The organism is Pantoea rodasii (genome assembly GCF_002095465.1).
GTDB lineage: Bacteria > Pseudomonadota > Gammaproteobacteria > Enterobacterales > Enterobacteriaceae > Pantoea > Pantoea rodasii.
The window spans coordinates 115343-204280 of sequence record NZ_MLFP01000008.1; the positions used below are offsets into that span (position 1 = coordinate 115343).

Consider the following 88938-nt stretch of genomic DNA (forward strand, 5'->3'; position numbering starts at 1 on the left):
TGCTTTTCTTGCGCCCATTGCACACAGGCTGCAGCTGGACCGGGATGAAAGCTTTCAGATTAACACCGATTTCACGCTCAACTGGGACGGGCCGCAGAACAACCGCCTTTTCGCCGTCAATGCCGGGATGCAAAGCCTGGGCATTGCGGAACCTCAACTCAGCCTGATGGCATGGCGTGCCGCACGCATTCTCAATCGCGCGCATCCAGATGAACCCTTCGAGCTGGCGACCACACCTGGCGTTATCCAGTGGCGTACACAGCAGCCAGATGTCCCTGGCCAGGAACATCAACGACCCGTTCATTCAGTTCAGTATTGAACACTTCATCGGAAAAAAATAACAAATGAAACAGCCGTATCTCTGGGTTTTAAAACCGTGTTTGCTCGCCATGCTCTCTTCCGGCGCCTGGGCTGAAGAGCCAAAGGAAGACCAGATGGTGGTCTCCGCCAGCCGCACCCATCGCAGCGTCGCAGAAATGGCGCAGACCACATGGATTATTGAGCAGGCTGAAATCGAGCAGCAGGTTCAGGGCGGTAAGGAGTTGAAGGAAGTCCTGGCGCAACTCATTCCCGGCATGGATGTCAGCAGCCAGGGGCGAACCAACTACGGTATGAATATGCGCGGCCGTTCCATGATGGTAATGGTGGACGGCGTGCGTCTGAACTCATCACGCAGCGACAGCCGTCAGCTTGATTCCATCGATCCGTTCAATATCGAGCGCATCGAAGTGATTTCCGGCGCGACCTCACTCTACGGCGGCGGCAGCACCGGCGGCCTGATTAACATCGTCACCAAAAAAGGTCAGGCAGGCACCGAAGTTGAGTTGCAAACCGGCGCTAAGAGCGGCTTCAACAGCCATAACGATCATGACGAAAACATCGCGGCTGGCGTGAGCGGAGGCAATGAAAAAGCTTCCGGACGCCTCTCCGTGGCATATCAGCGTTATGGCGGCTGGTATGATGGCAAAGGCGATGAGGTGATCATTGATAATACCCAGACCGGGCTGCAGTATTCCGATCGCCTGGATGTGATGGGCACCGGAACGCTGAACATTGATGAAAACCAGCAGTTGCAGCTCACCACGCAGTATTTTAAGAGTGAATCAGACGGTAAGCATGGGTTGTATCTGGGCGAGAACTTCTCGGCCGTGACCGGTTCGGGCAATGCCTACAACTCAGGTAATCTCAACTCCGATCGCCTGCCCGGCACAGAACGCCACCTGATTAACCTGCAGTATTCCAACACTGATTTCCTCGGTCAGGATTTGGTGGCGCAGATTTATTATCGTGATGAAAACCTGACCTTCTACCCCTTCCCCACGCTCAGCGGTGGTCGGGTCACCAGTATTGGCGCTTCACAGCAGAAAACGGATTTATACGGCGGAAAACTGACCCTCAACAGCAAACCCGTCGATGCCCTGACGCTCACCTATGGTGTGGACGCTGAGCATGAAACCTTCGATGCCAACCAGCAGTTCTTTGATCTGAACACCGCGGCGCACAGCGGCGGCATGACGCTGGAAAACGCCTATAATGTTGGCCGTTATCCGGGCTACAGCATCACCAACCTCGCCCCTTTCCTGCAGTCCAGCTATGACATTGATGCCATCACCCTGAGCGGTGGTGTGCGCTACCAGTACACGAAAAACAAAGTGGATGACTTTGTTGGTTATGCCCAGCAGCAAGCCATTGCCACCGGCCGGGCAACCTCGGCGGATGCCGTGCCGGGCGGCTCAACCAGCTATAATAACCTGCTGTTCAATGCCGGAATACTGGGCCGCATTACCGAGCGCCAGCAGGTATGGTTCAACTTCTCACAGGGCTTTGAGATCCCGGATCTGGCGAAATATTACGGCTCAGGCACTTATCAGCTGGCTAACGGGCATTACAACCTGCTCAACAGCGTCAACGTGAATGACTCCAAACTGGATGGCATTAAGGTTGATGCCTACGAGTTGGGTTGGCGTTATACCGGTGATAATCTGCGCACCCAGCTGGCGGCGTATTATTCACTGTCGGATAAAACCATCAGCATTAATAAAACCGACATGACCATTAACCTTGACGACGATAAGCGACGAATTTATGGCGTTGAGGGTCAGGTCGATTATTTCTTCAATGACAGTGAATGGAGCACCGGCTCGAATTTCAACATCATCAAATCAGAAACGCGCGTTGATGGAAAATGGGAGAAGCTGACCATTGACAGCGCCAGCCCGTCGAAAGTCAGCGCCTGGCTGAACTGGGCACCGGGAGACTGGAATCTGCGGGTACAAAGCACGCAAACCTTCGACGTATCCGATGCCGATGGCAAGAAAATTAACGGTTATAACACCGTTGATTTCCTCGGAAGCTACGCGTTGCCGGTGGGCAAACTCAGCTTCAGCGTGGAGAACCTGCTGGACAAGGATTACACCACGGCATGGGGACAGCGCGCGCCAGGGTTGTACAGCCCAACCTATGGTGATGCCGGGCTTTACACCTATAAGGGTCGTGGCAGGACATTTGGTCTGAACTATTCGGTCGTATTTTGACTTAAAAGCGGTCATCAGAACGCTGTTGACCGCTTCCCTGAACCTTATTGATTTGTCATCATGTTTCCAGGTTCAGCTTGCTTCATTTGAAGTAAAGCTGCTCTCCGGGGAATCGTGACTTTTTCATCGACAAAACCTCCGCTCAGATGAGAGTGTATCATGCCTGAATTTTGTTTCTGAGTGGGGCAGGATTATGGGTAAGGGTCAATATTATCTGTGCCCTGAAGACCCTGAGACCAGGGGGGTAACAGCACCAGGGCTGCCGCTGCAAGCACCCATGTCGTTGCACCTCAGCAGTCACGCTTCATTCACTTTACGACTCCGTTATTTCCCCCCTGTAAATGGCATTCAGCCGTTGTTGAAAGAGAACGGGATCGTGCTCAGTGCGTATGCGACTGATCGCCCCTGCAGATTTTTCTGAAGCAACTCCCTGTTATTCATAATATTCACAACAAACGCTTTAAGCTGTTCAATAATGATATTACGCAGGTGCTCTTTCTCTCCCGAAGACTTTACGCTTATCTCCAGCGATTTGTTCAGCGGGCAATGTATCATCCAACCGGCTTCGTCCGGATTAATTTCCGGGAGCGCCCGGACGTTCGTACTGATGACAGGGCAGGCGCAGGCCTGCATTTCCAGGACGGAAAAACCGTAGGTGTCCTGCCATGTGGGCAGCAGTCCAACGTCAGTGGATCGGATAAGTTCCAGCACCGCGCTATTAGCCAGAGAGGTGAAAGGATGAAAGATCGGAATTTTGCTGAGCGTTGATTCAATACTCTTCCGAAATACGGTGTCGTCCTGAAAATCCCCGTGCGCTAAGTTATGCGTCCGGCCGGTGTCCCCCACGATATTGACGCGTACGTTGCTCACGCTTAATACCCCTTCCCTGAACAACTGACTGAAGGCAAGCACAACTTCAGCTCCCCCCTTCCGGTAAAACTCATTTCCCACGAAAGTAAAGGTGAGAAGGCCTTCCTCACGCGCCGCAGTTCTTTCCTGCAGAACCGGCTGAGGCGGGTGCATAACGTATAGTTTAGGCAGAATGGCAGCCCGCTCAGTGGGGAAGTGCTCCAGTAACTGCAGCTGGATCTGCCGTGTAGCTTCGGATATGGCGATAATACCTCTGCAATGCGGGGAGCTGACATACCTGAGCTCACGGGTCAGTTCGGGATTTTTAAATTTCTCAATCCCCCTGACTGGCAGGACTCGGGGCAGCTCCGTTTCAAAGGTGGCTACCCAGTTGCCCGACCCGGTTGCGACTTCGTTAAACAGATGGGTGATATCTGCATCAACGGGGGAAAGGAATGGGACCGGGCGAAAGAGAAACAGCTTATTCCAGCGCAGTAATCTCTGTCTTATAGCATTCATCCAGGTCCAGACATTTCTCATGCGATGATCGAGATAGTGATACGAATTGTCAGTGAGGATGTTTCTTTTTCAGGGTAGCCTGTACCCCCTACAATGATTTTCATATTTCCCCCCGGCGTGAAACGTACGTGGAAAAAGCTGGACGATAAGTAAATTAACCTTCTTATATGTAAAGATATCTACATGCGACTGTTGATCAGATTAAGAAAATTTGCCAGCCGCGGCTTCACATTCAGGAAAGATTCAGAGAACTACTTGTGCCAGGTGAATAGTCTGACATACCTCTATACATCCGGGTGCCGGGCTTGTGTGAGATAAAGGGGTTAATAATGAAGGCAGTTTTTTCAGAAAATTCTGGTACTGATTCTTTTCTGCATTATAGCTGTGCAGGGATGCAACATTACCGTAACTCAATCCTTATCCCTCGTCTGCTTTAACAGCCCGTGGAGACAGCGGTATCCGCTATTGCATACGAGGTGAAAAGCGCGTGGCATACACGCCGTTTAAGATAGATCTGATTGGATGCTTTTCCGGCAGGAAGCCATCTGAAAATGGCGCATACGACGATATTTCACACCTGCACGAATTGAAGGTGAAACATGTCTGGGCTAATGATGATTTCCTGCTCAGATCGCCCTGGCGATACTCCGGGAGTGTTTATGCCTCACGAGCTGAAATTACCCCTGGGCTGGGGCTCTACATAACTGATAACGTCATCGGGATTTAACAATACATTGGAGTTCGTAGAATGGAAGAATTGTCATTTTAGCGCAGTGAAAATATGCGGCAACGTTGTCTCAGGTAGTGAGATTAACATGCCGACTTTAACATTATCCGGAAATTTAAGCAGCGTTGCGCCACTATCTTCAGTCACAAACCGCGCACTTTAACTGGGTTCGCAATGACGTAAACACAATGTCGCAGAGAGAAAACGCCGGGTTAAGTCAGGCTCTTCGCCAGCAATGAGCGACGTTACCAGAGAAAAGCATTCCTGCGCCAGACGAGGAATATCCTGCTTAACGGTATCAATATCGATAGAAAGCGAGTCATAGAGATAGTGGTCGTCAAAGCTGGCCACGCGGATATCACTGTCAAGTAAGTGGTGCTGACTCATGTAGCGCAGCACCCCTTCCATCAGGCCGCAGGCCGCAGTGAATATAGCTTTCGGAGGACGCCCCAGTTGGGCACAGAGCGCGGCGAACATCTCATAGCCGCTGCTGGGATGGTAGTTGCCGTGAATGATCCACTCCGGGCGCGGTGTGACCCCTGCTCTCTCCAGCCCCTGCATAAAGCCAGCAAGACGGTCTTTGGTAGGTGAAAGACGGGGCTGTCCGCCGATGAAATAGATTTCATCGGGGTTGGTACGGGCCAGTCGCTCAACCAGATCTGCGGTTGGCGTCACAGCTTCCGTCACTACCAGCGGCAGCTGTGTATCATCCACATAGCGATCAAACAATACGATCGGGAGTTGCTCGCTCAGTTTCACGTAATCGCTGTCGCTAAGCATGCTGGACGCCACAATCAGTCCGTCGACCTGTCGCGCCACTAAATTATCCACCACGACCCGCTCCTGACCAGCATTTTCATCCGTACAGGAAATCAGTAGCTGTAAGCCCGCCTCGCGGCACAGGTTTTCCAGCGCATGAGAAAAAACCGCAAAGCCATAGTTGGTTATTTCTGGGACCACCAGCCCCAAAGTATGGCTGCGATTATCACGCAACAGCCGCGCATGGATGCTGGCCTGATAATGATGTTCGCGCGCCAGCATAAGCACACGTTCCCGCGTCTCTTTTGCCACACGTAGCTCTTTGCCCCGCCCGTTAAGCACCAGGCTGGCAGTCGCTTTAGAAACGCCCGCCAGCGAGGCTATATCAGCAATGGTAACGCGTTTTGTTTTTCTCACGTCAGTGCATCAGTCAATGAAACAATGACTTATTCTATCACGGTGTGACGCAACGGCCAGTAGCGTGCTTCTACTTCTGCGTCTCCGATCAGGGTTAATTGCGCCGCCTGAGCAGGAAAGTATCGGCTGCTCATTACGCCCTCTCCATCGTTGATAAAGATCTCTACGCTGGAATGATCGCACAAAATCTGCAGATGGCTGACGGCGCCCCGCCAGTATCGGTATTGCCACTCACCGCTCTCAAGGCTGCGCCGGGCAAGGCGTAATCCTTCCTCGTGCCACTCCAGCTGCAAGGTGTCGGAAAAATCCAGCGTGATTTTACCCTGTGCCGCAATCAGTATCTCAAGGCGCTGCGCGCTTATCAGCGGCGCCTCCGCTGCCCGCCCCTGAAAGTGATATTCTTCTCCACGCAGCGCCTTCAGCTCTGCTACCGGCCGCTGCAGGATTCGCCCCTCCCGCGTCTCCAGCTGCCGGACACAGGTCATCTGATGGATCCAGCCATTCGCGATGGTGGGCTGGCGCATCTCTTCACCGTCCGGCACGCCCATCCAGCCAATCAGCAGGCGCCGCCCGTCAGCGCTCAGCGTGGTCTGTGGCGCATAGAACTCAAAACCTGCATCCAGTTCATTCAGTGATCCGTGCGCATAACTGGCAGCTGCATAATCGAGATCGCCGCCGGTCCACGTACAAGGATGCGCGTTAAGAAAACGGTGTTCCTCACGCGTAATACCCTGCGGGCAGCAGATAAGGAAAGTCGTGTCATCAAGGGTAAACATATCAGGGCACTCCCACATGTACCCGGCATCCTTCAGTCCATTCAGCCCGCTGCCTGCGATCTCACCCAGATTGCGCCAGTGAAGTAAATCCGCAGAGCGTAGCAGCAGCACTGTTCCCTGCTTCCGGTTATTTTGTGCGCCCAGCACCATATACCACTGACCAGCATGCTGCCAGACTTTTGGATCGCGGACGTGGCCGGTATACCCAACCGGTAGCGGGATAACCGGCCCCAGCTTATCAAAACCGCCCGCTTCATTTTGAACGGCCAGACACTGCCAGGCAGTGCGTGAACCATCGTCAAACTTGACGTTGCCGGTGTAGAGAAGCGTCAGCACGCCACTATTATCGACGGCGCTGCCGGAGTAGCAGCCGCTGCGGTCATACTCTTCATCGGGCATCAGCGCAATTGGCTCATGCTTCCAGTGCACCAGATCGCCCGAGCTCCAATGGCCCCAGCACTTATGTTGATGCTGACAGCCCAGCGCATTCCACTGATAGAACAGGTGATAGCGTCCGGCGAAGTGGATGAACCCATTAGGGTCGTTGAGTAATCCGGTCACCGGGGCAAGATGAAAGCCGGGATAGTAAGAGTCGCTAATCGCTTTTGGCTGGCCGCGCATCACGGCATGCAGAATGGCGGAGAGCAATGCTGAGGAGTTCATTAGTCTGCGTCCGTTTTGTATTTGAGCAGGAAAGAGAGGATAAACGCGGCGCTGAACGCGATAACCATACCTATGGCGTAATTGAGCAGTGAGCTTGCCTGCACGATGGCCAGACCCGGAATACCGGTCAGCCCCACGGCGGTCATTGAAACATGAACGGAAACTACCCAGGCTCCGCCCAGTGCACCGCCTACCAGTCCAGCGATAAACGGTTTCATAAAGCGCAGATTAATACCGAAAATGGCTGCTTCCGTAATGCCAAGTAGCGCGGAGAAACCGGACGGCAATGAAATAGCTTTAATCTTCACGTCTTTGGTCTTGAACCATACCGCCAGGCAGGCCCCCCCCTGAGCCACGTTGGCCATTGCCCAGATCGGCAGCAAAAAGTTAACGCCAATTGAGGGGTTACCGAGTAATCCAGCCTCAATCGCGTGGAAGCTGTGATGCACACCCGTAATGACAATCACCGAGTAAAGGCCGCCAAACAGTAAACCTGCCATCCAGCCAGCATGAGCAATCAGCGTGCTGAGCACAAAAGAGATTCCATCCCCCAATAAACGTCCAGCCGGGCCGATGACCAGCAGCGCAACGAAGCCGGAGATAATCACCGTCAGGAATGGCGTCAGAATCAGATCCAACGCATCCGGGATGACCCGGCGCAGCTGTTTCTCCAGTACGCTCATAAACCACACTGCCAGCAGTACGGGGAATACGGTGCCCTGATACCCAATCATCGCCACTTCTATACCGAAGAAGTTCATGGTGTGGAATCCGGCCGCCACGCCCCAGGCGTTCGTCAGCGCCGGGTGAGTCAGGATGCCACCGAGCGTAGCGCCGAGGAACGGGTTGCCACCAAACTCGCGCGCGGCGGTGAAGCCAATCAGGACAGGCAGAATGATAAAGGCCGCCGAGCTGCACATATCCAGCATGATATAAAGCGCATTATCAGGATTCACCCAACCGTAGGTTTTTACCATTCCCAGCAGGCCCATTAGCAGGCCAGATGCCACAATAGCCGGAATGATGGGTACAAAAATATTCGACAGCAGACGCGCAATACGCTGGAAAGGATTAAGTTTACGCGCGGCGATGTCAGCGGCTTCTGACTTGCTGGCTTCGCTGATACCGGCTTCGCGAATAAAGGCAGCATAGACTTTGTTCACCACGCCAGTGCCAAAGATCACCTGCAGCTGTCCTGCGTTGCGAAAACATCCCTTCACACCGTCTATTTTGCCGATCGCGACGGTATCCGCTTTTGCATCGTCTGACAGTACCAGTCGCAGTCGTGTTGCACAGTGTGCTGCACTGGCAATATTCTCCCGCCCCCGAGCAGCGGCAGTAGCGCGCGGGAGATGTGTTCAAAATCCATAATGACCTCAGTTTTTCGTTTTTATGCCATCAGTGAGAAACATGGCCCCCGGCGGAGGCCGCATAATCAGAACCAGGTTTCCATCTGCACGCCGAAGTTCCACTCGCCACCGGCGCTGAAGCCGCTGCTGCCAAAGGCGTCATCGCTGGCGTAGTTGTCCAGGCGGTGATCCCAGTCCATCCAGCTGGCGAACAGGCGGATTTCCGGGCGTTTCAGGAATTCGCCCACGTCACCAGCTTTCAGCGTTGGCGCCACGGTAAGTTTATAGAAGTTACCGCTGACAGCGCTGCGGTTGTTGTAGCCTTCAGGGCGCAGGTCCATGTACTGGTAAGAGCCTCATACTGCATTTCGAAATTCTGCGTGATCTCCTGTATCAGCCTCAGGTTGGCGGTAGCCACTCATAGCTGTCGCCTCTGACGTATCGATCTTGACTGCTCTGCGCCAGCAGCGCCGGGGCGATATGCCAGCCGCCACCGAGCGGCGTCATTCCGTAGCTTGCAAGGCGCCAGGTATCCGCTTCTGGCAGGAGTGCCCCATCGGCACCTATAGTTTTTACTTCAGCACCCAGTCCATGACCGTAGAGCAGCGCAGTTTTCGCGGAGCCTTCACGCAGGCCATAGAAGCTATCGCTGTGCAGGCCGATCAATCCATGCAAACCACTGTTTGCCGCATCGCCTTTGACGCGGTTGCCCTCAATGTCACTACGTGCATTGTTATCTTTGCGCGCATCCCACTCACCATCATCTGCAGCGGGCCAACAAAGTTATTCAACGTCAGGATATAGTTTTGCGCGGTATTCTCATTGTTTTCGATATCACCAAAAGTGCGCCCGTAAACTGACAGATTGCTACGCACTTCATCGCCCCACTTCACGTCGTAGATGCCCGCGCCGGTGCCGGCGAGAAACACCACATCGGAGTCGATCCAGTGAATGTCGAAATTGTCACGGTCAAAGCGTTTACCAGCCCAGACGGTGCTGTCTTTGAACGCACCGGTAAACGTGGGTAATTGACCGAGCTCCACAAACGCCTGCCGCACATTGAGATCGCTGCTGGCGGCACTCCAGTCGTTATAGGTTCGCTGACCATCGGCCAGCATCGCCTTGAAACGGGTAGTGGCACCGTTGGCCAGGACCTGCTTGTGTTCGAGATTGAGTTCAACGTAGGTATCCGGCTCATTGCCAAGACGACCAGTGTGACCGCCGGTCTCACCAGCAGGGGTAACGGTGGGACCACCCTGCGTTTTTGCAGCAGAGCTGTTCATCAGTAACCCGGAGCGGGCGTATCCATGAAATTCAAATTCACCTTCTCCGCTGTCACCACCGATGGCCTTGTTCTGCTCCGGTCTGACAGGGTGCTGCACGACGCTGGCGTTAATACCAGGGTTCTGCTGCTGTGCAGTGGCCAGCTTTTGCGCCTGGTTTTCCGCTGCCTGCGCACGGTATTCCGCTGCACTGGCACGCTGTTCAGCCGCGGCCAGTCTTTTTTCCATTGCCGCTAAGCGTGCTTCGATACTCTGAGTATCGGGCGCCGCCCATGCTGAGTCAGCAGCTAATAACGTACTAAGGGTTAAGGCAATTAGGGTTTTATTCACTGTTTTGCATTCCAGAGGTAAGGCTGTCATCAACTATTTGTAGTTTTGCTAAACCGGTTTAGTCCCTGCATCATAGTTGCCCCAATTTTGAAAGCGCAACGGATTTTGCTAAACCGATTTAGTTGATGTGAAGTAAGTCGCAAAACATGAAGGGTTCGTTCTATCGGGAGAGGTGATCCTGGAGTTGCTGATAGTCAGGCAGAGCCGTCATAGCTCCTTTGGCCATGGTCGCCAGTGCGCCACAGATCTGAGCACACTGCAGACGATCCGTAAGCTGATCACCATCAGCTGGCATGCCATACTGCGCCAGTCCCCATAACAGGCCGGCAACAAAAGCGTCGCCTGCTCCTGTGGTGTCCACGCTGTTGACCGCTTTAGCGGGATGGTGAGTCAGCGTACCGTTGTGCCAGCCGCGCACGCCGGCGCTGCCTTGGGTTACCAGCAGTAAGGTAACCGGTAAGCGCTTCGCAAGAAGCGCAATACCAGCATCCACCTCCGGGCAACCCGTTATAAATATCAGCTCCTCTTCAGAGAGTTTCACTACAGTCGCCAGCTGTAGCGCCTGATCAATGCAATGTCGGAGCGCAGCTTTCTCAGGCCACAGATCCAGACGTATATTGGGGTCGAAACTGACAAAGCCCCCTGAATTCCGTATACGCTGCATGGCGGTGAGCGTAGCTGTTCTTGAAGGCTCTTTCAGCAGCGCGATTGAGCAGCAGTGCAGCCACTCTGCCGGTTGAAAATCGGGAAGGTCGTCAATTTCAAGGAACAGGTCTGCACCGGGTCGAACCATAAAGGTGAATGTGCGTTCTCCCGCGCTGTCCAGCGATACCAAGACCGTTGAGGTACGCTGCGCAGGGTCTGTTCGCATGTAAGAGACATCAACATTCTCCTGCTGCAATGTCTTTTTCATAAACTGTCCGAAGGGATCGCTTCCTACTCTCCCAATAAAGCCACTGTTACCGCGAAGGCGTGCAACACCTGCCGCTACATTTGCAGGAGCGCCGCCCGGACATTGCAGCAAGCGCCCATCCGTATCAGGTAATAAATCAACTACCGCATCGCCCAGACACCAAACACGCTTCATCGTCATTCTCCTCGACCTCTGCTAAACCGTTTTAGCTACCAATCACGATTATGCATTAAAGTCGTATTATGCCGCCAGTGCCCGCAGCCACTTTTGAAATATTCACCACGAGGTTCTGACTGATAGCGCTATCAGCGCCACATACATAACATGGTCACCCATGTTCGCCTGACCGTCGCTGTTGACTCTGAACCCTATAAAATAACTGTACGTCATGAGAGCAGCTTAAGCGTCGTGAGATGAGATGAGATGAGATGCAGACGGTACAGCATCAGATGACTCAGGAAGGCGCAACCGAAAAGTCACGGCTGAACACAGTGCTGGCCAGCATCAGGCCTTAAACGCTTGCCCCTCTTACCTTGCCAGTTTTAACGGACACGACCTTCCCGGGAGTAAAAAATATCACAGGAGAAAGCGAAGAGACTACCGGAAGATATGAGGGCTGACCTCACCGCCTGCAGAAGAAATCCCCGCTGTCGATCGAGGCTTCATCCCGACTGTGCCGGCGTCCGGTCAACCGCCACTGTGTGTCCAGTCGCACTGGCGCGGCGAAACTGCGCCGGAAATTCAGGAATCACTTAATTTAGCTTTGACAAAGGTTGCGACAGAAAGGCCCGGAAGAAAACCGGGCCATCTGATACCAGGTGGCGTCATCCTGACACCTCGCTTGCACTTTAATGTTAGCTGGTTCGGCGTTTTTCATCAGTAAGTATATCGAAAATTTGGAACCCTTCGTCAGGATTAGTGATGCCGCTGATGATAAATTCCAACCTTCATAGTTGTGCGCATTATGAAAAACGGGCGTATTTTGAAAAGATTCGGGCTTAGAGTTCAACTTTAAAGGATGTAAACCGATGCCACCTTCAGGGGCGGTTGAATGAAAAGGCCCAATACATGAGTGAGAAGGATTTGAATATTTTCAAAATACATCATGTGTTTATCCATTTTTCGGGTGGATTTCAGTCGTGTGAAGCGCCAGTTAAATTTTGACAGCGAAGGTTCGTTCACCCTCTCTTTAGCGCCATCCTTCCCCGCCGGGTATTGCCTATGCCATAAACAATGCCCCCCCGCAGCAACAATCGGAGGCTGTTACTCGCTGGTATCGGTGGAGAGCCAGAACGGGTATGCCAGCGCTTACTGTGTACACGAAAAAAGCCGCAGCGCGGCTTAAGATGTTAATCTGTTTTTTTATCAGCGGGTTCAATAAGCGATTCGATGAATTTCTTTTGCTTATCGTTGAGCTTAAGTTGCTTTATTTTTTGTATATCAATGAGCTTAGTGGGCCCGTTTACCTGGGCTACTGGTTTGTTCTTACCGTTCTCATTGGCAAAAGTGATAGCGGTAAATACCAACCCCCAAAATAAAACACAAAATAAAAAAACCATTATCCATGTCTTTCTTCTTATGTTTTTCAAGACCCCTTACTCCAAAAATGTCACAGGAGTTACTAAGACAAATCCTAAACTGGGAAAGTTCTTAATTGGTGTAAAATAAGACATATTGTGCATAAAGACATGTAAATTGCACTCATTAAAAGCATAATGTTCTGAGTTTGGCGTTCTGAACAGCACATTTGAACATGCAGCATCAGTGATATCTGATAACTTTGACATTGATTGATAGCAACTACAAAGTGCCCTCGCCTGACTACTATGGGACTTTCAAACTGGCAGTGCTCTGTTCGCTTTACTCACGACCTTACAAGGAATATGTCAGAGGTCATGCTGTCTATTTTAGTGAGTCGCCCGAATTATTTTCTTTAAGTGAATTTTTTATGGATTTTATTCCCCCACCTTTCGTCCAGAACTGATGCGAAAGTATACCACCGACCTGTATACGGATGGATTCGTTGAGCTTTAAATAAGAGGTGATTAACGGGCTGTAAGGTTAATTCACTGATCCTGCTGTGAGCTTTTACGATCCGTTTCATTCTTTTTGAGTTTTACTATTTTTGTAATCTCTTCTGCCTGGTTCTGCTGCAAGTCATTCTATCAGTGCATTCTGTCGATCGTTGCATCACCACTACTGATAAGGCGTGGGGGTCTTATAGCTTGGTTGCATTTTCAACAGTTTGTCGCTTTCAGTATTTCCCGCGTATCAGGTATTACACAGCTCCTTATGACAGTCATAAAAATGAACAAAAGGGTCGCCGTTCATTGGCATGAGGTATTGAGGTGGGAAAACGCACCATCCATAACGTCTGAAATCCCGCATCGAGACGGACATTTTTCCACCACACACAATTTCACCAGCGCATAGCCACCCACCTGTGTTTTCAGGCATTCTTCCGCAGGTACCGTCAGGTGCATTAAACAGCTCTCCAGCCTCGCACCAACTGAGTAATTTAACAGATTTACCGATATTTTCAGGATTTACTGAGTCAATAACCAGGGCAACGCAACCTGCTTCAAGTACTGCTTTCATCGGTCTCTCTCCATATGATTGCATTTAGGCCGGAGTGACTTTCATAGCTAACCGCAAGTCTGACATCACCTGCTAGTAAGTTTGGTTTGAGCTTCAGATGTGTCCTGATTCGGCTTTAAATATCATAGGGTCAGTACAGATTTTCCAGGATGACGTCAGTCATGTCATGAGTGTATGCCTTAAGCGCATAATCGAACCAGTTTTTACAGAGCACGACTGACGAATTATTAAGCTTCAGTCCGGCAAAGCGTGCTTTACCTGTCGCTGATGACTCTGAGTGGTTGATTACGGCAGTCATAACCGGAACCGGTTCATTGGGGGTCGACACCCTCAGAGTAAGCCAGTGCCTTATCGGAAAATTTTTTCTCAGGCATTTTATTTATCTTCCAGTTTTTTATTACTCGCGTTCAGGTTTTCGTTTAACCCACTCACTCAGGTGTCAGAAAAGCGCTGCAATATCTGATGATGCATAAACTGAATTCGGCAAAACATATGTATGCCCGCCTGTTATGGGGAAGGCTACGTTTATCCTGGCTGAACCTCATGACATTCAACAGGTTATAGCCGCCGAATACATCTTTTCCTGATGAATCCAATTTCCTATTGGAGCAACATGACCTCACCCTTCGTAATACATGAAACAGGGTCTTATATCTTTTTATCGCGCTCTTAATTTCCCTGGTGCAAAAGTCAGTTATCTGTGCGGGTATGCCCAGGAATGATCAATGCCTAAAGATGACAGAGTCCCGGTAACAGCCAGGCAGGCTAATAACAGAGCGAAAATCACAACTCCCAAAATCTCAATTACTTTAAGAAAATGATGCTTAGTCATAAATATTCCTCTTCAGTTGATATGTTTGAAACGTACCTAATGAAAGTAAGATGTTACCGGTAAAGAACAAGCCAAATTTACACGATGAAACATAAAGGAGAACTTATTGATTTTTTGCATTGCGAAAAAATCCCTCCATCCGCAATCCTCGAACAGCCATGATCACGCTGTTCGCTGTAGCTTAAATGTTGACTACAGGGAACATTGTTTTCAAAGCATGGGTTTATCGGTCATGACTATGAAAGTGGGAATTTAACATGCGCAGAAGCGGAGGTCGTACTTCAGACAGAGTTTACGTATGTATATCGCAGCATGGTACCGCTCCGGTTTATCTGCTGGAGGATGGAAGCCAAGATCTGACCCTCAGTGTCAGATAACACAACAGAATAGTAACCTGCTTAGCGGAATTTTAATAAACATCAAGCCTCTCTCAGGAAATGTATAAAAAATAATTTATTAAAGCCTGTTGAAATGACGTCGATAATACATTGTTGAATTTTTAACTTTTATATCAGGGCTCATATGACCATTACACAGCGATTATTGATGGCGTTTTTTCTGTTGGCTTTATCTCTCATCTCGATTGTTGCCGTTTCACTTGCAGTGATTTCGGGCTTTCAGTCGCGATTCGAATATGTACAGGCCAATGCGATACCGAGTATCAAGGACCTGAACAAATCCATAAGTAGCACGAATCAGCTGGGCATTGCGCTGTACCGTCATCAGACGGCTTCAACGAAAGCTGACCAGGACGCCGCTGAAGAAAGGATCAACGGCCTGCTTCACACACTGAAGTCACTTACTGATTATTACATGGCGAACGACATCTCCAGTGACGAAGATAAGGCTATGACTGAGCAGGCATTCCGTAACATTGATGCCGTTCGTGCTGCCCTACCCGCTTTCTTAGCCGCCTCAGACAGTAATAATGATGATGCCGTTTCTTTGGCCCTACTCAAGGGAGATAAAGGCGTGGGTGCCGCCACGAGAGAAATGGAGTCACTATTCACTAAACAAATAGATTTAAATATTCAAATTGGTGATGGGCTACGAGCTGTCAATAAGAAAATTTATTCTCAGACGTTCTGGATAATGACCTCTGTATCGGCTGGAGTTATCCTGGTTCTTGGCATATTTTGTGTCAGTATCGTTCTGGGTATTAAGCGCAGCCTGAACAATCTGCAAAACACGATAACTGACGTCAGCAGTCACCTTGATCTGACGCAGGTGGCTTCCGTGATCAGAAATGATGAAGTAGGAAAGACGGCAACGGCGTTTAACAATCTGCTCAAAAGGGTCTCCGCAACGCTTGTATCGGTGAACCAGGCGGCACACTCAGTCAGTACGGGGTCAACACAGATAGCCGCAGGAAACGAGGATCTTTCATCTCGTACCGAGCAACAGGCAGCGTCGCTGGAACAGACTTCTGCAAGCATGGCTACCCTGAGCGATTCTGTCCGGCAGAATGCTGAAGGAGCTTTTGAAGCAAGCACACTGGCAAACAATGCTAATGATTTATCCCGTCAGAACAGGAGCGCAGTCAGTGGGATGCTGGATACCATGTCCGATATCCGCGGGAGTTCAGCAAAAATTTCTGAAATTACGGGACTGATTGAAGGAATTGCTTTCCAGACCAATATTCTGGCGCTTAATGCTGCGGTTGAGGCCGCGCGCGCCGGTGAACATGGAAGAGGGTTTGCGGTTGTTGCCTCTGAGGTGCGTAATCTGGCACAGCGTTCTTCTACTGCTGCACGTGAGATAAAGGACCTGATTTCACTTTCCGTTTCTCAGGTCGAACAAGGGCTTCAGCAGGCAACGCATGTTGGTGGTAACACAGAGAACGTCACCAGTGCGATTCAGCAAGTTGCAGACCTGGTTAATGAGATTGCGGCCGCGACATCTGAACAGAGCAAGGGCATCGAGCAGGTCCATCTGGCCATCGGGCAGATGGATGAGGTCACCCAGCAGAACGCCTCTTTGGTTGAAGAGGCTTCTTCAGCATCAAAATCACTCCAGGAACAGGCTGAAACACTGTCAGGACTGGTGTCCACTTTTATCCTTGAGAAAAATCAGGTCCATGCCGGGGCAAGTGTCAGGCCGGTAATCAGCGAAAAATTACAATTGCAAAAAATGCCTGATGTGATTGCTGCAAATGTGAGTAAAGTAAACTGGGAAAGTTTTTAAATTCTCCGGCTATTCTTTAAAAAAGGTTTATCATAAGCGCTGGTACGCCAGCGCTTTCCCGGATTCTTATAGTTAATATTTATGAATCTGAATCTTCTGCACATAAAATGCTCAGAACAGATATGACAAGCTAATACTGTTAAAATTAGCTGACTCGTTACGGATAATAGCCCTGCTTTAACCGGAAAAATCAATCCTTCAAATGGTTTTTTCATCAAATGGCCAGAGTCAGAACGTTGAAAATTTTTACAGAAAACAGCACAGTCATTTATCTTTTTTGGATTGATAAGACTGTACACAGCGTTAATTTCTATATGTCCGACACTGATACTCCATTCAACCAGCGTCCTCGGGAGCCCACCATCGCCGATGTTAATTCTTAGTAATCAAAAAATAAGACCTCGAAAAAAATTTCGTATTTAAAATTAGCCCAAAGAAACCTTAAATTATAAATAAAAAGTGACTTTTTCAGCACTGGGATTTCAGGGTCACGACTGCCTTATCCATGAACAGTAGGTAGCGTTGCAGGAGAACTAACGCCTGTTCACCCGAGCTGTTTTCTTTAGCTGCAGGGCATTATTATCAACAGTAAAATTATGAAATCCTGCGCTGACGACAAGCCCATGATAAGGCCATTTTAATACAGTTATTGTTACAACTTAATTTAATTCACTGAACTTCTGACTGTACGCGCCGATATGACATATCAGTCGTATTTTGTGCCGATGTAAATTAACCAGGAGAAATAATGTTCAAAAAATTACTACAAAAAAAGCCTGCCATAGTACAGGTTAAATCAGCTATATCTGAAGTACCAGATATTCAAGAGCACTACGCATATCACAGTGACACTGAACTACTGAAGTGTGTGATGGAGATAGGGCATGAATGCGTCTGGTACATTGAGTCACCCGACAGGTACAGTGATTCGCCCGTATTTTTATCGCACTCAGCCCGTCGTCTTTTAGGTCTGACCCCTGATGAAGAAGTCGGAACGCATTCTCTTATGCAGAGAGTTCATACAGAGCATCAGGATGCTTTCACAGATTTCGTTTTCTCTTCACTCAGCCATGGTCCGGCTAAGAAACCGCTTCAGTGCATGGTCAAAACTGACAAAACCAATTTTCAGTGGTTTCTTTTTCAGGCAAAGTACTGTGTGGAATTTTCGCCTCCGCGCTTAGTAGGCATTATCAAAAATATTGAACAGCAAACCACTCAGGCACGTCTTTTTGATATTGTTTCCACGCGCTTTGACCTGTCGCGGGAAATGCTCAACGACGGACTTTGGGATCTTGATATCATTGGTGGCAATCCGCTTAATCCTGATAACGTCTTCTGGTGGTCACCGCAGTTCAGAAAACTGCTGGGTTTTGAAACTGTCGAAGAATTTCCGGACGTGATGGACAGCTGGGCTTCACGCCTTCATCCGGATGACAGGCAGGCTGCACTTGACGCTTTCGTTAAGCACCTGATGGACTACAGCGGTAAGACAGGTTTCGATATAGAATATCGCCTTAAGCTTCGCAGTGGTGAATACCGGTGCTTTCAGGCTCGCGGTCAGACAAAGCGCGCGCCCGACGGTACTCCGCTCCGTGCCGTCGGGGCGCTGATTGATATTCAGGCCCGAAAAGACCGACGGCTGCATGAAGATAGCGAGGTCAGGAGGAACATTCAGACAGCTGAAGCAGCGAAAGAAATCGCCGAACTGGTCTCAGAGAACGGAAATATTGCTGCACAGATCAAACTTATCTCTCTCAATGCCAGTATCGAAGCGGCAAGGGCGGGTATACATGGGCGTGGCTTCTCCGTAATTGCCAGTGCTATCAGAGGACTTGCGGAAAGGACGGCAGATATAACAGGACAAATTTCCCGTCTACAGAAACGCATACAAAGTTTTTCTGATAGTACTGAATAGCTTCATGAGCATTCATTCTCTGACGTTAATTAACCTTCGTTACAGACTGACCTTTTGACCTGTTCATCTGATGAAGGATTAGGGCGGTATATAACCTGAAGTGTTCAAACCTCTTTTGGCAGAAGTGCGCCTCTGCTGATTGATGAACAATTTACATCAGCCTGCCAGAGCGTTTTGAATGTGAGGCTCTGGCTGGATCACCTTCCTTACGGTTGACCGATAAGCTGCGTCTTACCGCCTGATGATTCGCTTCGGGCCTTCTGGCTGAGATTTGATGCAAGAATGCAGACTTCGTATTTAAGACGAGATGCCTGGTCAAGTGACTGCTTCTGGTCTTGAGATTGATATGCAGCGAAAAAATGACACGACTGACTCTGACAGATATTGATATCCAGATGAAACACCAGTTTGTTACCTGTGCGAAGCATCAGTCATCTTTCCTTCTCAGACAACATAAAGTGGAGCAGGTATGTACCTGCTCCAGGTAAGACGCCTTGCTGAACACCGACATGAATATTTTCATCTTTTACGGGAGCTTGTGCAATTCATTGAGATGGGAGACGCAGATAAGGGAAGAAAAACCTGCAGCGTTGGAATGGCAACTCACCCACAGCCCTTGCTCATAAACAACAAGGGGGTTATTGGCGGTTAACATCATGATGCGTTAAGCGTTCACCGGTTTAATAATAGCTGACTTCATGGGGAAACGGCTTGATTCCACAGGCCAGTATTTACTTTCAGTGTTGTCCGTTGTGTCCGTATTACCAGTGCGTTAACCACTCACAATAATTAAAGCATTCCCTGAAGGTGGGATAATGGCCGAAGCTTTAAGGCTGAATCTGCATGGCTAACTGCTTACTCACACAGGTGTGTGAGTAAGCACAATTCAGGAATTAGTTGAATACCATCCCGCCATCGATGAGTAGCGATTGACCGGTCATGTAGTTGGAATCAGGTCCCGCCAGGAATGCCACACACGCGGCCACATCTTCCGGCTCGGAGAGTCGGCCCAGCGTAATTCGTTTTGCAAACTCTTGCGTGCCAAAGCCTGCTGGTTCCCCCGCAGCTTGTGAGATTTGTCTGTCAATAGATTCCCACATGGGGGTTTTTACAATACCCGGACAGAAGGAGTTAACAGTAATACCTAGATTTGCAAGGTCTTTTGCCGCCGTCTGCGTGAGCCCGCGAACGGCAAACTTACTGGAGCTGTATACGGCCAGGTCCGGATTCCCCACATGCCCTGCCTGAGAGCAGGCGTTGATGATTTTACCGCCGTGTTTCTCTGCGACAAACGCGCTGATTGCTGCCTGCATACCCCAAATCACACCCTTGACGTTGACATCATAAACTTTATCGATGATCTCCTCGGTGATATCGGCTATAGGAGTTGTTGGCGCAATACCAGCATTGTTCACAATTACATTAAAATCCCCCAAAACAAGGCGTGCTTCATCAACGGCGTGAAAGACCTGCTCGCGCTGGGTGACATCAACCCTTAGCGCTATAGCTTTTCCTCCCGACCGGACTATCTCATCAGCGACATGCTGCGCTGTTTCGACATTGAAATCCGCGATGGCAACCGCAAAGCCGTCTTTAGCCAGGCGTATGGCAATAGCTGCGCCGATACCCTGGCCGGCTCCGGTCACAAATGCGACTCTGTTTTTCATAATATTGTCCTTTTAAATCAGAGAATTTGACTCAGGTGCAACTGACTCATCAGCAGCGGGTTGTCGCTATAGTCGACCGGGATTGCGACCACTGCAGGGCCGCTGACATCCATCGCGCTGCGTAACGTTGCCTCGAGTTCTTCGGCACAGTTAACTGCGAAACCGGTGGCGCCGAATGCTTCGGCATAGGCTTTAAAGTTAACCGGGCCGAAGTTGACGCCAGATATGCGCTGATATTTTTTATCTTCCTGCATGGCGACCATGTTGTAAGCGTTATCGACCCAGATGATGTGCAGGATATTGGCTTTGAGCCTGACGGCAGTTTCCAGCTCCATGCTAGACTGCAGAAATCCCCCATCCCCGGAGACCGATACGACTTTGCGTGAAGGATCAACTAACCAGGCTCCGATAGCCCATGGCAGAGCGACACCCATGGTCTGCTGCCCGTTGGAAATCATAATCTGACGCGCCCGGAAACTGTACAGATAGCGCGCTATCCAGATATGAAAGCTGCCCATATCAACGGTGAGGCTGATATCAGAGTTGATGATGTCCTGCATCGCACGTACGATGCGCAGTGGATGCAGTGCAAACTGATTCAGGCTGGCGCCTTGCATGGCCAGCAACTGCCGTTGATGCTGTCGGTCTTCCAGTACAGAAGAAGCAGCGTTGCTGAGTTGCAGTGGTAAGTGAATGTGCGCGGCAATCTTGCGTACGGTCTGTGCTATATCGCCCACCAGTTCAGCGTCGGGAAGATAGTGGTTATCTGTATCAGCTGGTAACACATCAATATGCACCAGAATCGCCTTACCACTGTTCCACATGGCCGGTTCATACTCTACCGGGCTGTAACCAATAGTGATGATCAGGTCAGCCTGCTGTAACAATCTGTCTCCGGCCTGGTTATTAAATAATCCTACACGACCTGCGAACCGTGAGAAGTTCTCCTGTCTGACCGCGCCTGCAGCTTGATAGGTACTGGTCACAGGGATCTGGCTTTTTGACAGTAATTCATGGATTGCGGCGCTGTTTTCTGGCTGGCTGGCCATCAGTCCCAGCAAAATGACAGGATTTTTTGCCCGGCTGATTTCCTGGCCGACAGCGGCAATCAGGCCATCGGGAGCGGCACCCAGCTTGACGTGCCCATGGTTTTTCAAAGGGCTGCCCGAAACAGGTTGATCGATAACATCTTGTGGCAGGCTGATAAATGCGCCTCCACCGCGTCCATTTTCAGCATGACGAAAGGCATTCGACACACATTCGGGCAACGCGGCAGGGTCTGTCACCTCAACAGCATACTTAGTGACCGGACGAAACATCGAAACGGTGTCCATGCTCTGGTGAACCTGTTTGGCGCTATCCGACCGTTTAACCGCTCCTCCTATTGCCACCACCGGATCCCCTTCACTGGTAGCGGTTGCCATACCGGTAATCAAATTCGAACAACCCGGTCCGGAGGTAACGAGTGCGACACCTGCATGTCCCGTCAGTCTGCCTACCGCGGCGGCCATAAAGGCGGCATTTGCTTCATGCCTGACAGGGATGAGCTGAATGGGTGAATCCAGCAGTGAATCAAAAACTTTATCGATTTTGGCTCCAGGGATGCCAAACACGTGTTTTATACCTTGTGCCTCAAGCTGCGCAACAACCAAATCGGCGCCGCTGTTCCAAAGAGTGTGGTTGATTAACGTTTTCATATTGCCTCCTGCTGTTAGCTTTCGACGGATCGAATGGCTTCATCAAGATTGTGAGGATTAAGCTCTGCCCGAAGAAATTCGGTATCCCGGGGCAGTTCAATGACAAGCTTGCTAATGGCGCCGAAGGTCAGATTTCCCTCTCTGAGCACATAATCGAGGATGTGCCCACCGCCCTGTCGGTCATCAGTAATAAAATGTTCGTGATAACCCGCCACGTTGATTCCTTGCATGTATTGCGGTGTGCGGAAACCAATTAATTCACCCAGGGTGTCCTTAAATGTGAAAGTGGGCTGATCGCTTAGTACTTCAGGCATCGAGCGATAGGGGCGGCACTGACAGGGTACAGTTCGTGTCTGAACAGTATGAAAGTGTCCGCTGATGCGCATGGCGCAGAATTGATTGTCTGAGGTGATTTGAGTGTCGATAACCTGATGAACATCTTCTCGCGTCGCGGTTACGGTGAAGCGGTGATGATACTCAGGTTTGAAAAAGGTCATCACAGCGAAAGGCGTTTTTTGCCCGAGTTTAGCAGGGTTAGCCGTGCCGTCGGAGCGTAGCTGATAAACATGACTGTCGAAGGCAATAAGTTCTCCATCAAGCCGATTAAAGGTCCCCAGACCAAAATCACCTTTTTCCAGCAGCTCGGAAACTGTGGTTGAACCGTCATAAACCCCACTGAGTAGTGCGCTCATGAGTGAAGTCTGATAGATGATTTTTTCTGGTGAATCATCATTGAGTGTTTGGACAGTTTCTCTCAACTGTTCATCGCATGAAGACTCAGATACAAAGTTATACATTTGCCACCTCGCAAACCGATAGTTAAGCCGTGTTAATATCATCTTGGGCTTTTTAGCTGACCGAATCCAATAGCGAGACATGTTAACTTTGAGACGTTTTTGATATGGAACTTCGCCATCTGCGTTATTTTATTGCTGTCGCCGAGACGCTGCATTTCACTCGTGCCGCTGAGGTACTGGGTATCTCTCAACCCCCGCTAAGCCAGCAAATTCAGCGGCTGGAGCATGAAATTGGGACACCTTTACTGAAACGTCAGACACGGGGTATTGAACTCACCGAAGCAGGCAGGGCATTCCTCAATGATGCCTCAGAAATTGTGAAACTTGCCGACCACGCGCTTGAGAGAGCCCGCGGCATGGCTCGGGGTATAAGCGGACAGATCTCCCTGGGTTTTGCCAGTTCGGTGGCCTTCGGGGCGCCAGTATTTGACCTTATTTATCGTTTTAAAACGCGGTATCCGGCGATGGAACTCATCGCCCGGGAAGAGAATATGGCTTTACTGATGCAGGATCTGCATGATGGATTACTAGACGCAGCATTTATTCGTTTACCCTGTGAAAGCAGTAAAGCATTCAATCTGAAGGTCATTGCTACTGAGAGAATGATGATTGCTTTACCTGCAGGTCATCCATGTAGCCATCTACCCACCGTTTCGTTGACGCAGCTGGTGGACGAAACACTGATTATGTTTCCGCGTGAAGTCGCTCCCAGTCTTTATGAACTCATCGTCAGCACATGCATACGCGCAGGATTTACCACCACGCGATTTCTTCAGGCGCCACAAATAATGTCTTCTCTTGGTATGGTGGGGTCAGGATGTGGTATCGCATTAGTACCTGAGTCCATGTGCTGTGTGAACAATCCGCACATCATGTTTTGTGAGATTGATAACAATACCCTCTTTACTGATATTGCTTTTGCCTGGCGCCGCAGCAATCCCTCCCGGGCGGTAATGCACTTGCTTAGTTTAATAAACCAGTAGTTCAGCCAGGAATGGAGATCCATTTAGTACCTGACCATTGATATTAAATACCCGATCTTCAGTAACTAACTGGATGATACCCAATCCGGCAGAAGACAGCGACTGCATACCTTTATTACCCTGCGCAGGTTAACTGAAATAAACACCTTAGAATGACCATAGTTCGTGTTGAAATCTATGGCGTCAGCGACGCTCAGAGTCAGTTCACTCTGCGCTGATTCCCGTTATGTTCGCTGAGTAAAACACCACATTTATTCGATGTACATTACCCTTATCATTATCGTGACAGAGTCATGACAGACATTGACGTCAAGTATAATCCGCATTCCTTCCACAGAATTGTATGAAGCTTCATGCCTGCGCGAACATCCGGTAGCAGAACCGGCATGGTGTCAGCATCCGGCAATGCCATCACCTTGTAGCCTGAGAAATGGCTCCTGTGGCGGGATTCAGCAGCACAGACAGAAAGCTGCATCCGTTCATGGAGCCCCGGTGAGACACATTATAGATATCAGGTTATGCCTCAGGCGAATACGCGCAGCCGGGATACTTTTCTCCCTCTGTTATTGGCACCACACAGTTAAGCAAAAGTGTTTTAAAACGCGTGCAAGCCCCTTTCAGGCATGAGCATCAGTGATATACACAGGGAGCTGTCAGTAAGGATAATCTTCCCATGTTTCAGCAGACCACGTCAGTTTTACCCAATGATTTCTCTTTCCATACTGACCCTGCCCCGAAATCCTGCGCCCATTCTTTGGAGACGGGAGCAGGCATGCGGTTTCTTCGGGTCAGTTGTATTGAACAGGTGACGTCAACACACATACTCAACGAGTGATAAGTACAGAAGCGCTCTCCTTAACCCTATGGAGCATTGGGATTGTAAGCTTCAGAACAGCTCCGGGATTAAATATGAAGCTATCTTTGTACATTTTGTGGGGTATTCGCTTCTCTCAGATGCAGAGGGCAATAAACTGTCTATTCTTAGTGAGTTAGATACACGACTTTCCAACCATAAGGGATACGCAATGCATAAAAAAGGCCTTTTATTTTCTCTTGATTGCTTCAGCTTTCGCCTTCTCTGTCACCGGTTGTTCCTCAAATCAGGCGATTAAAACTTCAGACGGACGCACCATCGTCACAAACGGAAAGCCTCAGATTGACAGTGACACCGGTTTGGTGTCTTACAAAGATGCTCAGACTGGCAGAACCGAGCAGATCAACCGCGACAAAATTACCAACATGAGTGAACTGGATAACTGATAAGGAACATACTGTGAAAAAAATGTTTTTTTCAGCCATAGCGACGATTATTGCACTTTCAGTTCTGACCGGGTGCACACGGACAAGCTATGCAATTCACACAGTTGATGGTCGTACAATTGTCACCGATGGTAAACCGAAAGAGTCGGATACGGGAATGCTGGGTTATACCGATGCTAACGGTGTGAAACAGCAACTCAACAAGCAGGAAGTCAAAGAAGTTTCTGAAATCCCTCATTAATTATTAAAAAAACCGCCCTTTGGCGGTTTTTAATATTTTACCTGAAACCGACGACTAACGAGCAAAGACGTACAGCTGCCCGGTGCGATTCTGCAGACAACTTCATCCTCCCGGTGTTTAATCCCTCTTTAAAACCTGTCAACTTCTATGCCTGTGCATAAGGGTAAATGGCGGGCGGATGAAAGAGCTTTTAACGTCAACAGACCAATTGAAGCTTGATTTCGGACGAATCAGCACTCAGGCTTATACTCTGCGCGATACCAGATCTGCTCAGCGCAAAAACAGGACAAATTTTTTGCGCCGAAGCTTTGGTCAAAGCAAAGAGAAAACTCAAAATCACCTCAACAGTTTATACAGTGACTGCTGTAGTGGTTAACACTCAGTGGGGCGCATCCGGGTCCGGCTACTGTGCTGAATACTCTTGTTTCATGGGGCCGTTACACCCGAATTAATTATCAGCATTACACAAAGAAATTTTTATTGAAGGCAGTGTACCCGTGCACTCTGATCAGTAATTTATTTTCAAGGTGGTTTTTTATCCGCTGACTGCCAGCCTTAAGAATTAACCTGACACCAGGATGAAATGAGTGGATTAAAAGGGCAAGCCGCCCCTTTAAAAATTGGTGGGCTTAACCCTGCGAACGTTGAGCATACATGATGCAATCTCTTCCCGCTCTTTTTGCTCGATAAAGTGCATTATCAGCAGCAGTAATAATTGCAGAAGAGGAGTCCCTTTTCTGTTTGATTGCTACACCAATACTTAAAGTAACACTAATACTGCCGTTACATCCATCTGAAACAGATGTCTTTATCTTTCTGATAACATCTTCAGCATTAGCGTCGTCAAAAATTATAATTGCAAATTCCTCACCGCCTGATCTGGAAATAAAAACATTGTCTTTTACAAAGCCACTCAGCCTCAACCCCAGATTTCTCAATACCTTATCCCCTGCCTCATGACCATAGGTATCGTTGATTTTTTTAAAGTGGTCAATATCTGCTATGCAAATTATTCCAGCCCTGCTTTCTATTTCTCTGAGCTTAACATTGAGGTGCCGCCTGTTAGGTAGTCCTGTCAATTCGTCTGTTAAGGACAGACTAACCGCAGATTTATAATTATGGTTAACGTATGATATGAACTTATTGAATGAATAAATAATCATAAGCATGGCTGGAACGTAAAGAAGAGCTGCTATTACAGATGCAGCATCCCTGTCAATCAGGTTAAGACCTCCAGCCATAGACGCCAGAGATGAATTCAGGAGCAAAAATAAGCTAACCCTGAAAACCAGTAAATGCATATCTTTAGAGTGAATGTTAAAAGATTTTCTAATGAACCATACCATTACTGTTACTGTGCAAGAGTTAATAAAGAAGTAAAAATTCAGTTTTGATGTATCACCAATTGCCAAAAAAGAATAACAATCAGCGTTGCCATAATGCAAGTGTAAATAATCACCATTCTATAAAGAAGGCCTTCCGGGGATTCCACTTCATGAATGAGCTTGTCATGTATCTTAAAATTCATCATATAATCCTGATTTAGTTTAAGGAGTAATAGTACCACGTGATAGTTTAGTAAGGTCATAAATTGTGCTTTTCAGGTTGATGATTCCATTTGATGCATAAACAAATCAGGCGCATAAGAATTCGCTGCAATTACTCAGACTGCTTTTTGTCAATTCCCTATAGAAACCATAAAAATTTATGAATGAAGCGTGACAGTCCCCTACTCCGGATCGTTTCTGCCAGCAATTCCGTTTCGTGCCTTCTCATGGGTGCACAGATAACCTCATCCCGGTTACCCGGCAAGATGTATTCGGCATTCAACGGTTATCCCCACACCATCATTAACCTCGCTGATACGCAGTTAATGATGGTGAGAGACAGACCGAAAGATGAAGGTTGACGCGGAAAATTTTATGAGAAAATCGATTTTATTGCTGAGTCGCGCCTTGCTTTCTGCATATCAGATACAGGATGTCACCTGACCTCCTGTAATTGATGACGCTTTAATGCACCCGGCAGACGCCAGTCAGTTAGTCGGAACTGCAAAGCTGGTCATGCGAAACCGGAGGGATGTAACGAAACTTTACCGGGATCTTAGCGTGAACCAGAATACGAATGAGTTAGCTGACGGCGCGCGCGATGCGGCTTTATGTGCCTCAGCTGTCAACCCAGCCCTGGGGCTATGGGTAAAATGGAGTATCCTTTCAGGCCCGCTTTTAGAGAAGAAAATGCCTTAATGAGGACATTCACTTTTCTGTCGTTGATAATGACATCAGCGAGCATGATTAGAATTTATAACCCCAGACTGGCAAGCAGGTCATCCACGTCATCCTGGCTGGCAGCTTTATCCTTAGTCTGTGAAGAAGATAGGTGTGATATGTGGTCGGGCGTATTGTCGCGCAGCACCTTTATCAGTTGCCCCTCTACATCATTCAGCACGCTGACCATACGCTGCACGATCTGGCCCGTCAGATCCTGAAATCCCTGAGCCATCATAATGGCATGCAGTTGATGTCGAGTGGAACCCGCTATGGATGGAATGGTGGCCAGCCAGTCCTGTGTGTCCGTGGCGAGTTTAAGAGAGGCCTTCACACCTTGAGGATTCTCCTCCCAGGCGTTCCAGCGTGACGTTAGCTTCTCAGCGTCATCTGCAAGCCCGTACTGCAGGGGCTGAGTCAGCTCAACGCTGGTCAGCACTCCCTCGGCGGCTTCCCGGGTCATATTGACCACATAGCCAAGCCTGTCGCGGGCTTCAGGTATACTGCCTGCCACCTCAGCTATTGTTTTATCAAGCCCGAGCTGCTGTAAGCTGTCGCGCAGAGAGCGCAAAATTGCACCGGTGCGCAGGGTAAGTGCCCGTATATCGGTTCCCTCGCCGTTAATGTCGGGTGATGTCATGAAGATAGCTTCCTGTAAAGGAGTTTGAAGTGATTTAGTTATCGGCAATCTGTGTACATTATTGAGATCACACCTGACAGGTAGCACTTTAAAGGCGCATGTCCGGGGCCGGGTGGCGCCAGAATAACACGTTAAATTTCGGTCTTTACCCCAGCCAGTTAAGTCTGTGCCAGCGCAGACAGGCGCCGATAACCACACGTACAGGGAGCCGGAGTCTTCAGCGTTACAACCGTAAATCCCACGTTTGCCCTCCGTAACAATCAGTATGTCGTATAACGTTTTTGTACTGCCTGTTTAGCACGCAGACCATGCAGACTTTAACTTCCACCTTCATCGCTCGGGTTTGCCTTGCCATAATTGACTTTGTCCTCTACGACTTTACAGCCGTCGACATCACCCCGTTTTATATCATCAGAAGCTTGTGCTTTTCAGGCCGATATAGCCCCAGCCCACAAGGATGAAGCTATCAAGAGCATCGTTCTGAACATGAGCCATTGCTGACTTCATCTGGAGGAGACCCCAATAGAGAATAGGTTGCACACTCAGCGTTCGGGCAGAAAATCTAAGTGAATAACCGGCAGCAACGGCAGTGCGTCAACAGATAAAGGGCATACCAGAAGGAGGCCCCAAAGCAGGTTAATCAAAAAAATGCCTGTTTAAACTGGACGCGGCGTACATCATTCCCGCCGGCTTCTGACTTCAGCAAATTCAGGCAGAAAATGTCCGGAAAGAATGACGCCTGCACGAGGATACGGCCACTTCCCCATCAAGCTCATGAATACGTGCTGTCTTTCATTAAATCATATCAGATTTTATTTTTATAACTTTTAAGCCAGTAACTGAACCGTTCCCCCATAGCTTTTGCCTGTTCAGAATCCCGGGCGTCACAAAGATAGAGACGCGAATTAGGTGGTGAATCAGAAGTGGCCAGATAAATCTCGTTACGGTCGTCAGTGTCATCAATAATAATTGCTGTAAAGTTGAGTGAGGACCATTTCTTAATGGCCTCTCTGAATTCTTCCTGTTGCATAATGGCCTCGATACCTGCTGTGTAAAACAGGAATTGTCAGGACCAGAGCAAATTCATGGTAGAGGCATTTTTCCTAATTGACTCTGACCGGATCCAGAATTCGAATTTGTGCGACTTTATACTTAACCTGCATGTGAGAATGATTCTTCATTCCCACTCATCTTCTCTGAACGTTTAAGCCCCATTTCAGGATCACTTAGGTCCACTAATGAGTGGATAAAGGTCCTTTGTTCGTCAGATAAGTACAAAATGTTAAAACTGCATTGATTACCCCCCTTTTGAACATTAAAAGTAACAGCATGTTTTTTCTCGAATCTTCTCATAACACCCCCCGTCAGAATCACTGTATTTTCCGCGTTATCAGAGTAAGGATTGCCATAAAATCCCAGACTCGGGCAACGTCAACTCCCCCACCAGGAGAAATAGACTTAATATTTTTTTCAATATCTAAGGTGAGGCATCAGATAAGGAAAAGAAACATTAAAGTAACAACTTTGCGCCTTTCAGATTTATTACCTGAATTCTAACGACAGTATTAAGCGAAGCGTGGAGATTAAACGAAACTACAAATTGCGAGCACGCTCACATAAATTTTGATTTATGGCACTGAAATACTGATGAAACCGCATAGAGGATGGCCATTGAAGTGACAGCGCATTTCAGAAAAAATCATTTTAATCCGGCCACTTACAAGCCTGCTGCAACTATATTACTTACTATACGATAACGGAGAAGAGTGCAGAAAATATCTTTCCCGACTAATGATTATGTGCCGCATGGGGCCTGCCAGACGACGGAAAAAATTCGGGACAAGCCTGTAAGCGAAAACAAAAAAGAGGGCCCCGGAGGGCCCCGCTAAACAGCTGTCAGGGAAAAGTATGTTTGTTTGGAGTTTTGTTACCGGTTTACCGGCTGTTACCCGGTATCGGTCAGCATCGGCAAAACTTTAAGGCTGTTGTATTTATTTAACCTCTGTCATGCGCTTGTTTTTTCTTCAGTCGTTCCGCATCCCACTCCCCCTCAACCTCTTAGGGATTGTGGCACGCTCGCCATCAGTGCAGCCGCAGAGCCGTGAGACAAATGTGAAATTGACGACAAGTTGCTGCGTCAGGTCTCATCATCACATCTCCTTATAAAAGTTTGCCTGAAATACTCAGGTAGAAGGTATCAACGCCAGACAGTTCTTCAGAGCATTTTCTATCGCGTACCGCCGGAAGTTCAGCAGCTGGAGGGCGAGCTTCCTGCTTTAATCCAGTTTGGGATTGAGCTCACAGCGGCGTCAGGTCAGTAATGTCGGACTGCTATGCTGCACGCCAGGTGACACATCGTGCACATGCAGAACGTGTCCGCGCTCCCCAACCTTGGGGTTGCCGCCCGCTAAGGGCGGCTTCAGTAGGTGGGGCTGCACGTGCTGCCAGGCGTGCTCTGGTATCACAGGAACCTCATTAGCCATTCGGTGCGGCCCATCCCTGTTCCATAGGCTAATTAAGCGTCAGTGAAGGGACAGTTAACGAGAGCATCCGGCAGGAATAAAAACTGGTAATAAACTGGCTAACATTACTTTTTCAATAAACTTAGTTTGTATTCAACGGTAAACATCTCGACAGCCATCGAGGAAAACATTAGCTGGCTTCCGTAAGATTTCACCGCCACTGGCAAAGCAATGCCCCTGAGGGTTTTTCCGGCACTGGCGGCCTGCCATAGCGCCAGCGGTGCGATACCGGCCTGACGGGCAAACGCATCCAGCGATATCAGTGGTTCATCGGAATCCGGGGCAGATAATGATGCGCGCGTCTGCCACTGATTCAGGAAGGACAGTGCCTCATCCTGCAGGAACATTACGGCGGCACCGCGCACCTGATGACAACGAGGAAGGGAAAAGCCCCCAGCATCCCGTCAGCGCGCGTTGCCTGCAGCAGTTCGCGCGGCAGGATAATGAGCATGTCGGCAAAGAGATCAAGTCGAATATACATTTCATACCTATGTCTGGAGTGTGTAAGGCAGTCCATCGCAGGTCCCGGGCATATATGCTACGGTGACTAAGATTAATCCTGGGAGAATGAGTATAGATGTCATAATGAGAACCGCCAGACCAGTTCGTGAATGTCACACAACGTAACAAAGGGGTATCCTGGGCCTTCTTTTTTCAGTCTGCGACGCGTAAGTGAGGTGTCCCGGATCAGGCCGCCCGGGTGCAGCGTTCCGGTACCTGCGTAGAAGCCCTGTCCCTGCGCGGGATAGAACTGGGCACCCTGACCGGCGGTCAGAGCCGGACCTGACTGCACGGCGGAGTCCGGGGTCACAATAGGGCGAGGTGACCCGTCGGCAGCTTTGCTCCCCCTTCGACGGCGTGATAGCGTCGGCTATTGTGATGACTTGCTTTTTCAGCTTGTCGTTCTAATTTTTGAGTAAGCTGTTCAGCGTACCGAGGTCTCGCTCAGGGCCCGCGGTTTTATTCTTTTGCAGTGACGCGGTCGCCACGTCTTCGGCAAAGGCGGTGTTATCATGCCGCCGGGCTTTTCAGCTTCTCCTGAAGGTGCGAGCAAGCCCAGATGCCACCGCCGTGCGCCAGCATGACCGAGGCCGACACGCAGGCAATCCCCCACTCGAATCCCACCCCGCTCTCATAAAAGGTGCAGGTAGAAAGCATCACGCCTGCAGGCGGTTTATGTGACGGATCACGTGAAGCCTTAACACCGGCTCTGCGGTACGTCGCAATTCACGACGCTGCGGGCCACGCTTACCAGCGTTTTTTGAAGGGCTGTCTTTCCTCACATATCTCTGGTCCGGGTTAGGCTTCAGTGTAACGTCCGCCGTAACAAGGTTAAACCCGGCGGCGGTTTCCGGGAAGGTGGTTAAGTCCTTCCCGGTGATGCCGGTAGTGAGCTCGCCGCCGATGATGATCGTGTTGCTCATCTGCGCTTTGAGGTACGCGTTGCTCCGAACAGCCTACGGTCAGCGCTGCTGCCTGCGTCCATGGCTGAAAAAGTCATTTCCATGGGTTGAGTCCTGTTATGTCATCGATGCAGAATCGGAGGTGAGCGAGTGGCAGTTGTGTTTAATGTTAACCAGGGCTGGATTTAGTAGATGCGCATTGGCTGTAAACAATGAATATCCAGGATGAACGCTCTTTGAAATTGTCACCTAGACCGAGAAGTACAGAACAGAACCTGTTTGGCGATAACCGCATCAGATTCGTAGAAAACTGGAAGAGATCCCGGGTACAGAGTGATTCCAACTGACAAAGTTCACGGCATCAGAGCCGTGCCCCCCCGACAACCGGGTCAGTAAAGAGGACGGAACGACGAAGCGGATGCACTATTGGCCGATATTAACCCCCATAAACAATTATCACTCGTGACTATCGCAGCAATATGTAATGTGCAGGCAGCGTATGCCGATAACCGGAGCAGTATTTACATAACCGGGTTCTTAAGATGCGCCTGCATAAGCTAAAAAATCTGTTTTCTCTGAATCACTCACGTTCATCCGCTTCTGTAGGCGCGCTTGAGCAGGCTATGGCAGTTATTGAGTTCTCCCCTAGAGGAATAGTCCACAAGGCCAGCCCGCTCTTTCTCACTACCATGGGGTACCGTGCAGATGAAATAATCGGGCACCATCACAGTATGTTCTGTCCCCCATCGCTTATCAGTACACCTGAATACTGCCATTTCTGGCAGCGCCTTGCGGACGGTGAGAGCTTCAGTGGCAAGTATATGAGGCTGGCAAAAGGGGATCGGCCCGTCTGGCTTGAGGCAAGCTACATTCCCGTTGCTGACAGGCGCGGCAGGGTCTTTAAAATCATTAAAATAGCCGCAGACGTTTCCGGGCGCGTACAGTCAGCACTAGAGCTGGAATCCCTCGTCAATGCCATCAGCCGCTCTATGGCCGTTATTTCGTTCGACCCGGTCGGACTTGTTCTTGATGTTAACGAAAACTTTCTTAAAGCTACCGGGTATCAGCGGGATGAGATCATCGGTAAACACCACCGGATATTTTGTAGCGAATCACTTTATAAAAGTGAAGAGTACCGGCAGTTCTGGGAAAAACTGAATCAGGGTGAGTTTTTCTCCGGGCAGTTCCCGCGGCTCAACCGTCGTGGTGCACCGCTATGGTTACGCGCCACCTATAACCCGGTCTTCAGCGCCGATGGCAAACTGTACAAAATTGTAAAGTTTGCTTCAGACGTCACAGAGCAGGTCCTCCGGAATCAGAGAGAGCAGGATGCCGCCGTGCACGCGTGGGATATGGCAGTCCAGACGCGGGGAAGCGCGCAGACAGGTGCAGACGTAATAGAGAACAGCATCAGAATGATAGACAGGATAGCACTGGGGATGAGCTCGGTTTCGGCGGATATAACCCGACTCAACAGTCAGTCTGACAGCATTGACGGTATGGTCGAAACTATCCGAAGTTTTGCCATGCAGACAAGACTTATTGCCCTGAATGCCGCTATTGAAGCCGCCAGAGCGGGTGCATCAGGCAGAAGCTTTGCCGTTGTCGCTACAGAAGTACGTAACCTTGCGGCGAGCGTCAGTGGTGCCACCGAGGAAATCGAACGGGTCGTGGCGGATAACAACCATCTGGCAAAAAAAGTACTCAGTGGTATTGAAGGCAGCATGGCGAACACCAAAGACGGCGTTACGCTCATGCGTGAGGCGGGTAAGGTCATTGCCAGTATTCAGAGGAACTCTGAAGGCGTGGAGAAAGCCGTAGAGAATGTGGCCCACTCAGTGCAAAAGGGGCCTGCCTGATATGTTGATTATAAAAAACGAAAAGGGTCAAAGCCCGATTATTTCCGTTACAGGATATTCAGTATACGTAACGTTACCGGTACGACAGGCTGCTGTAAGCGAAGACTGTTGTGAGTACGCTTGCAGCAGATACGTTTTTAAAAGCGCTTATTATGCCCGCCTGCAGCATATACGTGAGCCTCAGCATAAAAAGGGAGACTGGCCCTGAGACGGATACCTGGCATGAGAAAACCGGGATATTGCACTGAGTCGCGGATCGGATTTTGCGGGCAGCACTGGCCTGGGAACTGCACTTATCACGACTGGGAGCCCTTTTTACGGGCAGAAGTCTGCACCTCTTTCATGCCATCCACTGCCTGTACATGCTGCTGTTTCAGGTGCATGCTTTCACCTCACAGATTTTTTGCGGTTATTCTGATAACCCATGTTCAGTCAGCTTTCATCTGTGTGCTTATCTGACCTTGGATAGCCTGTGGTAATCAGTGAATCTCGTATAACGGGATGCATAAGGCGGCAAACGTTATTATGGCAGGGCCGCTATAAGCTTCTGCCGCAGCGTACTGATGCGGCAGGCCAGTTCAGCAAGTTCTTCATAAGGCGTTCCCATCACTGAAACCATATCTGTCGGCACGCCGTAGGCCTGTTCTGTAAGCTGCCATCCCTGTTTCGTCAGGGAAATAATTACCCTGCGCTCGTCACCACCAACGTCGCGATTACGGGCAATGATACCGCCTGACTCAAGCCTTTTGAGGAGATGGCTGAGCGTACCTGAATCCAGGAAGACACGATCACCTATTTCAGAAACGGTGATGTTATTATGTTCCTGGAGCGTGAGCAGAACCAGATACTGCGGGTAAGTGAGCCCAAGAGGCCTGAGCCTCGACTGGTAGAGTTTGGTCATTGCCAGCGAAGCGGAGTAAAGCGCAAAGCAGAGAAAGTCGTCAACAGTCGCGGGGACATCAGCTGCTAGCACAGCGTTATCTTCTTCATCTCTTTCATGGTTCTTGATAGTAGTCATTCGCACCCCAGGTAACGTGGAGGACAGTCCTCCTTCCTGAAGCGGAGTCACCAGACGTTCAGCTCGGACCTGTGAAGAACTGCACCGGAAGCAGGCAATGACCGGAGGAGCCAGCCTGCTTAAAGATGAGCAGAATTATTAAATCAAACTAAAGTGAAGTCAATCTTGCCCACGCTCCAGGCGGACAAGATCGGGCTTTGTTTTTACCCCCCCATTTAAATATTCAGGCTGCGGCGCCCTGCATTTTCTGCACATCGCAGGAAATTGCTCATCATCTGTATCATTCGCCCCGTAGCAAGCAGGTCTGCCGCCAGTAGTAAGTCCGTTTTCACTATAAGGTCCATGAGATTGCGGTCATTCATGCCCGCCTGAATACTTTCATACAGCACTGACAGGTGCACCCAGTTGTTCGCAAACGTGTCCGTACAGAGATATTCACCTTCACAGAGTTGCCTCATCAGAAAGTCGACCTTGCTCTTCAGCTCGCCAATGCGTGAGAGCAGGTCTGACGGGACGTAAGATATCGCGTTGTCAGAGGCACTCATACTCGGAAGGTTTCCACTATTGCCCGAAGGGCGTGGGCCTGTGCGGAAAGTGACTGCGATGCCGTGGAGGATTCTTCCACCAGAGCGGCATTGTTTTGCGTCACGCCGTCCATCTGGCTTACCGCCACGCTGACTTGTGCTATTCCCTGCATCTGTTCGGCAGAGGACAGTGATATGTTGTCCATTGCGTCTGCCAGCTCCCCCACCATCCCGACAATTTTCAGAATACTTTCCCCTGTGCCCGTGGCAACGGTTACGCCATCTTCAACCTGGTTCACAGCCTGCTCAATCAGCGTTTTGATATCCCGGGCGGCGCTGGCACTGCGCTGTGCCAGCGTTCTGACCTCACCCGCGACTACGGCGAATCCCCGACCATCTTCTCCGGCCCGCGCAGCCTCCACAGCGGCATTCAGCGCCAGTATATTGGTCTGAAAGGCAATACTCTCAATGACGCCGGTAATATCACGTACTTTTCCGGCACTGAGAGATATTTTGTTCATGGTCTGTGACATGCGACTGACATCTTCCTCACCGGTCCGTGCCAGAATTGCGGTCGCCCGCGCTGTGTCGGCCGTCTGCCGGGCGCCCGCTGCGTTACTCTTAACCGTCGCGGTCAGTTGCTCCATGCTGGCGGCAGTTTCCTGCAGTGCGGCAGCCTGCTGCTCGGTCCGGGAAGACAGCTCAGTATTACCCTGAGAAATTTCGTCAGCTGCCGTGGCGACGGAGGATGACGAGTTCCTGATGTCAGAGACCAGACTGCGCAGACTTGCCTGCATGGCCGCCAGCGATGCCAGCAGGCTGGTTGTATCGTTTCGGTAAAGCGCGACCGGATAAGTCAGGTCGCCACCCGCTATGGCCGCAGCCAGAGCCTGTGCCTGAACAGGTTCACCGCCCAGCTGGCGCATCAACAGCCTCACGGTCAGGAAACAGGTCACTGCAGCCATCAGAACAGACAGCAGGGTAAGCCCCGAGAGAAGCGTGGCCGTCCGGGAGGTACTGGCGCTGTTTTCAGTGACGGTAGTACGGCTCAGCTGCATTTCAATATCGGTAAGTTCATCAAGTGCATCCATCAGCGCCTTCTGAGCAGGGCGGGCTGTGGTCATCAGATACACGGTCGCCTCCTGTTGACGATTTTCGAGCCCCAGCTTTCCTGCCGTCATCAGCGTGGAAAGTGCCGATGATTCAGAGGAGATCACGCGCTCCAGGGCAGATTTCCCATGAGCGGAAACATTTGAGGACATACTCTGCTCCAGCATTTTGCGCTTCTCGACATAAGCGTCACGCTGAGCCACCAGTCGCTGCCACTCGGGCTGCATTTCTACAGGGTCTGAAAGGAGTGCGAGGTTACGAACTGCAATAGCCATATCGCGGGCGCCGCCGCGCATGTCCAGCACCAGTGCAAATCGCTTCATCTTTACATCAACAGTATCGTTCATGCTGTCGCGGGCATGCCATAACGCCTGAATGGCGATACCCGTACAAATGATAAAAAGCAGAATAAGGCTGCCGAAGCCTACAGTCAGACGCGTTGAAATTTTCATCAAGTTTTCCATGAGTGATAAAAGTACTACGCTTTATCGGCCTGAGGGTTTATTCCATGAGGGTTGGAGTTAATTAAATTGAACACAATGTTATTTGCATTTAATCATCATACGAAAGCGAGGCTATACGAGCTAACCCCCGGGCTGTGGCCAAAAATTGCAGCCGAAGCGGTAGCCAGAAGCACGTCTAAAACAATCGCAGTATCAGTTTACGCCCCCGGTGAGGCACATAATATATATCGGCATAAGCGCAGCCGGGATCTTTCATTGACTGGAATCACTCTCAAACTCACTGATGGAAGTGGTTAAATCAAAGAACCATAACTTCTGCAGCAGAAGCTCTGCTAGTTGCCATCACCTGCCGCGGCAGGAGCGGGAGGTAATACTGCTGTCGTTCGTACCGGAGTGACAACTTTAGCGCGTTCATTGTCTTCCGGGCCAGAAGCGAGAATCCAGGTAAATGCATGGAACCCGCTGGATCAGCGAAGAAACCTGCAACATGACTCGGCTGAAGCCTCTTGAACCAGAGCTGCGCTGTGTCAAGTCAACTACCTGATTGACCCCCCAGTTGAATATGACCCATACCCTTAGACGTTTCACTGGCGGTAGCAGCTACCTACATGTTCACGAGTCGGGGGGGACGGAAAACGCGGCCAGATGCCCGGTATTGAGGGGGTGGACTCAGGGTCGCTACGGTTTACCGATTGCACGGCGCTGTGCAGGACAAAAAGAGGTTACCTGCATTTTCTCTGAAAAGGCCCGGCACCCATCGGCCCACACGAATGTTAAAGCACTCATGAGACACTGTCGGCGGCCGAAGATATGATGCAGAGAACTGATAAATCCGAATCACCACATATAGCCAGAAGCTTGCCCCGACCTGTTTTACGACTTCACCTTCATGCCTGGCAGAAAACCTTCGCGAAATTGCAGTTATGCTGGAAGTACGCAGCCCGTTTATTCGCTCTGCAGAACGGCATTACACCACTGGCAGCCGAGATGAACCATTAAAGGTTATCTCAGGAATATCCCGGTAGAGGCGGATGTTTACCCGCTAAACGTCGCGGTCTGGCTATCAGATGATCGGATCAACACATTCAGAGGTATTCATTCGAAGGCACCTGTAAAGCTGATCAGTCCCCACGCGTCAATCTGTTTAAGAGTCAGACAGGTATCATCAATGTCAGGGGGGTAAAGAGGGTTCTTACCGGCTCACCTCTGCCAGTTAAATGAATTTCAGAGGCCCCTTCGCCTGTGTTAAACACCCGCATGCAACGAAGGACATCGTTCCGGGAAATATTGCATCACCGACGCCGGGATAATTTACTATGCTGAAAAATCAGGCATTAGGCTAGCACTCTCCCTTGCGCCTACATGATTGTTATTTTTCAGTACAACATCAAAGATAAGGGACACTGTAAATCTGCCTCGGAAAGTAGAGGACCTGTTGAAATGTAAAGAAGAACGGGAAAATAATTTTTCAAATTACCTTAGCGAACCGACGTGAGGAAACGTCATTTACGTTAGCCTCAGTTCTTCCGCAAAGAGAATAAAACACCGAGGCTTCAACGTTGATGTTAACGAAAACAATATCATACCAGTGCACAATACAAAGCAATAATATATAAATAACATCAGGTGTTTATAATAATTAAAAATAATTCAATCCATTACCCTCATTATTTCATAGTCATTGATAGGGTGTTTTATTTAAACCCCCCTTCATTTGCTATGATTTTCATGTGGTGAACGCAACTCTTTGTCATTAACTCAGCGAGGTGTAAACGTGTTGTACAGCGAAGACATGACCGGTCACGCAGTTATTGGTGAAGCAGCAGTCAGACTTGCCCTGCGTGAACAGGAAATAACCGTCGATGCGCTCCTGACGGAACTGAACGTTATGCTGAAAAATGAAAAGCTCAGCCTCCGCCGCATCAGCGCCGCAATAGGATGGCTGCGCGACTTCCGGAGTATGGGCGCCCGCGATGGCACGGCAAAGGGCTGGATGCTCCCTGATGTCGACAGCCAGAGTGGCGGCGGCAAAGCCATCATCCGCCTTTATGCCGATGATGAAGATGAAATAAGATAACAACCTCCCGTGACAGCGAGCGCAGAGCGCCAGATCCTGCGTACTCTTTTAAAAACTGAGTACGAAACACACAGCCTGATTAACGAAGCGCATTCCTGCCTTGTCCGACCTATAATGTTCATACCGACAGGCATGCACTGCGGATGCAGCGTTATCGGTAATAAAATAATAACACACGTAACCATTTCCATCGCCGTCATCCGCTTCGGCAGGGACTTCCATAGCATGAAAAACACTAATTCGGTGACAATAATTCGCGCCAGGCTAAAGAACTGTGGCGATGCACTGGCGGCAGAGCGCCATGAGCTTGAGGCGGCAATCCGGGCGATTATTGCCTCGGGCGGGCAGTTGACCAATAAGACGATCATTATTGACGTCATCCATAAACTTGAACGCGAGCATGATGCGCAAAGACAGGCGGTGCTGCGCAACGTGCTGGAAATGGTTGTCAAACATACACCGGACGACGCCGGCGGACAGGCCTCGTGACGTCGGAACTGAGCTGAAGGGCTGTTTTCAGTTAATTTTAGCGACAAAGAGCCGGATAGCGCTGCTTCAGGCTTCGAGTAGGGACGTATCGGAGATAGACCCCTTCAGGTGCCATAGCGTGTCTATCAGTTCGTACGGGCTCACTGATTCGCCCCTGAGCAGTATCTGCCTGATGGCCAGCCCGATGACTTAGTGCGTCAGGTCGCTGGAATCTTGTCCGTTTTTCAGTTCCGCACCACTTATGAGCATAGACACATTATATGCTTAATAAGCGGTGTGTATAAATATGCAAAAAAACCGCCCGGAGGCGGTCAGATCAGCGGGATAGAGCCCCGGTCTGGCGGGATATCTCTGTCACCGCCAGGTACCTCGTCCTCGTGACCAGGCGCGGGCTCGTGGTCCGGAACCGGCGTGGCGTCGTCAGGCACAGGATGATCAGACATGCTATTTCCCCCCTTCTGCTTCGCATTATCGCTGTCCCTGGTGTCTTTTTAGTTGCCCGCGGGCAGTTTGCTTTGGTCGGCGTCTTTGCCATCCTTCACATTTTTATCGTTACGGTCAGTCATGGTTACCTCCGGTATCAGGTATCATTAAGTTTACATGAGTGACTGTACCCTTTGTTTATTATTATCCGATCTGTGACTTAAGCGTAAAAACACCGCCTCTAGCGGGTGGACATGCCGGGGTATCCCGCGCTTCGGACATGCTTTGTCCACGTAGAGCTGGCTGATGCAGGCCTCTACGCTCATACGCTGCAACTGAGTCTGATACATGTTCCGTTAACTGAGGGCCGAGCCCAGGAACTGACGTTCCGGGCGGCCTTCCAGGCATACGTTCCGTTCCGCGAGGAAGAGATGTTGCTGCAGCGTAACCCCAAGCAGGATGTGCAGAAAGAAATGCGGAAAATGGGTAAGCGTCTCATACAAATCGTCGTCCATTTGTATTCGTGTTACCTGCCATGGACACTTTCGCGAAAATGGACACTATCGGGGGGGCCTGATCCTTACGATGCCAATGACGCCGGAGCTGCTGCGGGCGCTGGTCAGCGAACTCAGGGAGGAGAGGCATGATTAGCTTTCCGGCTGACTCACGCATAAGCCTGGTCGCCGACGTGATGAATATGCGCTTCAGCTTCAACGAACTGGCGGCAAAATTGCAGAAGACGCTGCATGAGAAAACGGCGCACAAGCTGCATGACACTGAAGAACACCTGGGAGCCCTGCAGGGGGAGATGGCGAAAGTACTGGGTGAGCAGCATGACCCGGCACTGCCGCCGACCTAAACCGCCTCTCCGGCGTGCGGCGGCAACCTTAGCCCGCTGAGCTGCGACATGTCAGAGCAGCGGGAGGTTATCGAAACGTAGCGACCTGAGCTGGCCTGCTGTCTGTGTGACCATATCGGCTCAGGCGCCCTATGCTCTCAATGCTGCTTCGTCGCTCAGGCCTGCTGGCGCGCATCGTCCATCGTCAGGGCGTGGATCTGAGCCTGGCCGCGCAGGTACGCTGGTCCGGAGCGGTGAGTGAAGTGCTGGAGTCGCTGTACGACCTGTTGCGCCACTACGTACTTATGCCGGGCAAAGTGCACACCGACGTTACAATTTAATCACATGCTAAACGTCCGCACTTTTTTTTGACGATTTGAATTACCAGAAAAGTTAAGGCATTAATAGCACATCTATGGAGTCCAGAGGGAAAACTATGGAGATGGATGACTGGTGGTTTGGGTGGAAGGAGTTCACGCCCGAGCTGCCCTGCCCGGGCAAGGTTGTATTAATGGTTGGCGCGGGAATTTCGATAGCGTCCCCCACGCAACTCCCCGGAGGATACGATCTAACTGAAGCCCTGCTCGACCATTTATTAGACAACAAAGCGACTTCCGAAATAAAAAAGGTGTTTAGCCAATGTGAACAGTGGATGGGCCGAAGTCTGCCGCGCTTAGAGCATGTGCTTGATAAAGCGTTTGAACCTTCAACTATTGAAGGCGTCGAACGTAGCGGTTCTGCGCGGGAACTGCTGCGTATTTTTTCCCACCGTCCTCCGAATGCGAATCACCACCTGATTGCCGATTACCTTCTGAAGCACCGTGGTTGGTGTATTACCACCAATTTTGATGACTGTATCGAACAGGCGGGCCATCATCAAATCCCTGTGCACATTATTGACCCTGATACCAAAACTTTTGACATTCTGCACCGGGAATATGGCGAAGACTGGGGTCTCATCAAAGTGCACGGGACGATAGAACACGGCTGCTCTGGCCTTGGCGTAACACTTTCGGACCTGGAGCACGGGCTGCCAGAAGCTTTCAAAACGCAGCTCCAACAGGTTACAAATCAGGCCGATTTAATGGTGGTTGCAGGATACAGTGGCACTGATCATTTTGACATTAATCACTGGATCCGTGAGCGCTGGAATGGAGATCGTTCGACCCGGTTGGTGTGGATTGATCACCGTATTAAAGTAGAGGAAGAGTTCTGGCTGCTCGACGGGCAGGAAAGTCGCGAGCCGAAAGTCTATTGGCAGGGAGCCTTTGGCGGTATGAAGATTCAGTACGGGCCTACGCCAGAACTGCTTACTGCCCTACTTGGAATTCCCAGTAGAACACTGGCCGTTACTGGAGAAGGCAAAGATTGGTGGCGAACGGCTCTGGCTGAATATTATACTCCGACGGAGAAAGAAAAATACCTTACCGGTACACGCCTCGCCAGTTCTATGGGTCTTGGCCAACTAGCTGAGGAGCAGCTCCGCTATTTGAAACGTCAGCTGGAGAACGACAATTTGTTAGTGCCTTTTGAAGCTGAGATTTACTACTCCCGTGGGTTTATAGCTGGGGCGCTAATGATACAAAGCGATCAAAAAACCCCGCACGAAAAAATCAGAAAAGTGAATCGTACCGGTCTAATTCGCGCTAAAGGTAAACCTGCAAAGGCGCTATTATTTTATCTTGCACAGTGGTTTAAGAGCTCACGCAAACTCTCACTTGATGAACAAATAGACGCGTTTGCCTGTCTGCTGGATATCGCTGAACGGAGGCAAAAATGGCGGATCTGGCAAAGTAAACCTTTGCGACGTCTCGGCGAAAAAATATGCATCTTTTTCCATCAGTATTTCATGACACTTGAGAACAATAAGCTGCCTCTGTATCTGGATGGAAGAATACAAATGCAGTCCATTCGCGCGGGCACTCTGTTTTACGACGCAGAGGTTTTTCCCTTTGGAGAGATCTGGGATTTACTATACCGCGAGTATAGTCCTCCAATTTTTTTTACCCCGCATGGCCCGGCTATCCCTGGTTTCTATCTTACTGAACGCAGCACTGCCCGTGAAGAAGATCGCTTCGCAGACTTGGTGCTGGCGAATATTAATTACGTAAATATCCTGCTTTCCGCACTGCGGCGTCGCTGGCCAAAGGGCAGCAAAAGTGTGTTTAAGGAAAGGCAGCAGAGGGATGGATATTTGGATTCAGGAGACTATGTTGTTACATATATCGTGCAACTGTTGAACGAAAGTACCCAGTTAGTAAGCGCTCTGAATGCACCGCATTTGCAGATCCTCATAGCCAGAACGTGGATCAAGGCGGACAGCATTTTAGGGGGTATCGAATATTGGAAACAACAACGGCTTTATCTGGGTACTCCACGTTCACTAACGCCTTAAAGCGGACACCCTAAGTCTGACGTAACCAGTATGTCTTTTAATTCGCCGTTACCTTTGTTTTTAGCCAAAGCAAGCTGATGTTGGTCTGCTCCCCATTTCTAAAGAACATGGTGTAAAAATGCATTCGGAATTTCCGCTGTTTGTGCACTACGAACCTCACTCGCGCGACTATGCTTTGTGCCAAAGTGGATTCAACCCACTTAGAAAAAGGTTAATTAACCGGGCAGTTTGCCCATCCATTTGCTCATAAACTCTGACAAATTTCTGTGTTCTTCAGTCAGCCTGCAATCCCTTTCAGCGTAACCGATGCACCGCCGCAAACAATCACAAGGACATTATCAGCAGGGTTAAAACTGATTTTGCGATCGTACAAAAGTGAGAGTGACACACCGCATGCCGGCTCAGTGAGCACTCGATGGTCATCAAGAAAGCGCCGACAGGCATTCAGCGCTTCATGATCAGAAACCAACACACTCCTGACATCCAGTCGGCTGGCGACGTTAAAAGCGTTTTCACATACCTGGCTTGCAGCCAGCGTCGTTGCTATACCGCTGACCTTATCAAGGCGCACCAGCTTGCCCGCGTTAAGCGAAGCGTTAAATGAGGCCGTACCCGGGGTTTCAACGGCGTAGACGGGAATATGGTCAGACTGGTGTTTCTCCAGCCCCTGAGCGATACCGGACAGCATACTTCCGCCCCCAACGGAAAGTATAACCGCATCAGGTTTTAACCCGTCGCTAATAACTTCATCCACGATTGTGCTGATACCTTCCCATAAAAGTGGATGATCAAATGGGTGCAGATAGATCACTTCATCCGTCGCCAGTGACCGGGCATAATCATTCGCCTCACTCCATACTTTCCCGTGCACAATAAGCCTGGCACCCTCCTGCTCAATAAGCTGTTTTGCCCTGGCAGGCGTGCTTTCCGGCACAACGACAGTAATCGGCAGCCCCAGTTTGCGGCCGCTATGTGCCACCGCTATTCCTGCATTTCCTCCGGAGGAACTAATAAATGCTGTTGCGCCTCTTTCCGCATAGTAGCGACAAATTTTTGCTGCGCTCCTGAGCTTAAACGATCCCGTAGGCTGGGAAGATTCCATTTTAAGCCAGACATTACACCCGCCATGATGACTTAATGGCAGAGAATGAATGAGGGGAGTCCGGATAGCTATTTTCATGAGTTTGATCCTTATGATTTCTCACGCTAATAAAGGGAAAACGTGCAGGCTGAGGTACACATACATCATAAGGGGTATAAGCCTGAAGGAGTGGATACAATAGATAATGAAAGCACCGGTTACAGTTCAGTTTTGACAAGGTAAATGTGCGCCGTGCTCGCTCATTACGAACATCTGTTTGCGTGTCGTTCCGCTCTGTGCCAAATATGGAAGTAGTTAATATCAGTTTGTGTGGGTCAACGAGGAGCAGATCAACTCTGTTCTGCCTATTAGACAAGCTGGATGAAGCGACCTGAGTCGCTTCATTCGGGAGCCTCCATGCCGCCGTACTTCTTGAGCCAGGTGTTAAAGGTGGCGTCTGAAATAGCATGCTTGAGACAGAATTCCCGGGCGGAGATCACGGCTTCGGCTTCGCGGAGGATACTGATGATCTGTTCGTCGGCAAATCACTGATTCATGCGGATGTTCACATGAAACTTATGAAGACATTGCTGACATCGCGGTGTATTTATCAATGGGGAGCAGGTCAATACCTGTATGTGACGCTTACGAAATTTGCCACGGATCATTGCAAGGAGGACTTCATCAACCGCTAACGGCGGCTCCTGTACCTGTGGCTTCGCAGCGACCTCAGAAGCAATGCCGATGAACGGCTTGCACGCTTACACCGATGCATGTCCGTGTCGGACGCTGGAGCATCCTCCTGTTCCTTGGCCCATCAACGTGAACGATGAGACTGAAATCGGGATGCAACCCATAAGGCTGACCTCCCATGGATTACACCTAAAGGCCGCGGCGTAGTGTCAGCACATGGCACACCTAGGCTATGAACATCATCTGATGTGATGTGGCAACGGCATCAGCACTGCGGGCAGGAGAGTCCTGTGATATTGACCGTCCCCGCTTCCGGTCTGAAGGCCGTTTCTCCGGAGCGATACGCGCCTTAAGCATGTGTTCTGACGGTACAAAGTATGGCCCGGTGGAAGAACACCGGATCTAAAGCCTGGCATAAGATGCTTTTTAGCGCCAGCAGCGGACAGTCACTCTATTGGAGATGGTCATTTGCAGATAACGTATCGCTTAAATTTTCAGTACAAATTTCCCGGTGATGTTTCTGTCGGCAAAAGGAGACTTTATGGGAATCAGTGGAGATTTCACGCATCAAAACATGCGACCGGTTACTGATAAAAAGTGACTGCATAATTCCGGGGCACATCGCATATCCACTCAATCCGGCCGCAATATGTTTGCTCAATACGAAGCGCGCCACCTCCAGCGCTGTTGTGCTCAGAACCGCTGTCCTTCAGGACGACAGCACCTGCGGCGTGCGCGGCGTCAGCTGGACAGAGTTCCCGCAGATCGCGGTGTAAACTCCTGGCAGAGGGCTGGCTTACAGGGAAATATACACCGGAAGTGACGGATTACCGGCCGGCCCGTGAAGTTGCAGAATCATCCCCTGTCCTGTGCAAGGTTCAACTGCGTAACTCGGCGACTTTCTGACATTCCGTGGTTGCCCGGAGGATCCTGCCGGGGCAAGTGCCCGTATAGTGCTAAGCTCTTTGAGCTGGCAGGGAAAGGCATAATACTTTAATGACTCCTTTGCGCCCTTTAGCTCCCGCTAAGGTTTTTTTCTTATCACGGCTTCTCTGTGCCAGACGGGGTCATGCTGTTAGCCCGCTGCACGGTCATAGCAGTGTCACCAGATGCACACCGCGAAGGCATCAGCCGTTCGCCTGAATATTCCAGTCAGGTATGATGACTGAGTTTACGACCCGTCAGCCAGATGCGAAATGGTGCATTCCCGGCTCCGTTACGCGCCTCGGCATAACGGGTACGTAAGACTGAAACTGCCATGAGAAGCCCTCGACGCAGGAGGTATGGCAGGAAGGATGCCGGCACGGGCTACAGTTTATTTACCCCTGGTGAATAGGGAGAAGATAATCCCATACCGGCACCGTTTAATTTAGCACATCGGCGTTCCGCTGCCACCGACCGGTGCGGCAGCATCTGATTCAGCCCGCATCCAGATGGCCTGCCGGGTAAGCCAGAACCCGGGTGAGTGAAACACGATCCCCAGCTGCTCTGCCAGAGTCTGCGTCACTGGCAGACGACCCGCCAGAAAAGCCCAGGCGATATCACTTTCCAGCCCGCTACGGTCACAAAGCTGCGTCACGGAAATCTCGTATTCAGTCAGAAGATAAGCGAGAAAGCGTGCGGGAGAGGTGTGGCCATCCATAGTTTACCTCGGGAGGTTAAAGTGGAGTTTCATCCAGATTAAGCTGTCCGTCAGATGTGTCATAGCAGACCTGTGCCAAGAGCGGACATCACGAATTCAGCACAAACTGTAACGTAAGTCTGACGGGAGTCAACTTGCAAACTGAGTAATTAATAATATAACTGGCTAAGGAAATCACTCGGGAGTGCCTAATGCGACTTGAAACTGAACGGCTTCTGTTGAGGCCAGTAAGAGAATGTGACCTGATTGACTTGTTTAGAATTTATGGAGACCCGGCAACAAATACATTTAACCCCGCGGGCCCTTATCCGGACATTGATCATGCCAGAAATGTGCTGAAACATTGGTTAAGGCACTGGACTAATTATGGATTCGGATGCTGGGCCATTGCTGAGAAACTCACGCCTTCATCCATTATAGGTTTTGGGGGGCTGACTCTTCGAAGCTTAGAGTTCTTTACTGTGAATAATCTCGGCTACAGGTTAGAGACCGCTGTATGGGGAAAAGGTTATGCAACTGAATTTGCCAGGTTTTCTGTGGACTATGGATTCAGACACCTGGATCTGCAGGAAATTTCAGCTACTGTCAGAGCGCATCATCTTTCGTCGCAAGGTGTGCTGAAAAAGTCCGGTCTCCGCTTTATCAGAGAAATTCACGACGTAGAAAATGCTTCGCCTAGCCTATTGTACTCCATTAAGAAAAATGAATGGCTGGGAAACTCATGTTCGTTACAAGCTGTAGACCGTATACAAGGCTAGTAAATTTTTTGATTATCGAGTTTAGATTAAAAGGTATGAGTGGAGAAAAAAACGCAGGTCGGCCTTAAGTCAGGCCTGCGTGAAAGTCTGTTACTATATTGTTATGGCGAATTCTTCAGCTCCTACAGAATCTCTTCTGAAGCAAACTTGATGCGTTTGGGCTTCGAGTAAAAAATGCCCGCCGTCAGGGCGGGCTAAAACACACACAGATATGAAATTCGCGACAGAAGATATCGCACCACAACTTTAGCATCCTGCTAATGATTTTCCACGAAATTAATTTAACCATAAGAATTCTCAGTGAAATTATATTCAACGATACTATTCATTTTCAGGATAACTTTCTTAAAAACGGCTATTCCTGTGCGGGATGAAGTTAAAGTGGGGATGACTGTAGCCTGCTGCTCTAGCATTTTAAAAAAATGAAGGCATGTGAGAAAAGATATAACATATTGATATTATTGATTTTAAAAGAACATCCGTAATGGATGTTCTTTAAGTCACGAGATGTCCCTGTAAGCTTTATTGGGTCTTTGACTCAAAAAATCCCCGAGCTTGTACCAGGGTGAAATAAATTAACCATTTATATTTTTCAGATTCCAATTTTCTAATCATTAGCATAAAATATGCCCACCATAAGGTATGGTCAACCAGTGAGGGTTAAAAAATTATTGAATATGCATCATGTGAATGGGCGGTTAATTTAATTAAGTGAGAGAGACATATCGTTATGATTTTGCTAGACGAAGACAAATACACCATATTTTACAATAGGTTAGATCTGACAAATGAAAACCCTCTGCTATCCCGTGCATACTTAATTCAGACTCAGGAAATTATTGAGTTACTGTCTGATTTTAATCAAAAAGTTCAAAATAAGCCGCTACCTGATATCGATAGGTTAAGAAAAATAGCAGAACTCGCATGCTGTGTTTGGGATCTTCGCATTCAGGCACTCCCCCATCAAACACAACCATCAGAGGAGCGAAGAATAATGGATAGTCACAAGCTAAGAAGTATGGCTAAAACGATAGGTCTGGATTGAGTGTACAGCTGAAATACTCCGTGTTGTCTCACAGTGATGTTGGTCAGGACCATTATCCGGGAACAGAAAATGTGTGAATGAAGCTTACATGGGTATACTATTACGCTTCGACACCGTATTCGTATAAGCGCCATGTATTGACTCTAACTGGAGGTACCTCCATGTACCATGTTGTCGACGATGACGGATTGACAGATATCATTATTGGCGAGGCTGTAATGTATATCCTTGATGGTAAAATGCCCATTACCCGGGCTGCACTGTTGCTACAACTTGAGAGCATTTTGATGACTGAAAATGATGCCAGAAGAAAGCAGGCAACATTTTCCGCCATTTCTCTGGTGAAGGATTCCCTTTCTGGTAGCCCCCCCATAAGATCTGCCGATAAAAAGGATTTTCTGAGGCCAGAACATCCTAACCCAGCGACTCGGCACTAATATTATCTGTATCATCATTGATTTATTAAATGTGGCGACATGAGGTATTGAGAAAAATGCACCAGAAAAGTAATGAGCAAGACATGCTTAGACAGTTCAATATGGAATGCCAGTCATCTTTCCCTGAAAGAGAGTTGCTTAACAGTATTGCCTTGCAGCTCATAAACAAAGGAAGTCGTGTAACTCATAAAAGCCTGATCCTTCAGATATTGACTGAGCTGGAACTTGAAAAGGACAACAAAAAAAGGACTTACTTAGAAGTACACTCGAGATGGTGGTGGGTGGTACCCCAGATGATGAAGGTTTTTAACCGGCTTCTTTTGGTAAACCTGGAAGAATTTATTGGTAAAACGACGATGGTTCAGTGCAACTTTGCGGACATGTGACGTATGGCCAGTTGGCATAACTCGCGTGTGCTAAGGTCACTGGTACGTATGCTCAGGGAGTATAAGCCATAGATAATATCCTGTACCTGAACCGATTGTCCTTGCTGCAGTAGCTCCGTCGTTACCTTACCAATTATTTGATCCATGTGCAGATCTCGTTTATTCAAAGACACACTGTCTCCTGAATCTAGGATGTAACATTATTATAACACCCCTCCCTTAAAAAACCTGGCAAACCACGCCACTCGATACCCTCCATAAATGCCAGCCCTTATAATCCTGTCAGCGACATGAACATGTCCCATTGTTTCTAGCATTTTCTTTCATTATAGAAAATTGCTTAAGAAAAATTATTGTCTATTACGGCTTGAAACAGGAGTTAACCAGCAACCGACGACAGTACTGTGTCGCAGAAGCGAGTATGCGATGTATACTCTCCATGTGCAGAAAATCCGTTGAATGTCTATGTGTAAAGTGCTTCCTTAACTTCACGGTGTTATATTTCTATGAGAAGAGCGTAACAGCATTTCTATGTTAAATTTTCGGGCTTCGTTAGTATGAATCTGATTACCAACCACAGCAGATAAATACCCAACAGTAATTGTATCGTCCGGACTGACCATCCAGGATAGCGACATGCATGGCGTTCACGCTCATCAGCCTCCGCGATGACCGGATCGGCATTCTGTTTTCTTTTTTTCGGTCTTAAATCTAGCCAGATAGACACCATCCCGGCTAATCCTGCGAAAATTTTCAGCATTATGAGCTCAGCCATATCTGGCCCCCTCCTTACTTAAGGAAAAAACCAGTCCAGTACGGCGATCAGCCCCACTATCAGCGCCACTAAAGCCGCTCCAGTTGAAAATGGGGGTTCGCTGGCCTGCTCCTCGTTACGGATGTCATGGAATCGGGCCAGCGCGCAATGAGCATTCGGGGCGTTTAATTCTTGAGACTGCTTTGAGTATCCCCATTCCCGGAGAAAGGCGGCACCACCTTTATCGTTCCCCTCCAGGGCGTTGACATGATTGCCCTTTTTAAAAAAACAGTAATCTGGCATGGCTTTCTCCTGAAACACTGTGGCATTCAGCAATAACATAGCCGAACATTGCCGGTATCGTACAGATAAGCCTGACGTTAATGTGTCAGACTGTTGTCAATGTGACCTGCCTCCGGTATCAGATACAATCGTCAGTTAGTCATGTTGGATCCTTCATTCTCTGAATTATCCTTTCTCCAGCCCGCTGCAAATTCAGACGGCGTCAGATAATTCAGTATCGAGTGTGGCCGACACTCATTACAATCTGTACGCCATTCACTGAGGGTTTTTCTGGCATGGCTGACATCACTGAACCAGTGCTCATTCAGGCACTCATCGCGAAAGCGTCCGTTAAAACTCTCAATAAATCCATTCTACGTTGGCTGATACGCAACCCTGCTCAACAGCCCACTGATCGAGTGCACGGCAGGTAAAATCCGGATCCTAATCGGTTCTTATCGTCGCCGGATAACTACGAAACAGCGCACTGCTGTCCAGAAAACGCGTTACCTGAGCGCGTGAAATGCCGAAAGCGGTGGTGTTCTTCAGGCATTCCTTCGTGAAATCATCCACTTAATCCGGAGACCGCTGGCAAGTGCATCCCTGACCAGTTTTCTATCGACGAGGTCAGGTTCGGCGCATCCGGGCGCAGAAGCTGCCAGATACGCCGTTAACCAACGCGTCGGCGTTCAAGCGCCATCTCATTGATACGTCCAGAAAACTGTAAATCAGCAGCCGGACGCCGGGCCGCATTACGGTGGTGGCTTCTTGAGACGGGTGTTCTCCTCTTAAAGTGACCTGAGCCGCTTCACTTCGGGAGCATCCATGTCGCCGGACTTCTTGCACCAGGCGTAAAAGATGGCGTCTGAAACAGCATGCTTGAGGCAGAATTCCCGGGCGGAAATCCCGGCTTCTCGAAGGACACTGATGATCTGTCCGTCGGCAAATCGCTTCTTCATGGGGATGCTCTAATGTGACTTATGAAGAAATTACTGACATCGCGGTGTGTTAATTAATGGGGAGCAGGTCACTGCTTCAATAGCTAAATCAAGAAACGAAAGCGTCTGTTGCTTTTGGTAAAATTTTATGATGACTACGAAAATTCGGTAATTATTTCAGTTCATCAAGCCGGTTTTCAAGACCGGATTGTTCAGCGTGAAGAGAAACCATACATACATTTATATGAGATTTTCGTCTCTGAAATGGTGTCTCTTTGAAGGGGATACCTCATTCGAAGAATAATAGCTAACTCAGGACACTATCTGTTTCAGATTCAATGTGCGTTTATCCAATAGCAGGCCATCAGCTAAGTCTGAGCTGGTACAGCTCTGCGTGAAGATTATGACCGTCTGTATGTGTCACTTACTTTTATGAGTGAATTCATCTCGCTGATTCAGTGCTTCGTCATAGTGCGTGGAGGGCAATACCGCCGCCCGCGCTATTAACTCCCGCGACCTGGAACCTTTTTGAATTACGTGACACATCGGTTCTGGACTGTTTCTCTGTTCGCTATCCATAACTTACATTGAACATGCAGGAGCGCTATCCTTAAGGTTCCGGGTGCAATGATAGGAACAAAATGGATAAAGGTAATCTCAACATCAGTCATCTTGCGTGGTGCGCGCTGGTCGCCCTCCACACGGCTCGCCAGGATGGCCAGGCTAACTCGCCCGCTCAGGACAACCTGTTTCTGACCCGCTGGTTCGCGTTGGCGGAGAAACAGCGTCGGTTTACCCGCGAGTTAGCCAGCGACATCAGTTGGCTACTGAGGGAAGGCCGCGAGAAAGGCCTTCGCGCTGATCTGCCGGGCAAGCTGGAATACCTGTGGCGTGCAGGTAACGGCAGCCTTCTGGATCAGAATGACCTGTTTCGTCTGCAGCACGCCCTTCATGCGGTAAAGATGAGCGGCTGGATTTACATGGTCCTGGCCGGCAGTGAGTGGTGTGGACGGCGCCAGCTGCGTCTAAGCTCATCGGTATCCGGCGTGTATCTCTGCCGCAGTGCGCTGGACAACGGGTTTAATGAAAATGGACAACAAATAATACCATTATCGGCGCGCCTCACCGGTGATCTGCCAGCGCTGGACGCCATACTTAAGCGTTCGGGCTGGCGTCGGGTGCCAGTTAAGGGTGAGGATGCGTTACTGCACCAGTTGCTGGCAATAGATTTTAACGATGCGTGAAGACTAACTGAGTCTGGTGCGCGCGCATCGAGAAACTGGCATGCGCACCTTTCACTGAGTGGTGCCTCACAGCACAAGCCTTATTTAAGGTCGAACTCAGTCGGACTTTACCCAGGTTGCCGCGGAGCTGGTTCAGGGATGGCTGCTAGAATTTCCGGCATAACGTCGTTGCCACTGGAGATCTGTTTTTAGATTGGTATGCGTAAAACTGAGGCATATCAGGTATATCACCAGGACACATTCGTCAGATAATAAGAAGTCTTGTGTAGAGGCCAGCCCGATGTAATAACCGTTTAGACAGTATGGGGAAACTGACAGATATACTTTGATATACGCCGGGCATCAGAGGGAGGAGAAAACAGGTATCCCTGAAACATCCAGACTCCCCTGTCCCGCATATAGTTAAGCTGAGCGGGGGTTTCAATACCTTCCGCGATCACGGGAATAGCCGTGGTTGCGGAAATATGCAGCACGCTTTCCAGGAGCGCTTCCCTCACTCCTCCTGCCATACTGTAGCCCGTGAAATCCTTATCTATTTTCAGGTAATCGGGATTCAGTTGAGTGATGCTGGAAAGATTAGAGTAACCTGTTCCGAAATCGTCTATGGCGATGCGCACGCCCGCTTCCCGTAACAGGGCTAATTTTTCAGATAGCTGCACCGTCAGGCTGAAGCTTTGACGTTCGGTAATCTCAGCAAGCACCTCCAGATTATTTTTACGCGCGTGTTCAGTGAATTTCAGCAATTCATTAAAGGCATGTGGGCATTCCATAATGTCAGAAGTGATGTTCACAGCAAGATAGAGCCCCCTGTCGGAAAAATAGGTGAAGTCATCCCTCACCTTCTTCAGTAGCTGCGAAGTCAGATCCTTGATCATGCCACTTTGCTCAGCAAGAGGAATAAACAGCGCTGGCGGCGTTCCATGACCTGTTTTGCTGACACAGCGCATAAGAATTTCCACCCCGGCAACTTTGTTATCCCTGGTGCTGATAACGGGCTGATATACCGGGTAAAAACTTTTTTGTGCAGATAGTATCTTAAAACAAACCGCGGCGTATTTATCAGTCCAGTACTGACATAGGTCAGCCAGCCTACAAGTAAACTGACGGCCAAAATAAAGAAAATGACTGCACGGCTCTTTAAAATAAGCTTCTGAATGTTTATGGATTCAGATGATACAAGTACAAAAGGATAGTGTGTGTTTTCCCAGACATACCCCTGAGGGCTCAGCTCCATAAAATCCTGCAGGGGATAAAAGGCGGCATCAGGGGAAATATACCGCAATGCATCACGAACAAAGAAACCATTGATTGCCACGCCGGTGAGATAGGAGGGTGAGCTGAAGTACACCATGTAAAAAATGTAGCCGTCCTCCTGTTTCATCGTCGTATAAAAGGGAACGCGGCTTTCAGAATAGGAGATTGGCCTTAACGGCAGACTCCCTTCTAGTGAGGAGCATCCTGTACTGTTTCTCGAATAAACATTAATGGAACGTATGTGAGGATTGACCGCAACAATGTGGCGTAGCCGCCGGAGTGTTTTGTCCGTGCACAGCTGACCTGCAAGAGGATCCAGAGAGCGGCTGGCGGTTTCTGCCTCACGGTAAAGCGAGGAAACGTAGTCGCTGGCCCGCTGATTTTTAAGTTCTCTCTCCTCAGTATCCGCATTAATGGCATAGCTCAGGACGGTCATAACTCCGGCGCAGAACAGAACCAGCGTTGTCAGGATGGCTGTGAACACGCGGGCGTACGTCCGTATAATTGTGAGAAATTCGTTGTCTGAGTTCATCCCTTCAGATCCAAGTCCTGTTAATAAAGAACATATTTTAACTCGGCAGCCAGCCTTTACCTGCAAATTTCAGGCTGAAGCGCTGGCACGGTGAAGAACATGCGCGGCTCTGAATCTAAGGAATTTTCTTTACACACGTTTCGCTCTGGATGACAAGCCTGAAGGGAATAAGCCCGAAATTGATTGAGCAAAGCAATTGATGTACTTCCGTCATTCATCGACGAATGCATTCCATGCCCGTAAATTCATCTCCTAATCCCGCGTCAAAACGTGAACCGTCATCCCGTAATTTTACCGCTTCGCATGCAAACATTTTGAGCCAGGCTATCCTCATACTGTCGCTTCTACTTCCCTGTACTAACGACAAACTCCGATTGATCATGATTCGCACTCTTTGTGCAAGCCCGGACACCACCACTGCCGGGCTTTTATTTTTGTACTTATCACTTCAAATCAGTACCAAATCTTCTAATCATTACAGTAAATACTTATCATCGATCATTTTATGATCAGGTGGTATTTTGTTGCTATTATAGCGACGTACACATATACACACAGCAAGCGTTATGGGTATGAGATGAATTTCCCATTGAACGAATTTATGCCTGTTGAACACAGGCTTTTTGTGTAAGCCAGCTATAGATTTCTCTGATTAGCTTTGTGCTGGCTCAAAAGGTCAAGAACAACATCTACTGCGAGATGATAATCATCGCCTGCAAAATTATTTCTGACCACCTCTGTCAAAGATTCCTTCGTGAGCTCTTTCTGCCCTTCAAGTATCAGCATTAGCGCATGCCCCAACACCCCAATTACACGGGAATGTAGATTTTCAAAGTACTTTGCGTCTTGCATAACACACCCCTTGAGTAAGAATCATCTCATTCAGTTTATAACAACCAATGAAAACCGGAGTGTTAGTTCAGCTCGTAAGCAAAAACTCAAAAATAGACTAATATTTACGGATCCTGACGGCTTAACAGCCGTTGAGGTGATGCTCTTACTCTTAGTGGAAATGTTTGGCACAGGATTGTGGCCAGCCCGGGTGATTGGATTTCCCCGGGCTTTTATTTGTGAAATTTATAATGGCGAATCATCCTCCTCCCCGCCGTGCGTGGCCACATCCTCTCAGGCACGATCACTGAGCCATTCATCTACCTGTCAGACCATCATCAGTGATGATTTAACGCGATTGTACCCATTAATACTTGCTTGAAAAATTCAGACGATCTCTAGCTGCAGCCTGATGTTAACGATGCAGCTTTGACCGTTTCACTCATCCGGGTAACCGTCCCGCAGTTAACATAGAACGATTTAACGTTTGTCCGTCAAATGCCACCATTTGGGTTCAAAATCTGAAAGATTCACTCATCACAATATGTCGTTGATGCTTAGTGGAATGGAGTTGTGTGCATCTTGATCCACATGCTGGCGTCACGCAGGGAGCACTGCCGTTTGTAACATTTAAGCACGACAATAAAATCGTTGTGGTAAAGGACTTTGTAGAGGCCTGAAAAATAAGATGATTTATTTTACCTCCTGACTTTTTACAGGCGGCATATAAGAAACTTAAACTTAATCAGCAACGTATTGTTGTCTTGCCATGGAGAAGTGATGAAAAACTCATAAGGTGGGATGTTCATCATAACAAGACTGGTTACACTGACGGGTTGCCAGCATGGAAGTAAGCAGCATTTAGTCTATAAAGAGTAAATCAGATCTTATTGATTAATTTGCGCTAAAATCATTCTTCACTTTTATTACGCCAGTTGAAGCGACATGCTGAATTTATCCGTTGTTCGCAGTCGTTGAGCAATCGGTGCTCTGGTCCCCGTTAATCAGAAGCTGCTAAGAACAATAAATATTATTCTGAAAACTCAATTAAACCCCAAGGTTGTGGGGGGTATTTTTAAAGCGACCTTATTTAAATTAATGAATTGGTTTGGAGAACAGCCCACATTAAGTAGGGCCTTAACGGAGATCATTGACCACTTGGTGGAGTTGAATCTTTAGATATTGTCACACCCGCCAACTCGCTGAGGCCTTCGTGATTAATCTCCTCATCCGCCCCGTCGACTGCACGAGAGATGGTAAGGAGATTTTGAAATTCACTGAGTAAAATTGCAGCATCGGACTTAAGAACATCATCTGTATCGGCTGATTCAATCACAGTATTAATTGCTTTGTTGGCAGCCTCAATCATTGAGGTCACACCACCCTGTTTACTTACAGCCAGAACGAGCGCACTAATCAGAAGAGATTGCGCCTCAACACGAGCAGTTAATTGTTTCATATTCGCATCGATCTGTGAGATTTTAGCAAGCATACTCAGAACCACATTTTTCATAACCATTGCTCCTTTAAAAGGCTGATTTTAACTTTTGAAGCCATGGCTGCCAACTTCAAGGAACTGAAAAAATTCAACAGTATCAACTTTCGCATTGTCACAGTTAAATAAACACATAATTACAATAAGTTAGAAATTGAGTGAGATTCAATCATACTCATCCAGAACTTCATTTTTCTGGCCTCAACTAAAACGAGTGGGCACTTCTTCACTTTACAGGCCTGAGAATATGCCAGTTCACATACATCACAGAGGCCGCTAACTTCTGATTGATATTCGTACTCCATGTAATAGCGGAATTTTCCTCCGCACGAATTTATCCTCCAGAATCGTAAAGGTCGAAGTAATTCATCAAGCTGCCTGAAAGTCAGGCCCGTTGGGTTATGAAAACCCACTCTCACGCGATATACAGTCATGAGTTGATAATCCCTAACTCTCTGTTTTTTTTCAAGCCAGTAATAAGTCTCACTGTGATAGGAAATACCTGACCAGGCCGCCACTGAGCGGGGATTTTTCTCACCTGCCTACCTCTTTTGCCAGCACGATGGCGCAAGCGCAGTGGTACCTGCTTGTCTGCCCGACAAACCTGCAGTTGTGTGGGGAAAGGATCTCCGGGCAGTGACGCAGAAAACGTATCTGATTCTGAGGCTCAGCTGTTAAACACAATGATAATGTGTTTAACAGCTGCCCAAAGCCGTTCCAGGTATGAATACGGCGGCGGAATAATAGCAATACTATGCGGTGAAGCGGAAATCACCAGGGTGAACCGCTTTTCAGTGAACACGTCACCACGTGCACCTCTCCACAGTAAAAAGACAACGCCCTGGCAGCAGTTAAACCCTTAGCCGATAAATACCGGACATCCCTCTGCTACCCTGACGTAATTCTGGGCGTTTACACTCTATATGAGAGTTTAAAGCAACAGCGCACAGATCGAGATTTTATCCAGGCACGCTGATCGCACTATCCCTTATGAACAGCAAAGCTGGAACACAGCAGCCCGAGTGATAAATTAACCCGGTAACGAACATCAATGTTTTACCACGCAGGCTCAATCAACTCCTGGCCGATCTCACAGAAGCCTCAGCCAGTTTTTGATTCCCAACGTTCCTGGAAGTATGGCCGAAGGTGCTGGATTAAAATCCAGAACCCCTGCTTGTTGGATAGCCTAAAAGCAGGAGTTCACTTCAGATGGCAGGGTTTTTGGCTGGAGGCCTCACCAGGCACCCCGTGCTCATGTAATAAAATGACGCCATACTGAAGAAAAATCCCATAGTTGAATCATAAGGAGTGGAGCTCAATAGGCTGGTCTGCCAGATCGCAGAGGCACTTATGGGAATCGGGATACAGGATCGTGTCATGGCGCTCCAGAGAGACCATTCACGTGCTGGCTAATAGATGCGATGATAGGAGGCTCAGTACTTGCGGCTGGCCTCATTTGAAATGGAGTCAAGCAATCTGCCCGTCCCGCTGCGGGTTTCATCCGCCCTATACCGTCTCCGTTCGCCTTGTGCTGATAGCGCTCTTTTGATTGCCCGAATAGCGCAAAATGTTACCTTTTTTCTTCTGTCATCATTTTCCGTTATCAGCATGGATTGTAGCTTCATGAGAGCGATGATGATAAAGGCGCGTCCCCTTCCAGCAATTCTATCGAAGCCTCACCGATGATCGCATCGCTCTGTTTTTCTTCATCGTCGCTGTACACAGCATTTCACTTGTTCTGATAGATAATACGCCTGAACTGGCATCGCGCGGGTAACTTCTTCCCGGTGAGCTTGTTTTTCAGATTGTTCATCAGAGCATTTGTAAGAGATTATTCATCCAGTTGCAGCGCCGCTTGAGTCAACAAAGGTTTGGCGGTAAAACATTATGATAATCAGCGGAGGTTGAAATGTATAAATACCTAATCATCTATCCTGACCACTTCGAAACTTACCTGTCCGATGAAATTTTTCGACAAACCCAAGTGATTGAGATAAATGGATCAAAGTTCACTTCAGAGGTTCATCACTGCGATAATGATGGACCCTATGGCGTGCTGATTAATGAATGCAATCCAGTAGGCCATTCCAGGATAATGGAAGTCATCAGAAGGGCCAATGTCCAGCCACTTCCAGTGGTTTGAAGGGTCCCCAGGCTGTTCCCCGGAGACAATAACGCCATAATATAAACCTGCATTCCAGATGGCGTTGCGTTTAAAAAAGGACTTGCCGGTTTTCACCCTGAAGTAAAGATTCAACAGTCAGACAAATAAAGGTAGAACTTTATGGAGACTTTTGGTGTTACAGATATGTTTCGACCAGGTAGCTGCACCAGACAGGTGCAGCTACTGGTGGATGGGGAAGTGAGCAAAAAAATTTATATCCTTTCAGGTCAGGGTAGCCAGCATGAAAACGTTCATAACGTTGAGATACTGGAAAGAACTCACGGTGAGTGGCGTATGGCTATTTGTACATCAGAGACTATGTTAATAAGTAATCTAAACGATGCCTTAGCACCAAAGCGATTTATAAAGGCAGATTCTCTGTTAAGTATTAATTACCGCCAATGAATCGTTTTGTATTTTCTGCAATCTGAATAAATGACGCGCATGGATATCAGCGACGGATACGTCATGAACGCTGAACAGTATCTGACATACTTCAGGAGAAGAGAACCAATCCAGGATGGAAAAAATACAGAAAGGGAACATCTCTCGCTGGGCGGAAATTACACGAACTTATCCAGATAATGACGGGCCTGATTCATTTGGATGTTCTGCTTTCAGATATGCAGGTCTTGCAAGCAATGTCACAAAAAATAAACAGGGAATGATTACACTGTAAAAAAGCATTTGAGGGATTGAATGAAAAAACTCATACGCGGTGACAAAGAGCCAGCCCACCTGGTCGCGGCCAGCAAAGCACTCGAAGCACATCAAGCCAGGTATGGCGACGGTAACAAGCATCACCCTATCAAATATTCTATTGCCTATCGCGGCAAACACTATCAAGTTGAAGTCATCACGCGACGTAACACTATGGCAGCGACGGTGATCACAGGAGCCCGCAGCCTTGTCCGATTATCAGATTTCGCATAATTACCCCACCAGTTACGGCTCAGGAAGCAGTACGAAAGGAGCTTAATCAGTTGTTTTCACGACTCCTGAATTTAAAATACAAACCGAAGATATGGTTATCAGGCGTCGACAAATCTACACTTCAGATCGCGTCATTATAAGGACTATGCTCTGCAGGGAAAGGCAACAATTGAAGGGAAACCTTTAAAAAAATCCCGCAACCTGACCAGGTATGCCGGGCGGAAAGATCAAAAGAAATTCGCGACAAGTGAAATCGCCGAAAGATAGTAACACTGTTGAATAAAGAAAGAATGAATTATACTAATCCTGACGATTAGAAATTAAAAATTCACAACCGTGATTATATGAAATGTCGGCAAAAAAAAGCCGCCCTATCTGAACAGAGCGGCATAGCAATGCGGATTTCAAACATGAGTCTTTTTAGAATAACGAAAAGGATAGCCAGTAACAGCATTACGTCAAGTTACATCGTTATTTTTTTGTGGCCTGCTACGTTTACCCTGACAGATGGACGTTAACTTTTTCTGCTGCGCCTGCTCGTTATAACTCTCAAGTAATTTATGGCTCTCTTCCTTCAGGCGAAAACGTTCCTTCTCCCTGACCCGGTCACCTCCCTGAAAATATTCCACGATGCCAGGCTCAATCAGCGCTACTCATGTGGTGGGCTTCATACGTTCCGGAATAGTTGCTCTTTACTGCATCAGGGCATCAGGGGCATCGTGCGGAAATGTTTGGGTGCCTGCTTCATTTCTCTCCCGTTCAACATTTCTACTAACGCTAAAAGGGTTGAACGCTCCTGTAATCAGGGTTACGGGCATTTATTATAATTCAGACCCATTCTGAACTTGAAAAGTTGGTGGCAAGTGATAAAAAATCATGAAATATCAGCCATCTCTTTAAGAAACGCGCACCTGATTAATAATGCCTGCATAAAAGGATTTCGCAATGGGTTTCAATGGGTTTCAATGAAATCAAGATCGTTACATACTTATATCATTAAAGTATTTTTGTTAAAAAATACAACATGATGCAATAGCTATCTTACTATTTCCCGACGGGGTGAGAACGGCAAAAACAGTAGACATGCTATCTAAGTTTATTGCTACGTCAACGTTATGCGAAGAGAAAAATCCGGGCCGGATTTGACCAGTCTGGCCCTTTTAATCACTTTTTCTGATGTCGCTGCAACCGCATGAATCTTGAATCTGCCACATAGTCATACTTCACCCGGTTAACGTTATTGTTGTCAGATACCAGCATCCGAAAATCCGGTTGAAAAGGTTATTCAAGTTGTGTCTGATAAGTAAGTGTCAGTGACTGTTTTTCAACAGTCACTGGCCTGAACACATCATTCACTGCCTGCCAAAAAGGAATTTAAGGATCAAAGAGAGCCTGAATTACCTCTTCATAATGAAGAATTATCATTCGGCTGGTGTACACCTGGCCTAACTAGTACGTATCGTCTGTGTAAGAAAAGGCAGATGGAGTCTGCTGATAATATGGACGTCAGTGATATTTTTCCCTTTTATGTACCCGATGATATGGTGTGCAGATGTATCAGACAAATGGGCGGATTCTCAGTTTACTTAATCAGCACGGTGGTGCTAAGTGCGGCCTGTTGCTACGTATAAATATGATGATGTGGCAGATTTTCAGTATAAACAATCGTCGTAGAATGTCTTGCGGGTTGTGAAGGGATCAGACTGATAAATGATTTTCTTTGAATGAAGCCCGGCTGCGGAACGCCGGGCAACAATGTAAAGCAGGAGGCCGCCTCTCCGCGGCCTCCGACTCACCTTTATCATAGATGTAGTCGAGGAATTCTGCCTTAACTTTTTTTCCGCTGTCTCAGCCGTTAAATTCAATTCTGCATTTGCTTACCCGCCTGTCTCCTGCCACATATATCCCTATTAATACTTTGCATAAAACAGCTCGTATCAGGAGAGGATGTCACATGGCAACTCACGTACCGGATGCGGGTCACAAAACGTGCAGAGTACGCACACAGCCGGAACCTGCTCAGCTCCTTTTTGCGCCACGCCGATGGGGGCAGCTGGCAGCCTGAATGTTGACGGCGACATCATGGTGTTTGAGGGGGCCGGAGAGACTTAACGCGATGACATTGTTGACGCCTGAACGAACGGTGAGTTCACGGATACGCACCTCCAGTTGCATCTCCCTCTCTCCATACTCCCGATGAATTGCTATCCTTTATCAGGATAAACGTCAGTTGCTCGATATGATGACCGGTATCTTCAGCCGCAGTAGTGTGTGCGCAAGTGATATTCCCAGACCGGCCTAAAATCGTTTCAATCGAGTCAGAAGGGCTGCGTCAGACATTTAGACAAAAATACATGTTGTAGTGATGAAATTCATACTGTTCGCCAGAATCACACGTTCTGGTAAGTGATGTGAGATTACAAAATCTCATTGTGAAATTGCTCATGAAATTTTTCAGAAGTAAATATTGAGATGCACAGACCATCGGTACTGGGTCAGTTTGATTCCACCCGTATACGATCTCTGTTTGTATCACGCAGAAATTCTTTTACTTCTATACAGGCAGGCCTAATGTATTGTCGCTGTTAGCCGATAAATAATGTGTGCCTCATCAGGGTACACATAACCGATACTGCGACTGATTGTGCTTATGGCTTCCTGCCGGGAGCCATTTTTTTAATTACACTGGCTGCACAGATAATTTCTGACCCGAGCCTTGCGCCTGCCACGGCTGGTGCTGGCGCCTGTTCAACGCTTTGTCAGATCTGCAGGTAACTAAACAGGAAGAAACAATATTTCGTTAAACAATCAGGAAGAAATTCTGGTGACAGGGTTGAAATGTTTTACAGTAAGATAAACTGCAGCCATCGTGATGGCCCATCTTTTGTAAAAACAGGGTCCAGTCAGTCCATGAAACGTTAACGATATAAACCAACTTATTTGCGGAACTGCTCTATCGGATTAACCACCTTATTTTTTATCAGCGATTCAGAGTAGAACGTTAAGCCCGGCCCGCCTTGCAGCGATTACTGACTTTCATATCGCTCAACATTCTGCTCGGCCTCTTCAAGTTCTGACATCAGAGCAGCAAGGTCCACCATGCCAGCCGCCGGGTTGCGACTCGCGCGCTGGTACCGAAGCCTGAGCGCACTAAGGCGTATCAGCGCTTCCCGGTAGGGTGTGGCACCGTTTTTCATTGTGACGTCTCCTTTTCACACAAAGCATCGTGTTTATCGCTCATTAAGCGACTCTATCATGGAGGCATACAGCCAGGTGGCCGTTGTCGCCTGAAAAAGCGTGCATTACGTCACAAAAATATATGTCGCACGACTGAGCCCCAAAGAGAGCCGTTACCAATTGGCAGGTTAAATGCTGAAAGGGAGGTGTTACAATAGAAAAATAACCCGGGATGTTCAGTCCCGGGCTCAAGGCTGGATTTCACATAACCAGTCTCACGCCGGCTGTGTAAAGCGGACCACGGTCCTGAAAAGCGTACTGCAAACGTCACGAACGGCCATCATTGTGGTCGGATGCGCTCGCTTATTTTAATACGCAGGAGGAAAAACCCTTCCAGGAAGTATCTGATTTTCCTTAATTATCCTCCTGACTGTGAAATCTCTCTCTCACTGTACAGATTTCGCAGAAATAATCCCTGAAGACTACTGCGGCATAAAAAACATGCATGCGGCATCTGTAGCACTCGGTATCATCAGAAGTGGATCCATTTACGATGCCGGAAATTCTGGTAACGCCACATTATATGTCCTGACGATCCCCCGCTAACCGATGGGGCATTATCTCCTCACGCAACAGTATGCCAGCGACTCTCATCCTGCCCTGCCGCGGTCAGGTTGCGGAAGGAGAACGACTTTTAAGTCAAAATAGATGGCCAGCCGGATGGGTTCGCCTCACAGTAACCGGTTTATTTCAGGCTGGCGTCTGCCGCCAACAACCAGGAGCTGAAACGCCGCAGGAACTGCGGACAAAATGTCCGCTGCACGCGGCATGCCGTAATTTATCTGGACCCTCTGTCCCCTCTCAGTTCGGCACACCTGCTGCTTGTCGGCCTGCGTAGGCGCTTCTTCAACTGTCCGCCAGTCTTATACCGTCGCCTTCTGCCGTGAGAAGCGCCTCAAAATCCCCGGCGGTGAGAGGCCTGCAAAGCCCGTTACCCTGCATGATATCGCACTGGGCGGTCGTCACGAACACCCGCTGCGCAGTATCCTCTATACCCTCCGCCGCCACACTGAGTCCAAGACTTTTGCCTAGCGCCGCGACAGCCCGGAACATCATCCTTACACGTAGGCTGGTACCCAGCTCCAGGGTCAGCGACTTGTCAATCTTGAAGCCGCTGACGAATCCGTAGCGCAGGAGACGAATGGCGCCCAGCGTGCGTCCGTAATGATCGATGACGAACGCGGCTCCCGTGAGCCTGATAGCCTCAAATTGCGTCGGCGAGTCCTGCACCAGTCCCGTCAGCAGCGGTTCATCCACCTCCAGATCCACAAAGGCTGCGTCGCCGCCTGCCGACTCCCGCAGCACGCTTTCCAGCCCTGGGCCGGAAAGCTGACGTGGGAACAGATTAACGCTGACACGTAGCTGCGGGCAGCGAGCCTGCCACTGGCGGACCTGCGCCAGCGCGGTGCGGATAATCCAGTCGCCAAGCGTGACTGACAACGGACTTTTACCAACATCTCAATAAACTCAGCGGGCAGTAGCAAGCCACGCGCGGGGTGCTGCCAGCGGACCAGCGCCTCGCAGCCCAACAGGCGTCCGCTGTCGGCATCATAGCGCGGCTGGTAGTGAAGGATGAACTGCTGCTGCCGCACAGCAGTTTCCAGCTCACGCTCAAAGCGTCGGCGCCGCTGCTCAGCTTCAAGGAATTCAGGACGGAACAGAACGCTGCGCCCCTTGCCAGACGCCTTGGCCTGGTAAAGAGCCAGGTCTGCTGCCGACATCACCGACGACGCGTCCTGACCATGATCCGGGTAGGAGGCAATGCCAGTGCTGGCGCCAACTACTACAGGTGTATCGTGATAGCTGAAAGGCGTCTGTACGGCGGAAATCAGACGTTCCGCCGTCAGGCCCGCCCGGTTACTTCCGCCCGTCAGCAGAATGATAAACTCATCACCGCCAAGCCGGGCGGCAGTGACCGCGTCCGCGCACACCAGCCGGATCTGCTCCGCGACGTGACAGAGCAGCGCGTCGCCGGCGGCGTGCCCGAGCGTATCATTCACCTCCTTGAAGCCATCCAGGTCAGTCATCAGCAGCGTATATGACACACCGGCCTCAGTCAGTTGCTCCAGCTGCAGCATGAACGCGCGACGGCTGGCAAGCCGGGTCAGCATGTCCAGTGAGGCGAGCTCGCAAAGGCGAGCCTCGCTCTCATGTCGGGCGGTGACGTCACGGATAATCATCCCCACCAGCCGTTCACCGCCCTCCCGCCAGCCAGAAAACGAGACTTCAGCAGGAAACTCCCGGCCGTCGCGCCGCTGCCCCCATATCTGCAGCGTGCGCGGTTGTGAAATCGCTGCCTCTTCGCTGGTGATACGTTCGAGCTCGTTGCGGTAGTCGGTCTGGCAGCGTTCGGGAATAAGCCCGGCCACATACTGGCCCACCATCTCCTGCGCGCCGTAACCAAATATAACGGTGGCGGCCGGATTCCAGAAGGTAATGCCACGCTGCAGGTCGGTGCAGATAATGGCGTCCGGGGAGGTGGCTGAGATGGACTCCAGCCGCTGCTGGCTGGCGTGACGGAGCATTTCGAGCCGGTGGACCTCCATCCGGTCCATCACCAGCGAGGCTATGTCGGCCAGGTGCTGTCGGTCTGCGTCCGCCAGAGGTGGGCGCGGCTGCGTGTCGGTAAGGCACACGGTACCAATATGGTAACCGTCCGGCGTGGCCAGTGGGATCCCCGCGTAGAATCGGATATGCGGGTAGCCATGGACCAGCGGGCTGTCGCGAAAGCGCGGATCATCAAGGGTATCCGGTACACAGAGGATCTCCCCCTTCGCCAGCGTGTGATCGCAGAAAGCCACGTGGCGAGCTGTGCCGGAGATGTTAAGCCCGTAGCGGGACGAAAAAAACTGCCGCTGATCGTCAATCAGTGAGACGAAGGCGGTGGGTACACGAAAGAGGCGCGCGGCCAGGGTGGTAAGCCGGTCAAGCGCGTCCTCCGGGAGCGCATTCGCCTGCTGATAGTGCGCCAGCGCGGCGAGACGGGCGGTCTCGTGGTCTTCTGAGGTCGGGCGTTTCAGAGTCTGTCCCCTCTTGTAAAATGAGCTGTGGCCGGCATGACACAGTAAAAAAGGGACACGTTCAATCAGACGAGACCGCAGAAATTCCTGCCGCCCCGCCGCCGGAAGAAAGGCCCGTCAGCTGGCCCCGATGCGGGCGGGCTCAGATATAAAATGACGCCGCGTCACCGGGGCATCAAAAAGATGATAATTCCTGAGCATTCCACGGCAATAATCCGCCTTTCAGGTAAGCGCAGACGCGCAGACTGAAGTGCACGTCTTAGGGAGTAGAAATTACGAGGTCCTCCACCTTCCCCAGCCGTGCGGTGGGTCTCTTCAATCTCGGGATACCCGTGTCGTGCCGCACAGTAAAATTTCTGCACAAGCCCTTGTCTTCTTATCGGCCAACCCTGTCTTAACTTCAGGGACTGCCAGCGGACAGAGCCTGCTACTTTTTCTTTTGCGGCACCAGGGCATAGTGAGGATGACGCCCGGCGAGAAGCAGCAGGAGTTCATACTCTCCCTGACTCAGGGGGGCGGGATTTTTGCCGCCTCCTTCATCTGCCAGACGCGCAGGCTGAGTTCAAACCGCTCGGCGGCAGACTCCTGCGACAAGCCGGCGGCAAGCCGTAGTTCCCGCACATCGGAACCGACAACGACAGGGCGATATAGAAGCTGATTTCCCAGAAGACACTCCCTTTAACCATTGCGCTCCGGACAGGACCGGAAGGATGAAAAATAGCGTGAAGTATTCAACGCATTATAAAATTATCATTATATTATCTTAACTTTTATTGCGTAATGCAATGCACACAACTTGATCCTTCAAAGGTTAACCGCAAGCCGGAATAAATTAATCACAGAGCCGCTTCGTATTATTTCTTTTGTGGGAATATTTTATTTTCGCCGCCCCAGGAATCCTCTCCTTTTTTAACAAAAAACTTACACAGAGATTATTCCGGTATTTTCTGTCTGATTATTCGCCAGGATAGGCAGGGCTTACTGGCGGCAACGTTTTCTATACCGCCTTACCCTGTAATGATAAAAAGGACAACCTCATGAAAAATCGCGATTATATTCAGCGACGGGTCCCAGCTGACCTCAGCAAGATAGACATTCGTCAACAGTGGCAGATAACCTTCTGGACGCTTGAGCTTCGTACGACGCAGGAACGCCTGAGCCGTGCCATACGCGAAGCGGGTCCTGATACCGGCAAGGTACGCGAGTGGCTTGAGAAAAACCCGCCAGGTATCGCCTCACGCGGCTGAGACCTGGCGGCAAAATCAGGACTTCTGAGTGGCCCACCTGAACAATCAGGACAGATCGCGCAACCTGCTGAGTCATGTTGACTGCGGCCGTCGAGTATCAACGATGCCCGAAGCTACCCATTGTCCTTGATGTGTTGAGGTAGCCGGGGGATCCTCCAGACACCATTTGCCGACAAAACGGAAGTCTCATTAACCCTGGCGCTGCCATCTGTCGCCGCAGGCAGGGTAAAACGGGTGATCGCGCCACCCAGCGCAGTCGTCTGCCCACTCAGGCTGCCCGCAGTAGCGGAGACTTGCTGCACCAGCGTGGCGTTCTGCTGCGTAACGCGGTCAAGCTCCGCCACGGCGAGCGTGACCTGCGCGATCCCTTTGCTCTGTTCTTCCGATGCCAGGGCAATCTGGCCAATCAGCGCATTGACTCCTTCGCCGCCTCGCAACACCTCGTTCATCGTGGCACCGGCGCTGTCTGCTGAACGTCTCCCATCGCTGATGCGCACCACGGTGTCGGCAATCAGCCCTTCAATTTCTTTCGAGGCGGCTGCGCTGCGCTGCGCCAACGAGCGCACTTCAGAAGCCACAACGGCAAAACCACGCCCCTGCTCACCGGCACGGGCGGCCTCGACAGCGGCATTAAGCGCCAGGATATTGGTCTGGAAGGCAATGCTGTTAATGGTCGAGGTAAACTGTCGGATCTTTTCTGAGCCCTCTGCGATCCCGCCCATGGCGTCAACCACGGTCTGCATCAGCTCCGCGCCCCGCTGCGTTATGTCGGCAGTGAGGCCTGCCAGCTCGCGCGCTTCGCGGGCGTGTCCGCGTTATGAGTGACCGTGGCAGTGATTTCCTCCATGCTGGCCGCGGTCTGCTCAAGCGCGGCGGCCTGAGTGGAGGTTCTGTCGGACAGGTCGGCGTTGCCGGCGGCAATCTCGCCGGCCTCACGGTGCAGGATAACCGCGTTATCACGGATAGCTTCCACCGCGTCCAGCAGGCTGTACTGCATCTCCCTGACCAGCGGCACCAGTTGCCCGACGCAGTTGCGGCCCAAATCTTCCGGCTCTCGCGTGAGGTCGCCGTCCGCAATGGTCTGCAGGTGCGCGCGGATTTTTGCCACCGGTCGCACGAGGTACACCAGTAAGTAGCGGTCGCAGAACGCCAGCAGCGCGATGGCGGCCAGTAGCGCGGTGAAGAGGATAACTTCAAGCCGGTGTCGCTCTGCCATAACCGGTGCATCCTCGGCCGCCAGCTGCCGGGTCAGGGCCTCGAGCCGCTCGCGCGCCGCATCAGGGTAGCGGTCAGGTGCGGATAGCGCGGCGCGGTAACCGTCCCAGGCCGCGTCTGACGGGACAGCAGTCAGCAACGACATCTTATCGGTCAGGGTCCCGTCCTGCATGACAAGCCCTGCCCGGGTGAGAAAGGTCAGCTGCTGTGTCAGGGTGTCAGCGCGGTCGGCATGGCGATACATCTCGCGTAGCGTCAGCGAGCCATAGCCGCCTGCAAGCGCCAGCACACCCAGTGAGAAGAGCATCATCCAGAGCACGACGCGTCGGATGGTAAAGTGTCTGAGTAACTGCATGGAATTTTCCCCGGTGTGGCTATTATTAAATAACAATAAAATTTATTGCTTATTTTAATTGCGTGCGTTATTAAATTGCGCACTACATTTATTTATAGAGAGTCTGGCAGGAATAATTAAAAAAGGACACTTGCAGACGATAAAATAAAAGAATCGTCCTGCATTAAATAATTCGCTAAAGAAAATAAAAATGACATCAGACCAGATAGAGCCTATAGTGGTCCTCATATTAAAGTTTTTATAGTTCTTCCCTTTCGCAGAAATCGCCTTTCATAACGGTTCGTTAATATACATTTTTCCTTTTTAATTTCGCACCGGAACCAGGCCGGGGCGGAGGAATCTATGCTGAAAAATCTCAGTGGCGACGACGATCGCCGCGCGCGGGCGCTCAAGGCGCTGCGCAGTCCCGACGAAAGTCGCGACGACGTGCTTCGCAAGTTTGTCCGGCTGGCGAGCCAGGCACTCGGCATCCCGGGCAGTTTTATTTCTGTACTGGACGATGAGTTCCAGTACGTACAGGCCGCCCACAACTTTGCGCTGGAAGTGTCTTCCCGCGAGAACTCCCTCTGTCGACACGCTGTGGATAGTGACAGCGCGGTGGTCGTGCCAGATACGGGGCTGGACGCCCGTTTTGTGACGCATCCGCTGATCACCGGCGCGCCGTATATCCGCTTCTATGCCGGCGTACCCCTGAAAAACCGCGACGGAATCGTGCTAGGCACGCTGTGCGTCACGGACACCGAGCCGCACCCGTTTGGCGCCGAGCAGGTTACCACCCTGAAGCTGCTGGCCGCGCTGGTGATGTCGTTTCTGGAGGCCTGGCACTCCGCCGGATTTACCGACCCGGTTACCGGCCTGCCCAACCGCCAGCGCCTCATCCGCGACCTGCAGTTTCTGGCCGCATCGGGCGACAACGCGCCACGCAGACTGGTACTGATTGACTGCATTGACATGCCACGCGCCTACGAACTCGCTCGTTCTGTGGGCATGGAGCCGGTGGAAAGCCTGCTGAAAGACGTGGCCACCCTGCTCCCTCTGCGCCTGCGCCCGGCGCCTGACGAGATGCTCTATACCGTCGCCACAGGGCGATTTGCCGTCCTGACACGCGATAGCAGTCATGTGAGTGCGGACTGGGTCGCAGGGCGCCTGGAGGGGATCAGCGCCGACCTCGGGGATGGGATCGCCGTGGCGCTCAGCACCCACACCGGCGAAGTGGGCTTCCACACGGGCAGCATTTCGGCACAGGAAGCGCTGCGCCGGGCAGTCAGCGCGCTGCACGAGGCTATCGGCCGGGGCGTTCCCGCCATGCGATTTAGTCAGGCAAGCGATGCACGCCATACACAGGACTTTACCCTGATGAACGACCTCGCCGCCGCGCTGCGTGAAAACAGAGGTCTGTGGCTAGCCTTTCAGCCTAAAATTTGCCTGCACAGCGGCAGGCCCGTAGGTCTGGAGGCACTGATCCGCTGGCGTCACCCGGTGCGCGGTGAACTTTCTCCCGCTCTGTTTGTGCCACTGGCAGAGCAAACCCAACTGCTAAGCGAACTGACGGTCTGGGTCACCGATAGCGCCATCGCCCGCCTCATGAGGCTGCGCAACAGCTGTATTCAGCTTCCGGTAACGATAAATGTCAGCAGCCGGGACTTTGCGCGCGAAGGGTTTGCTGACGCGCTGGAAGTGAAGATGATAAGGGCTAAACTCCCCACCTCACTGCTGGGCATTGAGTGTCTGGAGACCGAACGTATTATTGAGAGTCCATCGGCAATGCGCGGGCTGGAGATGCTCAAGCTGCGTGGATTTGGGATTTCGCTCGATGACTTCGGTACCGGCTACAGCAACATCAGTTATTTGCGGAGCATGCCCCTGGACATCATCAAACTGGACCGCACCCTCATCAGTGAAATTTCGTCCGACACCGCCTCGCGCATCATCGCACGCAGCATTATTGGCATGCTGAAGGAGCTGGACTACACGGTGCTTGCTGAAGGCGTTGAGAATGCGGAAACGGTTACCGCTCTCACGGAGTACGGCTGTGACCAGGCGCAGGGATTTTTTTATTCCCGTCCGCTGCCGGAAGCAGAGCTCGATGAGTGGCTGTCCTGGAAGCTGCGCAGCCAGTGCTGACTGCGCGTCCTCAGGCCGGTATGTTGTATCGCCTGAAACCTCCGGGTCCGGCGATAATAACCGCGTTGCGTCCGGCGCTTTTGGCCTCATAAAGCGCCTCGTCGGCGCGGCGCAGGAGCGCATCGCGGCTGCCACTGTCGGCCAATGCCGCCACCCCGGCCGAAACTGTCATGTTTCCTACATACGGGAACGTTGTAGTGCTCACCATCTCGCGGATGCGCTCCGCCGTTCGGGCCGAATCTTTCAGAGACGTCTGCGAAAGCAGGATAATAAATTCCTCACCGCCAGTACGGCAGACCACATCCGCGTTCCGACATGCCTGCCGCAGCAATCCGGCCAGGCTTACCAGCACCGCATCACCTGCATCGTGGCCGTACCAGTCATTAATTTTTTTAAAGTGGTCAATGTCAATGGCAATCGCACACTGTGAAGCATCATCGCCGCGTCGATCAGCCATTAGGGTAAAGCCACGGCGGTTGCAAAGTCCGGTAAGCGGGTCCGTCATGGCCGCGTCGCTGAGCGTTGCCATGCGGCCGGCTACATCGTGGCGGTGATCCAGCACGGCCTCTTTAAGGCGTTCGGCTTCATAATACCAGGCCTGCACCGTCGCCAGCGACGCTTCGCTGCCGTCATCCCGCACCATACCTGCCAGTCTCTCCAGTGGAGAGGCGATACGCCCGGCCAGCAGGGTCACCATGGCGACCGTCAGGATAATAATTCCCAGCAGGAACCACAGCGCCTTTTCTGCGGTGCGCACCAGAATATCCCGCACCGTTTCAGAAGTTCCCGCAATAAAAATGTTCCAGTCCGTAATGTGCATGCTGGCGTAACCTGTCAGGAACTTTTGCCCGTCCGCTTCAGTGCTGAAACGGCCACTGACCGTCTCAGCCAGCCGCTTCTGCAGCGCGGGAGCCAGCGTCATTTTTGTCCCCACGCGGGCCGGGTCGTGGCTGAAAATGATGAGGCCGTCATTGCTGACGATGCTGACGGTCGATCCGCGAGCGTAAAAATGCTGGCTCAGAATATCGCTAAGCATACTCTGTTTTTTGAGGTAGATGGTTCCGCCAATATAGCCCAGATAATCGCCCTCCGGCGTAAACAGCGGCTGTGACAGAAACACAACGTAGTTACCGGAGGCAGACGTAAAAGGTGCTGAGATAAACGGCTTCCGCGTGGTGATAGCCTGACGGCTCGCGTCGGAATGCAGTCTTACACCCACCAGGCTCAGACTTTCAGGTGAGGCTGCGGCGATAACAGCATCACGATTAACCACCACTACCGTATTGAAAAATCCAGACTGCAGCCGGAGCCGGTCAGTCTCGCCTCTGAGCTGCACCGGATTGGTCAGGCCTTGAATTTGTGTAGCGCTCCAGGCAAGCTCACGCTGGGCCGTGGCAAGATAACGGTCGGTTGTATCGGCCAGCTTGCGGGCATAAGCGATATTGCTCTCGAGCAGACTCTCCTCAATATTCCCTTTCTGGAAAATCAGCAGGGCCCCGAGCAGCAGGCATGATGTCAGCATAACACCACCCACGGAAAGTAATATAAGCAGCGTGCGAAGACGTAATTTTTCAGAGACATGACGTCAGCAGTCCGGAGAAAGTTTCATTAAAATATAGCGATTATCCGAGAGATTAAAGCAAGAAGCACATTAGTAAAAATACCCCGTTTACGGGCATAAGAAGCATTATCTGGCAGATGTGCAACGGCCCACGTCACAGGATATAGCTTAAACTTAAAGAGGGACGACTTTCAGTCGAAGCGGTCTTATTTGCATGGCAACCTGTCTCATGCAACGCCCAGTGGCATCATCGACAGATTTTTTTCTCGGAGAGGATCTGTATAAGATGTTTTTTTAATTCAACGTTAATGCTCATAGTCTCGTCCTGCCAGTATCGCTCAAGCGTGAGCCTGCCCACCAAATCGCACGTGCAATCCATGGTCGCAACAATACGATGTCGGGACACATTTCTGGTAATGACCGGAACAGCATCAACAACAGCTGAAAAATAAAGCTGCTCATCAAATATGAGCCACAACCTCGCGGTATCTGAAACGATATTACCCAGAATTTCAAAACGCCGGTGGACAGTACTGGTGCTGTATGACATAGGAAAAATATTCATGTTTAATATTGCGTTAAGTAATACTCTGATTTAAGTAATAAGGGCACATGATCCGACAGTCCGCAAGCGGAACATTACCTTGTTATTTTTAGTCGCTATTCCTGAGATTTTCCATCCTGAGCAGTACCGTCCTGTACACCAGTTCCTCACACCCTGAACGCAGAACCTGCCGCTATTCTGCGTGAAGATTAAGTCTGCAGTGGCTCAGAGGAGCAAAAGTATGGTGCGGCTGAAATATTTACTCCTCATCATTGCCGGAATATCAGGGGTTCAGATTAACGCTGCGATTATCTGAGACGAGGTAAACAGGAAAACAACGTGGGCGAAAGTATGCCCCTAACCCTGCCCGTGACCCGTTTCAGTCCGTTAAGAGGCTCTGGATATTAAAACCCGGCGCGGAATGACCGCCCTTTCAAGTTACAGGTTTTGCCACGCCGTACGGGTAATCCCCTGTTCCATACAAAGATCACCAGATCTGATGGAGCCCCCGTAAGAATGAGTCGGAACAGTGCCGGGAAAGGCTGAGGTTTTTCATCTCACCAGAAACACGGCTTCTTAGTGAAGCCATAACATACCTTTCTGGTCTCCATTACGATTGATTAACGGCTCTTGCTGCCATTTTACTGAGTGCTGGCCGAACCTCTGATCCCGCTGCATAAAGAGCTCGTTATCATGGTGCATTCGCTGTGTGCCGGGAAGATATAAGGCGGAAAATGAACAGGAAAACTGCTGAAAATCATTTAATTTGGCTGGGAGTTAAGCGGCCCTGGGATTAGGTGTGATGAATACTTATCAGTCATTTGCAACATTGTAAATGTCAGAAAATAACGTCAGGCATTATGTGCGAGGCGTCATAAACATTAAAAATAATAATTTATCTTAGTGCGTTGAGGCGGTCTGGTGCCACACTTAAAGTTCAAGACCACATGCCACAGGAGAATTTATGACCTCAGTAAGACGCGGTGGCTCCGGAAACTTCGCCGCCGATCCCCTCCGTGCCGCTGCAGCCGGAAGTAAGGGGGGTGCTGCGAGCGGAGGGAATTTTAAAAACTGCCCGGACCGGGCTCGCGAGGCGGGTCGTAAAGGCGGGCTCATCAGTCGACGGAAACCAAAACCGGAAGCCTGATTAACCCGTGAGTGTATATGCGTACCGTAGCAAATTATAAGCCACCGGTACGCGCTTTAACTGAATGGATAAGGCCAGTCCGAAACGGTATGCAAAAATCCCGGCCAGACAGACTTATTCTCGTGACCGGACGCACAATGCTTGCCTTCTTTGATTTTATGACCGCTTTTTCACGTATCTGCTGTAGTTAAGTATCTCACCGTGGCCTATTTTTTATCTCTCTGAACGAATGCAGAAACTCACGGAAAGTCCGGTTAATGAGGCAGAGCGTCCTTGCATTGACATGGTACCGTTATGTTCAGGATTGAAAAAGTGGTGGGCAATAACGGCTGGTTCCTCAGCGTGTGATTCATGTAGGCTAACGTGTTGCTGTTGATCTTCTGAGGGTTTGACAGAGATATCCTCTGGAATAACCACCCTCGCCGGAAGCGGGTTGTCAGTGAAAAACGATGGCTCAGCGGATTGATTACGCCGTCGACGGAACGCTGTAAATAACGGAAGTAGGAACTGACCTGAGGACGCAATCAGGCTTGAGAGCCGCCGTCTGCCGAAAGGTCTGATTTTTCCGTCGGAAATGTCAGAATGATGCAGCCACAGAGTCTTATATACTCATATAAATAACAGACATGTACAACTTTCCAGCCAGGCGAGACGGCCGAAAACGTGCAAAACACAATCACATAAGCCACTGTTAATTAGCAACTAGCACATTTTGCAAAAAATATAAGCTGTACGCTCACGGAATTTCTGTACAAGTTTTACCGCCTTGTATAACTTTACGTCCTGACAGAGCCGACTACATTCTATTTATCTGAGAGGTTCACCATGCGTCAGAATGCTACAAAATTCCCCGACAGCGCGAGCGATATTGCACATTATTTCAGCAAGGCCTCGGCGCCGACTCAGCAGGAAACGCTCGGTCAGATTGTCGTTGAAATCCTGCGCGCAGGCAAGAACCTTAACCGTAAGGCTATCTGCACCAAACTACTGCGACGCCTTGAGGTGGCGGCCAGTCAGGAAGAGGAGCGCCATTATCAGACGCTCATTGGCATGCTGTTTGAACGCTGAGTTGCACATGCAGTAAAAAAGCGTTACCCGAAGCATGCCGTCCGGGATCGCCCATCGGGCGGTCTGATTACGCAGCCGGTTAACGGCATATAACCGGGAGAAGCGGGTATGCAAAGAAACCAGATAAAGAAGCTTACAGATATTGTTTTGGGAGAGGCAGTAGTTTTGCTGCTGTGCCGGGAAGACAATCTTACTGCTACCTCTGTCGTTGCCCGGCTGAAGAAAATGGCCACTGACGAAACGGATCCGGCGCGCCTTGAGGCCATTGCGCTTGCGCTTGGCGAGTTACAGGCTGAATATTCGCAGTCGCGAGAAAGCCGCGATGCTGCAGCGCTGGCTTTTGGCACGATGTTACCGTCGGGAAGCGGTAAAAAGAATTAAAGAGAAAGACTCACTTCCGGCGGTCCGCCAGTGGCGGGATGCCTGTATGAACAGCTACTATGAGGTGGCTGATTTTGACTCAGGGGGACAACCTGATCACACTCTGCCCGTGAGGGCACAACGGACAAAGAACTATGCAACAGAACATTCACACGACCACACCAGAATCCGACCTTATCCATCATTTCCGCAGCGGCGGTGACAGACTCGCGGCCGAGACTGCCGTGCTTGATGCCGTGATCCGGGATATTGTGATTCACGGAAAGAAAGTAACGAGCAAAGCGATCATTCTCTATCTGATCGCCGAGCTGGAAAGCACGTCAGACGTAGTTCAGCTTGACGTACTGCGCAGCGCGCTGGAAATCGTGGTCGGTAAAACGCCTGATGACCAGGAATTTTGACTGAATCAGTTATGCGGCGCGCGCGGCAGAGAGGTCGGAGGAAGATTCAAACCCGCCCTGCGAGACCCAGACGGCGGCGGCGAGCGTTACAGTAATCAAGACTTTCACAGACATCTCCCGTTTTTCACTGATTAAACTTTTTAATTCAGTGTGGATCGCATGACGACGTTCGTACGCGACTCGAGACAGAACGGGAATAATCTGATAATTCAGTGGATTTGCTGCGAAAGCAGTCTGACGGCGCGGGTTCAGATGCCTCTGAGTTTCTGAGCGTCAGCGGATTGCCCCATAAGCAGGGCGCTGGTGAGTTCGTCAAGGTTGAGGTGTGGGTCCGGCTTAAGAAGGCGCGCCACGACCGTACCGATAAGGGTCTGAATATATTCGGCGGTGGTTCTATCGTTTATATGATCGCCGTACGAAGTGGATAATTGTATTTTATACCTGAATGAAACACCTGCAGATACCTCAGCGCACTACCCCCCTTTTTTCAGTGAAGCTTGTCTGGCTGCAAACCACGGTGCACGGCAACAACATTATTCTGTTGCTCACGGATTTTCATTTCACGCCCGACCTCCTCAATGGCACGCTGACCGGCGCGAACACGTTCTTCGTCAGTTTCTCCCCTGATATTAGCACGCAGGCGGTCCGTGAGTGCAGCCCAGCTTATGGTTACGTCCTCGTCAAGCAGAGCTGTTACGGCTTCGCCAATCATGATGTCGGCCATTTTATCGTCAAAGATATTTTTCACGCGGTTGTCCGGCAGCTTTTTCAGCGGCAGAGTTTATCACAGCGTGACTGACCGGAACACGAGAGAGCCTTCACTCTTGATGTAAAGTGCACAGGTTATGGGGACACGCCCTTATGATTTCATACGTTAAGGAGCGCAGTGAAGGAGGCCTCTTCAACACGGTAGAGATAAACATCGCCGTGACCGGCGAGATGCGCAGGCCATATCATGGCCGCGTTGCCGTCCCCGACGTACTTCTCTCCTAGAGGCTCCACTATGGCCCAGGCGCGCCAAGCGCGCGACGTAAGCGCAGGATCTCCAGTGCCATTTCCGCAGCCTCTTGCCCATTACCGTCCGGGTCATGCGCGAGGTACCTGAGCCGGTCATCACTGATCATCATTTTCTCCTGTTGTCAGAAACAGCCTTTTTCACCAATAGCCTGCCCGTGGATTGCGGACCGGGCGTCTCAGGTGCATGCTGAATTTCTGCCGGGCCCAATGGTATATCCCCTGCCTTTACGAAATATTTACGCATTAAAGGGCGCCGGGCACTGGCAGAGTCCTCAACCCGTTCTACTCTGGGCAGACCAGTGAAGAGAGTGTACGTGTTAATAACTATAAACAGGCGAAAAAATGATTTTGAGTGAGTTTATGCTGAAGGTGAACCGCTGGCCTCATATGCATTTCACAGCTATCGAAAGCGAGCAGCGCGAGGTGGGGCTGGAAATTTACGCCATCGACTGCACGAACCAGACCAAAAGCCGTCTGCTGATTTACCGCACACCGGACGCGCAGCACGCTGCGGCGATGATAACTCACTTCCGCACCTGGCTGGAAAAGGCAAACCAGGGAAGAACCCTCCGGCAGAAGAATTCAAAACGGCCGGTATCAGGCAAACCTTCAGTGAGCGGCGTTGTATCCTGTTAGTTGAACGGGGCCTGCAGGCCCCGTTCACATACTGACTTAACTCGGGGGCTCAGATGGCCTCACGGGTCTCAGGCCAGACAACGGCGGCGCCTTCCGGCGTGAAAAGAGTCCCCTGGAAGTCTGTAATACCCGCCGCTTCCAGCCACATCCATTCTTCCGGTTGCTCAATACCCGCCGCGATGACGTTAATTTCCAGCGCAGAACAGCAGCGGAGTACCGCATGCACTACCGCCTGCATGGGGCCACTGCGATGAATATTGCGCACGATACCGGCGCCAATACGTACACGATCCGGCTGGACATGCGCCAGAAGCGACAGCCCGGCTGAGCCATCCCCAAAATTGTCGATGGACAGGCTGATTCCGGCCTGCTTCAGCTGACGCACTGCAGCAGAAAATGCATCAAGCTGAGAGATGACTGCCGTCTCGCTGACGCCCAGTATGATTTGCTGTGGCACCAGCCCGGCACTTTCAATCGCGCTGACAAGCTGACTTATGGCGTCAGGTAAGGCAATCAGCGTCATGGGCAGAATGCTGACGTATAGCATGATGTCGTCCGGGCACGACCTGCCGGCCCTGCGCAGAGCCTCAGTGACCGCGCAGAAATTATGAGCGAATAGCGCCTCGCCGGAGAGCCCGGCCGGAACTGCATCAGGTATGGCCTCAATGGCCGTGACCTCGCGACCCAGCGGGTCGACTACGGGCCGGAAGGTCACGCTCGTAGCCAGTCCCGTCGACCCGCTATCAACCGGCACAAACACCCAGTAGGCTGCAGGCAATACCTCGAAGTAGTCCTCCTTATCACGCGCTTCCGCGAACGTTCTGAGAAACTGAAGCCCGCGGTCATCATAGGTCAGGCGGTACTTAGAGGTACCACGAGCAAGGACCGCCTGCAGCACGCTATCTCGGTCATGCTGGCGCAGATCGAACAGTTCCATACCGTGGTTGCCGAAGCGGCGCGACGGAGAGTAGTCGCGCATCAGTTCAACGACGTTGTGATGGCGCCGATCGGCGCAGATGTGGCCATAGATTTCCAGTACACCCTCCTCCGGCCCCTCCAGGATCTGAAAGAAGTGCGTACCGTTAAAAGTAAAATGCCTGTGACCTGATGACGGGCGTTAACCAGGGATGCTTTCCCCACCATGCACGGCAGGATGCTGACGGGCACCTCATCAGCGAGATGGCTCCGGTAAATTATTGTAGTAAGCATTTCAGGCTCCGTAATACCGTACATTGTCCCCTGCACCATAGCAGCAGGCCAGGGTTTATCAAACCGGACCGGTAATCCTTATTCGGGCTGGAAAAAATGTATAATCCCGTAACACAAGCTGCACATCAGGAAAGGTATTCGGGACAGTCCGATCATGTGTTTAAGAATTTTTGTGGATGCGTAAAAAGAAATGCCTCTGACTGACCTGTTATGACTCGTTATCGCGTGTTTTAACCGCTCGTCACGTGTGAAATGACGAAGAACGCGACGCTGTTTAAATCGGCATTTGGGTAATCCCTCTGAGGAGAGGTCTAGTCAGGCAGGACCGGTGGAGCACCGCCTCAATCCGGAAAACTGGATATCATCGCGCTGAAAGTCACGCTACCACTCTTATCTGACATAAATTATTACGAACATGCCTGTTTTCGGAATATCCTTCCGGCACTTTCACCATCCGGGTCTACAGTTTGACGTGAGGTGTTCATCAACGTGAAACGGAGGTAGTTAATTTGTCTCTTCAACGCGACGGGAAAGGGCACGTCATCATAGGCGAAGCGGCACTGCGCCTCGCTCTGAGCGAAAAGGAGATAAGCGTGTATTCGCTTATTGCCGAGCTCGGGAACATGGCGAAAGCAGGTGGCAGCAATAAGCGGCTCACAGAAATCTCCGAGGCCAGATGCTGGCTGAAGAGTTTTCACGAGCCTGCACAGGCCGAACGGTACGTGCCGTATCTTCAGACCCTTACGGGTCTGAACGACGAGAAGAACTGACGTCAGAAAAGGCATTCCGCGTCTGGCCGATAAACGTAGGCAATGGCCACACAGGCCGCTCGCAGTCGCCTGTCGTCAGAAAAGGTCAGGGATGACACTCGCCCCTCTTTATCACGCTTAAATCGCAACGGAAAATAATTCCTTCGTTATATATTAAGGCTTACAGTGTTTCTTTTATCAGAGAAGGAAGGTCCGGATGTGGCTGTTTTATTATGTGCTCGGAGTCGGCTCGCAGGATCAGTTGCACGTGAGAGGCTGCGTGTGCCTGGAAGACCATCCGGAGCGGCTGTTTATCGGATCAGCCGCCAACTACCGTCATGCATACGAGATTGCCTCACAGCGCCTAGGGATACGTGCCTGTATCTGTCGCCTGTGTGTAGATGACAGCATGGCAGAAACGCGGGATACCACGCTTTTACCACCTGCATGATGAACTTTTTTACGCTTAAGTTACAGGCATGATTGACCGGAAGTAGAGTCACCACGAAGCCGGGCAACGGAGGTCACCATGACGGAGCGTAATGAAATTCATGTGAACGATGAAATGACACCAGCATCATCGAAACCATGAAGCAGAAAAGCAGGAAGTAACTCCGCACAAGCGCCTCATGTGTGACCATCCAATCACTGACGACACTTCGCCGCTGCCGAATCAGGAGCCGCGTGCCTTGATGACGAATTGCCCGGCGGTGACGGAGACGCACCAGTAACGCCGATTATGTGACCGCCTACGGGCGGTTTTTTTACATACGTATTTATACACGCCGCTCATCACGATACACTGTATATATCCCCAATAAGCGGAGCGCATCTGAAAAACGAAAATGAAATACAGGACCTGATGCATCAGGCAGTGGCTGTCGCCCTGAAACAGCTTCTGCATCCGGGAGAGGCCGTTCACGTGCACGAACTCATAGGCGCCCTGTGGCGCCTGAAGCAGTCCAGCCCGGACAGTTCAATGCGCGTGTCGTGCGAGCGAGCCATCCGTTTACTGGCAAAAAAACTCAACTGACAAAGCATACCGTTGGCAATCAAACGCCGGGTTCATCCGGCGTATATTGCATATTTCTCTGAAAAAGAATGCACTGCTCCTCAGGGCGATCCTGATTTATCATCAGGAATGGCGTAATAAATATTTTATCTGGAATGCCACAAAAGTTATTGCGGGCAGTACTTCAGCGGCTAATAGGCGGCGGAGGTCCCTCTCCGGCTCCGACAGAAATACTTCGGGTCAGAAACCCGCATACAAAATCCCGGATTAAAATTGCTGCAGGTAACGGGATATTCTGCTGATGGATTTTTGTACATAAACTCATCGTTCGCTATACTCCATAATGGATAAATTCTGATTGCTGGTGACCACAGATATTCTTATTACCGACGTAACTCAATGATGAATAATCAATAAGTCCGTACGGAGGAACAGCCATGACCTTGTCTGATGACCTGATGCGTCAACGTGATGAAATGTGCCAGATTGTGGGCTGTGTGGTTTTTGCACTGGCTAATGCCGGTTGTGAAACCCGTCTGGAAGCGATCAGCAACGTGCTCAATCGTGAAATACTCGACGATTGCAAGTGGGCACCTGAACAGATCCGTTTTATGCAGCTGGCCATAGCACAGCTGTATCCTGAAGGTTCCGCACATTCCCTGTCCTCAGGCCAGGACTGATTTTTCAGAGGGCGACTGACACTTCACCGCGCTTCCAGGATCGTTCATCCCCTCTGTGAGAGTCCTGCTAAAGGATTGACGGACAACAAACATCACTCTGGCAACATTAACGGGCAGGCCTCTGACGTCTGGAGAGTGCTGTGGTTTTGATATTTCCCTTTATTGCAACGGCCTGTGCGAGCGGGACAAAATCAGGAAAACACAGCGAAGAGCTATCCTGGGGTCCACGTTGTTGCCCTGTGTGGACGCGCTGCCCTGTAAACACCATGCAGTTTATCTGACAATCTGTCGACCCCGGTCATTGAGGCATCTGATTCCGAAGGCATCAGACGGCGTTCACATAGAAGCTGCTTACAGAGCAACGCCCGATATGATTCTGAAATCAAAAGTGTATTCCGGTTTTTCTGCATACAGTGATGACCTGAAGACTCCTGAGAATGTTAATCAGGGCAGCACGGAGATCAGCATCTTTTAGGATTAAACTATAAGCAGTTTCCCTAAAGGTCCGATTAACCACCTGCAGAGGTTCAGATGAACGGGCATCACGCATCAATCATGCCTCACAACTCAAACAGGATCGCCTTTGGCTGCGCCGTCACATTGAATCCTTTTTTCATTTTTTTTTCGGGCGAATATTTAATACCAGCCTATTGTGAAAGAGCCTCGGTTGTTTTCGGAAGTCAGGATCATGCTATTACCCTTAGTGGACTTTACAGGCAACATGATTAATGCCACCCGGGACTTGAAAGACCGTATTTTTTTATTTTTTTATTTTTTTACACATGTTGTCAGGCTGGCAGAGTCATAATGGTCGTTATTGTCACCTGCAATGGGCCAGCACGTTCTGCGGGAATGCGGTAACTGAGTTTGCCTGAAAATGATTCTCACCCTATCCCTAACTAACCTTATTGCCGAAGTGATTGAGTCTGAGAGTGAATATGCTCCGGCCACACAGGCCCTACATCAGCATATTCGGAGAATAATGGCTCAAATCACAACAAGCCAGAGCACCACTAAAAACTTTTTATCTTTGCAGCCCTTCCTCTGCTTATCAAAGTATCGTTCACAGATGTCATGCCTGAAAAGCTCTTGAGCCTGAATGGGAAACTAGGGCATTTTGCTTGTAAGATTTAACCCTTGAAAGGGCAAAACGAATAACTTTAATCCAGTGCGGATCAGCGGAAATGATCAGAGAACGTTTAAGCGCGTTGTGTAAATCACTCCATGCAGAAACCCGATCTCTGGCATCACTACCAATCTCTGCGCTCAAATGCATAAGGACAGCATTTATGTCGGCTTTTATTTTTTGATACCTCTCTCCTGTTTGATACAGACAAGCCAGTCGCTTTATCTGAACCTCATATCTGCTCGCAGCTTCTGTGTTCATCTGTGCCTCCATCTGACTGAAGCGGGGAAGAAATGATGAGTATAGAATAATATTGTAATATTAAAAATTAATCGACGAATCCTCTGTAGGCCTGCGATCGTCATCGTGACAACAGTGAGTACAGGTCGGCACCCTCAAAATACAGGTCGTAGCAGCATTGATGATTGACGTTTCTCCTGATAAGACATAAGCATACCTAAGCTTAGTTCATTACAATCTCTGACTTTTTTGACTCTGTTCATACCTGCGCTTCGTTAATAACCTGACGACACAAATCTGAATAAGTGAGAAGTCATACTATTTTTTCAGAATTAAGGATATTAAGTTGGTTCAGTCTGGGCATCCTGTCAGGTGCGGGTAACCGTAACGGTATCGGACAGAACTGCACGAGAGCACGGATCATTAATAAACGGAAAACGAAGCCTGAAAACGGTTAAAGCCGTTTTTTTGATGTGGCCATTAAGATGGTGTGTAACAAGGAAACCACCCCCGTTGGGTTCGACAGAGATAACCTGGGTTATGAAATTTTCATGAGAAGAAATATTACCGGAAAAAAATTTACCGACCATGTCCCGGGGAAGAAAGTTACTATAGTTCATAACATAAAGTTTAAAATAGCAGGGAAAAGTATAGCTTAGTACACAAGTCAGTAAATGCATCCTACTGCAGTGTTTTATGTCACATTTCCCCTCACAGTCAGTACTCCTATTGTCAGATTCCCGCCGGTGATGAAGGGATTATCTGCCCCTTCGCTTTATAGCCGGTTTGTTTATTATTCATTTTTCATATCGTCATCAGGACGCAAGGTTATTAATCTGATGTAAAAAATGAATTTTTGGTGAAATTAGAGAGTTGCTATGTTTTTTGTTCGTTAATCAGTACTGCATCATGGTTAATAATTTTATTCAGTCTACGCTGGTTATAATAAGTTCAGTTATACATTTATGACTTCAGTTCTGACGAGGAAAATAATGATGAATGAATCATGGGTTAATGAAGAAAAAACGTTACAGCGGCCTTCAAAAGGTCTCCCTCTCAAACGCATTTCCTGGAGTGCCGTTTTGGCAGGCGTAATAACAGCGCTGATCACACAAATTTTACTGGCACTCCTGGGCACGGCAATTGGGGCAACGGTAATCGATCCTTTGCAGGAGCAAAATCCACTGCATCATATTGGCAATGGCGCATTAATCTGGACCGGGATAAGTATGATTATTGCAATTGCCGCGGGCAGTTACATCGCGGGTCGCCTGGCTCAGCGTGAAGGTGCGCTTCATGGCCTGATGATGTTTGGTCTCACTACCCTGATAACCCTCTGGCTGGCTGTTTCTCTGACAACGGGTATTATCGGTGGGGCTTTCAATGTACTGGGATCTGGTGCCAGTGCTCTGGGTAAAGGTATTTCATCGGCAGCACCATCGATTACAAATCTGGCAAAAGATGAGCTCAGGGAAAATAACATTAACCTCGACGAATTACAGAACGAATTGCAGACGACTCTTCGCCAGACAGGCAAGCCGGTGCTTCAGCCGGAGAAATTACAGAATGAAGCCGGTCAGGCGCTGAATGATGTTAAAAGTGAAGCGGATCGGGCTGTACAAAATCCTCAGAATACCGAGAGTGATATTGCTGGCTGGATTAAAGGTCTTATCAATCGTCATAGTGATACCTTACAGTCGGCCGATCGTGATGCTCTGAAAAATATCATCAAGGCACGTACAGGCAAGAGCGATCAGGAGGCAGATCAAATCGTTAGCCATGCTGCTGAAACGTATCAAAATGCCATGGTTCAATTCCAGAAACTGAAACAGGAAGCCGAACAGAAAGCCAGAGAACTTGCGCAGCAGGCTGCAGCCGCGACGGCTAAAGCCAGCTGGTTTGCCTTCTTCATGCTCTTAATCGAGGCGGTTCTGGCTGCTTTGTTAGGGAATATAGGAAGAAAAACTCAGCCCAGGCAAATCCTGAGTAATGAAAACCATCACTGATAGTGACTCCTTAGAAAACTGATTTTCCGCAGACCATCCACGCATTCGGAGTAAGACGTTTATTAAGTGGCCTTAAGGCCAGGGACGGCATGTAAAGGATAGCCTGCGAGTCATTATCAAATAATTATGAGAAAATTCGTGTGGATTAAAATGACATAAGCGCTTTTAGTTAATCATCTTGATCAAAAAACCAGTTATTGTGATGTCTTTCAACCGTTTTAATCACCCTGTCAGCTGAACAGATAATATGGTTTCTTCCCGCTCTCGTGACCATGCAAGTTGCTTTGTAAGGAGCGACTTAGTCAGTATTGCGCTGAAGCTATACAATTGAAATGTGCATACGAATTTTATACAGAAATGAAAAAACGATTCAGGTCGTTTTGAACAAAGTTCCTCTGAAAGCTCTAGCTCCCTTTCAGAGATGATAATCATTGATAATTTCTGTGAGCTGCCCCCCCCATTTTTGATACAACTGTCAATAAGTAGTCTCTTTTTTTGGACCCTGTGGCCCTGACCCCGAATATGATCCAGGCATAATCAGGAATAACCGGCTTCAGGTTGGTTGCTAATTCTGGCAACCGGCAGATTTTTCGGCGAGTTCGGATGGGGTCATCCAGCCCAGCGCAGAAAGGGGACGACTCTGGTTATAGTGTATGCGCCAGTCCTCGATTTTGCACCGAGCATCCTCCAGCGGCATAAACCAGTTCTCATTCAGGCACTCCTGCCGCAGCCTGCCGTTGAACCACTCTACCGTGGCATTATCCGTGGGCGTCCCTGGCCGGGAGAAGTCAATCCGGATATGCCGTTCGTACACCCACTTATCCAGCATTTTTCCGGCAAGTTCAGAGCCATTGTCTGTTTTCAATAGTTGCGGTAACGGACGTTTCAACGCAATGCTGTGCAGTATTTCAACCACTTCTGAAGAGCACAGGTTTCGGCCTACGCAGATCCCCAGACACTCACGCGTATAGAGATCGATTAGCGTCAGCAGGCGGAGCGGCGACCGTCAAACATCGCATCGGAAACAAAATCCATACCCCATACGTGATTGGGATACAGCCCCTGCGGCTGTGGCTGACGTTTCAGCGCGGATTTATTGCGGCGAGGGCGTTTAAGCCGGAGCGATAACCCCTGCTCGCGGTAAAGCCGGTAAATGCGCTTGTGATTATCGCGCCAGCCTTCCCGTTTCAGCATGCCATGGACCCTGCGGTAGCCATAGTGGACGCGGGTTTCGGTTATCTCCCTGATGCGCAGTCGCAGCGCGCTGTCATCTGCCGCAACGGAGCGGTACCGGAACGAACTGCGGCTGACCTGCAGCGCAAAGCAGACCTGTCTCTCACTGGCACCGTAGCGGGTCTGTAAGTCCCTGACCCATTCGCGCAGGCGTGCCAGCGTCAGCTCTTTTTTGCCAGCACGTCCTGTAACATGGCCTTGTCGAGGCTCAGATCGGCAGCCAACTTCTTCAGGCGAAGGTTTTCCTCTTCGAGCTGCCGCATATGCTTCAGTTCTGAAGGAGAAATCCCACCGTATTTTTTGCGCCAGGTATAAAACGTGGCGTCGGAGATACTCAGCTTGCGGCAGACTTCCGGCAAGGACGTACCCAGTTCAGCCTGCTTCAGGGCAAAGACAATCTGTCTGTTCGGTGAATCGTGATTTTTTCATCGGCACAACCTCCGCTCAGGGGAGTCATTATCATGCCGGAATTCTGTTTCTGAATGGAGCAGGATTTCGGGCCAAGGTCATTTCAGCGCGACAATTATTGTATTTCAATGTTGATCCTGAACATTTAAGAACCACCGTCGCTCACGATTCAACATAACATCCGTTATCACAACTCCCCGCGTATGTGCTATTTAATAATATCAGATAAATATCATTATGCGCCTTTAGACTATGCGGGCGAAAAAGAGTTATTATGAAATTCCGCTCCTCATAGAATTCACAATTATATTCACTCCGTCGTAAATAATGCGTCAAGAGCGTCTCTTTGCGCAGATAAAAGTGCGTTTTAAGCGCTACGACGCTGACACGGCTCTTATCGGTATTAACTGCCTCGTATTGAAGAGCCGCCAGCATGATTTACCATTTTTATATGACGGCTTATCCGATACGGATACCCTTTTACCTACCTCAGCGCGCTATGGCGTGACAGGACGGTTAAGCCTGGAAAAAAGCACTCTTTGAATATCTGCTCCCCGACTAGATCTCTGAGTGATCCTGTAAATTCTGGGGACGGCGCTTATGCTTTTTCCCTGCTTATTCAGATGGGTTCAGAGCCTGAATATTTTATCCGGATTTATATCAGGCCAGGGTTGAGATGGTCCGTAGTATTGACATAAAGCTTAAAAAATAAATCAAAATAATTTAACTGACTCTGGGTGATTAATGGCGCGTTTTTGCTTCACAAGGCGGCTGTATGCAGTCCTGACTTGCGCGGGTTTACTGGCGTGCTCATTGCCTTCAGCGTATGCCCTTTCCAATGGATGTTCGGCCGTCAATGCCCTTTCGGGTTCGACGTCGCTCGCCTTTGGCACCAACCGGTATCCTGCATCAGATTTTGCCGCCGGCGACGCGTTGACGGTGAGCTTTACTGACAGCGGTGCGGCATATAACGGAGACTCGATGGGCTCCGACAGCCTCAGCGTTGCCCGATACAACCTCAGCAGTTTCCAGACTTATAACGCCGCCGACGCCACCAGTAATACCTCACAGACAATTACTCTCACCGTGCCGGCTGGAAGCCTTGAAGCAAACGGCATGGCCGTGCGGGCCACGACATCGTACGGTCAGATAAGTAATTTGGTATTCAGCTGTACCAGTGCTTCGACTGCCTCAGGTGACGCCACGCTATCAGGACTTTCTCTATCGTCAGGCACGCTTTCACCTTCTTTCAGCACCTCAACCAGCAGTTACAGCGCCTCGGTTGACAGCAGCATTTCATCGGTCACGATCACGCCCGTTGTCACCGAAAGCCATGCCACCGTCACCGTTGACGGCACAGCGGTCGCGTCCGGCTCGGCATCCCAGCCAGTCATCCTGTCGTCCGGCAGCACGACCAGTATTTCCATCGTCGTCACGGCCCAGGACGGTACGACTCGCGCGTATACGCTCAGCGTCACGCGGGCGGAAGCTGCGCCTGTTTCCTCAGACAGCGCTGACACCGTAGCTGCCAACAGCACGAACAACGTCATTCCGCTCTCTTTGAGCGGGGGGGCGGCTACAACGGTCGGGATCGTAACTGCCCCGGTCCACGGCAGCGCCCAGGTGAGCGGGACTGCGGTGTCCTATACTCCTGCGGCCGGTTACTCTGGCATTGACAGCTTTAGCTGGCGCGCGTCCAACAGTGGTGGCACATCTGCGGATGCCACCGTGTCACTGACCGTCAGTCCTCCCGCTCTGGCGGTTATGCCGGCAGCCGGCGTGCTGACGCCGGCCACCGTGGGCAACGCATGGTCACAAAACCTGACAGCCTCCGAAGGCACCTCGCCCTATGTCTGGTCCGGCACCGCGCTGCCGCCTGGGTTAGCGCTGGACGCATCAGCGGGTACGCTGTCCGGAACCGCCTCTTCGGCAGGCAGCTACAGCTTTCAGGTTACCGTGACGGATGCAAACGGCGCCACCGGCAGTGCCAGTTATACGCTTGTCGTTAGCGCCGCCTCGCCTGTGGCAAGCGACAGCACCGCCACCGTGGCCGCCAACAGCAGCAGCAATTCAATCCCGCTCAGCCTCTCCGGCGGCGCGGCGTCGTCGGTCAGCATCGTGAGCCTGCCGACTCACGGCAGCCTGGCCGTCTCGGGCGTAGCGATTTCTTACACGCCGGCCACGGGCTATTCAGGCAGCGACGTTTTCTCCTATACCGCGACTAACGTCAGCGGAACCTCCGCCAGCGCCCACGTATCGCTTACCGTCACGCCAGTTCTGTTAACGCTGTCTCCCGGCAGTGGCGCACTGCCCGCGGCAACGGTGGGCAGCAGCTGGAGCCAGACGCTGACGGCATCGGGCGGCAGTACCCCCTATTCCTTCAGCGCCACGACCCTGCCCGCCGGGGTCACGCTGAACCCGGCAACCGGTGTCCTGACGGGAACGCCTTCCGCCTCGGGCAGCTATAGCTTCCAGGTCACCGTTACTGACAGCCTGAGCAACAGCGGCACGGCCAGCTACTCACCTGGCGG

61 protein-coding genes and 10 pseudogenes (1 of these 71 running past the window's edge) are annotated in these 88938 nt (G+C 50.0%); 30 read left to right on the forward strand and 41 right to left on the reverse strand.

Features of this window, described 5'->3' with window-relative positions; genetic code table 11:
- Together HA45_RS12710 and HA45_RS12715 are read left to right on the forward strand one after the other, a co-directional pair.
- Positions 1 to 319: the 3' portion of a lysine N(6)-hydroxylase/L-ornithine N(5)-oxygenase family protein gene (locus HA45_RS12710; protein WP_100702884.1), read on the forward strand. 1007 nt of this gene lie to the left of the window's left edge; 319 of the gene's 1326 nt are visible here — the last part of the coding sequence; its start codon lies off the left edge, out of view; the stop codon is at positions 317 to 319.
- Between the two features lie 25 nt (positions 320 to 344).
- Positions 345 to 2534 carry a TonB-dependent siderophore receptor gene (locus HA45_RS12715; protein ID WP_100702885.1) on the forward strand — a complete coding sequence of 730 codons (2190 nt, stop codon included), beginning with the start codon at positions 345 to 347 and terminating at the stop codon, positions 2532 to 2534.
- A 348-nt stretch (positions 2535 to 2882) separates the two neighbouring features.
- Here HA45_RS12715 and HA45_RS12720 read toward each other — a convergent pair whose 3' ends face one another.
- The 7 genes and pseudogenes from HA45_RS12720 to HA45_RS12755 all read right to left on the reverse strand — a co-directional run bounded on the left by HA45_RS12720 (position 2883) and on the right by HA45_RS12755 (position 13717).
- Positions 2883 to 3923, reverse strand: coding sequence for a glycosyltransferase family 4 protein (locus tag HA45_RS12720; RefSeq protein ID WP_244563441.1), 1041 nt, complete (start codon positions 3921 to 3923; stop codon positions 2883 to 2885).
- A gap of 865 nt (positions 3924 to 4788) precedes the next feature.
- Positions 4789 to 5805, reverse strand: coding sequence for a substrate-binding domain-containing protein (locus tag HA45_RS12725; protein WP_100702887.1), 1017 nt, complete (start codon positions 5803 to 5805; stop codon positions 4789 to 4791).
- A gap of 29 nt (positions 5806 to 5834) precedes the next feature.
- Positions 5835 to 7244, reverse strand: coding sequence for a sucrose-6-phosphate hydrolase (locus HA45_RS12730; RefSeq protein ID WP_100702888.1), 1410 nt, complete (start codon positions 7242 to 7244; stop codon positions 5835 to 5837).
- Positions 7244 to 8613 (reverse strand): annotated as a pseudogene (locus HA45_RS12735) (sucrose-specific PTS transporter subunit IIBC). Before HA45_RS12735 ends, HA45_RS12730 begins: the two are co-directional and overlap by 1 nt.
- A 66-nt stretch (positions 8614 to 8679) precedes the next feature.
- Positions 8680 to 10236 (reverse strand): annotated as a pseudogene (locus HA45_RS28670) (carbohydrate porin).
- Between the two features lie 130 nt (positions 10237 to 10366).
- A complete protein-coding gene (gene cscK, locus HA45_RS12745) occupies positions 10367 to 11293 on the reverse strand; it encodes a fructokinase (RefSeq protein ID WP_100702891.1) in 927 nt (308 codons plus the stop codon).
- 2097 nt (positions 11294 to 13390) lie between these two features.
- A complete protein-coding gene (locus HA45_RS12755; RefSeq protein ID WP_128598944.1) occupies positions 13391 to 13717 on the reverse strand; it encodes a hypothetical protein in 327 nt (108 codons plus the stop codon).
- Between the two features lie 1354 nt (positions 13718 to 15071).
- Here HA45_RS12755 and HA45_RS12760 point away from each other — a divergent pair.
- Positions 15072 to 16733 (forward strand): methyl-accepting chemotaxis protein, encoded by a 1662-nt coding sequence (locus HA45_RS12760; protein WP_100702893.1) that lies wholly within the window; start codon positions 15072 to 15074, stop codon positions 16731 to 16733.
- 748 nt (positions 16734 to 17481) lie between these two features.
- Positions 17482 to 18648 (forward strand): methyl-accepting chemotaxis protein, encoded by a 1167-nt coding sequence (locus tag HA45_RS12765; RefSeq protein ID WP_100702894.1) that lies wholly within the window; start codon positions 17482 to 17484, stop codon positions 18646 to 18648.
- 893 nt (positions 18649 to 19541) lie between these two features.
- On the opposite strand, the gene HA45_RS12770 is transcribed toward HA45_RS12765, so the two are convergent.
- Genes HA45_RS12770 through budA form a run of 3 tightly spaced genes read right to left on the reverse strand, consistent with a single transcriptional unit; the run spans position 19542 to position 22809 of the window.
- On the reverse strand, positions 19542 to 20315 hold the full coding sequence (locus HA45_RS12770; RefSeq protein ID WP_100702897.1) for a (S)-acetoin forming diacetyl reductase: 774 nt from the start codon (positions 20313 to 20315) through the stop codon (positions 19542 to 19544).
- 17 nt (positions 20316 to 20332) lie between these two features.
- A complete protein-coding gene (gene alsS, locus HA45_RS12775) occupies positions 20333 to 22012 on the reverse strand; it encodes an acetolactate synthase AlsS (protein WP_100702898.1) in 1680 nt (559 codons plus the stop codon).
- A 14-nt stretch (positions 22013 to 22026) separates the two neighbouring features.
- A complete protein-coding gene (budA, locus tag HA45_RS12780; protein WP_100702899.1) occupies positions 22027 to 22809 on the reverse strand; it encodes an acetolactate decarboxylase in 783 nt (260 codons plus the stop codon).
- 104 nt (positions 22810 to 22913) lie between these two features.
- Here budA and HA45_RS12785 point away from each other — a divergent pair, with 104 nt between their 5' ends.
- From HA45_RS12785 to HA45_RS12795, 3 genes are all read left to right on the forward strand, one after another.
- Positions 22914 to 23792 (forward strand): LysR family transcriptional regulator, encoded by an 879-nt coding sequence (locus tag HA45_RS12785; RefSeq protein ID WP_100702900.1) that lies wholly within the window; start codon positions 22914 to 22916, stop codon positions 23790 to 23792.
- A 1029-nt stretch (positions 23793 to 24821) separates the two neighbouring features.
- Positions 24822 to 25052 carry a YgdI/YgdR family lipoprotein gene (locus tag HA45_RS12790; protein ID WP_128598953.1) on the forward strand — a complete coding sequence of 77 codons (231 nt, stop codon included), beginning with the start codon at positions 24822 to 24824 and terminating at the stop codon, positions 25050 to 25052.
- A gap of 22 nt (positions 25053 to 25074) precedes the next feature.
- A complete protein-coding gene (locus tag HA45_RS12795) occupies positions 25075 to 25293 on the forward strand; it encodes a YgdI/YgdR family lipoprotein (protein ID WP_420849069.1) in 219 nt (72 codons plus the stop codon).
- Between the two features lie 629 nt (positions 25294 to 25922).
- On the opposite strand, the gene HA45_RS12800 is transcribed toward HA45_RS12795, so the two are convergent.
- The 7 genes from HA45_RS12800 to HA45_RS12820 form a co-directional block, all read right to left on the reverse strand.
- Positions 25923 to 26534, reverse strand: coding sequence for a GGDEF domain-containing protein (locus HA45_RS12800; protein WP_244563443.1), 612 nt, complete (start codon positions 26532 to 26534; stop codon positions 25923 to 25925).
- A gap of 1060 nt (positions 26535 to 27594) precedes the next feature.
- Positions 27595 to 28200 (reverse strand): protein phosphatase CheZ, encoded by a 606-nt coding sequence (locus tag HA45_RS12805; RefSeq protein ID WP_100702904.1) that lies wholly within the window; start codon positions 28198 to 28200, stop codon positions 27595 to 27597.
- Between the two features lie 805 nt (positions 28201 to 29005).
- Entirely contained in the window at positions 29006 to 29230 is a 225-nt protein-coding gene (locus HA45_RS12810; protein ID WP_100702905.1) for a hypothetical protein, read from the reverse strand.
- Between the two features lie 1557 nt (positions 29231 to 30787).
- Positions 30788 to 31069, reverse strand: coding sequence for a hypothetical protein (locus tag HA45_RS12815; protein WP_128598945.1), 282 nt, complete (start codon positions 31067 to 31069; stop codon positions 30788 to 30790).
- Positions 31069 to 31203, reverse strand: a complete 135-nt coding sequence (locus tag HA45_RS28675; RefSeq protein ID WP_280174515.1) for a hypothetical protein — start codon at positions 31201 to 31203, stop codon at positions 31069 to 31071. The genes HA45_RS12815 and HA45_RS28675 overlap by 1 nt, the downstream gene beginning before the upstream one ends.
- A 530-nt stretch (positions 31204 to 31733) precedes the next feature.
- Entirely contained in the window at positions 31734 to 31880 is a 147-nt protein-coding gene (locus HA45_RS27305) for a hypothetical protein (protein ID WP_157811642.1), read from the reverse strand.
- Complete coding sequence (locus tag HA45_RS12820; protein ID WP_100702908.1) at positions 31880 to 32146, reverse strand: hypothetical protein; 267 nt, start codon at positions 32144 to 32146, stop codon at positions 31880 to 31882. Before HA45_RS12820 ends, HA45_RS27305 begins: the two co-directional genes overlap by 1 nt.
- Before the next feature lie 521 nt (positions 32147 to 32667).
- On the opposite strand from HA45_RS12820, the gene HA45_RS12825 reads away from it, so the two are divergent.
- The gene (locus tag HA45_RS12825) at positions 32668 to 33984 is read left to right on the forward strand and encodes a methyl-accepting chemotaxis protein (protein ID WP_240629247.1); all 1317 of its coding nucleotides are present in this window, start codon (positions 32668 to 32670) and stop codon (positions 33982 to 33984) included.
- A gap of 523 nt (positions 33985 to 34507) precedes the next feature.
- On the opposite strand, the gene HA45_RS12830 is transcribed toward HA45_RS12825, so the two are convergent.
- The 3 genes from HA45_RS12830 to HA45_RS12840 form a co-directional block, all read right to left on the reverse strand.
- Positions 34508 to 35002: a MarR family winged helix-turn-helix transcriptional regulator gene (locus tag HA45_RS12830; RefSeq protein ID WP_100702910.1), complete on the reverse strand. Its 495-nt coding sequence runs from the start codon at positions 35000 to 35002 to the stop codon at positions 34508 to 34510.
- Between the two features lie 215 nt (positions 35003 to 35217).
- A complete protein-coding gene (locus HA45_RS12835) occupies positions 35218 to 35547 on the reverse strand; it encodes a hypothetical protein (protein WP_100702911.1) in 330 nt (109 codons plus the stop codon).
- Positions 35544 to 37088, reverse strand: a complete 1545-nt coding sequence (locus tag HA45_RS12840) for a methyl-accepting chemotaxis protein (protein ID WP_100702912.1) — start codon at positions 37086 to 37088, stop codon at positions 35544 to 35546. Before HA45_RS12840 ends, HA45_RS12835 begins: the two co-directional genes overlap by 4 nt.
- A 1786-nt stretch (positions 37089 to 38874) precedes the next feature.
- Between HA45_RS12840 and HA45_RS12850 the strand changes: the two genes are divergently transcribed.
- Both HA45_RS12850 and HA45_RS12855 read left to right on the forward strand, forming a co-directional pair.
- Positions 38875 to 39177: a hypothetical protein gene (locus HA45_RS12850; RefSeq protein WP_100702914.1), complete on the forward strand. Its 303-nt coding sequence runs from the start codon at positions 38875 to 38877 to the stop codon at positions 39175 to 39177.
- 225 nt (positions 39178 to 39402) lie between these two features.
- On the forward strand, positions 39403 to 39666 hold the full coding sequence (locus tag HA45_RS12855; RefSeq protein ID WP_100702915.1) for a biofilm development regulator YmgB/AriR family protein: 264 nt from the start codon (positions 39403 to 39405) through the stop codon (positions 39664 to 39666).
- Positions 39667 to 40445: 779 nt separating this feature from the next.
- On the opposite strand, the gene HA45_RS27310 is transcribed toward HA45_RS12855, so the two are convergent.
- The gene (locus HA45_RS27310) at positions 40446 to 40604 is read right to left on the reverse strand and encodes a hypothetical protein (RefSeq protein WP_157811643.1); all 159 of its coding nucleotides are present in this window, start codon (positions 40602 to 40604) and stop codon (positions 40446 to 40448) included.
- Positions 40605 to 40882: 278 nt separating this feature from the next.
- Here HA45_RS27310 and HA45_RS12860 point away from each other — a divergent pair.
- Both HA45_RS12860 and HA45_RS12865 read left to right on the forward strand, forming a co-directional pair.
- A pseudogene (locus HA45_RS12860) lies at positions 40883 to 41256 on the forward strand (IS66 family transposase); the annotation flags it as partial.
- Between the two features lie 107 nt (positions 41257 to 41363).
- Positions 41364 to 43322, forward strand: a complete 1959-nt coding sequence (locus tag HA45_RS12865) for an SIR2 family protein (RefSeq protein WP_100702917.1) — start codon at positions 41364 to 41366, stop codon at positions 43320 to 43322.
- Between the two features lie 277 nt (positions 43323 to 43599).
- Here the strand turns inward: HA45_RS12865 and HA45_RS12870 are convergent, their stop codons facing one another.
- Together HA45_RS12870 and HA45_RS12875 are read right to left on the reverse strand one after the other, a co-directional pair.
- The gene (locus tag HA45_RS12870) at positions 43600 to 44502 is read right to left on the reverse strand and encodes a pyridoxal-phosphate dependent enzyme (protein ID WP_100702918.1); all 903 of its coding nucleotides are present in this window, start codon (positions 44500 to 44502) and stop codon (positions 43600 to 43602) included.
- Between the two features lie 285 nt (positions 44503 to 44787).
- Positions 44788 to 44933 (reverse strand): annotated as a pseudogene (locus HA45_RS12875) (transposase); the annotation flags it as partial.
- Between HA45_RS12875 and HA45_RS28200 the strand changes: the two are divergent.
- Positions 44871 to 45098, forward strand: a complete 228-nt coding sequence (locus HA45_RS28200; RefSeq protein WP_240629248.1) for a hypothetical protein — start codon at positions 44871 to 44873, stop codon at positions 45096 to 45098. The pseudogene HA45_RS12875 and the gene HA45_RS28200 overlap by 63 nt on opposite strands.
- 1367 nt (positions 45099 to 46465) lie before the next feature.
- Here the strand turns inward: HA45_RS28200 and HA45_RS12880 are convergent.
- A complete protein-coding gene (locus HA45_RS12880) occupies positions 46466 to 46738 on the reverse strand; it encodes an XRE family transcriptional regulator (protein ID WP_100702919.1) in 273 nt (90 codons plus the stop codon).
- A 191-nt stretch (positions 46739 to 46929) separates the two neighbouring features.
- On the opposite strand from HA45_RS12880, the gene HA45_RS12885 reads away from it, so the two are divergent.
- From HA45_RS12885 to HA45_RS29335, 3 genes are all read left to right on the forward strand, one after another.
- Positions 46930 to 47496 (forward strand): GNAT family N-acetyltransferase, encoded by a 567-nt coding sequence (locus tag HA45_RS12885; RefSeq protein WP_100702920.1) that lies wholly within the window; start codon positions 46930 to 46932, stop codon positions 47494 to 47496.
- A gap of 1206 nt (positions 47497 to 48702) precedes the next feature.
- Positions 48703 to 48978: a hypothetical protein gene (locus tag HA45_RS12890; protein ID WP_100702922.1), complete on the forward strand. Its 276-nt coding sequence runs from the start codon at positions 48703 to 48705 to the stop codon at positions 48976 to 48978.
- Between the two features lie 56 nt (positions 48979 to 49034).
- Positions 49035 to 49364, forward strand: a complete 330-nt coding sequence (locus HA45_RS29335; protein WP_158087316.1) for a biofilm development regulator YmgB/AriR family protein — start codon at positions 49035 to 49037, stop codon at positions 49362 to 49364.
- A 793-nt stretch (positions 49365 to 50157) separates the two neighbouring features.
- Here HA45_RS29335 and HA45_RS12900 read toward each other — a convergent pair.
- Positions 50158 to 50460 (reverse strand): hypothetical protein, encoded by a 303-nt coding sequence (locus HA45_RS12900; RefSeq protein ID WP_240629249.1) that lies wholly within the window; start codon positions 50458 to 50460, stop codon positions 50158 to 50160.
- Between the two features lie 92 nt (positions 50461 to 50552).
- A pseudogene (locus tag HA45_RS12905) lies at positions 50553 to 51359 on the reverse strand (integrase core domain-containing protein).
- Positions 51360 to 51979: 620 nt separating this feature from the next.
- Between HA45_RS12905 and HA45_RS12910 the strand changes: the two are divergent.
- Entirely contained in the window at positions 51980 to 52582 is a 603-nt protein-coding gene (locus HA45_RS12910) for a DUF2913 family protein (RefSeq protein WP_100702926.1), read from the forward strand.
- Positions 52583 to 52875: 293 nt separating this feature from the next.
- On the opposite strand, the gene HA45_RS12915 is transcribed toward HA45_RS12910, so the two are convergent.
- The 5 genes from HA45_RS12915 to HA45_RS28205 form a co-directional block, all read right to left on the reverse strand.
- Positions 52876 to 53571 carry an EAL domain-containing protein gene (locus HA45_RS12915; RefSeq protein WP_244563446.1) on the reverse strand — a complete coding sequence of 232 codons (696 nt, stop codon included), beginning with the start codon at positions 53569 to 53571 and terminating at the stop codon, positions 52876 to 52878.
- Positions 53454 to 54320, reverse strand: coding sequence for a CSS-motif domain-containing protein (locus tag HA45_RS12920; protein WP_158087317.1), 867 nt, complete (start codon positions 54318 to 54320; stop codon positions 53454 to 53456). Before HA45_RS12920 ends, HA45_RS12915 begins: the two co-directional genes overlap by 118 nt.
- A gap of 684 nt (positions 54321 to 55004) precedes the next feature.
- A complete protein-coding gene (locus tag HA45_RS12925; RefSeq protein WP_100702928.1) occupies positions 55005 to 55220 on the reverse strand; it encodes a hypothetical protein in 216 nt (71 codons plus the stop codon).
- 1126 nt (positions 55221 to 56346) lie between these two features.
- Positions 56347 to 56712 carry an anti-adapter protein IraP gene (gene iraP, locus HA45_RS12930; protein WP_100702929.1) on the reverse strand — a complete coding sequence of 122 codons (366 nt, stop codon included), beginning with the start codon at positions 56710 to 56712 and terminating at the stop codon, positions 56347 to 56349.
- A 119-nt stretch (positions 56713 to 56831) separates the two neighbouring features.
- Positions 56832 to 57128, reverse strand: coding sequence for a hypothetical protein (locus HA45_RS28205; protein WP_128598949.1), 297 nt, complete (start codon positions 57126 to 57128; stop codon positions 56832 to 56834).
- Between the two features lie 1850 nt (positions 57129 to 58978).
- Between HA45_RS28205 and HA45_RS12940 the strand changes: the two genes are divergently transcribed.
- Together HA45_RS12940 and HA45_RS12945 are read left to right on the forward strand one after the other, a co-directional pair.
- Positions 58979 to 59263 (forward strand): hypothetical protein, encoded by a 285-nt coding sequence (locus tag HA45_RS12940; RefSeq protein WP_128598950.1) that lies wholly within the window; start codon positions 58979 to 58981, stop codon positions 59261 to 59263.
- Between the two features lie 294 nt (positions 59264 to 59557).
- The gene (locus tag HA45_RS12945) at positions 59558 to 59791 is read left to right on the forward strand and encodes a DUF4060 family protein (protein ID WP_100702933.1); all 234 of its coding nucleotides are present in this window, start codon (positions 59558 to 59560) and stop codon (positions 59789 to 59791) included.
- A 2019-nt stretch (positions 59792 to 61810) separates the two neighbouring features.
- Here HA45_RS12945 and HA45_RS27315 read toward each other — a convergent pair.
- The 4 genes and pseudogenes from HA45_RS27315 to HA45_RS28210 all read right to left on the reverse strand — a co-directional run bounded on the left by HA45_RS27315 (position 61811) and on the right by HA45_RS28210 (position 66714).
- Positions 61811 to 61966, reverse strand: coding sequence for a hypothetical protein (locus tag HA45_RS27315; RefSeq protein WP_158087318.1), 156 nt, complete (start codon positions 61964 to 61966; stop codon positions 61811 to 61813).
- An 851-nt stretch (positions 61967 to 62817) separates the two neighbouring features.
- A complete protein-coding gene (locus HA45_RS27520; protein WP_167390580.1) occupies positions 62818 to 62988 on the reverse strand; it encodes a hypothetical protein in 171 nt (56 codons plus the stop codon).
- Between the two features lie 886 nt (positions 62989 to 63874).
- Positions 63875 to 66000 (reverse strand): annotated as a pseudogene (locus tag HA45_RS12950) (putative bifunctional diguanylate cyclase/phosphodiesterase).
- Between the two features lie 475 nt (positions 66001 to 66475).
- Positions 66476 to 66714 (reverse strand): annotated as a pseudogene (locus tag HA45_RS28210) (transcriptional regulator).
- 371 nt (positions 66715 to 67085) lie between these two features.
- On the opposite strand from HA45_RS28210, the gene HA45_RS12960 reads away from it, so the two are divergent.
- Positions 67086 to 67295, forward strand: coding sequence for a DUF3606 domain-containing protein (locus HA45_RS12960; RefSeq protein WP_100702936.1), 210 nt, complete (start codon positions 67086 to 67088; stop codon positions 67293 to 67295).
- A gap of 113 nt (positions 67296 to 67408) precedes the next feature.
- On the opposite strand, the pseudogene HA45_RS12965 reads toward HA45_RS12960, so the two are convergent.
- Positions 67409 to 68865, reverse strand: a pseudogene (locus tag HA45_RS12965) (methyl-accepting chemotaxis protein).
- 342 nt (positions 68866 to 69207) lie between these two features.
- Here HA45_RS12965 and HA45_RS12970 point away from each other — a divergent pair.
- Positions 69208 to 70989, forward strand: a complete 1782-nt coding sequence (locus HA45_RS12970; RefSeq protein WP_100702938.1) for a bifunctional diguanylate cyclase/phosphodiesterase — start codon at positions 69208 to 69210, stop codon at positions 70987 to 70989.
- Positions 70990 to 70999: 10 nt separating this feature from the next.
- Here the strand turns inward: HA45_RS12970 and HA45_RS12975 are convergent, their stop codons facing one another.
- A complete protein-coding gene (locus HA45_RS12975) occupies positions 71000 to 72511 on the reverse strand; it encodes a sensor domain-containing diguanylate cyclase (protein ID WP_128598951.1) in 1512 nt (503 codons plus the stop codon).
- A gap of 1547 nt (positions 72512 to 74058) precedes the next feature.
- On the opposite strand from HA45_RS12975, the gene HA45_RS12980 reads away from it, so the two are divergent.
- From HA45_RS12980 to HA45_RS12995, 4 genes are all read left to right on the forward strand, one after another.
- The gene (locus HA45_RS12980) at positions 74059 to 74241 is read left to right on the forward strand and encodes a con-10 family general stress protein (protein ID WP_100702941.1); all 183 of its coding nucleotides are present in this window, start codon (positions 74059 to 74061) and stop codon (positions 74239 to 74241) included.
- An 825-nt stretch (positions 74242 to 75066) separates the two neighbouring features.
- A complete protein-coding gene (gene ycgZ, locus HA45_RS12985; protein ID WP_100702942.1) occupies positions 75067 to 75309 on the forward strand; it encodes a regulatory protein YcgZ in 243 nt (80 codons plus the stop codon).
- A 108-nt stretch (positions 75310 to 75417) separates the two neighbouring features.
- Positions 75418 to 75690 (forward strand): hypothetical protein, encoded by a 273-nt coding sequence (locus HA45_RS12990; RefSeq protein ID WP_100702943.1) that lies wholly within the window; start codon positions 75418 to 75420, stop codon positions 75688 to 75690.
- Between the two features lie 134 nt (positions 75691 to 75824).
- Entirely contained in the window at positions 75825 to 76091 is a 267-nt protein-coding gene (locus tag HA45_RS12995; RefSeq protein WP_100702944.1) for a biofilm/acid-resistance regulator YmgB/AriR, read from the forward strand.
- Positions 76092 to 76578: 487 nt separating this feature from the next.
- Here the strand turns inward: HA45_RS12995 and HA45_RS13000 are convergent, their stop codons facing one another.
- Positions 76579 to 76839, reverse strand: a complete 261-nt coding sequence (locus tag HA45_RS13000) for a hypothetical protein (RefSeq protein ID WP_100702945.1) — start codon at positions 76837 to 76839, stop codon at positions 76579 to 76581.
- A 611-nt stretch (positions 76840 to 77450) separates the two neighbouring features.
- Between HA45_RS13000 and HA45_RS13010 the strand changes: the two genes are divergently transcribed.
- On the forward strand, positions 77451 to 77744 hold the full coding sequence (locus HA45_RS13010; RefSeq protein ID WP_100702947.1) for a hypothetical protein: 294 nt from the start codon (positions 77451 to 77453) through the stop codon (positions 77742 to 77744).
- Between the two features lie 49 nt (positions 77745 to 77793).
- Here HA45_RS13010 and HA45_RS13015 read toward each other — a convergent pair.
- A pseudogene (locus HA45_RS13015) lies at positions 77794 to 78953 on the reverse strand (diguanylate phosphodiesterase).
- Positions 78954 to 79462: 509 nt separating this feature from the next.
- Here HA45_RS13015 and HA45_RS13020 point away from each other — a divergent pair.
- On the forward strand, positions 79463 to 79723 hold the full coding sequence (locus HA45_RS13020) for a hypothetical protein (RefSeq protein ID WP_100702948.1): 261 nt from the start codon (positions 79463 to 79465) through the stop codon (positions 79721 to 79723).
- 1428 nt (positions 79724 to 81151) lie between these two features.
- A complete protein-coding gene (locus HA45_RS13035; RefSeq protein ID WP_100702951.1) occupies positions 81152 to 81394 on the forward strand; it encodes a DUF2767 family protein in 243 nt (80 codons plus the stop codon).
- A 1072-nt stretch (positions 81395 to 82466) separates the two neighbouring features.
- Here HA45_RS13035 and HA45_RS13040 read toward each other — a convergent pair.
- Positions 82467 to 82781: a hypothetical protein gene (locus tag HA45_RS13040; RefSeq protein ID WP_100702952.1), complete on the reverse strand. Its 315-nt coding sequence runs from the start codon at positions 82779 to 82781 to the stop codon at positions 82467 to 82469.
- 974 nt (positions 82782 to 83755) lie between these two features.
- On the opposite strand from HA45_RS13040, the gene HA45_RS13045 reads away from it, so the two are divergent.
- Positions 83756 to 84766 (forward strand): TIGR04086 family membrane protein, encoded by a 1011-nt coding sequence (locus HA45_RS13045; protein WP_100702953.1) that lies wholly within the window; start codon positions 83756 to 83758, stop codon positions 84764 to 84766.
- Positions 84767 to 85331: 565 nt separating this feature from the next.
- Here HA45_RS13045 and HA45_RS13050 read toward each other — a convergent pair.
- Positions 85332 to 86428: pseudogene (locus HA45_RS13050) on the reverse strand (IS3 family transposase).
- A gap of 792 nt (positions 86429 to 87220) precedes the next feature.
- On the opposite strand from HA45_RS13050, the gene HA45_RS13055 reads away from it, so the two are divergent.
- On the forward strand, positions 87221 to 88938 hold a 1718-nt coding region (locus HA45_RS13055; protein ID WP_211280906.1), incomplete at its 3' end, for a putative Ig domain-containing protein.

Bases quoted from the DNA above. Each gene is read 5' to 3' on its own strand.
- HA45_RS12720 (WP_244563441.1), bottom strand. From the start codon at position 3,923: ATGAGAAATGTCTGGACCTGGATGAATGCTATAAGACAGAGATTACTG.
- HA45_RS12730 (WP_100702888.1), bottom strand. From the start codon at position 7,244: ATGAACTCCTCAGCATTGCTCTCCGCCATTCTGCATGCCGTGATGCGC.
- HA45_RS12960 (WP_100702936.1), top strand. From the start codon at position 67,086: ATGAAAAATCGCGATTATATTCAGCGACGGGTCCCAGCTGACCTCAGC.
- HA45_RS27310 (WP_157811643.1), bottom strand. From the start codon at position 40,604: ATGGACGACGATTTGTATGAGACGCTTACCCATTTTCCGCATTTCTTT.
- HA45_RS12970 (WP_100702938.1), top strand. From the start codon at position 69,208: ATGCTGAAAAATCTCAGTGGCGACGACGATCGCCGCGCGCGGGCGCTC.
- HA45_RS13040 (WP_100702952.1), bottom strand. From the start codon at position 82,781: ATGAACACAGAAGCTGCGAGCAGATATGAGGTTCAGATAAAGCGACTG.
- ycgZ (WP_100702942.1), top strand. From the start codon at position 75,067: ATGCGTCAGAATGCTACAAAATTCCCCGACAGCGCGAGCGATATTGCA.
- HA45_RS12980 (WP_100702941.1), top strand. From the start codon at position 74,059: ATGACCTCAGTAAGACGCGGTGGCTCCGGAAACTTCGCCGCCGATCCC.
- HA45_RS12810 (WP_100702905.1), bottom strand. From the start codon at position 29,230: ATGCAACAGGAAGAATTCAGAGAGGCCATTAAGAAATGGTCCTCACTC.
- HA45_RS28675 (WP_280174515.1), bottom strand. From the start codon at position 31,203: ATGTATATTCGACTTGATCTCTTTGCCGACATGCTCATTATCCTGCCG.
- HA45_RS12880 (WP_100702919.1), bottom strand. From the start codon at position 46,738: ATGGATGGCCACACCTCTCCCGCACGCTTTCTCGCTTATCTTCTGACT.
- HA45_RS12795 (WP_420849069.1), top strand. From the start codon at position 25,075: ATGTTTTTTTCAGCCATAGCGACGATTATTGCACTTTCAGTTCTGACC.
- HA45_RS12820 (WP_100702908.1), bottom strand. From the start codon at position 32,146: ATGAGCAACACGATCATCATCGGCGGCGAGCTCACTACCGGCATCACC.
- HA45_RS12825 (WP_240629247.1), top strand. From the start codon at position 32,668: ATGCGCCTGCATAAGCTAAAAAATCTGTTTTCTCTGAATCACTCACGT.
- HA45_RS12975 (WP_128598951.1), bottom strand. From the start codon at position 72,511: ATGCTGACATCATGCCTGCTGCTCGGGGCCCTGCTGATTTTCCAGAAA.
- HA45_RS12865 (WP_100702917.1), top strand. From the start codon at position 41,364: ATGGAGATGGATGACTGGTGGTTTGGGTGGAAGGAGTTCACGCCCGAG.
- HA45_RS27315 (WP_158087318.1), bottom strand. From the start codon at position 61,966: ATGCAACTGGAGGTGCGTATCCGTGAACTCACCGTTCGTTCAGGCGTC.
- HA45_RS12765 (WP_100702894.1), top strand. From the start codon at position 17,482: ATGTTCAAAAAATTACTACAAAAAAAGCCTGCCATAGTACAGGTTAAA.
- HA45_RS12770 (WP_100702897.1), bottom strand. From the start codon at position 20,315: ATGAAAAACAGAGTCGCATTTGTGACCGGAGCCGGCCAGGGTATCGGC.
- budA (WP_100702899.1), bottom strand. From the start codon at position 22,809: ATGTATAACTTTGTATCTGAGTCTTCATGCGATGAACAGTTGAGAGAA.
- HA45_RS12940 (WP_128598950.1), top strand. From the start codon at position 58,979: ATGGAGACTTTTGGTGTTACAGATATGTTTCGACCAGGTAGCTGCACC.
- HA45_RS12925 (WP_100702928.1), bottom strand. From the start codon at position 55,220: ATGCAAGACGCAAAGTACTTTGAAAATCTACATTCCCGTGTAATTGGG.
- HA45_RS12870 (WP_100702918.1), bottom strand. From the start codon at position 44,502: ATGAAAATAGCTATCCGGACTCCCCTCATTCATTCTCTGCCATTAAGT.
- HA45_RS12785 (WP_100702900.1), top strand. From the start codon at position 22,914: ATGGAACTTCGCCATCTGCGTTATTTTATTGCTGTCGCCGAGACGCTG.
- iraP (WP_100702929.1), bottom strand. From the start codon at position 56,712: ATGAAAAATGTGGTTCTGAGTATGCTTGCTAAAATCTCACAGATCGAT.
- HA45_RS28200 (WP_240629248.1), top strand. From the start codon at position 44,871: ATGCTTGAGACAGAATTCCCGGGCGGAGATCACGGCTTCGGCTTCGCG.
- HA45_RS12900 (WP_240629249.1), bottom strand. From the start codon at position 50,460: ATGTTATTGCTGAATGCCACAGTGTTTCAGGAGAAAGCCATGCCAGAT.
- HA45_RS12995 (WP_100702944.1), top strand. From the start codon at position 75,825: ATGCAACAGAACATTCACACGACCACACCAGAATCCGACCTTATCCAT.
- HA45_RS12715 (WP_100702885.1), top strand. From the start codon at position 345: ATGAAACAGCCGTATCTCTGGGTTTTAAAACCGTGTTTGCTCGCCATG.
- HA45_RS12755 (WP_128598944.1), bottom strand. From the start codon at position 13,717: ATGAAAGCAGTACTTGAAGCAGGTTGCGTTGCCCTGGTTATTGACTCA.
- HA45_RS12885 (WP_100702920.1), top strand. From the start codon at position 46,930: ATGCGACTTGAAACTGAACGGCTTCTGTTGAGGCCAGTAAGAGAATGT.
- HA45_RS12945 (WP_100702933.1), top strand. From the start codon at position 59,558: ATGAAAAAACTCATACGCGGTGACAAAGAGCCAGCCCACCTGGTCGCG.
- cscK (WP_100702891.1), bottom strand. From the start codon at position 11,293: ATGAAGCGTGTTTGGTGTCTGGGCGATGCGGTAGTTGATTTATTACCT.
- HA45_RS29335 (WP_158087316.1), top strand. From the start codon at position 49,035: ATGCACCAGAAAAGTAATGAGCAAGACATGCTTAGACAGTTCAATATG.
- HA45_RS12815 (WP_128598945.1), bottom strand. From the start codon at position 31,069: ATGTTCCTGCAGGATGAGGCACTGTCCTTCCTGAATCAGTGGCAGACG.
- HA45_RS27305 (WP_157811642.1), bottom strand. From the start codon at position 31,880: ATGCTTTCTACCTGCACCTTTTATGAGAGCGGGGTGGGATTCGAGTGG.
- HA45_RS12760 (WP_100702893.1), top strand. From the start codon at position 15,072: ATGACCATTACACAGCGATTATTGATGGCGTTTTTTCTGTTGGCTTTA.
- HA45_RS12840 (WP_100702912.1), bottom strand. From the start codon at position 37,088: ATGAAAATTTCAACGCGTCTGACTGTAGGCTTCGGCAGCCTTATTCTG.
- HA45_RS13010 (WP_100702947.1), top strand. From the start codon at position 77,451: ATGATTTTGAGTGAGTTTATGCTGAAGGTGAACCGCTGGCCTCATATG.
- HA45_RS12990 (WP_100702943.1), top strand. From the start codon at position 75,418: ATGCAAAGAAACCAGATAAAGAAGCTTACAGATATTGTTTTGGGAGAG.
- HA45_RS28205 (WP_128598949.1), bottom strand. From the start codon at position 57,128: ATGACTGTATATCGCGTGAGAGTGGGTTTTCATAACCCAACGGGCCTG.
- HA45_RS27520 (WP_167390580.1), bottom strand. From the start codon at position 62,988: ATGAAAAACGGTGCCACACCCTACCGGGAAGCGCTGATACGCCTTAGT.
- HA45_RS12830 (WP_100702910.1), bottom strand. From the start codon at position 35,002: ATGACTACTATCAAGAACCATGAAAGAGATGAAGAAGATAACGCTGTG.
- HA45_RS12800 (WP_244563443.1), bottom strand. From the start codon at position 26,534: ATGGCTGGAGGTCTTAACCTGATTGACAGGGATGCTGCATCTGTAATA.
- HA45_RS12835 (WP_100702911.1), bottom strand. From the start codon at position 35,547: ATGAGTGCCTCTGACAACGCGATATCTTACGTCCCGTCAGACCTGCTC.
- HA45_RS13045 (WP_100702953.1), top strand. From the start codon at position 83,756: ATGAATGAATCATGGGTTAATGAAGAAAAAACGTTACAGCGGCCTTCA.
- HA45_RS13035 (WP_100702951.1), top strand. From the start codon at position 81,152: ATGACCTTGTCTGATGACCTGATGCGTCAACGTGATGAAATGTGCCAG.
- HA45_RS12805 (WP_100702904.1), bottom strand. From the start codon at position 28,200: ATGACATCACCCGACATTAACGGCGAGGGAACCGATATACGGGCACTT.
- alsS (WP_100702898.1), bottom strand. From the start codon at position 22,012: ATGAAAACGTTAATCAACCACACTCTTTGGAACAGCGGCGCCGATTTG.
- HA45_RS12890 (WP_100702922.1), top strand. From the start codon at position 48,703: ATGTACCATGTTGTCGACGATGACGGATTGACAGATATCATTATTGGC.
- HA45_RS12855 (WP_100702915.1), top strand. From the start codon at position 39,403: ATGAAAAACACTAATTCGGTGACAATAATTCGCGCCAGGCTAAAGAAC.
- HA45_RS12910 (WP_100702926.1), top strand. From the start codon at position 51,980: ATGGATAAAGGTAATCTCAACATCAGTCATCTTGCGTGGTGCGCGCTG.